Origin of the sequence: Streptomyces sp. NPDC092296, from assembly GCF_044755465.1 — a bacterium.
GTDB lineage: Bacteria > Actinomycetota > Actinomycetes > Streptomycetales > Streptomycetaceae > Peterkaempfera.
In genome coordinates this window covers 90216-196595 of the sequence record NZ_JBIVRB010000006.1, presented here as the reverse complement: position 1 = coordinate 196595, position 106380 = coordinate 90216, and the positions used below count along the sequence as shown (strand labels likewise).

146 protein-coding genes, 1 tRNA gene and 1 pseudogene (1 of these 148 cut by a window edge) are annotated in these 106380 nt (G+C 72.6%); 95 read left to right on the top strand and 53 right to left on the bottom strand.

Going from position 1 to position 106380, the window contains the following annotated elements; translation table 11 throughout:
* The 21 genes from ACIQGZ_RS17540 to ACIQGZ_RS17440 form a co-directional block, all read left to right on the top strand.
* Window positions 1-141, top strand: the 3' portion of a protein-coding gene (locus tag ACIQGZ_RS17540) for a hypothetical protein (RefSeq protein WP_402602729.1). The gene continues 213 nt to the left of window position 1, outside the view; the window shows 141 of its 354 coding nt (coding positions 214-354); the start codon falls outside the window, past its left edge; it ends in the stop codon at window positions 139-141.
* Window positions 141-359, top strand: coding sequence for a hypothetical protein (locus ACIQGZ_RS17535; protein ID WP_402602728.1), 219 nt, complete (start codon window positions 141-143; stop codon window positions 357-359). The genes ACIQGZ_RS17540 and ACIQGZ_RS17535 overlap by 1 nt, the downstream gene beginning before the upstream one ends.
* An 8-nt stretch (window positions 360-367) precedes the next feature.
* Complete coding sequence (locus ACIQGZ_RS17530; protein ID WP_402602727.1) at window positions 368-1288, top strand: hypothetical protein; 921 nt, start codon at window positions 368-370, stop codon at window positions 1286-1288.
* On the top strand, window positions 1285-2181 hold the full coding sequence (locus ACIQGZ_RS17525) for a PD-(D/E)XK nuclease-like domain-containing protein (RefSeq protein WP_402602726.1): 897 nt from the start codon (window positions 1285-1287) through the stop codon (window positions 2179-2181). Before ACIQGZ_RS17530 ends, ACIQGZ_RS17525 begins: the two co-directional genes overlap by 4 nt.
* Window positions 2178-3080: a hypothetical protein gene (locus ACIQGZ_RS17520; RefSeq protein ID WP_402602725.1), complete on the top strand. Its 903-nt coding sequence runs from the start codon at window positions 2178-2180 to the stop codon at window positions 3078-3080. Before ACIQGZ_RS17525 ends, ACIQGZ_RS17520 begins: the two co-directional genes overlap by 4 nt.
* A complete protein-coding gene (locus tag ACIQGZ_RS17515) occupies window positions 3077-3682 on the top strand; it encodes a phiSA1p31-related protein (RefSeq protein WP_402602724.1) in 606 nt (201 codons plus the stop codon). Before ACIQGZ_RS17520 ends, ACIQGZ_RS17515 begins: the two co-directional genes overlap by 4 nt.
* Before the next feature lie 67 nt (window positions 3683-3749).
* Entirely contained in the window at window positions 3750-4067 is a 318-nt protein-coding gene (locus ACIQGZ_RS17510) for a hypothetical protein (protein WP_402602723.1), read from the top strand.
* Complete coding sequence (locus ACIQGZ_RS17505) at window positions 4064-4336, top strand: response regulator transcription factor (RefSeq protein WP_402602722.1); 273 nt, start codon at window positions 4064-4066, stop codon at window positions 4334-4336. Before ACIQGZ_RS17510 ends, ACIQGZ_RS17505 begins: the two co-directional genes overlap by 4 nt.
* Window positions 4326-4808 (top strand): hypothetical protein, encoded by a 483-nt coding sequence (locus tag ACIQGZ_RS17500; protein WP_402602721.1) that lies wholly within the window; start codon window positions 4326-4328, stop codon window positions 4806-4808. Before ACIQGZ_RS17505 ends, ACIQGZ_RS17500 begins: the two co-directional genes overlap by 11 nt.
* 167 nt (window positions 4809-4975) lie before the next feature.
* Window positions 4976-5356 carry a hypothetical protein gene (locus ACIQGZ_RS17495; protein WP_402602720.1) on the top strand — a complete coding sequence of 127 codons (381 nt, stop codon included), beginning with the start codon at window positions 4976-4978 and terminating at the stop codon, window positions 5354-5356.
* Window positions 5353-5706, top strand: a complete 354-nt coding sequence (locus tag ACIQGZ_RS17490) for a hypothetical protein (RefSeq protein ID WP_402602718.1) — start codon at window positions 5353-5355, stop codon at window positions 5704-5706. The genes ACIQGZ_RS17495 and ACIQGZ_RS17490 overlap by 4 nt, the downstream gene beginning before the upstream one ends.
* A 6-nt stretch (window positions 5707-5712) precedes the next feature.
* Complete coding sequence (locus ACIQGZ_RS17485) at window positions 5713-5886, top strand: hypothetical protein (protein ID WP_402602717.1); 174 nt, start codon at window positions 5713-5715, stop codon at window positions 5884-5886.
* The gene (locus tag ACIQGZ_RS17480; RefSeq protein WP_402602715.1) at window positions 5883-6485 is read left to right on the top strand and encodes a hypothetical protein; all 603 of its coding nucleotides are present in this window, start codon (window positions 5883-5885) and stop codon (window positions 6483-6485) included. Before ACIQGZ_RS17485 ends, ACIQGZ_RS17480 begins: the two co-directional genes overlap by 4 nt.
* Complete coding sequence (locus ACIQGZ_RS17475) at window positions 6482-6655, top strand: hypothetical protein (protein WP_402602713.1); 174 nt, start codon at window positions 6482-6484, stop codon at window positions 6653-6655. Before ACIQGZ_RS17480 ends, ACIQGZ_RS17475 begins: the two co-directional genes overlap by 4 nt.
* Entirely contained in the window at window positions 6652-7107 is a 456-nt protein-coding gene (locus ACIQGZ_RS17470; protein WP_402602711.1) for a hypothetical protein, read from the top strand. Before ACIQGZ_RS17475 ends, ACIQGZ_RS17470 begins: the two co-directional genes overlap by 4 nt.
* On the top strand, window positions 7104-7403 hold the full coding sequence (locus ACIQGZ_RS17465; protein WP_402602710.1) for a hypothetical protein: 300 nt from the start codon (window positions 7104-7106) through the stop codon (window positions 7401-7403). The genes ACIQGZ_RS17470 and ACIQGZ_RS17465 overlap by 4 nt, the downstream gene beginning before the upstream one ends.
* A gap of 75 nt (window positions 7404-7478) precedes the next feature.
* Entirely contained in the window at window positions 7479-8117 is a 639-nt protein-coding gene (locus tag ACIQGZ_RS17460) for an HNH endonuclease (protein WP_402602708.1), read from the top strand.
* On the top strand, window positions 8117-9046 hold the full coding sequence (locus ACIQGZ_RS17455; RefSeq protein ID WP_402602707.1) for a hypothetical protein: 930 nt from the start codon (window positions 8117-8119) through the stop codon (window positions 9044-9046). The genes ACIQGZ_RS17460 and ACIQGZ_RS17455 overlap by 1 nt, the downstream gene beginning before the upstream one ends.
* Window positions 9043-9816: a hypothetical protein gene (locus ACIQGZ_RS17450; RefSeq protein WP_402602706.1), complete on the top strand. Its 774-nt coding sequence runs from the start codon at window positions 9043-9045 to the stop codon at window positions 9814-9816. Before ACIQGZ_RS17455 ends, ACIQGZ_RS17450 begins: the two co-directional genes overlap by 4 nt.
* A 377-nt stretch (window positions 9817-10193) precedes the next feature.
* Window positions 10194-10364, top strand: a complete 171-nt coding sequence (locus ACIQGZ_RS17445) for a hypothetical protein (RefSeq protein ID WP_402602705.1) — start codon at window positions 10194-10196, stop codon at window positions 10362-10364.
* Between the two features lie 224 nt (window positions 10365-10588).
* Window positions 10589-11086, top strand: a complete 498-nt coding sequence (locus ACIQGZ_RS17440) for a hypothetical protein (protein ID WP_402602704.1) — start codon at window positions 10589-10591, stop codon at window positions 11084-11086.
* Between the two features lie 62 nt (window positions 11087-11148).
* Here the strand turns inward: ACIQGZ_RS17440 and ACIQGZ_RS17435 are convergent, their stop codons facing one another.
* On the bottom strand, window positions 11149-11388 hold the full coding sequence (locus ACIQGZ_RS17435; protein WP_402602702.1) for a hypothetical protein: 240 nt from the start codon (window positions 11386-11388) through the stop codon (window positions 11149-11151).
* A gap of 139 nt (window positions 11389-11527) precedes the next feature.
* On the opposite strand from ACIQGZ_RS17435, the gene ACIQGZ_RS17430 reads away from it, so the two are divergent.
* From ACIQGZ_RS17430 to ACIQGZ_RS17365, 14 genes are all read left to right on the top strand, one after another.
* Window positions 11528-11866 (top strand): hypothetical protein, encoded by a 339-nt coding sequence (locus ACIQGZ_RS17430; RefSeq protein ID WP_402602701.1) that lies wholly within the window; start codon window positions 11528-11530, stop codon window positions 11864-11866.
* A 47-nt stretch (window positions 11867-11913) separates the two neighbouring features.
* Window positions 11914-12711: a phosphoadenosine phosphosulfate reductase family protein gene (locus ACIQGZ_RS17425; RefSeq protein WP_402602699.1), complete on the top strand. Its 798-nt coding sequence runs from the start codon at window positions 11914-11916 to the stop codon at window positions 12709-12711.
* Between the two features lie 56 nt (window positions 12712-12767).
* On the top strand, window positions 12768-13004 hold the full coding sequence (locus tag ACIQGZ_RS17420) for a hypothetical protein (RefSeq protein WP_402602697.1): 237 nt from the start codon (window positions 12768-12770) through the stop codon (window positions 13002-13004).
* 70 nt (window positions 13005-13074) lie between these two features.
* Entirely contained in the window at window positions 13075-13701 is a 627-nt protein-coding gene (locus ACIQGZ_RS17415) for a hypothetical protein (protein ID WP_402602696.1), read from the top strand.
* Window positions 13702-13764: 63 nt separating this feature from the next.
* A complete protein-coding gene (locus tag ACIQGZ_RS17410) occupies window positions 13765-14295 on the top strand; it encodes a hypothetical protein (protein WP_402602695.1) in 531 nt (176 codons plus the stop codon).
* Between the two features lie 27 nt (window positions 14296-14322).
* On the top strand, window positions 14323-14601 hold the full coding sequence (locus ACIQGZ_RS17405; RefSeq protein ID WP_402602693.1) for a hypothetical protein: 279 nt from the start codon (window positions 14323-14325) through the stop codon (window positions 14599-14601).
* Complete coding sequence (locus ACIQGZ_RS17400; RefSeq protein WP_402602692.1) at window positions 14601-15113, top strand: hypothetical protein; 513 nt, start codon at window positions 14601-14603, stop codon at window positions 15111-15113. Before ACIQGZ_RS17405 ends, ACIQGZ_RS17400 begins: the two co-directional genes overlap by 1 nt.
* 127 nt (window positions 15114-15240) lie before the next feature.
* Window positions 15241-15888, top strand: coding sequence for a hypothetical protein (locus tag ACIQGZ_RS17395; RefSeq protein WP_402602691.1), 648 nt, complete (start codon window positions 15241-15243; stop codon window positions 15886-15888).
* Between the two features lie 70 nt (window positions 15889-15958).
* Complete coding sequence (locus ACIQGZ_RS17390; RefSeq protein ID WP_402602689.1) at window positions 15959-16120, top strand: hypothetical protein; 162 nt, start codon at window positions 15959-15961, stop codon at window positions 16118-16120.
* The gene (locus ACIQGZ_RS17385; RefSeq protein WP_402602687.1) at window positions 16117-16566 is read left to right on the top strand and encodes a hypothetical protein; all 450 of its coding nucleotides are present in this window, start codon (window positions 16117-16119) and stop codon (window positions 16564-16566) included. Before ACIQGZ_RS17390 ends, ACIQGZ_RS17385 begins: the two co-directional genes overlap by 4 nt.
* Before the next feature lie 52 nt (window positions 16567-16618).
* Window positions 16619-16996 carry a hypothetical protein gene (locus ACIQGZ_RS17380; protein WP_402602685.1) on the top strand — a complete coding sequence of 126 codons (378 nt, stop codon included), beginning with the start codon at window positions 16619-16621 and terminating at the stop codon, window positions 16994-16996.
* Complete coding sequence (locus tag ACIQGZ_RS17375; RefSeq protein WP_402602683.1) at window positions 16993-17172, top strand: hypothetical protein; 180 nt, start codon at window positions 16993-16995, stop codon at window positions 17170-17172. Before ACIQGZ_RS17380 ends, ACIQGZ_RS17375 begins: the two co-directional genes overlap by 4 nt.
* A 141-nt stretch (window positions 17173-17313) precedes the next feature.
* A complete protein-coding gene (locus tag ACIQGZ_RS17370; protein ID WP_402602681.1) occupies window positions 17314-17658 on the top strand; it encodes a hypothetical protein in 345 nt (114 codons plus the stop codon).
* 264 nt (window positions 17659-17922) lie between these two features.
* On the top strand, window positions 17923-18855 hold the full coding sequence (locus ACIQGZ_RS17365; RefSeq protein WP_402602680.1) for a helix-turn-helix domain-containing protein: 933 nt from the start codon (window positions 17923-17925) through the stop codon (window positions 18853-18855).
* Window positions 18856-18878: 23 nt separating this feature from the next.
* Here ACIQGZ_RS17365 and ACIQGZ_RS17360 read toward each other — a convergent pair whose 3' ends face one another.
* The 3 genes from ACIQGZ_RS17360 to ACIQGZ_RS17350 form a co-directional block, all read right to left on the bottom strand.
* Window positions 18879-19082, bottom strand: coding sequence for a hypothetical protein (locus ACIQGZ_RS17360; RefSeq protein ID WP_402602678.1), 204 nt, complete (start codon window positions 19080-19082; stop codon window positions 18879-18881).
* Window positions 19083-19092: 10 nt separating this feature from the next.
* Window positions 19093-19572, bottom strand: a complete 480-nt coding sequence (locus tag ACIQGZ_RS17355) for a hypothetical protein (protein WP_402602676.1) — start codon at window positions 19570-19572, stop codon at window positions 19093-19095.
* A 151-nt stretch (window positions 19573-19723) separates the two neighbouring features.
* Window positions 19724-20140, bottom strand: a complete 417-nt coding sequence (locus ACIQGZ_RS17350) for a hypothetical protein (protein WP_402602674.1) — start codon at window positions 20138-20140, stop codon at window positions 19724-19726.
* A 152-nt stretch (window positions 20141-20292) separates the two neighbouring features.
* Between ACIQGZ_RS17350 and ACIQGZ_RS17345 the strand changes: the two genes are divergently transcribed.
* From ACIQGZ_RS17345 to ACIQGZ_RS17305, 9 genes are all read left to right on the top strand, one after another.
* Window positions 20293-20634: a hypothetical protein gene (locus tag ACIQGZ_RS17345; protein WP_402602673.1), complete on the top strand. Its 342-nt coding sequence runs from the start codon at window positions 20293-20295 to the stop codon at window positions 20632-20634.
* Window positions 20635-20704: 70 nt separating this feature from the next.
* Window positions 20705-21286, top strand: coding sequence for a glyoxalase/bleomycin resistance/dioxygenase family protein (locus tag ACIQGZ_RS17340; RefSeq protein WP_402602672.1), 582 nt, complete (start codon window positions 20705-20707; stop codon window positions 21284-21286).
* Window positions 21287-21403: 117 nt separating this feature from the next.
* Window positions 21404-21838, top strand: coding sequence for a hypothetical protein (locus tag ACIQGZ_RS17335; protein WP_402602670.1), 435 nt, complete (start codon window positions 21404-21406; stop codon window positions 21836-21838).
* Window positions 21835-22005 (top strand): hypothetical protein, encoded by a 171-nt coding sequence (locus ACIQGZ_RS17330; RefSeq protein ID WP_402602669.1) that lies wholly within the window; start codon window positions 21835-21837, stop codon window positions 22003-22005. Before ACIQGZ_RS17335 ends, ACIQGZ_RS17330 begins: the two co-directional genes overlap by 4 nt.
* 145 nt (window positions 22006-22150) lie before the next feature.
* On the top strand, window positions 22151-22684 hold the full coding sequence (locus tag ACIQGZ_RS17325) for a hypothetical protein (RefSeq protein WP_402602667.1): 534 nt from the start codon (window positions 22151-22153) through the stop codon (window positions 22682-22684).
* Entirely contained in the window at window positions 22684-23943 is a 1260-nt protein-coding gene (locus ACIQGZ_RS17320) for a MucR family transcriptional regulator (protein ID WP_402602665.1), read from the top strand. Before ACIQGZ_RS17325 ends, ACIQGZ_RS17320 begins: the two co-directional genes overlap by 1 nt.
* Before the next feature lie 526 nt (window positions 23944-24469).
* Window positions 24470-24991, top strand: coding sequence for a hypothetical protein (locus tag ACIQGZ_RS17315; protein WP_402602663.1), 522 nt, complete (start codon window positions 24470-24472; stop codon window positions 24989-24991).
* 220 nt (window positions 24992-25211) lie between these two features.
* Complete coding sequence (locus ACIQGZ_RS17310; RefSeq protein ID WP_402602662.1) at window positions 25212-25757, top strand: hypothetical protein; 546 nt, start codon at window positions 25212-25214, stop codon at window positions 25755-25757.
* The gene (locus tag ACIQGZ_RS17305; protein WP_402602661.1) at window positions 25757-26605 is read left to right on the top strand and encodes a hypothetical protein; all 849 of its coding nucleotides are present in this window, start codon (window positions 25757-25759) and stop codon (window positions 26603-26605) included. The genes ACIQGZ_RS17310 and ACIQGZ_RS17305 overlap by 1 nt, the downstream gene beginning before the upstream one ends.
* A 113-nt stretch (window positions 26606-26718) precedes the next feature.
* Here the strand turns inward: ACIQGZ_RS17305 and ACIQGZ_RS17300 are convergent, their stop codons facing one another.
* The 18 genes and pseudogenes from ACIQGZ_RS17300 to ACIQGZ_RS17215 all read right to left on the bottom strand — a co-directional run bounded on the left by ACIQGZ_RS17300 (window position 26719) and on the right by ACIQGZ_RS17215 (window position 34296).
* Entirely contained in the window at window positions 26719-26970 is a 252-nt protein-coding gene (locus ACIQGZ_RS17300) for a hypothetical protein (RefSeq protein WP_402602659.1), read from the bottom strand.
* Window positions 26971-26979: 9 nt separating this feature from the next.
* Window positions 26980-27285 (bottom strand): hypothetical protein, encoded by a 306-nt coding sequence (locus ACIQGZ_RS17295; protein ID WP_402602657.1) that lies wholly within the window; start codon window positions 27283-27285, stop codon window positions 26980-26982.
* Between the two features lie 45 nt (window positions 27286-27330).
* On the bottom strand, window positions 27331-27663 hold the full coding sequence (locus ACIQGZ_RS17290; protein WP_402602655.1) for a helix-turn-helix domain-containing protein: 333 nt from the start codon (window positions 27661-27663) through the stop codon (window positions 27331-27333).
* A gap of 170 nt (window positions 27664-27833) precedes the next feature.
* Window positions 27834-28205 (bottom strand): hypothetical protein, encoded by a 372-nt coding sequence (locus ACIQGZ_RS17285; RefSeq protein ID WP_402602654.1) that lies wholly within the window; start codon window positions 28203-28205, stop codon window positions 27834-27836.
* Window positions 28202-28576, bottom strand: coding sequence for a DUF4326 domain-containing protein (locus ACIQGZ_RS17280; protein WP_402602652.1), 375 nt, complete (start codon window positions 28574-28576; stop codon window positions 28202-28204). The genes ACIQGZ_RS17285 and ACIQGZ_RS17280 overlap by 4 nt, the downstream gene beginning before the upstream one ends.
* Window positions 28573-28974: a hypothetical protein gene (locus ACIQGZ_RS17275; RefSeq protein ID WP_402602650.1), complete on the bottom strand. Its 402-nt coding sequence runs from the start codon at window positions 28972-28974 to the stop codon at window positions 28573-28575. The genes ACIQGZ_RS17280 and ACIQGZ_RS17275 overlap by 4 nt, the downstream gene beginning before the upstream one ends.
* Entirely contained in the window at window positions 28971-29297 is a 327-nt protein-coding gene (locus ACIQGZ_RS17270; RefSeq protein ID WP_402602649.1) for a hypothetical protein, read from the bottom strand. The genes ACIQGZ_RS17275 and ACIQGZ_RS17270 overlap by 4 nt, the downstream gene beginning before the upstream one ends.
* Window positions 29298-29345: 48 nt before the next feature.
* On the bottom strand, window positions 29346-29804 hold the full coding sequence (locus tag ACIQGZ_RS17265; RefSeq protein ID WP_402602648.1) for a hypothetical protein: 459 nt from the start codon (window positions 29802-29804) through the stop codon (window positions 29346-29348).
* A gap of 48 nt (window positions 29805-29852) precedes the next feature.
* Window positions 29853-30248, bottom strand: coding sequence for a DUF6205 family protein (locus ACIQGZ_RS17260; RefSeq protein WP_402602647.1), 396 nt, complete (start codon window positions 30246-30248; stop codon window positions 29853-29855).
* Window positions 30249-30668: 420 nt separating this feature from the next.
* A complete protein-coding gene (locus tag ACIQGZ_RS17255) occupies window positions 30669-30851 on the bottom strand; it encodes a hypothetical protein (RefSeq protein WP_402602645.1) in 183 nt (60 codons plus the stop codon).
* A 35-nt stretch (window positions 30852-30886) separates the two neighbouring features.
* Entirely contained in the window at window positions 30887-31030 is a 144-nt protein-coding gene (locus ACIQGZ_RS17250; protein ID WP_402602644.1) for a hypothetical protein, read from the bottom strand.
* A gap of 84 nt (window positions 31031-31114) precedes the next feature.
* The gene (locus ACIQGZ_RS17245) at window positions 31115-32131 is read right to left on the bottom strand and encodes a DNA cytosine methyltransferase (RefSeq protein WP_402602642.1); all 1017 of its coding nucleotides are present in this window, start codon (window positions 32129-32131) and stop codon (window positions 31115-31117) included.
* Window positions 32128-32370: pseudogene (locus ACIQGZ_RS17240) on the bottom strand (WhiB family transcriptional regulator); the annotation flags it as partial. The gene ACIQGZ_RS17245 and the pseudogene ACIQGZ_RS17240, both read right to left, overlap by 4 nt.
* A gap of 62 nt (window positions 32371-32432) precedes the next feature.
* A complete protein-coding gene (locus tag ACIQGZ_RS17235; RefSeq protein ID WP_402602641.1) occupies window positions 32433-32750 on the bottom strand; it encodes a hypothetical protein in 318 nt (105 codons plus the stop codon).
* Between the two features lie 76 nt (window positions 32751-32826).
* Entirely contained in the window at window positions 32827-33279 is a 453-nt protein-coding gene (locus tag ACIQGZ_RS17230; RefSeq protein ID WP_402602640.1) for a hypothetical protein, read from the bottom strand.
* Between the two features lie 73 nt (window positions 33280-33352).
* Window positions 33353-33625, bottom strand: coding sequence for a hypothetical protein (locus ACIQGZ_RS17225; protein WP_402602639.1), 273 nt, complete (start codon window positions 33623-33625; stop codon window positions 33353-33355).
* Between the two features lie 27 nt (window positions 33626-33652).
* Window positions 33653-34078: a hypothetical protein gene (locus ACIQGZ_RS17220; RefSeq protein ID WP_402602638.1), complete on the bottom strand. Its 426-nt coding sequence runs from the start codon at window positions 34076-34078 to the stop codon at window positions 33653-33655.
* Window positions 34075-34296 carry a hypothetical protein gene (locus tag ACIQGZ_RS17215; RefSeq protein ID WP_402602636.1) on the bottom strand — a complete coding sequence of 74 codons (222 nt, stop codon included), beginning with the start codon at window positions 34294-34296 and terminating at the stop codon, window positions 34075-34077. Before ACIQGZ_RS17215 ends, ACIQGZ_RS17220 begins: the two co-directional genes overlap by 4 nt.
* Window positions 34297-34451: 155 nt before the next feature.
* Between ACIQGZ_RS17215 and ACIQGZ_RS17210 the strand changes: the two genes are divergently transcribed.
* From ACIQGZ_RS17210 to ACIQGZ_RS17200, 3 genes are all read left to right on the top strand, one after another.
* Entirely contained in the window at window positions 34452-34652 is a 201-nt protein-coding gene (locus tag ACIQGZ_RS17210) for a hypothetical protein (RefSeq protein WP_402602635.1), read from the top strand.
* Between the two features lie 34 nt (window positions 34653-34686).
* Window positions 34687-34971 carry a hypothetical protein gene (locus ACIQGZ_RS17205; RefSeq protein ID WP_402602634.1) on the top strand — a complete coding sequence of 95 codons (285 nt, stop codon included), beginning with the start codon at window positions 34687-34689 and terminating at the stop codon, window positions 34969-34971.
* Window positions 34972-35057: 86 nt separating this feature from the next.
* On the top strand, window positions 35058-35297 hold the full coding sequence (locus ACIQGZ_RS17200; protein ID WP_402602632.1) for a hypothetical protein: 240 nt from the start codon (window positions 35058-35060) through the stop codon (window positions 35295-35297).
* Between the two features lie 4 nt (window positions 35298-35301).
* Here the strand turns inward: ACIQGZ_RS17200 and ACIQGZ_RS17195 are convergent, their stop codons facing one another.
* The 13 genes from ACIQGZ_RS17195 to ACIQGZ_RS17135 all read right to left on the bottom strand — a co-directional run bounded on the left by ACIQGZ_RS17195 (window position 35302) and on the right by ACIQGZ_RS17135 (window position 42243).
* On the bottom strand, window positions 35302-35463 hold the full coding sequence (locus ACIQGZ_RS17195; RefSeq protein ID WP_402602822.1) for a DUF6011 domain-containing protein: 162 nt from the start codon (window positions 35461-35463) through the stop codon (window positions 35302-35304).
* Window positions 35464-35498: 35 nt separating this feature from the next.
* Window positions 35499-35858: a hypothetical protein gene (locus ACIQGZ_RS17190; RefSeq protein ID WP_402602630.1), complete on the bottom strand. Its 360-nt coding sequence runs from the start codon at window positions 35856-35858 to the stop codon at window positions 35499-35501.
* A gap of 63 nt (window positions 35859-35921) precedes the next feature.
* Window positions 35922-36203, bottom strand: coding sequence for a hypothetical protein (locus ACIQGZ_RS17185; RefSeq protein ID WP_402602628.1), 282 nt, complete (start codon window positions 36201-36203; stop codon window positions 35922-35924).
* Window positions 36203-36604 carry a hypothetical protein gene (locus ACIQGZ_RS17180; protein WP_402602626.1) on the bottom strand — a complete coding sequence of 134 codons (402 nt, stop codon included), beginning with the start codon at window positions 36602-36604 and terminating at the stop codon, window positions 36203-36205. The genes ACIQGZ_RS17185 and ACIQGZ_RS17180 overlap by 1 nt, the downstream gene beginning before the upstream one ends.
* Entirely contained in the window at window positions 36601-37137 is a 537-nt protein-coding gene (locus ACIQGZ_RS17175) for a hypothetical protein (protein WP_402602624.1), read from the bottom strand. Before ACIQGZ_RS17175 ends, ACIQGZ_RS17180 begins: the two co-directional genes overlap by 4 nt.
* Window positions 37134-37475 (bottom strand): hypothetical protein, encoded by a 342-nt coding sequence (locus ACIQGZ_RS17170; RefSeq protein WP_402602623.1) that lies wholly within the window; start codon window positions 37473-37475, stop codon window positions 37134-37136. The genes ACIQGZ_RS17175 and ACIQGZ_RS17170 overlap by 4 nt, the downstream gene beginning before the upstream one ends.
* The gene (locus tag ACIQGZ_RS17165) at window positions 37472-37942 is read right to left on the bottom strand and encodes a hypothetical protein (protein WP_402602621.1); all 471 of its coding nucleotides are present in this window, start codon (window positions 37940-37942) and stop codon (window positions 37472-37474) included. Before ACIQGZ_RS17165 ends, ACIQGZ_RS17170 begins: the two co-directional genes overlap by 4 nt.
* A complete protein-coding gene (locus ACIQGZ_RS17160) occupies window positions 37939-38235 on the bottom strand; it encodes a hypothetical protein (RefSeq protein WP_402602619.1) in 297 nt (98 codons plus the stop codon). Before ACIQGZ_RS17160 ends, ACIQGZ_RS17165 begins: the two co-directional genes overlap by 4 nt.
* Window positions 38236-38371: 136 nt before the next feature.
* Window positions 38372-38824, bottom strand: coding sequence for an XF1762 family protein (locus ACIQGZ_RS17155; protein WP_402602618.1), 453 nt, complete (start codon window positions 38822-38824; stop codon window positions 38372-38374).
* A 140-nt stretch (window positions 38825-38964) separates the two neighbouring features.
* Window positions 38965-40320, bottom strand: coding sequence for a replicative DNA helicase (gene dnaB / locus ACIQGZ_RS17150; protein ID WP_402602617.1), 1356 nt, complete (start codon window positions 40318-40320; stop codon window positions 38965-38967).
* A gap of 14 nt (window positions 40321-40334) precedes the next feature.
* Complete coding sequence (locus ACIQGZ_RS17145) at window positions 40335-41435, bottom strand: hypothetical protein (RefSeq protein WP_402602616.1); 1101 nt, start codon at window positions 41433-41435, stop codon at window positions 40335-40337.
* Window positions 41436-41527: 92 nt separating this feature from the next.
* The gene (locus tag ACIQGZ_RS17140) at window positions 41528-41872 is read right to left on the bottom strand and encodes a hypothetical protein (RefSeq protein ID WP_402602615.1); all 345 of its coding nucleotides are present in this window, start codon (window positions 41870-41872) and stop codon (window positions 41528-41530) included.
* A 119-nt stretch (window positions 41873-41991) separates the two neighbouring features.
* Window positions 41992-42243, bottom strand: coding sequence for a hypothetical protein (locus tag ACIQGZ_RS17135; RefSeq protein ID WP_402602614.1), 252 nt, complete (start codon window positions 42241-42243; stop codon window positions 41992-41994).
* A 276-nt stretch (window positions 42244-42519) separates the two neighbouring features.
* Between ACIQGZ_RS17135 and ACIQGZ_RS17130 the strand changes: the two genes are divergently transcribed.
* Entirely contained in the window at window positions 42520-42939 is a 420-nt protein-coding gene (locus ACIQGZ_RS17130) for a hypothetical protein (protein ID WP_402602612.1), read from the top strand.
* A gap of 170 nt (window positions 42940-43109) precedes the next feature.
* On the opposite strand, the gene ACIQGZ_RS17125 is transcribed toward ACIQGZ_RS17130, so the two are convergent.
* Both ACIQGZ_RS17125 and ACIQGZ_RS17120 read right to left on the bottom strand, forming a co-directional pair.
* The gene (locus ACIQGZ_RS17125) at window positions 43110-43898 is read right to left on the bottom strand and encodes a phosphotransferase (RefSeq protein WP_402602610.1); all 789 of its coding nucleotides are present in this window, start codon (window positions 43896-43898) and stop codon (window positions 43110-43112) included.
* 186 nt (window positions 43899-44084) lie between these two features.
* Window positions 44085-45305, bottom strand: coding sequence for an RNA-guided endonuclease InsQ/TnpB family protein (locus tag ACIQGZ_RS17120; RefSeq protein ID WP_402602609.1), 1221 nt, complete (start codon window positions 45303-45305; stop codon window positions 44085-44087).
* Window positions 45306-45369: 64 nt separating this feature from the next.
* Between ACIQGZ_RS17120 and ACIQGZ_RS17115 the strand changes: the two genes are divergently transcribed.
* The 3 genes from ACIQGZ_RS17115 to ACIQGZ_RS17105 all read left to right on the top strand — a co-directional run bounded on the left by ACIQGZ_RS17115 (window position 45370) and on the right by ACIQGZ_RS17105 (window position 48559).
* Complete coding sequence (locus tag ACIQGZ_RS17115; RefSeq protein WP_402602608.1) at window positions 45370-45528, top strand: type II toxin-antitoxin system Phd/YefM family antitoxin; 159 nt, start codon at window positions 45370-45372, stop codon at window positions 45526-45528.
* Between the two features lie 228 nt (window positions 45529-45756).
* Complete coding sequence (locus ACIQGZ_RS17110; protein ID WP_402602606.1) at window positions 45757-46401, top strand: hypothetical protein; 645 nt, start codon at window positions 45757-45759, stop codon at window positions 46399-46401.
* Between the two features lie 460 nt (window positions 46402-46861).
* Window positions 46862-48559: a TROVE domain-containing protein gene (locus tag ACIQGZ_RS17105; RefSeq protein ID WP_402602604.1), complete on the top strand. Its 1698-nt coding sequence runs from the start codon at window positions 46862-46864 to the stop codon at window positions 48557-48559.
* Between the two features lie 51 nt (window positions 48560-48610).
* Here the strand turns inward: ACIQGZ_RS17105 and ACIQGZ_RS17100 are convergent, their stop codons facing one another.
* Together ACIQGZ_RS17100 and ACIQGZ_RS17095 are read right to left on the bottom strand one after the other, a co-directional pair.
* Complete coding sequence (locus ACIQGZ_RS17100) at window positions 48611-48886, bottom strand: hypothetical protein (protein WP_402602602.1); 276 nt, start codon at window positions 48884-48886, stop codon at window positions 48611-48613.
* A gap of 244 nt (window positions 48887-49130) precedes the next feature.
* Complete coding sequence (locus ACIQGZ_RS17095) at window positions 49131-49451, bottom strand: hypothetical protein (protein WP_402602600.1); 321 nt, start codon at window positions 49449-49451, stop codon at window positions 49131-49133.
* Between the two features lie 206 nt (window positions 49452-49657).
* Here ACIQGZ_RS17095 and ACIQGZ_RS17090 point away from each other — a divergent pair, with 206 nt between their 5' ends.
* The 40 genes from ACIQGZ_RS17090 (at window position 49658) to ACIQGZ_RS16895 (ending at window position 83419) form a co-directional block, all read left to right on the top strand.
* On the top strand, window positions 49658-49915 hold the full coding sequence (locus tag ACIQGZ_RS17090; protein ID WP_402602599.1) for a hypothetical protein: 258 nt from the start codon (window positions 49658-49660) through the stop codon (window positions 49913-49915).
* A complete protein-coding gene (locus ACIQGZ_RS17085; protein ID WP_402602597.1) occupies window positions 49912-50109 on the top strand; it encodes a hypothetical protein in 198 nt (65 codons plus the stop codon). The genes ACIQGZ_RS17090 and ACIQGZ_RS17085 overlap by 4 nt, the downstream gene beginning before the upstream one ends.
* A gap of 10 nt (window positions 50110-50119) precedes the next feature.
* On the top strand, window positions 50120-50350 hold the full coding sequence (locus tag ACIQGZ_RS17080) for a hypothetical protein (RefSeq protein WP_402602596.1): 231 nt from the start codon (window positions 50120-50122) through the stop codon (window positions 50348-50350).
* 9 nt (window positions 50351-50359) lie between these two features.
* On the top strand, window positions 50360-50575 hold the full coding sequence (locus ACIQGZ_RS17075; protein ID WP_402602595.1) for a hypothetical protein: 216 nt from the start codon (window positions 50360-50362) through the stop codon (window positions 50573-50575).
* A 116-nt stretch (window positions 50576-50691) separates the two neighbouring features.
* Window positions 50692-51774 (top strand): hypothetical protein, encoded by a 1083-nt coding sequence (locus tag ACIQGZ_RS17070; protein WP_402602594.1) that lies wholly within the window; start codon window positions 50692-50694, stop codon window positions 51772-51774.
* A 119-nt stretch (window positions 51775-51893) separates the two neighbouring features.
* Window positions 51894-52577 (top strand): hypothetical protein, encoded by a 684-nt coding sequence (locus tag ACIQGZ_RS17065; RefSeq protein WP_402602592.1) that lies wholly within the window; start codon window positions 51894-51896, stop codon window positions 52575-52577.
* Between the two features lie 12 nt (window positions 52578-52589).
* Entirely contained in the window at window positions 52590-53036 is a 447-nt protein-coding gene (locus ACIQGZ_RS17060) for a hypothetical protein (RefSeq protein WP_402602591.1), read from the top strand.
* Window position 53037: 1 nt separating this feature from the next.
* Window positions 53038-53709 carry a hypothetical protein gene (locus tag ACIQGZ_RS17055; RefSeq protein ID WP_402602589.1) on the top strand — a complete coding sequence of 224 codons (672 nt, stop codon included), beginning with the start codon at window positions 53038-53040 and terminating at the stop codon, window positions 53707-53709.
* 65 nt (window positions 53710-53774) lie between these two features.
* The gene (locus ACIQGZ_RS17050) at window positions 53775-54449 is read left to right on the top strand and encodes a nuclease-related domain-containing protein (RefSeq protein ID WP_402602587.1); all 675 of its coding nucleotides are present in this window, start codon (window positions 53775-53777) and stop codon (window positions 54447-54449) included.
* A gap of 234 nt (window positions 54450-54683) precedes the next feature.
* The gene (locus tag ACIQGZ_RS17045; protein ID WP_402602585.1) at window positions 54684-55349 is read left to right on the top strand and encodes a hypothetical protein; all 666 of its coding nucleotides are present in this window, start codon (window positions 54684-54686) and stop codon (window positions 55347-55349) included.
* Window positions 55350-55472: 123 nt separating this feature from the next.
* Entirely contained in the window at window positions 55473-55715 is a 243-nt protein-coding gene (locus ACIQGZ_RS17040) for a hypothetical protein (RefSeq protein ID WP_402602584.1), read from the top strand.
* Between the two features lie 129 nt (window positions 55716-55844).
* Window positions 55845-55934, top strand: a tRNA-Ser gene (locus tag ACIQGZ_RS17035).
* Between the two features lie 22 nt (window positions 55935-55956).
* Window positions 55957-56598, top strand: coding sequence for a hypothetical protein (locus ACIQGZ_RS17030; RefSeq protein ID WP_402602582.1), 642 nt, complete (start codon window positions 55957-55959; stop codon window positions 56596-56598).
* Window positions 56599-56643: 45 nt separating this feature from the next.
* A complete protein-coding gene (locus tag ACIQGZ_RS17025) occupies window positions 56644-57090 on the top strand; it encodes a hypothetical protein (RefSeq protein WP_402602580.1) in 447 nt (148 codons plus the stop codon).
* A gap of 31 nt (window positions 57091-57121) precedes the next feature.
* Window positions 57122-59527: a hypothetical protein gene (locus tag ACIQGZ_RS17020; RefSeq protein WP_402602578.1), complete on the top strand. Its 2406-nt coding sequence runs from the start codon at window positions 57122-57124 to the stop codon at window positions 59525-59527.
* A 15-nt stretch (window positions 59528-59542) separates the two neighbouring features.
* On the top strand, window positions 59543-59860 hold the full coding sequence (locus ACIQGZ_RS17015) for a hypothetical protein (protein WP_402602577.1): 318 nt from the start codon (window positions 59543-59545) through the stop codon (window positions 59858-59860).
* A gap of 150 nt (window positions 59861-60010) precedes the next feature.
* A complete protein-coding gene (locus ACIQGZ_RS17010) occupies window positions 60011-60592 on the top strand; it encodes a hypothetical protein (protein WP_402602575.1) in 582 nt (193 codons plus the stop codon).
* A 21-nt stretch (window positions 60593-60613) separates the two neighbouring features.
* Window positions 60614-62143, top strand: coding sequence for a terminase large subunit domain-containing protein (locus tag ACIQGZ_RS17005; protein WP_402602574.1), 1530 nt, complete (start codon window positions 60614-60616; stop codon window positions 62141-62143).
* Window positions 62134-63654 (top strand): phage portal protein, encoded by a 1521-nt coding sequence (locus ACIQGZ_RS17000; protein WP_402602573.1) that lies wholly within the window; start codon window positions 62134-62136, stop codon window positions 63652-63654. Before ACIQGZ_RS17005 ends, ACIQGZ_RS17000 begins: the two co-directional genes overlap by 10 nt.
* Window positions 63632-64615, top strand: a complete 984-nt coding sequence (locus ACIQGZ_RS16995) for a hypothetical protein (RefSeq protein ID WP_402602571.1) — start codon at window positions 63632-63634, stop codon at window positions 64613-64615. Before ACIQGZ_RS17000 ends, ACIQGZ_RS16995 begins: the two co-directional genes overlap by 23 nt.
* A gap of 14 nt (window positions 64616-64629) precedes the next feature.
* Window positions 64630-65022 carry a hypothetical protein gene (locus ACIQGZ_RS16990; RefSeq protein WP_402602570.1) on the top strand — a complete coding sequence of 131 codons (393 nt, stop codon included), beginning with the start codon at window positions 64630-64632 and terminating at the stop codon, window positions 65020-65022.
* A gap of 27 nt (window positions 65023-65049) precedes the next feature.
* The gene (locus tag ACIQGZ_RS16985; RefSeq protein ID WP_402602568.1) at window positions 65050-66696 is read left to right on the top strand and encodes a hypothetical protein; all 1647 of its coding nucleotides are present in this window, start codon (window positions 65050-65052) and stop codon (window positions 66694-66696) included.
* 141 nt (window positions 66697-66837) lie between these two features.
* Window positions 66838-68214, top strand: coding sequence for a hypothetical protein (locus tag ACIQGZ_RS16980; protein ID WP_402602567.1), 1377 nt, complete (start codon window positions 66838-66840; stop codon window positions 68212-68214).
* A 78-nt stretch (window positions 68215-68292) separates the two neighbouring features.
* Window positions 68293-68616: a hypothetical protein gene (locus ACIQGZ_RS16975; RefSeq protein ID WP_402602565.1), complete on the top strand. Its 324-nt coding sequence runs from the start codon at window positions 68293-68295 to the stop codon at window positions 68614-68616.
* Window positions 68617-68620: 4 nt separating this feature from the next.
* A complete protein-coding gene (locus ACIQGZ_RS16970) occupies window positions 68621-69289 on the top strand; it encodes a hypothetical protein (protein ID WP_402602563.1) in 669 nt (222 codons plus the stop codon).
* A gap of 13 nt (window positions 69290-69302) precedes the next feature.
* A complete protein-coding gene (locus ACIQGZ_RS16965; protein ID WP_402602562.1) occupies window positions 69303-69818 on the top strand; it encodes a hypothetical protein in 516 nt (171 codons plus the stop codon).
* Between the two features lie 68 nt (window positions 69819-69886).
* Window positions 69887-70117, top strand: a complete 231-nt coding sequence (locus ACIQGZ_RS16960; RefSeq protein ID WP_402602560.1) for a hypothetical protein — start codon at window positions 69887-69889, stop codon at window positions 70115-70117.
* Entirely contained in the window at window positions 70114-71274 is a 1161-nt protein-coding gene (locus ACIQGZ_RS16955; protein WP_402602559.1) for a phage tail tube protein, read from the top strand. Before ACIQGZ_RS16960 ends, ACIQGZ_RS16955 begins: the two co-directional genes overlap by 4 nt.
* A gap of 100 nt (window positions 71275-71374) precedes the next feature.
* The gene (locus tag ACIQGZ_RS16950; RefSeq protein WP_402602558.1) at window positions 71375-71731 is read left to right on the top strand and encodes a hypothetical protein; all 357 of its coding nucleotides are present in this window, start codon (window positions 71375-71377) and stop codon (window positions 71729-71731) included.
* A 107-nt stretch (window positions 71732-71838) separates the two neighbouring features.
* Window positions 71839-71976 carry a hypothetical protein gene (locus ACIQGZ_RS16945; RefSeq protein WP_402602556.1) on the top strand — a complete coding sequence of 46 codons (138 nt, stop codon included), beginning with the start codon at window positions 71839-71841 and terminating at the stop codon, window positions 71974-71976.
* Window positions 71969-72427 carry a hypothetical protein gene (locus ACIQGZ_RS16940; RefSeq protein WP_402602554.1) on the top strand — a complete coding sequence of 153 codons (459 nt, stop codon included), beginning with the start codon at window positions 71969-71971 and terminating at the stop codon, window positions 72425-72427. Before ACIQGZ_RS16945 ends, ACIQGZ_RS16940 begins: the two co-directional genes overlap by 8 nt.
* A gap of 27 nt (window positions 72428-72454) precedes the next feature.
* Window positions 72455-76984 (top strand): phage tail tape measure protein, encoded by a 4530-nt coding sequence (locus ACIQGZ_RS16935; protein WP_402602553.1) that lies wholly within the window; start codon window positions 72455-72457, stop codon window positions 76982-76984.
* Between the two features lie 9 nt (window positions 76985-76993).
* Window positions 76994-80392, top strand: coding sequence for a hypothetical protein (locus ACIQGZ_RS16930; protein ID WP_402602551.1), 3399 nt, complete (start codon window positions 76994-76996; stop codon window positions 80390-80392).
* 9 nt (window positions 80393-80401) lie between these two features.
* Window positions 80402-80941, top strand: coding sequence for a hypothetical protein (locus ACIQGZ_RS16925; RefSeq protein ID WP_402602549.1), 540 nt, complete (start codon window positions 80402-80404; stop codon window positions 80939-80941).
* Between the two features lie 8 nt (window positions 80942-80949).
* Window positions 80950-81285 (top strand): hypothetical protein, encoded by a 336-nt coding sequence (locus ACIQGZ_RS16920; protein ID WP_402602548.1) that lies wholly within the window; start codon window positions 80950-80952, stop codon window positions 81283-81285.
* A gap of 65 nt (window positions 81286-81350) precedes the next feature.
* The gene (locus tag ACIQGZ_RS16915) at window positions 81351-82295 is read left to right on the top strand and encodes an N-acetylmuramoyl-L-alanine amidase (RefSeq protein WP_402602546.1); all 945 of its coding nucleotides are present in this window, start codon (window positions 81351-81353) and stop codon (window positions 82293-82295) included.
* 15 nt (window positions 82296-82310) lie between these two features.
* A complete protein-coding gene (locus tag ACIQGZ_RS16910) occupies window positions 82311-82532 on the top strand; it encodes a hypothetical protein (protein WP_402602544.1) in 222 nt (73 codons plus the stop codon).
* A gap of 2 nt (window positions 82533-82534) precedes the next feature.
* Window positions 82535-82795, top strand: a complete 261-nt coding sequence (locus ACIQGZ_RS16905) for a hypothetical protein (RefSeq protein ID WP_402602542.1) — start codon at window positions 82535-82537, stop codon at window positions 82793-82795.
* Window positions 82792-83115: a hypothetical protein gene (locus ACIQGZ_RS16900; RefSeq protein WP_402602540.1), complete on the top strand. Its 324-nt coding sequence runs from the start codon at window positions 82792-82794 to the stop codon at window positions 83113-83115. The genes ACIQGZ_RS16905 and ACIQGZ_RS16900 overlap by 4 nt, the downstream gene beginning before the upstream one ends.
* A gap of 112 nt (window positions 83116-83227) precedes the next feature.
* Entirely contained in the window at window positions 83228-83419 is a 192-nt protein-coding gene (locus ACIQGZ_RS16895; RefSeq protein ID WP_402602538.1) for a hypothetical protein, read from the top strand.
* 101 nt (window positions 83420-83520) lie between these two features.
* Here ACIQGZ_RS16895 and ACIQGZ_RS16890 read toward each other — a convergent pair whose 3' ends face one another.
* Genes ACIQGZ_RS16890 through ACIQGZ_RS16880 form a run of 3 tightly spaced genes read right to left on the bottom strand, consistent with a single transcriptional unit; the run spans window position 83521 to window position 84953 of the window.
* Complete coding sequence (locus ACIQGZ_RS16890) at window positions 83521-84024, bottom strand: hypothetical protein (RefSeq protein WP_402602536.1); 504 nt, start codon at window positions 84022-84024, stop codon at window positions 83521-83523.
* A gap of 51 nt (window positions 84025-84075) precedes the next feature.
* The gene (locus ACIQGZ_RS16885) at window positions 84076-84705 is read right to left on the bottom strand and encodes a PP2C family protein-serine/threonine phosphatase (RefSeq protein WP_402602535.1); all 630 of its coding nucleotides are present in this window, start codon (window positions 84703-84705) and stop codon (window positions 84076-84078) included.
* A gap of 50 nt (window positions 84706-84755) precedes the next feature.
* A complete protein-coding gene (locus tag ACIQGZ_RS16880) occupies window positions 84756-84953 on the bottom strand; it encodes a hypothetical protein (protein WP_402602534.1) in 198 nt (65 codons plus the stop codon).
* A gap of 125 nt (window positions 84954-85078) precedes the next feature.
* On the opposite strand from ACIQGZ_RS16880, the gene ACIQGZ_RS16875 reads away from it, so the two are divergent.
* Window positions 85079-85666, top strand: a complete 588-nt coding sequence (locus tag ACIQGZ_RS16875) for a WhiB family transcriptional regulator (RefSeq protein WP_402602532.1) — start codon at window positions 85079-85081, stop codon at window positions 85664-85666.
* An 11-nt stretch (window positions 85667-85677) separates the two neighbouring features.
* Here ACIQGZ_RS16875 and ACIQGZ_RS16870 read toward each other — a convergent pair whose 3' ends face one another.
* Window positions 85678-86127 (bottom strand): GNAT family N-acetyltransferase, encoded by a 450-nt coding sequence (locus ACIQGZ_RS16870; RefSeq protein ID WP_402602531.1) that lies wholly within the window; start codon window positions 86125-86127, stop codon window positions 85678-85680.
* A 13-nt stretch (window positions 86128-86140) separates the two neighbouring features.
* A complete protein-coding gene (locus tag ACIQGZ_RS16865) occupies window positions 86141-87316 on the bottom strand; it encodes a helix-turn-helix domain-containing protein (RefSeq protein WP_402602530.1) in 1176 nt (391 codons plus the stop codon).
* A gap of 138 nt (window positions 87317-87454) precedes the next feature.
* Here ACIQGZ_RS16865 and ACIQGZ_RS16860 point away from each other — a divergent pair, with 138 nt between their 5' ends.
* Together ACIQGZ_RS16860 and ACIQGZ_RS16855 are read left to right on the top strand one after the other, a co-directional pair.
* Window positions 87455-87739 (top strand): hypothetical protein, encoded by a 285-nt coding sequence (locus ACIQGZ_RS16860; protein WP_402602528.1) that lies wholly within the window; start codon window positions 87455-87457, stop codon window positions 87737-87739.
* Window positions 87740-87899: 160 nt separating this feature from the next.
* Window positions 87900-88091, top strand: a complete 192-nt coding sequence (locus ACIQGZ_RS16855; RefSeq protein WP_402602527.1) for a hypothetical protein — start codon at window positions 87900-87902, stop codon at window positions 88089-88091.
* A 34-nt stretch (window positions 88092-88125) separates the two neighbouring features.
* Here the strand turns inward: ACIQGZ_RS16855 and ACIQGZ_RS16850 are convergent, their stop codons facing one another.
* From ACIQGZ_RS16850 to ACIQGZ_RS16810, 9 genes are all read right to left on the bottom strand, one after another.
* The gene (locus ACIQGZ_RS16850; RefSeq protein ID WP_402602525.1) at window positions 88126-88416 is read right to left on the bottom strand and encodes a helix-turn-helix domain-containing protein; all 291 of its coding nucleotides are present in this window, start codon (window positions 88414-88416) and stop codon (window positions 88126-88128) included.
* A gap of 220 nt (window positions 88417-88636) precedes the next feature.
* Window positions 88637-93922: an amino acid adenylation domain-containing protein gene (locus tag ACIQGZ_RS16845; protein WP_402602523.1), complete on the bottom strand. Its 5286-nt coding sequence runs from the start codon at window positions 93920-93922 to the stop codon at window positions 88637-88639.
* Window positions 93919-97164 (bottom strand): amino acid adenylation domain-containing protein, encoded by a 3246-nt coding sequence (locus ACIQGZ_RS16840; protein ID WP_402602521.1) that lies wholly within the window; start codon window positions 97162-97164, stop codon window positions 93919-93921. Before ACIQGZ_RS16840 ends, ACIQGZ_RS16845 begins: the two co-directional genes overlap by 4 nt.
* Window positions 97157-98950: a condensation domain-containing protein gene (locus ACIQGZ_RS16835; RefSeq protein WP_402602519.1), complete on the bottom strand. Its 1794-nt coding sequence runs from the start codon at window positions 98948-98950 to the stop codon at window positions 97157-97159. Before ACIQGZ_RS16835 ends, ACIQGZ_RS16840 begins: the two co-directional genes overlap by 8 nt.
* Window positions 98947-100155: a 2-oxo acid dehydrogenase subunit E2 gene (locus ACIQGZ_RS16830; protein WP_402602518.1), complete on the bottom strand. Its 1209-nt coding sequence runs from the start codon at window positions 100153-100155 to the stop codon at window positions 98947-98949. The genes ACIQGZ_RS16835 and ACIQGZ_RS16830 overlap by 4 nt, the downstream gene beginning before the upstream one ends.
* Entirely contained in the window at window positions 100152-102206 is a 2055-nt protein-coding gene (locus ACIQGZ_RS16825; protein WP_402602517.1) for a thiamine pyrophosphate-dependent enzyme, read from the bottom strand. Before ACIQGZ_RS16825 ends, ACIQGZ_RS16830 begins: the two co-directional genes overlap by 4 nt.
* The gene (locus tag ACIQGZ_RS16820) at window positions 102200-103567 is read right to left on the bottom strand and encodes a glycosyltransferase family 4 protein (protein ID WP_402602515.1); all 1368 of its coding nucleotides are present in this window, start codon (window positions 103565-103567) and stop codon (window positions 102200-102202) included. Before ACIQGZ_RS16820 ends, ACIQGZ_RS16825 begins: the two co-directional genes overlap by 7 nt.
* Window positions 103564-104931: a glycosyltransferase gene (locus ACIQGZ_RS16815; RefSeq protein WP_402602514.1), complete on the bottom strand. Its 1368-nt coding sequence runs from the start codon at window positions 104929-104931 to the stop codon at window positions 103564-103566. Before ACIQGZ_RS16815 ends, ACIQGZ_RS16820 begins: the two co-directional genes overlap by 4 nt.
* A gap of 7 nt (window positions 104932-104938) precedes the next feature.
* Window positions 104939-105262, bottom strand: coding sequence for an acyl carrier protein (locus tag ACIQGZ_RS16810; RefSeq protein ID WP_402602513.1), 324 nt, complete (start codon window positions 105260-105262; stop codon window positions 104939-104941).
* Window positions 105263-105874: 612 nt separating this feature from the next.
* Here ACIQGZ_RS16810 and ACIQGZ_RS16805 point away from each other — a divergent pair.
* Window positions 105875-106228, top strand: a complete 354-nt coding sequence (locus tag ACIQGZ_RS16805) for a hypothetical protein (RefSeq protein ID WP_402602512.1) — start codon at window positions 105875-105877, stop codon at window positions 106226-106228.
* The last annotated feature ends 152 nt before the right edge of the window (window positions 106229-106380 follow it).

Genomic DNA, 106380 nt, shown 5'->3' with positions numbered 1-106380 from the left:
GACCTTCAGCTCGGCGACGCCACGGTGGAACTGCGACTGTGTGACGCGGAGGCGCTGCTGCGGCAGCTGTCTGAGGCGGTGGCGCGGGTTCGTCGGGATGCGGCGCCGGTCGCGGACCTGTCGGGCCGGAGGGCGTCGTGATGGGCGCCGAGGCGTATCCGATCTCGCACGCCGGCTGCCCGGCCAAGCTGCGGGGCCGGGCGGCCGCGATGGGAGCCGAGATCACCGTCTCCGAGCAGCCGCCGATCGTCGCTGGGCCGTACACCACCGACCCGTTCGTCTGCCCGCACGGCGTGACGTACTGGGTCGAGCCGACGGGCGAGCAGATCGCCCAGTGGGTCCGGGACGGTGTCCGATGAGCGCCGATATGACTGCGGAGCAGCGGAGCGCGGAGCGGTTCGCCCGCGAGACGGCCGACCACGAGATGACGGTCCTCCACGACGACGGCCTGTACCGGCACCTGGTGTTCGCGGACCCCGACGGCGGCTTCTTCCGCTTCGACCTGATCACCTGGCCGCACAACCTGTTCATCCGTGGCGATGGCTTCAGCTTCGGCTTCTCCGTCTACCCGACTGACGACATGTTCGGCCTCTTCCGGGGGTCGAGCCATGGCGGCATCAACCCGGGCTACTGGCAGGAGAAGGTCACCGCCGGAAAGGTCTGGGACTGGTCGGAGGAGAAGTTTCGCACCTGGCTGGTGGTCGAGGTGGCTTCCGCCGAATCCCGCCACCCGGGACTCGTCGAGGCAGTTGGCGAGCAGATCCTCCACAGCGACGAGCACAGCACCGAGTACGCGGAGACCGCCCGGCACGCCGTCGCCTCGTTCAGCCACCGCGACTACCGGCTGCGCCTCCCCGACGAGTGGGAGCTGTCCTTCGACGACTACTCGTGGGAGTTCCTGTTCGCCTGCCACGCGATCGTCTGGGGCATCGCGCGGTACGACGCCCAGTGCACCGCTGGGGCGGTCGAGGTCGTGGAGTGCCGCCCGGAGGGATCGTTCTTCGAGCCCGACATGGCGGAGGACGGCCCTGACGGTGACGCGATCGTCGCGTGCACGGCGGACGACGGGCGGCCCGTCGCCGTCCGGCTCAACCCCGCCGACCGGGCCCGCCTCGGCAGCCAGTGCGCCCCGAACGGCCTCCTCGCCGCCGCGCTGATCGACGCCTCCCGGCCCTCCGGCGAGTGCGGACACCGCAACGCCGAATGGTCGTGCGTCCTCAGCCCTGGCCACGGCGGCGGGCGGCACTCCGACATCCACGGCAACTGGTGGACCGGAGGAGCCGCATGACCACCACGGCGCCCCCACTGCCCGCCACCCTGAGCGAAACCGGGAAGGCCACCAGCCCCGGCGTGTACGACGGCATGCCGGCCGAGATCTACCACGCCGACCCCGTGCCGGGCGGGTCACTGTCCTCGACCGGCGCCCGCAGGCTCCTGCCGCCGTCGTGCCCCGCGCTGCTCAAGTGGGACCTGGACCACCCGCAGGCGCCGAGAAAAGAGTTCGACCTCGGGACCGCCGCGCACCGGCTGGTCCTCGGAGACGGCCCGGAGTTGGTCCGCATCGACGCCGACGAGTGGCGGAGCAACGCCGTGAAGGCCGAGGTCGCCGCCGCCCGCGCAGCCGGTGCAGTCCCCCTGAAACCCGCCGAGTACGAGCAGGTCCACGCGATGGCCGCAGCCATCCGGCGGCACCCGCTCGCAGCAGCCCTGTTCGCCGAGGGCTCCGGCAAGCCGGAGCAGTCCCTGTTCTGGCGGGACGAGCGCACCGGGGTGAACTGCCGGGCCCGCCTGGACTGGCTCGGCGAGCCGACCGGCGGCCGGCTGATCCTGCCGGACTTCAAATCGGCCCGCAGCGCCAGCAGGAAGGCGTTCGAGCGGTCGGTCCTCGACTACCGCTACGACCAGCAGGCCGACTGGTACTCCAAGGGCGTCCGCGCCCTTGGCCTGGCCGAGGACGTCGCGTTCGTCTTCGTCGTCCAGGAGAAGACCCCGCCGTATCTGATCAACGTCATCGAACTCTCCTCCATGTGGCTGCTGATGGCCGAGGACCGCAACCGGCGCGCCTTGGAGACGTACCAGCGCTGCACCGAGACCGGCGTGTGGCCCGGCTACAGCGACGACGTGGAGATGGTCACCCCGCCGTCGTGGCTGGAGACCGAGCACGAACGGGAGTACCGGTGACCGCCCCCGCCACCCCTCAGATGAAGGACCGCACCATGACTGAACTTGCCGTACCCGAGCAGCACCTCCCGGCCACCGCGCCCGCGCCGTCGCCGTTCGCCGTGCAGTCGTCGATCGCCCAGTGGGCGAACGAGGCTGACCTCGCGTTCCAGCTCGCTAACCGCCTCGCCCCGACGTCGTTCATCCCGTCCACGATGCGCGGCAAGGTCGGCGACATCACCGCCTGCCTCCTCGCCGGCAACGAGCTCGGCCTGCCCCCCATGGCCGCCCTGAAGTCTATGGACGTCATCCACGGCACCCCTGGGCTGCGGGCGCACGCCATGCGCGGACTCGTGCAGTCGAAGGGCCACGAGGTCGAACTGGTGGAGTCGACCGACACGGTGTGCCGGATGCGCGGGCGGCGCAAGGGCGCGGAGAGCTGGCAGACCGTCGTGTGGACGATCGGGCGAGCGCAGCTGGCCGGGTTCCCGGCTAAGAACCCGAACTACAAGACGCAGCCGGCGAACATGCTGGTCGCCCGCGCCACGGGTGAGATCTGCCGTCTGATCGCGTCGGACGCACTGCACGGTGTGCCGTACACGACGGAGGAGCTGCGGGACTCGGAGTCGAGGGTGACGGCCGTTCAGGCGGGTGCGCCGGTGACGGCGGCGGAGATCCTGGGCCGGAAGGCTGCGCCTGCGCCGATGCCGCAGGACGCCCCGGCGGTTCAGGTCGCGCCGGGCGCGGAGCCGGCGGACATCTGGGATCGGCTGTCGGAGGCCCGGCGGGTTCGCGGGTGGGGTGAGGAGCAGGCCGAGGCCGAGTTCGAGGCGTGGTCGGGTGGCGACCATCTCGGTGCCGCTGAGGAGCAGCAGGTCGCCGCGTTCATCGACTACATGGTCGAGGGGGAGGCGGCGTGAGCCGGGATCGACTGCACGTCAACCACTTCGCCGAGGCCGAGCGGTGCCTGTCGCAGGCGTCGCGCCGGCGTAGCGACCTGCCGGACGCGCCCTTCGTGAACCCGGAGTCGGCGGCGGTGCTCGCCTCGATGGCGCTGGCTCACGCGGCGCTGGCGCACCTGCCGGAGCAGGCGGTCGCAGCACAGGAGCAGGTCAAGGAGCTTCGGGCCGAGCGTGACGCCCTGCACTCGGTGATCGTCGGGCATGTCTTCGAGGCTCTGACCAGTGCATCGCGTGAGACCCGCAAGTTCGCCAAGGGCATCGCCACCGAGCTGGACCGGGCCGGGGTGAACATCGACGACGCGATCTTCGACCGGAGCGAGCGGACCGGATACGGCCCGCACCACTACACGGTCGACGGCGTGCTCTACGAGCTGCGGACCTACGTGGACGACGAGGGCGCGATCTGGGAGCCGACCGGCCACTGGACGCCGAAGGACGAGCCGCTGATGGGCGTCCGCGACGGTGACCCCTGGCAGCGCCTGGTGCCGTTCACGGAGCTGGTGCGGACGCGCGGCCCGCTGAAGAAGCCGGTCGCGTACAGCGAAGAGCCGCCGTTCTGACGCGGCTGGGGGCGGCCCGCCGGAATCGGGCCGCCCCTCCCCTTCAGCACACCACACGTCCAAGGAGATGACCAACGTGCACAACGAATCCCACGCACGCCTCGCGGCCATGACGCCACGCGATCACGACCCAGAGCAGCTCGTCGACGAGGGCCTGTCGCTGGCTGATGCCTCCTTGGAGACGATGCGCCGCGTGGTCGTGGACCACATCCACACGGGTCTGCACCACCCGGATGCAGCGGTGCAGAGGCAGGCGCGGGCGTTGGCGACGGAGATGGACGCCTCCGGGCTGAACGTCGACCGGCTGGTCGACGCGATGGACGAGCCCCGGGCAACGGACGCCGACGCAGTGAAGGCTGACATCCGGGCGGAGGGCGTCCGATGACGGGCCGTCCGGGGGCCCACGAGATCGCTCTGGCGCCGCGTGAGGCGCAGGTCATCGCCCGGTACGCGAGGGGCGAGTCGCAGACCCAGGCCGCCGCCGGGATGGGCGTCTCCGTCCACACGGTGCGGGAGTACACGCGGTCCGCGTATGAGCGGCTCGGCGCCGACAGCGCGGCGCACGCCGTCGCCCTGGCGATCGGCCTGGGGCTGCTCCCGGCTGACGTCGCCACCAACCACACCATCAGTGAAGGGGATTCCCGTGTTCGGTAGCAGGAGAAAGGTCACGGCGCTGAAGTTGGCGCTCGACCGGATGCGGGAGGAGCGCGACGACGCTCTCGGGGAGCGGGACGCGGCGCTCCGGGTGTCGCGCTCGGCGGACGCCTGGTCGCAGGAGGCCGTCGCCATGGCCGAGCGTCACGCCCGCTCGCTGCGGTTCGTCGCGAAGCTCCTGGCGGAGGTCGGCCGGCTGCGGAGGCAGCAGGTGTCGCTCCAGGAGATGCAGCGGCGGGACGTGGCGCTGATCGCGGAGCTGCGCGAGGACCTGGTGGAGGCGCGGCGGCCGGTCGCGGGGGTGGTGTCGCCGGAGGTGCTGCGGCTGCGCCGGGACCTGCGGGAGTCGCGTGAGCGCGGCGTGGCGTTGCAGGACCGGCTGAGTGAGACGCAGCGGCAGAACGACCTGCTGTGCCGTGCTGCGGTGGACCGGTCGGGCATCCTCGCCCCGGCGCCGGAGGTGGCCCGGTGAGCGCAACGACGATGCTGCCTTCGGTGATGGGCGCTGACTTGCCTCGCCTGGTGCACGCCCACGGCCCCGAGCACAACCCGGTACTGACGGAGCCGCAGCACTTCCGGCCGATCACTGCCGGGCCCAGCTTCGTGAAGCCCGTCGGAGTCGGCCTGTGGACCTCGCCGGTGACAGAGAGTAGCCCCGGCGGCGAGCCGGTTCGGACCGCCTGGACGGACTGGTGTCGGGACGAGGCATGCTTCGACGCCGACACGTACGTGCGGTTCGTGGAGATCGTCCCGGCCCCGGACGCCCGAGTGCTGCGGATCGACACCCTGGCGGATCTTCGTACTGTCGTCGCGGCTTTCCCCGCCGATCCGTTCTACCCGGGTCAGCGGCAGGAGTACCCGGACTGGCATGCCATGGCCGCAGCCGGGTGGGACGCGGTGTGGCTCACCGACGACGGGCAGCGGGCTACGCCGTACGGCGAGCCGAATCTCTACGGCTGGGACTGCGAGTCGGTCCTGTGGCTGCACCCGGCGTACTCCTGCAAGGAGGTGGCCCGGTGAGTCTCATCGACATGTGGCGGGGCAGCGGGCGGCGGCGCTTCGACCAGACGGCGGCCCGCGCGGACCTCGCCCGGCGTGACGCCCGCATCGCGGACCTGGAGCACCGCCTCCGCCAGGCCGACCGGCTGCTCCAGCACGTCGGCGCCGAGAAGCAGGCGGCGCTCTACGCGAACGCCGTGCTGCGGCAGCAGCTGGAACGCGCCGAGAAGGCCGCCCGCCAGGCCGATGCGGACGGGGAGGCGACGGCAGGAGATCCCCCGCCCGCCCATCCGCCTCGTACGGCCCCTCTGGGATCGGCCCGGCCACGGCCCCGCGACCGTCCCCATGCCCACCGGGCCGTTCGGCGGTGAGGCCGCGTGACCACCGAGCACGAGCTGATGCTCCGCGAGGCATGGACGCTCATCCCCTGGGCCGCCGACCTCGCCGCAGCCGCCCAAGCCGCCGCCCTCCTCGCCGGCACGGGGGCCGTATCCCTCGCCGCCGTCGCTGTTGCCTGCCTCACCGCCCGCACCCTCCGGAGCACACGATGACCACCCTCCTCAACCCCGTCCCGGCTACGGCCGGGGCGGGCCCCACCCTCGCCGGCCCGACCGTGATCGGCATCGACACGTCGATCACCGGCACCGGCATCGCCTCCTCCGCAGGCTGGACCGAGGCCGTCGGGTACACCAGCAAGAAGAACCCGCTCACCAAGCTTCCCCATCTGCGCCGATTCGACGTCATGCGCAGCCTTCTCGGCGACATCATCCTCGCGGTCGGCCAACCTGATCTCGCCGTGGTCGAGATGCCTGCGCCCTCTCGCTCAGGTGGCGGCGCGCACGAGCGGGCATGGCTCTGGTGGGAGGTGTACCGGAACCTCGTCAACGCAGAAATCCCCGTGGGCCTCATGACGCCGAACCAGCGGATGCTGTACGCCACCGGGTACGGCCACGCCGACAAGAAGCAGGTCGTGGACGCAGTCGCGCGCCGCTGGACTTCCTGGGAGACCGGCGGGGACGACAACCGCGCGGACGCCGTGGTGCTCATGGCAGCGGGCCGTGACTGGCTGGGCTGCCCGGTCGCTGCGGTACCCAAGGCCCACCGGGTCGCAGTGGAGCGCGCAACGTGGCCCGAGGTGGTGGCCAGGTGATCACCCCCCCGAACACCCCAGTCGGCCGGGAAGTCGGCGCGCTCACCGGCAACACCCCGGACGAACTCGCCGCAGCCGCACGGTACGTCCACGGCCGCGCCACCAGCCCCGCCGACGAGCAGCAGCTCCTCGACACCCTCGGCCTCCACCCGGCGGAGGCGGCCCAGTGACCCCCGCCCAGCGAGGCGACCTCGCCGAGAAGCTCCTGCCCATCGCCGCGCACCTCGCCTGCCTCACCCACGGCAACGGCGACCAACGCGACATCCACCAGACCATCGCCCGCCTCACCCGCGACGAGCGAGACGCCCTCATCGTCATCCTCGCCGCCCTCGTAGACCCCGACCAGAGCATCGCCGACGCCCTCGGCTACGTCACCTGGGACGAGCACGGCCGGACCGCCCCCGCCATCGGCTGGCGGGGCACCCTCCGGCACCTCGCCTCCAGGCGCTGGTGGCCGACCGCTGGCGGAGTAGAGGAGATCCTCGTCGCCGAGCAGAAGCACCGCGCCCGCGTCCTGCACGAGCGCCGCGGCATGACGCTCGTCGAAACCGCCCGGCGTGTCGGAGTGAACGAACGGACCGTCCTGCGGTGGAAGCAGGCGGGCTGGGGTGAGGCCGCGTGACCCGCGCCGCCGCCGCAGCCGCCAGGGTGCTGTTGCTCGCCGCCGTCGCCGGGTGCTCGCCCGTGCCGGCCACCGCCCCGGCGATGCCGGACTGCCCCACCTACCGCGAGTCCAGCGGCGTGTACGTGATCGACGGGGAGGGCGAGCGGCCCTGCATCGTCCGGCCGTCCCGCCCGCTGCCGCCGCTCACCGCCCAGGACTACGGCGTGGCGTGGCGCCACCCGACGCACGCGATGACCCGCCACCTCCACCGCAGTCGCCCCGGGCCCCACCCCGCCGACCTCACCGGCCACTGACCCACGTGCGGGGCGGCCACCGCACAGCCGCCCCGCACCCAGTCCCATCCGCACAGCCCGCGAAAGAAGACCCCCATGGCACGTGGTCACGGCCGCATCCTCACCTCGATCTGGAGCGATGACCAGTTCACCGCTCTCGACCGAAGCCAACAGTGGCTCTACCTCCTGCTGATGTCCCAGCCGAACCTCAGCCATGGCGGACTCATGCCCATCACCACCAAGCGATGGGCTGGCAAGGCGCGCGGCGTCGACCCCGGCGACATCCACTGGACCCTCGACGCCCTGGAGCGGCACGGCTTCGTCACCCTCGACCGCGGCGAAGAAGAGCTGTACATCAACGGCTACTTCCGGCACGCCGGCATCGGCGGACAGCCCCGGGTCGTGGCCGCCGCCCACGATGCCATCACCCGCTCCGCGTCCTTCGTCCTGCGCGCGGTCGCATCCATCGAGCTCAGCGAAGCCGTCGCCAAGGCCCCCGCCCCCGCCGCTCCCCGCGGCCTGCGCGCCGCCGTCCTGCAGCGCGACGGATGGCAGTGCAAGCAGTGCGGCTGGTCCCCCGGCGACCCCGTCCCGCCCGCCCCCACCGGCCGGCCGATCTACCGCGGCCTGGAGCTCGACCACATCCACCCCAAGTCCCTCGGCGGCCCGGACACCTTCGAGAACTTCCAGGTGCTCTGCACTACCTGCAACACCCGGAAGGGAGCGCGAGTCTGATGGCCCGCATCCGCACGATCAAGCCGGAGTTCTTCACCTCGCTGACGATCGCCGACCTCACCCCCGAGCAGCGGCTGACGTTCATCGGGCTGTGGACCCACGTCGACGACGAAGGCCGGTGTATCGACGACCCGCGCCTCATCAAGGCCGCGCTCTGGCCTCTCGACGACCGCGGCGCCAGGGACGTCGAGGCGGACCTCAAGGCGCTCACTGCGTCCTCACTGATCACTCGCTACACCCTCAATCGGAAGCGGTACCTGGCCGTCACCAACTGGCACGAGCACCAGCGGATCAACAGGCCGACCCCATCGACGCTGCCTGACCCGGACGACTGCGAGATTTTGCCCCCTCCGCCCCTTTCCACCAGCAGTGATGAGGACTCCGGGAGTACTCACGCACATCTCAGTGAGCCCTCACCGCTGGAAAGGAAAGGAAAGGAACAGGGAAGGGAAGGGAAGGGAAACGAGTCGGCGAACGACGACGTCCCAGCCAACTCCCTGGAACGGCCCGCCGCCCCCGCAGCGGCACGGCCGCGCGGGACGATGCCCAACCCCGTCCGCATCGACGTCGAACAGGCATGCAACCTCCTGGCCGACCTCATCGCGGCCAACGGCAGCCGCCGCCCCAGCATCAATCAGAGGTGGCGCGACGCTGCCCGGCTGATGCTCGACAAGGACGGCATCCCCCTCGAAGACGTCCTCGGAGCCATCCGATGGAGCCAGGCCGACGAGTTCTGGCGCTCCAACGTCATGTCGATACCGAAACTCCGCGACAAGTACGACACCTTGCGCCTCCAAGCCCAACGCGGACGCGCCAACGGCCACCTCGCCGCCACCGGCACCGACGGCACCCCCATGTCCACCGCCGACCGCCGCGTCGCCGACGCCGCCGCACTCGCAGCCCGCCTCGCCGCCGAGGAGACCCCGTGAACCCCTCCGAAGCCGCCACACTCCTCGGCCACATCGCCGCATTCGACCGCCGCACCGTCGGCGAAGTCGACGCCCGCGCCTGGGCCGCCGCCCTCCACGACCTCCCCCTCGACCGGGACGCCCTCGACGCCGTCGCCAGATTCTTCGGCACCCCCCCGAAAGACCCCGGCGGCCGCCGCTGGATCGAACCCCACCACGTCCGCACCATGCGGACCGCCATACGCGCCGAACGCATCGACGCCGCCAACCTCGTCCACGAACCTCACCCCGACGAGACCACCAGCGAATTCCTCACCCGCCGCCGCGCCCAGCTCGCCGCAGCCGGCGACGGACGCATCCCGCCTCGGCCCATCCGGCACGCCCTGGAAGGCGACCCCCACCCGAGGGTGCTCAAGGCGATCGAGGGCGTCATCCGCATCGTGCCACCGCTCCCGTCCGAGCAGCCGCCGCCGTACGTGCCGGAGATGGCCAGGCGCACCCTCGCCGAGTCGGTGCCCCGCTACGCCGACCGCTACCTGCGCTGGCCGGAGCTCGCCGTGGCGTGCCCCAGGCCGGAATGCCGGGCGAAGGAGCGCAACGCCTGCCGGAGGCCGTCCGGCAAGCCGCTTCGGGAGGGCACGCATCCGGCGCGGCGTGCCGCTTGGGTCACGCAAGCGGCCGGGTGCCCTGACTGCTCTGCGGACCCCGGCCGGGACTGCGCCGCTGAACTCCTTGCGAGCGGGCGCCTGTTCCACGCTGCCCGTGAGAGCGCGGCTGTCAGCGGCATGTGACCTGCCGTCTGCGCCGAGCGGCCTTGAGCGCCGTGTTTGACACTCCACTGCCAACTGACAGTGACTGCCAAAAGACATAGAACCTGCACATTTGGCCAGAAGGGCCCGCTATGACCCCGAACAACCCCCCGCAGCCCGCCATCAGCCGTCCGGGTGATCCCCCCGAGAACCGCACGTGCCCCGAGACGGCCCAGAACGGCCCCTCTCGCGCCCCCAACGCCCTCTCAGGTCTCCCAGTCCACCCCGAGGCCACGACGGGCCTTCCTGGGGCCGATTCTGCCGCTCCGCCCCCGAGCCGCCCCTCCCCGGCCACCCGAGGGCGCCGCCAGACCCTCCAGCGGGTCGTCACCGCGTGGACCGCCCGCACCGACCCGCAGGTGACGCCCCGGCAGGTCGAAGATCTCGTGGACGCGCTCGCGGCGGTCCTTCCGGGGGTGCGGCTGCGCCAGCCGGCTGGCGGGCTGACGACCAAGCCGGGCGCTGGTGCGGCGGATGCGCGGCGGCTGGCTGCCCGCCTGGACCGGGACTGGCCGGGCGGCGAGCGGTGACGGGCGACGGCCACGCTTCGCAGACACCGTGCCCGACACCTGCGAAGTCCCGGTTCGCGACAGCCGAAGGGGCCGAGTCCTCGGCCCGCCGCCGCCGTCTGGCCGTCGGGAAGCAACTGCGGCCGTACGAGTGCGCATGCGGGTGGCACCACCTCACGAGCAAGCCCTTCAGGGCTCCGGAATCCGACGAGCCGACGCCAGGTGACATCGCGGCGCTGCATGCCATGACGGACGTGCAGTTCGCGGACTTGGTCGTCCGTGACGCGTCGCACCGGGCGCCTCGTGTGCTGGCCAGGGCGCTGCGTGACGTGTCGCTGTCGCACCGGTGGATTGCCGCGATCAAGTGGGCGCAGCGGGACTTGGAGGGGGAGCTGCGGGACTGCGCGGGGAGGCGGGATTCGGATGCCGCAGAGAGGCGGGCCCGGGTGGAGGCGCTTCGGGAGGTTCTGGCGGGCCGGCGCAGGGAGGCGGCGGCGTTGATCGCGGGGCGGGGTTCGTGTGTGCCGGTGCCTGCGGCTGGGTCGGAGAGGGAGTTGCGGCGGGCGGCCGGGGAGTTGGCGGTGGATCGGCTGATCGAGGCGCATCGGGCGGAGTTCACGGTGCTGTTGGTGGAGGAGTTCGAGCGGTTGGGGGTGGCGGTTCCGGGGCGGGTGGCGCGGCATCTGGAGCGGCACGTTGCTGAGGGGGCGGCGGCGGGCATACCGGTGCGGGTGGTCACGTGAGTGGGCGCGGGCATGGCGGAGGGCCGCGCGGCTCGGCCTGGCGGCTGTCGGGGCGGGGCGGGCTACTCGGCGGGGTGCTTCGGGGTGGCGGCGCGCTCCTTGTCGATACGGTCAGCGATCTTGCGGGCCCACTCGCGGCTGTATGGCGTGTGCTTCTCGATCGTCATGAGCGGCACGCCTGCGGATCTGGCGTCGGCAACGAGTTCGTCCAGCTCGATGCGCGTCTTGGCGTGGGCAGCGCTGGCCTTGTCGAGTTTCCGCAGCCAGGCTGCGAGTTCCTTTGCGGGTGGCTTCGGCGTCATGGGCTGCATCTTCTCACGATCAACCGCCAACTGACTAGGCGGTATCCGCATGCGCAGTCTCGCCAACTTTGTTGCGATCAAGGAGGCGCCCATGCCATAGTGAAACCGCCAACAAAGTTGCACTTGCAGGGGGACCACCATGAACGCCCGCACCCGCACCGCCCGCGCCACCATCAAGGCCCGCGCCACCCAGGCCCGCGCCGCCGCCCGCATCCAGCGCCGCGGCACCGCCTCCCTCACCACCCACGCCATCGCCGCCGGCCTCACCCCCGCCGAGGCCCGCACCGTCGCGTCCTCGCTGCGCCGCAACACCGCCAAGCTCGGCCTGACCGGCACCGCCCACCGCGTGCACGCCGGCCGCCGGATGAGGACCACCCACCGCTTCACCCCCGCGCAGGTAGCCCTCGCCGCCGCCGCGTACCGGCCGCGCAAGCCGGAGTTCAAGGCGGCCAGCGCCCGCTTGGCGCTCGCCGCGTGACCGTCCCCGCCGCCCCCCGGCGAACCCACGACCACCCAGGAGTCCCTGTGCCCACCAGCCACCAGCACGTCGTGATGTGGTCCGGCGGAATCACCAGCTGGGCCACCGCGCGTCACGTCGTCGCCGAGCACGGCCCGGATGCCACCACCCTGCTGTTCGCCGACACCAACGCCGAGGACGAAGACCTCTACACGTTCAACGAGCAGGCCGCCCGGCTGCTCGGTGTGCCGCTGACCCGCGTCGCCGACCCGCAGGAGCGCGACCCCTGGCAGGTGTTCGAAGACAAGCGCTGGCTCGGCAACACCCGCATTGCCCAGTGCTCACACGTCCTCAAGCAGGAGCCCTGCCGGGCCTGGTTGCAGGTCCACACGCACCCGGCCAGCACCACCGTGTACGTCGGCATCGACTGGACCGAGACGCACCGCCTACCCGCGATCGTGAAGGGCTGGGCGCCCTGGTCGGTGCAGGCCCCGCTCACCGAGCCGCCCTACCGCGACAAGGTTCAGCTCCTCGCCGAGGCCCGCTCTGCCGGCCTGCCGACACCCCGCCTGTACCGGCTCGGCTTCGCCCATAACAACTGCGGCGGTACCTGCGTGAAGGGCGGCATGGCGCAGTGGGTCCGTGTGCTGGAGGTCTTCCCCGAGCGGTACGCCCGCGCTGAGGCCGCCGAGGAGAAGATGCGCCAGCTGCTCGGCAAGGACGTGTCGATTCTCCGCGACCGCACTGGTGGGACCACCACGCCGCTGACGCTAGCCGCACTCCGCGAGCGCATCGCGCAGCACCCTGACCGGCTCGACCTGTTCGACGAAGGCGGCTGCGGCTGCTTCACCGACGCCGCCGCCTGACCCGCCCGGCCCCACCCACTTCCCGCTCGCGCACCATGACCCTTCCGGAGCCCGCCATGACCACGCCCGCTGCCTCCCTGAACGCCGCCGCCGACGTCCTGCACGCCGCCGTATTCGACCGTGACCCCAGCGCGCTCGCCCGGCTGATGACCACGGATGTCGCCCTCGCCCTGGTCGAGGTGCTCAACGAGCGCGCCTACCTGGCCCGGGTCGGCGACCCCGCATTCAAGCCCGAGGCCGCTACCGACTACGAGGTGGCGCGGCTGGCGACTGCCGTCCTGGCCGCCCGCTGACCCGCCCGCCGGCCGCTGCCCGTCGGCGGCCGACACCCCCGCCCCGCACCATCGAGCACAGGAGACCGACATGACCGACTTCTTCGCCCCCGGCACCACCTATCTGATCGCCGACCCGTACAAGGCCCCCGAGATCCGGCCCGAGTTCCGGTGCGTCGCCGTCGCCGTCCACCCGTCGAAGGGCGACGACCGGGCGTTCGGGTTCTACCGGCGCGGCAGCACCTCCCCGTGGCGCAGCTGCGCCCTGACCGCCGACGACTGGGCGAGCGGCTGGACCGCCCTGCCGCCGGCCGACGCGCCGGCCCTGGACTACGACGACGGCCTTGGCCCCTGCTGGCCGACCTCCGAGGAACTGCGCCTCGTCGTCCGGGCCGCCGCCCGCGCCGCGCTCACCGTCTTCGCCCGGACCGTGCCCCTCGACCCCGCTGGCCGGGGCGAGTACTTCCGGGGTCTGCACGCCGCCAGCACCGGCTTCCGCGCGGCGTACACCTCCGCGCCCTGGTGGGACAAGCGCGAGCCCGCCATCCGCCAGTGGCTGACCCAGGCCGCCGCCCCGACCAGCGAGACGGAGGAGTACCGGGAGAGCTTCGCGACCTTCACGGCACAGATCGCCCGGGTCCTCGACGGCGACCCGATGGCGATCCGCCGGGTGCTGGACGACGACTTGCCGGACATGCCGCTGGAGTCCCTGCGCTGACCCCTGCTGTTGGCCGGGCGTGCCGCGCCCGGCCCCACCCACCATCCGAGGAGAGCACCTGCCGTGGCCGACGACGACCGGACGACGATTCAGAAGCTCCGCGCGCTCATCGACCACCCGCGCACTGGCGAGGCCGAACGCGCCGTCGCCCGCCGGATGCTCGACCGGGCACGCCAGAAGACCAGCCCACCCGCTCCCCGGGTGGCCGGGGTTCCCCACCTGGACCCCCGCGACCCGTGGGCGCAGATGCACGCACTTTTCGACCATCTCACTGCCGCCGCCGAGGCCCAGCGTGTCCAGCAGGAGCGCATCCGCAAGGAGCGCCGCGCAACCCCGGAGGCCCGCCGTGTCCGCTCTGAGGCGTCCCGCAGGGGCTGGGCGGCACGCAAGGCCCGCGAGGAAGCCGAGGCGGAGGCCCGCGCCGCCGAGGACGCGCGGGAGGACGAGTACTACCGGCTCGTCGGTGGCGGCCCGTGGTGCGACGGGCTCGACGTCCATCCCGTGATGGGCGAGGTCGAGTGCCGCCGTCCGCCGCACGCCGGCGGCGACTGCGACGACATGCGCGGCCACACCTGGCCCCACTACGACGACTGACCACTCACCACCCGAGGAGCACCCCCCATGAGCACCACACCTATCGAACTCGCCTACGCGGTCGAGTACCCCCGCCCCGGGTTCCCCGGCGAGACCTGGCGCGCGTCCTACGGAACCCTCGCCGAGCCCGTGGACGACATGCCCACTCTCGCCGCCGACCTGGCCCACCGGACCCGCATCTTCCACTCCTATAGGGGCTCGCTCACGGTCTCCGTGTGGGAGGTGCGCCCGGACGAGCACTACCGGATGCCCGTGCCGGACACCGCCGACATCTTCCACTTCCCTGCCACCGCCGAGGAGTCCTGATGCCCGACGCCCATGCCGAGCGCGACACCCAGATCATCGCGTGGCTGCTCAAGAAGGCCTGCGAGTACGACCACAGGTCCGGCGGCGACTACAGGATCGCCGCCGGGGTCGCCCGTACTTTCGCGTCGAAGATCCGCCGGGGCGCGGTCCGCCCGGACAACCTGCGCACCCTGCCCGCCACGGACAACCCCGCCCCGGAGTGGCAGGACGATGCCGATGACCAGCACGCCGCCATCCGCGATGGCATCGCCAGGCACCTGTTCCTCACTTACGGACAGAGGGACCGCGACCGATCTCTCTCCATCGCGGAGAAGATGATGGCAACCCCGGAGATGGCCGAGCTGCTCACCGACTACGACCGCCTGCGGGAGCGCGTCGCCGAACTGGAGGCCGCCGCCGCCAGCGCGCGCGGGGCCCTCTCCGCACTGCGCTCCGTGGCCCGGCACGGCGACATGTCCGACACCGCCCGCCGCGAGATCACGGACCTCCTCAACGGCACCCTGGACGCCTGACCCGGTGCTTCGGCATCGTCCGCCCGCGCTGTGCGGGCGGATGGTGCCCTCGCACGGCGTCACCAGCCGCCTCCCGGCCGGGCCTCGCCACCTCTCCCCATCCCGCCTTCACCCTCGGAGGACACCGATGATCGACCTGTCCACTCTCACTCTGACCGCTGGCAGCCACGCCACCCGCGCTGACGGCCTGTGCCTGCTGGAGGCCGCCGCCTGGTGGGCCGGGGAGGACCACAGCGACCACCCGGCGTGCGTCAGCCCCGTGCTGGCCAGCTACGGGCGGCGCCTCAACGACGCGCTGCCGGGGACGGCCCGGCAGCAGCTGGTCCCGCTGGTCCCGCTGATGCCCGGGACGGCCGGGGACGGCCGGGACGTGGTCCGGGGGTACCTGGCGCTGGACTGGCTGGTGCGGACGTACACCCCGGCGTGGCTGGAGCTCGCGGGGCTCACCGAGCACGCCGCCGGACTGCGGGCTCTGGCCCCGGTCGCAGACCTGGACTCCGCCCGGACCACCGGACCGGCGGTCCGGGAGGCAAGTAGGGCGGCGTCCGCCACCTGGGCCGCTGCTCGGGCCGCCACCTGGGCCGCCACCTGGGCCGCCGCCGGGGACGCCGCCTGGGCCGCCGCCTGGGCCGCCGCCGGGGATGCTGCTCGGGAAGCCGCCCGGGATGCTGCTCGGGAAGCCGCCCGGGACGTTCTCACCCCCACCGTCTCCGCCCTCCAGACCAGCGCCGTCCGACTCCTCCACACCATGGCCACCCCGCCCGCCGCAGAATAACCCCCCCGCCAAACCCGGGGCCCGGCCGCCCACCACGGGCGGCCGGGCCCCGCACCCCCGAGGAGCCACCGTGCCCGACACCACACCCCCACCCACGCCCGCCGAGACCCTGCTCGCCGCCGCCGAGGCGCCCCCGGGCTGGCCGGAAGACTGCCTCGCCGGACAGGACATCACCGCCGGGCCGCGCACCGGCTGCCCGTCATGGACCTCATTCAAGGAGAGTGCCCAGTGAGCGCCACTCCACCGCACTTCGAAGACGACACCAACCGGATGATGAACGCCCTCGCGCACGGCGTCACCGGCAACCGCCCGGCCGCGCTCGCTGAGCTGAGGCCGATCATCGCCCGGGGCCCCGTGTCCACATACGCCATGCTCGCGGCTCTCGCGGAGACCGCCACTGGTGGCCACAAGGCCGCCCCCGGCACGTTCCTCGGACCGGCCATCGTGCAGAACGGCCGGCTCGGCAGTGTCGGCCCGCTGCCCGAGCACCTTCGTTTCGCCGCCCGGTTCCTCGCCGCCCACGCCAACGGCGACACCGGGACCCGCGATGCCCTCTACTGGGCGCTCCTGGCCGACGACACCGACCGGGGGTGCACCCGGCTGGCGGAGGCGATCGGCACGGTGTTCGACATGGCCGTCGCCACGGTGGCGCAGCGCCGCCGCAGTCCTTCTATCTGACCCGCCCGGCCGTCCACGCCCGCCGTGGACGGCCCCACCCAAGGGGAAATTTGTGACCCGTCTCTGGGAGATCGACCACCCGTACTACGCCAGCGAAGGCGACTACCAGGTCCGCGACCGGCATGCCGTCTACAGCAGCTGGCAGGACTTCACCGTCAGCATCTTCCACAGCGGCGACCCCAACCTGAACTTCCTCTACCGCTGGGACTGGGACAAGCCCGGTTACCACGGCTGGGAAGGGCCGGAGGTGCTGCGGCTGTATTTCGTCCTCCAGCGGAAGGGGATCTGCTCCTCGGTGCAGATGCCGGTTGCCGAGGCGGACGAGCCTGCCGTCAGGGCGTGGCTGGTGGAGCGTGCCCGGACGGTGGTCGACGTCTGGGCGCCGATCGCCCTGCACGGGGCCGCCGACGCCGAGAGCGGCCCGAGGTGACGGGCCTGTCGCCGTCCCGCCGTGGCGAGCACGCGCCGGCGCCCGGGGCCACCTGGGGCCGCGAACTGACCCGCGTCGAGCGGGTCGTACCCGACGACTTCGACGACATCCGGGCCAACCGGGCCGACCGCCGGGCCGCCAAGCGCGCGGCCCGCAGGAAGGGGCGCTCCCGATGACCGCTGAGCCCCCGCCGACCGAGGAGGACGACCGTGACCACTGTTGAACCCGAGCCTGTCCGGCGCAGCGACCTGCCCCCGGTCCCGCCGCCGGGGTGGGAGGTCAGCACCTGGTTTTCCGCGTCAGGAGGTGTCGGCGTCATGATCCCGGGCCAGTACGAGCGGGGTGTGCAGGTCCGCCGCCGGGTGACGTACGGCGACTGGGAGCCCGTCCGGCCCGACCACTGGGCCGACGAGCGCATCGAGACGGAGCTCCGTACCACCGACCCGCACCCCCGCCGCGGCGATGCGTTCGAGGCGTGGCTGAGGGCGCGGCGCGACGAGTACGGCGCCCCGACGGTGGAATGGCAGGCCCTGGACTACGCGCTGGACGCGTACCGGCTGCACGCCGACACTGGCACTCCGCTCGACCGGCACTGCTGCGAGGGCGGCACCCCCGACGACTGCGAGGGCTGCGCCGGGGAGAGGCAGGCGTCCGGTAGCTGACTCCCTTCTGCGCCCCGTTCGCCCGGCACTGGGCGGCGGGGCGCAGCCGTGCCCGTCAGGAAACCTCGGACTCCCGGGTCGGGGGCTCGCCAGGACTCGACCGCCGCCCAGCCGGTCTGGCATGATGCGCGCATTGCCCCTCCGAGGGGTAGCAACTACGGCCAGGCCGTATTCACCTGGTCAGCTGGTTGCCTCATCGCCCCTCCGAGGGGAACCCGCTCCCGTGCCGACGCCGGGAATCGGACGCATCCCGGAGGCAACGCCATGGACTACGGCGACCCTGACGGCCACGGCCGACACGGCATCCTGGACGACGACGGCACCAGCGTCCTGTGCCACGAGTGCGGTCGCCGGTTCGCCCGGCTGTCCGGGCCGCACCTGACCGGCCACGGCACGGACGCTGACCGGTACCGCTCCGACCATGGGCTGAGCACCACCACCCCGCTCCAGTCCGCCTGGCTGAGCGGCCGCCTCAGAGAGTCCGCCGGCGCCCAGTACGCGTCCCGGCCGGACACCCGAGCGGCCCTCGCCGGGGGACGCGCTCTGGCGCTGCGGTCCGGTGCCGGGACTCGGGTGGCCCGGGAGCGCGCGCCCGAGCGGCGCGGCCGGGCGCAGGAGCGCCGCCGGACGTCCGAGCGCATCTCCCGGGTGAACCGGGTGCGGGCGGCGGGCGAGCGGGAGCGTCAGGAGGCGGTCGCCCGGGAGGACGGGTATCCGGACCTGGCGTCCTGGCTGGAGGCCAACGCCGGCTTGACGGGCGTGCAGATCGCGAGGCGGCTGGGGGTCTCCCGCAGCCGGGCGACAGCGCTGCGGCAGGAGGCGGTGGGGCTCCGGCGGGCGGACGCGGCGGTGCGGGCGGACGCGGTCGCCCGGGTGCTGGCGGGGGAGAGGACTCCCGTGGTGGCGTCGCAGGTCGGGGTGGGCGAGGCGGCGGTGCGGGCCTGGGTCGTCGCGGACCCGGGTGTCCAGGCGGTGGCCGCTGCGGCCGGGTGGCCGTCGGTCGGGGTGTGGCTGCGGGAGCGGAGCCGGGTGCCGATGGCGCAACGCCTCAAGGCGGTGCGCGAGGTGCTGGATCGGGGGGAGTCGTACGCGGCGGTGGGCCGCCGGTACGGGGTCAGCGACGTGACAGTGGCGGGATGGGTGCGCAAGGAACGCGCTCGGCCGGCCGGTGCGGCCACGCCCCGCTCGGAGGGGTGAGCGGGGCGCGAGGGATTCCGGGGTCAGCGCAGGTCGGTGCGGTGGCCCCGACCCGGCATGGCGGATCGCGCGTCGTCAGCCGCCCGGCGGATGTAAAGCAGGGCTCCGGTGGTGATGTCCCTGCCGGTGGGCGTGACGGGGGCGAGGATGCGCCGGGCCTGCGCCGCGCCGACGCCCCAGCGGTCGGCGCACTCGCGGGCGGTGACGAAGTCGGTGGTGTTGGGCATCGCGGGTCTCCTAGGCGGCGTGGCGGGCGGTGAATTCGGACCAGGTGAGGGTCTCGATGACTCGCGTGGGGATGGCGGTGGGCTCGCCGTCGCAGCCGGTGTCGACCTGCTGGCCCTCGAAGACGACGACCGGCTCGCCGGTCAGCATGCTGGTCATGTGCCGCTCGGCGAAGTAGGCGAGCAGGTCCTCGGGGTTTTCCGTGCAGGAGTAGCCGTGGACGCAGGGCTCCCAGCCGGTGCCGTCGCAGGTGGCGCACTCGTCGATGGCGCCCTGGCCGTCGCAGTGCTCGCAGGTGGGTGTGTGGTCGGGGTCTTCGTCGCAGCGCGGGCAGGGGCGCCAGTCCTTGCCGGTGCCGTCGCAGGACAGGCACCAGGCCCCGGACCCGTCGGGGCTGCGGCGGGTGTCCCCTGCTCTCCAGGGGGCCGACCAGGCGTTGTCGGGGGTGAGCGGCGGGCAGTCGGACCAGTGGAGGCGGTAGAAGACGGCCATCGGATGGTTCCCCCTGGTGTCGGTGTTGTGCTGACACCAACAACATACGCACAGGGTGTGCGTATGTCAACGGCGCTACCCCGCCCCTCTCGCCCCTTCGAGGGGGCGGAGCACGGCCCCGCCGTAGGCGGGGCCGCTTCCATGTCGCCCGCTACCCCATGCCACCCCGGCGTCTGCCTGGCCCGCCGGTTCCGGGCCGCCACCGCACGCCCCGGAGTGCGTCTTCGACGAGTCCCGCCTGCGTGGCCAGGTCGCGCAGCCGATGCCCTTCGACGGTGTACACGCCGAGCAGCGCGTCGATGTCCCCGGCGGGCAGGGTGTCCGCGAAGTCGGGGTGGGCGGTGCGGTAGCCGGCGCGCATGGCGGCGAGTTGGCCGTCGGCTGTCTGGCGGGTGATGCGGGCGAGGAGCAGCGGCCGGTCGGTCAGGATGCGGTGCTGGCGGAGGTGGGTGGGGGTGTGGGTCCAGAGCCAGGTGGTGGCGGTCTGCTCCCAGTGTTGGGTGCCGGGTGGCTGGACGGCGTCGGGCCAGGACGGTGGGATGGCTGGCGGGATGGGTGGTTCGGTCACGCTGCCAGCGTCGCCTGGGGTGGGTTGGGGCGCATGTGGAGTCACCCCCCAGGATACTTGCAAAGTATGGGTTGAGTCGTGTAAAGTAAGTGATGTCGGAAGGGGGGAGCACCCCGACCGGCAAGCAGATTCCCAACTCAACAGAGGTAGCCGTGAACGACGGACGACTCACCCACCAGGAACGACTCGCCATCGTCTACCAGCGCCTGACCGCGCTGCCCCCGGCAACGGGCCCGGACGAAGCCCTCCGCCAGCTCGCCGACACGCTCGACAGCGTCGAAGACGAGCACAGCGGAGTCCCCCGGAACCCCAACCCCGGGCTCAAGCCCGACGGCCGGATGTACCCGCCCCGCGCGGACTTCATCCACCGCGAGGAAGACGGCACGCTGGTCGCCCTCACCCGAGGCAACACGATCTACGCGGAACCCGACGGGAGCCTGAGGATCACCGACCGGCACACCGGCGAAACGGTCTACCAGCGCCCCGGCGCCTAGACCGCAGCCCGCCCCGGCGCCCAGCCGGGGCGGGCACCCCCGTCCCCCACGGCCACCCGACAGGAGACCCATGATCCGCACCGACCTGATCGTCCTCTACACCGACCATCTCGACGCCTGCCGCGCCTTCTACACCAGCCTCGGCATGGACTTCGCCAAGGAGAGGCACGGCGCCGGGCCGGAGCACTACGCCGCCACCCTGCACAGCGGCACCGTCTTCGAGATCTACCCCGCCACAAGCCGCCGCCCCGCCACCGGCAGCCTCCGCCTCGGCTACACCACCACGCAGGACGCCACCCTGCCCCCGCTCGCCCCCGGCCGCCACATCCTCACCGACCCCGACGGCCGCACCATCGCCCTGCACGTACAGGAGACCCCCGTGACCCCCGAGCAGAACGCCCAGGAGACCATCCGCAACGTCTTCGGCGACACCCTCCAGAGCACCGACATCCGCGCGTTCGACAGCGGCGCCCTCGCGATCACCCTCGCCGCCGCCGGGCACACCGCCAGCATCGACGGCAGCGACGCGGCCGGCTGGGGCCTGACCGTCGACGGCCAGCCCCACCAGGGCTTCACCGCCCACGACCGCACCGCCGCGACCCTCCAGGAGGCCCTGGAGACTGTGCGCGCCGCGTTCGCCACCGGGCGCTGACCGCCGCACCAAGCCAGTAGCGGCCGACGGGGCGGGGCCCGAAGACCCGCCGCCCCCGGGAGGGCGGGGAGCACGCCCCGTCGGCCAGCAGATCCCCTGTGAGGAGAACCACCCCCGATGGTAGCCACCGACCCGCCGAGCGCGCCTCAGGGCCGTCCGGGAGTCACGTTCGCGGAGATCGCCGCCCACTACGGCAAGTCGTCCCGGTACGTCGCGGAGAACGCCCGCTGGGGGCGGCACCCCGACTGGCCCGCGCCGGCGGCCAAGCGGGGACGCTCCCAGGAGTTCGACCCCCGCCTGGTCGCCGAGTTCGTCGGAGCCCACCATGCGCGCGCTGCTGTGCCGCTCGACCCGGACCGGCTGTACAGCGTCCCGGAGATCGCCGCGGCGGCCGGCGTGGCCGCCGACACGGTCCACGCCGACATCAGCCGGGGCCGCTGGCCCGACCCGGACGGCGCCCGCGACGGCGTGAAGTTGTGGCTCGGCGGCACGGTCGCCCGCCACCTGGCTTCGCGCCGCAGTTACCGCCGCAGCCAGCAGGAGGAGACATGACCGCCGCCACCAAAGCCCTGATCACCTGCACCACGGCCAGTCTGGCCGCGCTCGCGGTCACCACCGCGACCTACGGCGCCCACGGCGCCACCGCGTGGCTCTGGGCCGCCTGGGCCGTCCTGGGCGTCGTCACCGCCGCCGTGGCCGTCGCTGACCGCCGCGCCTGACCCCGCGCCGGCCGCAGCCTCCACGCTGCGGCACTGGCCTTCCGGTTCTCGCTATGACACCCCCGGCATTGACTTTCATATGATGGGGGTGTCATAGTTGTTGCACCGGGGCGGAGGAACCGCCCCACCGAACGGGAGAACCGACATGCGACCCCTCACCGGCACCGACATCCTCGACTTCTACGCCACCCGCGCCGACCTCCTCGTCCTCACCGCCGACGGCGAGTACACCCACCTCGACACCGCCGACATCACCAGCAGCAGCTACGAGAGCGCCGAGCCCGTCGCGTACGACTACGCGACCACCGAGGACGGCGACGAGGTCCAGATCCTCCTTGCCCGCACCACTATCACCGACGGCGACTGGTTCCCCGACGCCCTCGACGAGGACGGCAACCTCGACTCCGACGCGGCCCAGGAGATGGCCGACATCATCACCGCCGACGGCATCCTCCCCAGCCGCGTCCTCAAGGCCCAGGACGCCACCAAGAAGTGGGAGGCCGCCGCCGCAGCCGCCAACGAACTCGCCCTGGACCGTGCGCGTGCCGTCGCCGCCGTCGCCGCCTACGCCGGCAACCAGTCGGAGGCCGGCCGCCTGCTGAACCTGGACCAGGCCGCCGTCAACAGGCTCGTCCGCAAGGTCCGGACCGCCCGCGCGAAGACTGAGGCCGCCGCCTGATGCCGCAGACCCCCGCCCCCGGCGTCCAGCCCGAGGAAGACGGCCGCCTCCAGTGCCTGGAGTGCGACGGCGACGGCTGGTACAAGCTCCTCGCCCCCCACCTGGCACGCGTCCACGGCATGACGTCCGACCAGTACCGCCAGAAGCACCGCCTGCCCCGGAGGCTCAGCCTCCGCGCCGCCCACCTCAACGACCGCGCCCGCGCCCAGGGTGTCGCCCGCTACGCCTCCCGCCCCGACATCCGCTCCCACATGGCAGCCGGACGCCAGGCCATCGACCCGGCCCGCTCCGTCGAGGGGACCAGGGAGACCGCCGAGTACGCTATGGTGCGCGAGACACACCGGCGCGGCGGCCAGGGCAGGCGGGACGCGGCCCGCCGCCGCGCAGACCAGCACGCCCAGGCCGCCGGGTTTCCCGCCATCGAGGACTACCTGCGAGCCCGCAGCGGCACACCGCTCGCCCGGATGGCCCGCGAACTGGACCTCCCCCGCAGCACGGTGAACACCTGGATCACGCGCATGGAGGAGGCGGACTTCCTCGCCCGCGTCGTGGGGCACCTGTGCGCGCTGGCGGACGGCGGCGAGGGAAGCGCCGAGGCGGCCGCCTGGCGGGCTCAGGTCCCCAAGCTGGCCCGCCTGGAGGAGCGTCTCCGCGCCCCGTTCGGCGCCGCCGACGCCGTGCTGGACCAGGTGCTGCCGTCCCGCTCGGCCCGCCAGGGCGCCTACCTCGCCGCGTTGATGACCCACGGCGGCGACCCGGAGGAAGCACTCCTCGCCGCCGACCTGACAGCGAGGGCCGTGTCGGAATGGCGCTACGTGGCTGAGGGATGGCGTGCCATCGAGGACGCCGTGCGGGACTACGCCCGCCGTACGCCCGCCGTCCCGCATGAGGTGCCCGGCGTCCCGCTGACGGACGAGGAGCGGAGCGCCTTCCTCGACGCGCTGCGCCGGGGTGTGCCGACAAGGAAGGCCGCCCGCCAGGCCGGCCGAGCCCACTTCGCGTTCCTGTCCCTGCGCCAGAGCGACCCGGAATTCCGGGAGGAGTGGGACCAGGCGCGGGTACTGCGCGGCCGCCCCCGGACGGTTCCCCTGGATGAAGGCCGGCTGGCCGAGCTCATCCGCGAGGGGTGGCCGTTCACGGAGATCGACAGGCGTCTGGGCGTCTGCACCGGCGCCTCCTACAGACGGGCCGTCGCGCTGGGACTGCACGAACCCACGCCACGCCCCCGCAAGGGCGACCGGCAGCCCGACTCCGAGTAGACGGAGCCCTGCCCGGGTTTCCGGAGCGGGGGCGTCCTGCTCTTGCGGCGGGCGGGTCACCCCCGCGAGCGCGGGGAGCATCTGGCTGCGGTTCCCGGTGGGGGCTCGGTCGCGCCTGGGATCTCGCCACCAAGCGTTGGATCATCCCCGCAGGCGTGGGGAGCACGTCAGTTGCTGGCAAAAATCGCCCAATGGATCATCCCCGCACGGGCGGGGAGCAGGTGCACCGGGATGCGATCGGGCTAGTCCACCATGGGCCACCCCCGCAGAGGCGGGGAACGGGGCTGCTGACAGCAGCAGCGGAACCACTGTAGAGGCAACCGGCGTCCAGCACCTGCCGCACATACCCCTCCAGAGTGACGGCCGAGCTGTCGCATGCGTCGCGCCAATCGAGGTAGCAGCAGGTCTCGCGCGTCTGCGCCTACCGGTGGCGGGCGGCCAGCACTGGCCATGCCGGGCGCAGTCGCTACGCTCCTCGCTCAGAACCAACCCCGCACAAGCGGGGAGACGAGAGGAGGCCTTTCGGATGCCTGTAGACGACCACGAGTGCGGCACCCCCATCGGATATCGCGCCGGCTGCCGACTGCCGCCATGCCGCGAAGCTCACCGCATCGACACCGCCAGGTACCGCACCACCCAGGCGGACAAGGTCACCACTGCCCAGCGCCGCACCCTCCTCACCACCCTCCGCAAGGGTGCCCCCGTCATGGAAGCCGCCGCCCAGTCGGGCATCACCTGGCAGCTCGCCTACCGCCTCGCCGCCACCGACGAGGCGATCCACCGGGCCGTCTACCACGTCCCGGACGACCAGCCTGTCACCCTCCCCGAGCAGCGCGCCGGCCGCCCGGCGCCGACGAATCGGCCCTTTACGGAGGCCAAGCGGCAGGCGGTGGCCGACGCGGTGCGCCGGGGGGCGACGTTCGCCGCAGCAGCAGAGGCCGCAGGGGTGCCGTACAACACGGTGAAGAGCCGACGACAGATCGACCGCGACTTCGCCCGGCGGCTGCGGGAGGCGAGGGCCGAGTACGAGCAGCGCGGCTCCTCGTGAGTGCGCCGGTGTCCCAGGCCGCCCGGGGCGGGGCGTCCTGCTGCCACGGCACCTCGCAGGCCCACGTCAGGGCGCCAGGGCGGGGACCGAGGACCACCCGTCGGGGTTCACCCTTTCGAGTGAAGAGTCGGCACGCAGCTATTAATTCGCCGCACCGTGTGGCATATTTATGGGTGTCAGGGAAAACCTCCGACACCGCCATGCCCCAGGAGACGCCGCCATGACCCAAACCCCGCTGCCCTGGGACGACGACCACCCGGAGATCGCCCTCCTCACTGCAGCCGTCGCCGCCGGCGTCCGCCCGAGCGCCATCGCGAAGGCCGTCGGCGCCCGCAGCCTCGCCTCCGGACGCCGCTTCAGCAACGGGGACACCAACCGCGTCACGATCCTGCTGGAGGACCGCCTCACCCGCAACGAGGTCCTGGACGAACTCGCCCACCTCGCAGCCTGCCTCGGGCACGACCCCGAGGCCAAGCGGGCGGCTGCCGAGCGGCTGACCGACGAGCAGATCGTCAGGATGATCCGAGACAGCCGCACCTGGGCCCGACGCCACGGCATCGACGTGCGCACCGAGGACGAGAAGAACCCCGGCCGCCGCCCCGCCACCCCCCGCCAGGTCGCCCACATCCTGCAGCTGCTGGCCCACCGTGCCCGCAACGGAGACGGGGCCGGGTTCATGACCGGCCCCACCGGCCGGGCGGGCATCGAGGCCATGACCGTAGACGAGGCGTCCACCTACATCGACTCCCTGGAGGAGAACTACTGATGGCCACCTTCGTCACCCTGCACGTCCGCCACGACGCCTACAAAACTTCACCGCGCGGCGACAGCGGAGCAATGCGCCGCGACCTGGTCCTGGCCGGCCCCGACGAGGTCGACCTGGACACCCTCACCCCCCGCGCCCGCGCGCTGGCTGAGGCCCTGGCCGACGCGCGCACCACCCCCTACCTCGCGTCCCCCATGTCGATCGTGCTGGAGTCGACCCGGACCGTCCGCGAGATCCAACCCCGCTGGGAGGCGTATTTCACCGAGGAGGAGGCATCCCAGCCCGCCCGGGAAACCCGCACCGTCAATTCCCTGTCGGCTGCGTCGGAGATCGGCGTGACCCAGTGGCTGGAGCAGGTAGCCCACGGCCTGCCGCTGGACCGGTACCCCATCAGCGCCGTCGGCGCCGGGCGGGTCCCGTCCTGGCGGGCAGGGGCAGCTGACCGGTACCTGACGCCCGAAACGGTCCTCAGGTACCTCCGAGCCCGAGGGTGCCCGGTGGACCCCACCCTGTGGGACAGACTGAGGGGCACCGGCCACTTCCCGGCCCCGGACCGGTATGTGTGCGGCCTGCCGCAGTGGCTCCCGGCGTCACTGGACGCCTACGCGACCCGGCCCAGGGACCTGTGGACGGTCAGCCGGATCGCGGAGTACCTGGGATACGGAGGGGAGCCGAAGAGCGCGGCGAGCAGCGCCCGACGGTGGATGCACCGCTGCGGCCTGATCGCGGAGGGCCGGTCCCCGGGGCGCGGCGGGGAGTCCCTGTTCCCGGCCGACCAGGTGGTGGCAGCGCACATCCACCGCCCCAAGCGCGGGCGCCCTCCGAGGGGTGGCACCGACGCCTATTAGGACTGGCGGCAGGGATGCGACGCAATGAGAACGCCGGTGCCCCCACCCGCTCAGGGTGGGGGCACCGTGGCGCCTCCGGGGGCGCAGCCACCCGAACGGCGGAGGGGACGGGCCTACTGCGGCGCTATGACCTGCCGCAGCGCGATCCGCTTGTCGTCCTCCACTATCTCCACCAGGCACACACCCCGCCCGTCGGCGAAGTCCAGCACACGCGACGACGGCCACATATCCAGCAGCACATCCAGCCGATGCGGGTCCTGCGCGGCATCCGTCAGCGCCTCCAGCAGCGAGTCCAGAGCCCACTCCTGGAGCCGCACGAGGTCATCGGCGACACCGTCGTCCGTCAGATCGATCACGTAGGGCACGCGCTCAGCCTAGGGCCGCAACGCGGGCCAGACGGCCCGGATTTCGCCATCTGTCAGAGTCCGGGGCCGCGCGGTACGACCTGCCCGCTCGTCCTCGATGCGCCGGGCGGCGGCGGTGATCCGGGGGTCGGCCAGGGCTCGGGCCCTCAGGTCCCAGGCGGCTAGGGCCCGGGGGATCTCGTGGAGGGCCGCCTGCTCGATCGCGGCCTGGAAGACGGCGCGGATGTCGGGCGGGAGTGCTGCGCGGACGGAGCGGATGGTGGGCTCCGGGCGGCGGGGGTCGGCGGGGGCCGGCTCGTGCGGCTGGGCGCTCATCGGTGTCTCCGCATCTCGCGGGTGTCGGGTAACGTCTCATGTTTCCTACACCCCACCGTAGCGGCCGAGCCCGACGTTTGGCTGAAGCACTGGGCATCTGCTAGGCGCGGGCGGCCCGGCGACGGCCTTGACGGTGGCCGGCCCGGTTGGGCTGGCTGGAGCGACGCTGACCATCAGGCGCCACCCGCACAGGTCGAGGAGTCGCTCCGCCCACGGCAGCGTCAGCACGGCTCGGCCGGTCAGCATCTGGCTCAGGTGCTTCTGGCTGAGCCCGAGCCGGCTGGCGGCCGACGCCTGGCTGATGCCGGATGCGGCGAGGGTGGCCCGGACGAGGTCGCGCAGGTCGCCCATGATGCCCTCCCCAGGGGTGGCGGTCACGGCCGAGGCTCCTCGGGAGGCGCGACCTGGGCTCGGTCTCGGCAGCGGTCGCAGGTGGCGGCCTGCCGGACCGCCCCGGCTGCCGCGTCTGCGGCGAGGCGGGCGATCTCCTCGACGGGCGCCACGCAGCGCGGCGGCGATGCGCTCCGCCAGGGCGGCGGTCTGATCAGTCACTGGTCGGCCTCCTGCCCTGAGGGCGGCGTGGGCCGTGGCGGCCCGAGCGTGAACATCCCGTCGGCTGCGAAAAGGGCTCGCATGCCGGCGGTCGACAGGTCGCTCATCGGCTGCCAGCAGCGGGCGCACGGCCCGTCTGCGGGCACCGGGTCGCCGCAGTACCGGCACGGCCCTCCCGGGCTCTCGGTGCCGTAGCTGCACGGATGGTCGGACAGGTGCCCCGGGTGGTCGTCGTACTGGCAGCGGCCTGCGCGCCCGGCCGCGCAGGCGCGGCACAGCTTGGTCCCGCCGGGGTCGCGCCAGAGGGGCTGGTAGGTCTCGGAGCAGGCGGGGCAGGTGAAGGCAGGCTCGGGCGCAGTGGTGGTCACGGGTTCTCTCCTCGGGCGACGGCGAGCAGGACATCGGCATGGCACGGCAGCCCGTCGGGGCACCAGCACATCAGGTCCCGCCCGGCCAGCTCGGCGCGCACTCGGGCGACCATGTCCGGCCGGGCGTGCAGCCACTGGCGGTAGTACGCGACGGCTTTCTCGTGCGCGGTCCGCCGGTCGGTGAATCCGTAGAACGCCGGTCGGGCCTGCTGGCGTTCTCCTCGTGGCCCTGTCCAGTTCACGGCCCATGCGTCTCGGGTCTGGGTGACGACCCAGGGGTTGCCGAACCGCGTGCCCCGGCCGACGTACCGCGCCCCTTCGGGGGCTCGCCACCCGACGGTTCGGCGCCGCTGGACGCGCTGCGGGATCACCCTGCCACCTCCATCTCCGGGTACTGCGCTCCGACGGCGTCGAGCACGTCCTTCGGGGGCGTCCACAGCCCGAGCTGGCCCTTGGCCGGCACGGGCCGGGGCAGGGCGTGGACGCCGCTGAGCCGCCAGTGCCACATGCCGGGCATGGCCCACCGTCCGCAGCACCTGCGCCGCCGCTCCTCGTGGCAGTCGAGGAGGTTGGCGACGGCGATGACGGCACCCCGGGTGTCGGGCCAGTCGGCGGTGTCGGCGGGGTGGATGGCGTCGGGGACGTACGCGAGTCCGGCGTGGATGAGCAGCGGGCCACGGTAGCCGGTGCGGCGGGTGCGGTTCTCGACGCGCTTCGGGCCGTGGGCGATGGCGTCCGCCCAGGGCTGCCTGATGGTCAGGGCCCTCACTGGGTCACCTCCAGGGCGGGCTGTCCGTCCGCACCGACGACCGTGTGCTCCTCCCGCAGGTGCCACCCGTACATCTCTCCTTCCAGCCGCAGTTGAGCGACCCACTCCCGGCCCGTCGGCTCGACCCAGTACGCCAAGCCCCGGGCGGTGAGCTGCTGCACGACCGCTTTCGTCACCCCGGCGCCGCCCCGCAGGACGTGCATCTCCCGCCCGTCCACGGTGGACTGCTCCGTTCTGGCCATGGCGAGCCAGAGTGCCTGCTGCTGCTCCATCGTCAGGTCGTGCACTAGGTGCTCGCATGCCACGGTGGTCGTCTCGTTCATCGTTCCTCCGTTGTTACTCACCGGTTCGAGTGCCGGGCTTCCGGGTGGTCATCCTCGGTCACCAGACAGGCGGTGCTCGCTGCACCAGTACCGGGCGTCGTCGCCGCCGTCGGACAGCGAGCAGTCATTCGACCGGGAGCAGCAGCCGCAGACAACCGCGCAGCACGGGTCGGATGCGTCGCACTCGTCGCAGTCCTCGGCGCCGCAGTACACGTCCAGATCGTCCAGCTGCCAACCCGCAGGGAGGTGGGCGATGATGGCTGCGCTGACCCGGTCGGGCCATTCGGTGCGGCGCTCCCAGTCGAGGCTGACGTAGTTCCCCCGGTCGCGGCCGTCGGTCGATCGGCCTCTCAGGAAGGCGTTGACGCGGGCGCTGTCCTGGCCGTGGCGGGTGTAGGTGAGGGAGACGGTGTCGAGCCAGAAGCGGTCGTACCCGAACCGCATCTCAGGATGGTCGGGCGTCTCGAATACGTGGTTGACGATGTGGGTGGCGGTGGGGGCCGTCACTGCTGCTCCTTCGGTGAGGCCCGGCCGCAGCACGGCCGGGCAGCGGGGTCAGGACTGGGCGTCGTCGTCGGGCCAGACGATGCGCGGCTCGACCTTCACGGCGACGCCGACGCGGATCACGACCCGCCACAGGTCCCCGGCGTTCTCGCCCTCACACTCGAACCGGCCCGCGAACTCGTGGCCCGGGAACGCGTCGATGGCCTGCTGCACGTGCTCCACCAGGTGGTACGCCTTGAACGCATCGCCGCTGATCGGCAGCAGGGCGTCAGCGGTTCGCCTGGTCAGCTGGCCCTCGTCGGTGTCGACGGTCTCCTCGATGATCCGCAGCCGGACCTCGTGCTTGCTGTCGGTCCGGGTCTTCGCGAACGGACTGTCCTTGAACTCGCTCCAGGCGAGCGGCGGCGTGATGCTGATCTCGCCGTCGACGCTGGTGTTGTAGCCCATGATGGCTCCTCGGGTCGGGTCCGGTCGTCCAGTGGCGCTCACGGCAGGGCCGTGAACGCCACAAGCAGACCGGGCTCAGGCGGTCGGGGTGGCGGGCAGCCACTTCGTGATGGTCACCTCGCGCTGCTCCATCGCGGTCGCGGTGACCGTGTCGCCGAACCATCCGTGGTCGTCCGGCTCACCACCGCCCACCTCGTAGTCGCCGGTGTCGAGGCGCGCCTCGTACTCGACGGACCACGCCTGCCCGTCGCCGTCGCACGTCGGGCAGAGGGTCGCGGCGAGGATCTTCCGGGCCGCATCAGCGAGCTGCTGGAGGTGCGCGCTCGGGCAGGTGGAGCATCACCTCGTCGGGGCGGCCGGGCATCGGCTCGATACGGACCGGGTCGTCGTCGGGCGTCAGGTCGGCGGTCACTGCTGCTCCTACGGTTCGGGGTGAATGGTGGCGCGGATGGCGGCGACCACGGCGGCGGTCTGCATCGCCCTGGGGTAGTGCCGCTCCCACGCGCCGGCCATCTGCTCGATGCGGGCGAGCTTCCGCTCGGCGGTCTCGGCGCGGGCCAGTAGCGCAGCTTCGGCGGGGCTGTAGGCGGGGCCAGAGTGCACAACCCCAGCCCGCACCTGACGCCAGAACCCGCCGCTCACTGCTGATCTCCTTCGGGCTCTTCCCAGCCTTCGGCGCCGCATCGGCGGCAGGACCACTGGCGCCCGTCGGGCCCCTCGTAGTCGATGACCTCGTCGTGGTCGTAGGACTCGCCGCAGATCTCGTCGTCGGCGTCACTCACGGGGTTCTCCATTCGCTTCGGGCCATGGTCGGGCCTCCGAGAGGCCGCACGTCCCGGGGGACACGCAGCGACTCGGCGGCCCGATCACGCCGCCGCCCTCCCATGGCCGACCGCCGGCATCGGCAGGCCGACCGCCGCAGCGACGACATGCGCGGCGAGCAGCGGCGGGACGGCATTGCCAACCTGCTGGCCGACATCCCGCCCGGACCACGGGTGATCAGCGGGGAACGACTGGAGCCGGCCAGCCTCCGACGGGGTGAGGCGTGGCAGATCCCGGCCGTCGGCGTCCACGATCCGGTTGCGGGAGATCTTCCCCGTGACGGTGAAGGCCGGCTCCGCGCAGGTGCGCTGGCCCCGGGCCTTCGGGTCGCCGCCGGTGCCGTAGTTGGAGACCACAGTGAACGGCTCAGCCCGGGTATCGGCCAGAGCCTCCCCCATGGACACCCACGGCAGCAGCCCAGAAGCAACGGCGCCCTGGGGAATGCCCCGCAGGTACGGGCGGTGCGTCGGGGCAGGAAGCGCCGCGACGGCGCCCCGGCGAGCGATCAGCACGGCCCGGCGGCGGGTCTGCGGCACGCCGTACTCCTCGGCCCGCAGGACGCCAGCGGCCACCGAGTAGCCCTCAGCCGACAGCACCTCGTCGTATGCCTGCCACACCGGGAGCACCTGCGGGACCTGCTCCAGCACGACCGTCTCGAACGGCCGGCCAGCGTCGGCCGCGGCGAGGGCCCAGCGCAGCGGTTCCAGCACCAGACCGGTCCGCTCGTCGTTCAGGGCGGCGATGCGGCCGGTGACGTCCTCTCGTCCCGCCATCGCCGTTGCCAGGTCGAGGACGGTATCGAGCGCCCGCCGGCCGGCACCGGCACCGGCGACGGTGAACGTCTGGCAGGGCGGCCCACCAAGCAGGGTGTGTGCATCCGGGAAGTCGGCGGGACCGTAGGCCCGGACATCTCCTTGGATGGTGGCCAGCCCTGCGGCCCGGCGCGTCTCGCACGCCCCGGCGTCCCATTCGATCCCGATCGTATCGAGGCCGAGGATTCGCGCAGCGAGGTCGAGGCCACCCGGGCCTGCGAACAGGTCGACGGCGGTCGGGCCGTTCATGCTGCGGCCTTTCGTGTGGTCCGGCGGCGGAGGGATCGGAGTTCGTCGGGGTCGAGGCCGCCCCAGATGCCGTGTGCGGGCCGGGTGTCGATGGCCAGCTGGAGGCAGCGTTCGGCGACGGGGCAGGCGCGGCAGACGGCTTTGGCGCTGGCGATCTGGAGGAGCGCGGGGCCGGTGGTGCCGTCGGGGAAGTGCAGGTCGGGGTCTTCGCGGGTGCACGCGCCTTGGGTGCGCCAGTCGCCGTCTTCGCTGGTGCGGCGTTGGGCGGGGAAGTGGGCGCCACGGGCCTTGGCGTAGCCGCTCACAGGTTCCACCCCTCGGGGATGTGCGCGGCGACTAGGTCGTTCACCCAGCCGGGGCGGCCTGCGGACTGCCACAGGTCGCGGGTGATCTCCTGCTGGCCGAGACTGCCGGACTTGAGGCGGCGCAGGCCCGTGACCTTCACGTGCGTTCGGCCGAGCTTGTACCAGGAGCCCTCCCGGTGGGCCGGATGCCGCAGGCTGTAGGTGATTTCCACGCTGATCGGAGCGATGGACGGGTTGAGGTCGGCCGGCAGGTCGGGCACGTCGGTGACGGCGAGGGTGATGGTGCGGGTCTCGGCGGTGCGGACGGCGGGCATCGGGTGCTCCTTCGGTCGGTCTGGTGTTCCAGCGACGCCCACGGTCGGGCCGCAGGCGCCGCAAGCGCACCGGACGTCAGGCTGGGCGGGCGGTCACGACGTTGTCGACCACCAGCAGCTCCCACTGGTCGTCCGCGCCCTCGCCCTGCGCCTCGATGGTGCCGTTCAGGACGTGGTCGAACGTGAACCGCTCGAAGGCGTCGTGGCCGACCGCGCGAGCACCGGGCTTGAGGAAGTGATCGATCAGGTACCGCATCCACTCCGGGGAGTGGTAGAACTTCTCGCCGCCGTTCCACTCCAGGGCGGCACCGTCGCCGGTCGGCTCCCAGTTGCACCAGTAGCCGGGCGCGCCGTCGTGGTCCCAGTCGTCGATGACGTCCGGGCCGAACTGCTCGTTGCTGAGGGCGTACGGGCCGCCGACGCGCTTGTTGTGGCGGGTGTCGGCGAACTTCCGCAGGTAGGTGATCTCGCTGGGGTTGAGCGGCGGGGCGATGTCGATGCGGCCGGTGAAGTCGGTGGTGTAGCCCACGATGGATTCCTCTCGGTGGGTCGGGGTCAGAAGGGTCGGAGGGCGCCGTACAGGCATGTGCGCCTGGCGGACGTCAGGCTGGGCGGCGGGCGATCCGGGCGGCGTGGTCGCGGTCCCGACTGTCCATCCACTCGTTGTCCGGGCCACACCAGCCGGGCGCAGTCTCGATCTCAGTGGCGACCTGCTCGCGGATGTGCGCCTCGATTGCGGGCCAGTAGTGGGCGAGCTGCGCCGCAGCATCGTTCTGCGAGAGTTTCATGGCGCGCGTTGCGGGGTTGCCGACCCACGGCGAGGTGTAGACGAGTTTGGTGATCTCGGTGGGGATGTCGTCGCCGGTCATAGACATGGGAGTGCTCCTTCGGTGAGAGGCTGGTCAGAACGGCTGGAGTGCGCTGCACGACAGGGCGTAGGCGTGCCCGTACTCGGGGTCCAGCGCGGGCCCGGCGCTGCCGTGGTGGTAGGTGGCAGTGGCGCGCAGCAGGCTGGTGGTCGCCTCGAACAGGTCCAGAGCCTGCGTCTTGAGGTACAGGATCTGGTCGTCCGGTAGGCCACCGGCGACCGTGTCACCGCGCAGCTCGCTGTCGAGGGCGTCGAGGGCGTCGTGCCACGTGTCGAGCATGCCGAGGTGTGCGCGGACGAACCGGTCGGCCTCCAGGGCGACCGTCGTGCCTGGCGTGCGGCCGGACTCCACAGCGATGACGGCAGCCCCACGGATCGAGTCGGTGGTGAGGTGATCGAAGCAGTCGGGGATGCCCGCGATGGCCTTCTCGTAGGCGGTGACGGCGGGGTGGTCGGTCATCGGGTGCCGATCTCTGCGAGGCGGTCGTTGAGCGCGGCGATCAGCGTGGGGATCTCGGTGGCGGGGACGGAGCACCCCGCCTTCGACGTGCGGATGTTGACGCCCTTACCCACGCCGGGGATCTCGGCGGTGAAGACAGCGATCCCGTCGCCGTCGATGTCCTTGAAGTCGTAGAGCGGGGCGTTGGGGTCGAGGTACATCACGATCTCGGTCGGCATGCTGGGTCCCTCTACTGGCTAAGTCTTGTCTGCGGTGTAGCTACACCGTACAGTTAGGTGTAGCTACACCGCAAGTGATTCACCAAGGAATCTTGTAGCTACACCCGAGAGGAGCCGCTTTGCCGCCTGTAGCTACGCCCGGATACGGTTCGGGCATGCCAAACGCGCCGAAAACGCCACCGCGCCAGATCCGCATCGGCGACGAGTGGTACGACTTCGACACGGCAGCCAAGACCATGGGCACCGAACGCGCCACGCTCATCCGCGAGTTCATCGCCTGGTACCTGCGCAGGCCGGGCGCCAAGCTCCCCCAGCGGCCCGACGCCCGGCCCAAGCCCCCGGCCGGCTCCCCGTAGCCCCGCTGTCCGACCCGCCCGCTACCGTGCCGCCATGACAGATCTCATCTGGCGCACCGTCCGCGAACTGCGCCTCACCAGCCCCCTCGTGCCCGACCTCAGCAACAGCGGCAAGAACCTCGACCTGCTGTACAACGTCCGCGTCGCCATCGACGGCGCCTTCCTGCATGTCGACCCGCGCCAGGAGGGCGGCCCGGACCTGCGGCCGGGCGACACCGAGTTCGACGTGTACGTCGTGCCGGCCAGCTCGGTGGAGCGCATCCACCTCCGGGAGCAGAAGCCCGCCAAGAAGTCCACGCGGGTCACCATCCTGAGTTGACCCCGGACACGCCGAAGGCCCCGGCCGCTGTGGAGGCAGCCGGGGCCGTCGCCGTGAACCCGCAGCCCGAACGTAGGATCGGGCCCATGCCCGAGTACGTCTTCCCCGCCCACCTGCTCGACCTCCAGCGTCAGCTCCACGCCGTCCGCGCCGAGCTGCGCGCCGCCGCAGCCGACCCGGAGACGTGGGCGGAGCGGTACGAGGAGCTGATGGCCCGCGAACGGGACCTGGGCGCCCGCATCAGGGCCGACGAGTACTGGGAGACGGCTGGCAGTTCGACCGCCGCCCGGTTCGCGCTCGCCGAGCAGGCCAGGGGCGACGGCTGACCGCTCACAGTCCGGGAAGCTGCTCCTGCTCGACATCGCCGCGTGGCGCCGGCGCACGACCAGGGTCGCACTCCGGTCCGAGGCGCAGGGCGCGGGATTCGGGGTCGGTGAGGGGCCGGTGGCAGTGGCGGCAGCGGACCGTGCAGACACCGCCGCGCCCCTCCATGTCGATGCCGGGGAGGGGCGCAGGGCGCGGGTCGGTCATCGGGACGACGTCGCCTTGCCGAGCTGAACGCCCCGCACGCGGCCCTTCACCGCGAACCGGCACGCCACCACCGCAGCGCCCACGACCGTGACCACGAGGCCGAACGTACGGTTCGACCTGTCCGCGTCGAGTGCGGCCTTGTCCTGCAAGATCTCCGTATCAGCCTCGGGGTCGAAGTTTTCCTGCGACGGGTCGGTCTGCCAGACCAGGTACGAGTGGTTGATCATGTTCTGTTCGTCGCCGCTGATCTCGGTGCTGGCGCGACCCCACGCGATGAGGCCGGTGATGGCGATGGCAGCCCCGAGTAGCGTGATGATGAACCGGGCGCGGCGGGGATTGGCGACGGTGAGGGCCATGGTGGCGCTCCTTCTGGTGTGATGCGTTGATGATGCCGGGTCGGTGCGGCGCGCCGCCGGGGTTCAGCCGGGGACACAGCGCGGCGTCTCGCGGACGTGCCACAGGGAGGCGGTGAGGACCGCCCGGGTGCCGTCGCAGCAGGTGAGGAACAGCCCGGCGCGGTTCTCGTCCACGACCCCGCAGCGGGTTTCGTAGTCGGAAACGCGCAGGCACGTGACGTGCGCCCCGACCGGCGCGGGCAGCCCGGCCCACGTCGGGTCGCCGCCGGGGCTGATCGCGTCGAGGGCCGCCTCACGGGCTGCGTCTGCGACCAGGGCGGCGAACTCGCGCTCGAACCGGCCCATCACCGCCTCCTGTCCTGCATCCGAGGCACGCCCGCGCTCAGGTGTTCCGCCCGGTCGGCTGCGGCCAGCAGCGCCACGGCCAAGCGGCGGGCATCCAGGGGGTTCATGGCGGTGAAGTCGAGCTGGGGCTCCCAGTCGTACGTCACGTACGGGTCCGGCTGGGCGACGTACACGCTGTCGCGGGCCTCCGGGTCGTCCACGGTGCGCACGACCCACAGAGGCGGCCTCACGCCCGGGAGGGACACTCCCTGGACGACCCGCCACTCGTGGCCGGCCATGCCGTGCCCCGGAGGGTTGATCACGTCGGGCTTGGGGCGTTCGGCGGTGTCGGCCATGGCGACGAGCTGGGCGAGTTCCCGGCGCACGATGTCGAGGGTCAGGCCCTGGAAGGCGTCGCTCATCGCCCTGCCCTCCGGTGGGCGTCGGCGAGGATCTCGGCTGCGCACGGGGAGGCGCCGACCGCCTCGCGGAGCGCGAACCACCACACCTCGGCATACCGCTGCTGCTCCTCCATCTCCCGCAGTTGTTCCTGGGTCTTGGCAAGTCGGGCTGCGAGGCTGTCGCAGGTGCACTCGGCGTCGGGATCTTGGACGCGGGCCATGCAGCCGGGCAGGAGGCACAGGCCGCCATCGGGGTCGGTCCACCAGTAGCAGCTGGCGGGGATGGTGTCGGGCGCGGCAGGGATGGGCGCCTCGGCGTCCCCGAAGGGGACCTGCACGTGCCGGGCGCGGTAGTCCTCGCATCCCTGGCAGGTGACCGGGGTGTCGTCGGGGAGGGCGCCCTGCTCGGCGGACTGCCCGCACAGCGCCATGCCGGTGATGTACTCCCCGAGCCGGGGCACCCATTCCAGGGCGGACAGGTGGATGCCGTCGGGCTCGCCCTTCGCCATGGCGCTGGCGACGGGCACGAGGCGGCGGGGCCTGGTCTCGGTCATCGCGCGTTCCTCTCCGTCTGCGGCTGCTCCTCCGCGAGATCGGCGGCCACCGCGAGGGCCATGGCGGCGTACTCGCCGCCGGACAGCGCGTTCGGGCCGAGGCGGATGTGCACGGTGCGCAGCACCCTCTCGATCCGCCCCGCCATCTCGGAGATCGGAACGCTGGCGATGGCGAGAGCCTGGTGCCCATCGAGGGCGGTGAAGCGGCGGCCGATCGACACGCGCGGCTCGGGCCTGGCCGACTCGGGCGCGATGCCGCACTCGCCCCAGGTCAGGGTGTGGACGCCGGTGGTACGGCAGGCGCGAGCGCAGCCGTCGAAGTCCTCGGGGAGGGTCATCGTGCGGCCCTCTCCGCGCGCAGCTGCTCCAGCTCGGCCTCCAGCTCCGCGACGCGGGCCTCGGCCTCCTGGCGGGCCTCATGCGGCGTGAGCCTCCCGAAGTCCTTCCGCTGCAACGTGAACGTGAACTGCTCCGGCGACTCCGCAACCTTCACATCCATCTCGACCGGCGTCTCCACGTAATTCGGCGCGTCGCCGAGGAACCCTCGTGCGGCACCGCACCAGATGGCGACCATGTCCTGCGCCGGCTTGAGCTCCATGCTCATACCGTTGCGGAAGTCGATCGCCATGAGGTGCGTCTCGTCGGCGACTTGCTGGGCGTAGCGTTCGCGGGCTTGGTCGTCGAGGACTGCGAGGGCGGTTCCGATGAGGGTGTCGAGATCCTGGGCGCCGTTGGCGCGCATGTGCTGGAAGGCTGCGCGGAGTTGGGCCTCGAAGTCGGCGAGGGCCTGGTTGGTGCTCGTCACTGTCCATTCCTCTCTGCGTGGAGCTGCGCCAGCTCGGCTTCCAGTTCCCGGATGCGGGCCTGCATCTGGCTGGGTGTCGGCAGGGACTCGGCGTGGGCGCAGCCGGTGTAGTCGAGCCACGCCCGGACCATGGCGGTCGTCAACGGGCCGCCGACGCGGTCGTGGGCGTCGCACTGCTCCCGGACGAACGCGATCCGGTCGCCGTACCGGTACGCGTCGTATGACGCATCGTCGAGGAGATCCTGCAGCTCGGCGCGGGTCAGGGCAGGGGTGGTGGGCTCGGGCGTGGTCATGGTGCTCCTTCGGGTGGGGCCTGCCGTGCCGCAGCACGCACGGCACAGCAGGCGCGGGGTCAGGCAGCGCCGCGGGCGCGGTAGGCGCCGACGCGGCCCGCTGCGAGCACGTTGTCTCGGGCAGGGGTCGGGGCGGTCACGATGCCTCCCAGAGGGTGCGGGGGATCTCCTCGGTGCCGCGGAGTTGCCGGGGACGGCTCGGACGGTCCCATCCGGGCTTGGCGGGCCGTTGGGCGATGACACGCCATCCGGCCGCGCGCAAGCTGGCTCCGGACTCGCCGGCCTGCGTGTAGGTGATCAGCCGCGTGTAGCCGAGGACCTTTACTGCCCGCCAAGCTGCTCCGTAGAGCATGGAGTTGGCGTTGGCGGCGCCGTCAGTCGCTGTGCGGTTGACCTCAAGGGTCTGGCCGTCGTCAAAGAAGCGCGCGATGGGTCGGCCGACGATGGCGACGCCGCGGAGGATGCCTTCGCCGTCTGCGACGCCGACGGCGAAGATCTGGCCGACGGGCGGTGCGTGGTGGCGGTGCCACATGGAGACGAAGGCGCGGGCGTCACGTGAGCGGACCGGCACGAGGTGCAGACGCTCCACGGGGGCTCCGTTCGTTATGGTATGTGCTGATTATCGCGCATTCGGCACCTTGATCGCCATGCTCTGGCGGTACAAAACCGCAGGCCAGCAAGGGAATTGGGCCCCGCCGCCGGGGATGAACCGGCGGCGCGGCAGAGCGGTCAGTCGCCCGACGCCATGTCCTTCGCCCGGGAGAAGTGCCCCTGGAACGCCACCGTCACCGTCCCCGTCCGGCCCTGACGGTTCTTCGCCACGATCAGATCCAGCTCGCCGGCCCGCGGCGACTCCCGCTCGTAGTAGTCCGGCCGGTGCAGCAGCACGACCGAGTTCGCCTCCGCCTCGATCGAGCCGGACTCGCGAAGGTCGGCGAGCGTCGGCGTCTTGTCCTGCCGCATCTCCACCTGACGGTTCAGCTGCGCCGCAGCGACCACGACCATGCGGAACTCCTGCGCCAACTCCTTCAGCCCGCGCGCGAGCGAGTCAACCTCGCCGGTGCGGTTCGTGCCCGCCTTCGTCTCTGCGCGCATGATCTGCAAGTAGTCGGCGACGAGCAGTCGCGGCGTCTCCCCGCGCGCGGCAGCCCGGCGGAGCTTCGCCCTCAGCTGCGACAGCGGCACGGCCGGCGAGTCGTCCACGAGCAGCGGCGACCCGGCGATGCGGGCGACAGCCCGGTCGACGCGCCTGCGGTCGCCATCGGACAGGTCGCGGTTGCGCAGGCCGTGGAGGTGCACGCGGGCCTCGGCTGCGATGATCCGCTCGGTGAGCTGCGGGTGCGACATCTCCATCGAGGACACCCATGCGCCCATCCGGTGCCTGATGGCGACGCTCCGGGCGATGTCCATGAGCACCACCGACTTGCCCATCGCGGGCCGGGCGGCGACGATCACCAGGTCGCCGGGCTCGGCCTGCACCATCGCCTCCAGGTCAAGGTACGGCAGCGGCAGAGCCGCGATCTCGCCCGCGTCGTACGCGGCGAGGTACTCGTCGAGCATCTGGTCCAAGGGCTTCTCCCGGTCGTCCCGGGTGCGGCGCATGCCGTCGGTGAGGCGCTGGAGTTCCGCCGCGGCGGCGTCCAGCAGTTCCTCCGGGTCGCCTTCTGCGGCGTAGCCCATGCCGGCGATGCGGGTGCCGGCCTCGACGAGGCGGCGCAGTACGGCGCGTTCGCGGACGATGGCGGCGTAGTAGCCGGCGTTCGCGGCGGTGGGGACGGTGGAGGCGAGGGCGTGGAGGTAGCCGGGGCCACCGGCGCGGACCAGGTCGCCGCGCCTGGTGAGTTCAGCGCCGACGGTGATGGGGTCGGCGGGTTCGCCGCGGTGGTAGAGGGCGACGGCGGCGTTGTGGATGAGCTCGTGGGCGGGGCGGTAGTAGTCGGCGGGCTGGAGGGTGTCGACGACGTCGGTGATGGCGTCGGCGCTCAGGAGCATCCCGCCGAGGGTGCACTGTTCGGCATGGATGTCTTGCGGGGGGACGCGCTCGAAGTCGGCGCTGGCGGGGGCTTCGTTGTAGGTGTCGGTCATGGTGTGGCTCCTGGTCAGGCGGCGGCGGCTATGGCGTCGGGGTGGCAGGCGGGGCAGGGGGCGCCGTTGCGGATGCGGAAACGGGGGTTGTGTTCGGCGGCGGGGTTGCTGTCGTCGCACCGGCCGCACCACGGGGGGAGGGTGGCGGTGGGCTGCCGGCTGGTGGTGGGGGCCTGCTGGGCGCGCCAGGCGTCGGCGTGTTCGGGGAGGTCCGGGGCGGCTGTGCGCCACCAGCCGGGGGTGCGTGGCTGGCAGGTGGCGGTGACCCAGGCGATGAAGTCGGATTCTTCGTCGGGGGCGACTGCGCGGCTGGCGCGGACGGCTCGCTGGGCGGCGGTCGGCTTGTCGTGCGGAGCGGGCGTCTCTCTCTCGCTGCTGGGTGCGGCGGGAGGCTCCGGGGCGGCCGGCTGGGGCATGCGGAGAGAGAGAGCTTCGTGTTGTTCAACTACGTCTTGTTCTAGTGCGGAATCCCGCACCTCCGCCGTGCGGAATCCCGCACCTCCCCGTGCGGAATCCCGCACCTCCTGCCGACCTGCGGTTTTGCGAGTCTTCGCAGGTGAGGCGGAGGTGCGGGATCCCGCACCTCCCAACGCCCTGCGCTTCACCTCATCCTTGGCCCGGCGGTCGGCCTCCTGGCGCTCCCGCTTCAGCCGCTCGATGCCGTCAGCGATCTCCTTGCGCCGAGCGGCGAACCAGGAGTCGTACCGGCGGCCATCGTCCACCCGCAGCAGCTTGTAGAACTCGGCGAGGGATCGGGGGCCGACGTACCCGTCCTCGGGTGCGCGGTGGATGATGTACCGGTTCCTGACCCGGCGGCCGGACGCGTCGTAGTCCGCGCGGATCTCCACGGCACCGATGACGACAAGTTCGTCAATGGCCGGCGCGACGTCGGCGGCGCGCTTGATGCCGAGCACCTTGGCGAGGACGTTCTGTGCGGGCCAGACTTCGCGGTCGGACCGCTTGATGTTGAGGTGTTCGCACAGCGTCCAGTAGATGCGGGCGGCCCGGTCGGTGATGCCGGCGTGGTTCACCCAGTCGCCGAGCTGGGTGTAGGGCAGTCCGCGGCCTTCTTCGAAGACGGCTTCCGCCTCGTACGCGGACGGATCGATGGTCACCCGTGGTTCTCCAGCGTTCGTCGCCGCTTCGTCGCGGCGGTAGGAGGGTCTGCTGGGGGCCGCCCGGCGCGCTGCCGGGCGGCCGGGTCGGCTCAGGCGTACGTGCGGGTGCGCCACTCGCGGGCGTCGTCGAGGCCGGCGTGCGTGTCGAGGCAGTCGCGGCAGGTGGGGTCGCCGTTGGCGTCGGCGCCGAGGTCGTCCTCGGGGGTGGTCCGGTCGCAGGAGGTGCAGGGGGTGGCGTCGTCCAGGTCGCCGAAGACGGCGCGGAGGAGGTGCCAGGCGGCGGCGCGGGTGAGCTGCGCGGGGCTGTATGCGGCGAGGATGCCGTCGGTGGTGCGGTGCGTCCGCAGGGGGAGGGTCGCGTCGTCGGGGAGGAGCGGGGCGAGCGCGGCGCTGATCTTGGCGGGGGTGTGCACGTCAAGCGTGGGGAATGTCATGATGGTGGGGCTCCGTTCTGCGCCTCGTGGTTGGTAGCCGAGGTGGGCGCGTTCGGTTGGTGGAGGGCCTGGTGTTGACGCACCGGGCCCTTCGACGTCAGGAGGAGTTGGTCCCTGCCTCACGCCGCAAGGGTGGCCTCCTGGGCCTGGGCATCTGCGGGCTGGATCTCACGGATGTAGCCCTCGACAGTGCCGCCATAGCAGGCGATGAAGCGCATGAGCGTGCGGAGCGAGGGCTCGTTGTAGCCGCCGAGGTTGCGGCGGATCACGGTGCTCTCCAGGCCGGTGGTCTTGATGATGCCGCGCACGCTGTGGTCGCCGCGAAGCGCCGCTGCTTCGCGGAGGGCATCGGCGCGGAGGCGGTACGGCATGTTGCTCCCCTTCAGTTTTGTAGTCGTCGGCAAGCTCTTTAATCGGCGCGAGATTAGTTCGAGCGCTCTCTCGTCAGCCGCGAAGTGCTCACCCGAAACTTAACTTATTGAGTGCGGGCTCGCAAGCCCGATCGGGCACGCATGCACCACTTGTTGCATGCACCACTAGTTGTGCACTCTGGCGCGCGCACCTCTTATCGAAGCCGCACGCGCGCTACGCTCCTACCTGCGGAAACTGATCCTCTCGACACATGTCCCGACCCCCCGGAGAGCCCCGTGCAGCCCAACCCAGCCTTCACCCAGTGGCTTCGCCAGCGCGCTAAGGCTGCTGGCTACGACGTCGGGGCCTCCAGGGGGGCCCGGCTCGCACTCGCCAAAGCGGCCGCCATCTCCCCAACTCAGGTAGGCCGGACGCTCACTGGCGACACGATGCCCAGCGTCGAGAGTCAGCGTGGCCTAGCCAAGGCCCTCGGCATTCCTGTCGCCGAGATGCTGGTCCGGTCTGGCACTCTGGCCCCGGAGGACATTCTGAGCAGAGCTGGCACACCCGCCGCGAGCGAGGTTGACCCGTACCGCCTCGCGCGCGAGTGGGGCATTCCTGAAGACCGCGTCGAACTGTTCGTCAGCTGCGTCGAAGCCCTTGCTGACGGCTTCCGGCGCAACTCGGGGGAGAGTAGCCAGGAAATTCCTAGGTGACCGTGATCGCTTTCTGTGATCACATGCACGCTCTCTGTATCGACGCGTTGTGATGCGTTCCCCCATCGCCGCTGCGCCGCGCGCCAGCGCCGCGTGTCACATCCGCATCACGACCTGCCCGCAGCAGTGCGCCGCGACACGCCGCACTGCCACGCCGACGCGGCGGCCGCCTATGCCCGCGCAGGCATCCCGAGGAGCGCCAAGTACCGGCTGTTGCTCGACCCCGCCGCCACCGAGCCGACGACCGCCTCCCACTCCCGGCACACAACCCGCACGAACGCGGCCAGCCCGGCCGGATCGGCGCTACGCCACGACGGGAACCGGGCCGCCCACTCCAGCGCCTCGGCCGGTGTGCAGTCGGCCTCCATCAGCCGCACCGCCGTGTGCGCCACGTCCACCCACGCCGGGCCGCGTGAGGCCATCGCCCAGTCCACGACCCACGCCCGACCGTCGCCGACGAGCAGGTTGTGCGGGTTCGTGTCCGTGTGCAGCAGCGCGTCGCCGTCGAGGAGCGCGAGGTCGCCCGCGCCGAGGTGGCCGGCGAACCGGTCCGCGAACCGCGGCAGTCCGCCGGGCGCCCGCACGTCCTGCACAGCGAGCAGCGCCTCCGCCACCAGCGCCCGGTCACTGGGGGACGCCAGGTTCGCGTGGCGACCGGGTACAGCGTCGAAGGCGAGGAGGTCCCAGCCTCCCGCGTCGGCACGCCACAACAGGCGTGGGCTCGCGGGCCGGGCGGCCGGGTTGGCTTCCCGCTCCCGCTGCTGCGCCGCCACGCCCTGGGCATCCGCGACGGGGACGCCCTTCACGAACATGTCGCCGTGCTCCGTGTCGAGGATTGCGGCCATGGCGCACGTCAGGCCGTCGGCAACTGGTGTGACGTGCCTAATCCGCCCTGTCCGGGCTGCCACCGCGTCCCGGGTGGCGGCTGGGAGGTCGTGCCACGGCGTGTGCTCACCCATGAGGTCCCCTTCGAGGTGAAGCGCCGGGGACCGATCGGTCCCCGGCGCCGTTGCGCTATCCGCGGGTGGCGCCGCACTTGCGGCAGCGAACCTTGCCGCTCCAGCCGACCCAGTCGTGGTCGCAGTCCGACATCGCGTACTCCCCTCTCGTCATCCGCCATGTCCGACGTTGACATCCTCCCCGCCCTAAAGGGCGGGGATTCCTACTGCGGTCGGGTGACCGTCTCGGTGGGTTCCTGCTTCGCCGCGCTGCGCCGGAACGAGTCCCGGTCTTACCCGCGCTCCACAGGCTGCAACCGCCAGTCCGGCGGCCGTCTTGATGTTGATCGCGGCGTTCACGTCCCGGTCATGGGTCGTGCCGCACTCCCTGCACGTCCACTCGCGGACGTGCAGGGGCTTGGGGCCGTCCTTCACTCCGCATGCCGAGCACACCTGGGAGGTCGGCTCGAACCGGCCGATCTTGACGAGCGTCCGACCCGCCTTGATGGCCTTGTACTCCAGCATGTCCACGAAACTGGACCATCCGGCGTCGTGCACGGACTTGGCCATACGGGTGCGAGCGAGTCCCTTTACCGACAGCGTCTCGACGGCGATCGCTTGGTTCTCGCGGATCAGCCTGGTGGAGAGCTGGTGGTGGAACTCGCGGCGCGTGTCGGCGACCTTCGCGTGGGCGCGGGCGACCTTGATGCGGGCCTTGCCCCGGTTGTTGCTGCCCTTGGCCTTGCGGGACAGGTTCCGCTGCGCCTTCTTCAGCTTCTTCTCGGCGCGGCGCAGGAATCGCGGGCTGTCGATCTTCGTGCCGTCGGAGAGGACCGCGAAGTGCGTCAGCCCCAGGTCGATCCCGACCGCCCCGTTCGCCTCGGGAAGCAGGTCGGTCGCCGGGTTGGTCTCGACGACGAAGCTGGCGAAGTACCGTTCGGCGGCGTCCTTGACGACGGTGACCGTAGAGGGCGTGGACGGCAGTGCGCGCGACCAGCGGACCTTGAGCTCGCCGATCTTCGGCAGGGCCAGTTTCCCGCCGGACGTGATGCTCCAGCGGGCGTTCGCAGTGAATCGCACCGACTGACGGTTGTCCTTGCGGGATTTGAACCGGGGTGCACCCATCTTCGGGCGCTTGCCGTTCAGGCCGTCAAAGAAGTTCCGGTAGGCCGTGTCGAGGTCCCGCAGCGACTGCTGGAGGACGACGGATGACACCTCGGCGAGCCAGGCGCGCTCCTCGGTCCGCTTCGCGGCCGTCAGCGCCTTCGACAGCACCGCCGACGGGACGAACGGCAGACCGGCCGCACGGGCATCCTCCCGGGCACGCAGGGCGTCGTTGTAGACGACCCTGGCGCACCCGAACGCGCGGGCAAGGGATTGGCGCTGGCCAGCGGTCGGGTACAGGCGGAACTGGTACCTGAGCTGCACCCCGACCCCTTTCCTTGCGTTTCTAGCGTTCCTCTAGATTCTAGCAGAGCGGTAGAGTTCGGGCATGGACGAGATGACAGCCGAGGAAGCCCGTCGGAACTTCGCCGACCTCCTCAATCAGGTCCGCTACCAGAACAAGACGGTCTTGATCACCCGGCACGGCAAGCCCGTCGCCGTGATCGGGCCGCCCCCAGGGCAGCCCCGGGAAGGCCGGGGGCAGTGAGGGTCGGCGCTGCGCGCCTCCGGGTTTCAGATCCGCTTCACCCCCGGCCTGAAGGCCGGAGCACTGCGGATAGATCAGGTAGCGGCGGCCGGGGCCGGGCGGAGGGGAATCCCCGCATCCGCCCCCGCGTCACGACCCGGTCACGCCTGCGGCGCATCACCCGCGCGCGACACGCCGCACTGGCACGCTGTCCCCCACCATCATGCCGCCGAGGGAGACACGCCGCCCATGACCCAGCCACCCGACCAGCCCTGGCGTCAGCCTCCCGCCGGATGGGCACCCCCACCGCCGAAGGACCCCCGCAAGCGGCAGGAGGCCAAGCGCAACGCGCTGATCTTCGCGGGGATCATCGCCGGTGCGGCCGTCATCGGCGGCATCGCCATCGCCACCGACAAGCCGCCTGCCCCGGACACCGCGAGCACGAGCGCGCTCGACGACGACCCCACAATTGACGCGCCGGCACCCAAGAGCCACAAGCCGAAGAAGCCGCCCACTGCGGAGGCCCGGAAGCAGGCAGCGGCGATCCTCAAAGCCGAGGACCAGCGGTTCCGCGACCAACTCGCCGCAGGCGAGCGGGTGGTCGGCACGGTCGACTTCACCGCCTGGTACAAGAAGGCCATCCGCGGGTTTGGGACGAAGCAGGAGGCGTTCGCGAAGGCCGACGCCCTGTTCACCGCCGAGAACGAGCCGTCGGACCTGATCGAGGCGTGGCGGGAGCACAACGGCGACGCCGACGCGGCGATCACCACGTTCGCGGAGGAAGGCACTGCCATGGACGCGCCGAACGCCAAGACTCGGGCCGCCGCGAAGGAGGCACTCGCGGACCTGGCGAAGGCCGACCGCGACGCGGACCGGATCGCCGCCGGGGAGTAGCCCGGAAACAGAGGTGAACTCACCGTCAGGACCGGCTATGGTGGAGGAGTCCAGGTGCGCAGGTGGGGGTTACTTCCACTGCTAATGGGGTGGTCGCGGGTTCGAATCCCGCCGGGGCCTAGCGGCCTCCGTAGCTCAGCGGCCAGAGCACCTTGTCACCTTTGCCGACCTTGAACTCTGGACACACAACTTCAGATGCACCTCCCGGTGCGAAGACCAGCGGCTACTTCTTCGAAACAGGTTCCGCCGCAGGTCGTCATTGATCTCGGGAGGCCACAGCATCGGGGTGCCCGGTGCGCAGGTGACGGTTACTTCAATGGGTTGCGGGTTCGAGTCCCGCCCGACCAGCGCAAGTTGGCCGGTAGCTCAATCGGTAGAGCATTTGACTCCAAGCCCGTCCCCGACTTCCGATCTCGGGAACCCACATGCTGAGCCTCCCCTCCACGTGAGGGGCTTTTTCATGACCAGGTTCAACACCCCGCCCCCGCCCGCCCGCGCGAACGCCACCTCGCCCTTGACCACCACCGGGCAGACCACCCACACCGCAGAAGGCGGCGCCGGATACCTCCGCGACGCGAAGAGCGAACTGTTCCTGCTGGCTGTCACCAACATGGTCGGCCAGGACACCTTCTACGAGACCGGCGGCCAGCGCGACGACCGCTACACCGATCTCGTCCGCCAGCTCGCCGTCGAGGACCCCGAGTGGACCGCCGGACTCCTCTCCTGGCTCCGCGGCGAGGGCAACATGCGCACCGCCGCGATCGTCGGTGCCGCCGAGTACGTCCACGCCCGCCTCGCCGCCGCAGGCACCCGGGGGCGCCGCATCCACGAGCAGGGCCAGGACCCGGCCGCCGTCTGGAGCGGCGACAGCCTCGCCTACTCCGTCGCCTCCAATCGCCGCGTCATCGCCTCCGTCCTCCAGCGTGCCGACGAGCCCGGCGAACTGCTTGCCTACTGGACGTCCCGTTACGGCCGGAACATCCCCAAGCCCGTCAAGCGCGGCATCGAAGACGCCGTCGGGCAGCTCTACGACGAGCGGTCCCTCCTCAAGTACGACACCGACAGCAAGGGCTACCGGTTCGGTGACGTCATCGAGCTCGTCCACCCGAAGCCGAGGGCCGTCTGGCAGGGTGACCTCTTCGAGCACGCCATCGACCGCCGCCACGGCCGGGACAAGGCCATCCCCGACAGCCTCCAGACCCTCCACGCCCGAGCGCGCCTCGCGAGCTGGGAGCTGGCCGAGCGCCGCGCCCTCCTCGGCCGCGCCGCTGCGCAGAGCGCGCTCTCTGACGCCGCGATGACCTGGGAGGCCCTGGCCAGCTGGCTCCAGGGCCCGATGGACGCCCAGGCTTGGGAGGCGGTCATCCCGTCCATGGGGTACATGGCGCTACTGCGGAACCTGCGGAACTTCGACCAGGCCGGGGTGTCCGACGCCGTCGCCGAGCAGGTGTGCGCGCGCCTGGCCGACCCGGACCAGGTCGCCCGCTCCCGGCAGCTCCCGATGCGGTTCTACTCCGCGTTCCGCGCCGCGCCGTCACTGCGCTGGGGTCACGCGCTGGAGAAGGCCCTTGCCGCTTCCCTGGCCAACGTCCCGGCGCTGGGGGGCCGCACGCTGATCCTGGTGGACACCAGCTCCAGCATGCATGGCGCCTTCTCCAAGGACGGCACCATCATGCGGTGGGACGCCGCCGCGCTGTTCGGTATCGCTCTCGGGCGGCGGTGCGCGGAGGCCGACGTCGTGTCCTTCTCCTCGGCGCAGCGGTACTGGAGCGACGCCCCCGGTGCGAGCGTGAAGCCGTTCCCGCTGATCCGTGGGGGCGCCCTGCTGGCCGAGGTGCGCCGGTGGGACGACGGAGGATGGTTCCTCGGCGGCGGCACAGACACGGCTGCCGCCCTGCGCGCCACCTTCCGTGGCCACGACCGGGTTGCCATCGTCACCGACGAGCAGGCGGGGTCGGACCCGCTGGAGGTGTCCCGGTCCGTTCCGGAGACAGTGCCGATGTACACCTGGAACCTCGCCGGGTACCAGGCTGGCCATGCCCCGTCGGGGGGTCGGAACCGCCACGCTTTCGGTGGCCTGTCCGACGCCGCGTTCCGGATGGTGCCGCTGCTGGAGGCGGCGCGGGACTCGGCGTGGCCGTGGATGCAGCCCGCGTAGCCATCCCGGGAACGGCGAAGGCCCCGCCGTCGAGCGGGGCCTTTCGCGGGTTCAGGCCGGCGGTGTCCCGTCGCCTGCCCGACGCCCCGCCCGGAGGTCGGCGGGCCAGCCGGCGAGGCGTGGCCGGGAGCTGCGGGGCCAGCGGACGACGGGCTGGGGACGGGCGCCGACACGGCGCTGCTCCAGCGGCGTGGTGCCGACGGGTGCGGGCGGCTTGCAGGCGGAGCACTGGGTGAGGGACGCCTCGACCCCCGCCCCCGGGTACTCCAGGCTCTCGGGCGGCAGGAACGCCGCGCCGCAGCCGCCGCAGTAGCCGACGCTCCTCATCCCGTCACCGTCCCCGTGCCGCCGCAGCGCCCGCAGGGTGCGGTGATGTCCCGCTGCACGGCCTTCTGCGTGCCGTCGGGCTGCGTCTCGACTTCGTGGCGGGTCTGGGTCGTGACTCCGGCGCCCCCGCATGCGGTGCATCGCTCCATACCCCTGACGGTAGCCCGGCATGGCGGCGCCCCGCGACGGTGTCACCCGATCGGGGGGCGCCGCAGGGCGCGGCGGGGGCGGTCAGTACGGGGCGTTACTGGTCGGCGGTCGGCGGCTTCTCGGGGCGTGCGCCTTTCGGCTTGCGCGGCTGCTTGTCGGGTCCGCGCTTCTTGACCTGCCGTGCCCGGAAGAACTCCAGGAACGGCTCGGTGGCCATGGACTGAGCGTTTGCGACCTTGCCGTACTTGTGCGGCCGGTCGGGTCCGAAGGGCCAGTTGGGGTCGGTCTTGGCGACTCTGCGGACGCCCTCCCTGGTCATGCTCTCCACGATGCCGAGCTTGACGAGTAGCTCGGCGCCGCTGGTGAACGTGACCATCGGCGGGATCTCAATCACCTCCTCTGCGTTCTCGGGCATGCTCCATCGTCCCTCACTTGTTGGCATTCTGCAAACCCCTGTGTATGGTGGTTCTGCACGACAAAGCCCCGGGCGGTGACACGCTCCGGGGCTCGCAGAACGGCCGCGCCCAGTGGTGACACACCGGGCGCGGCCAGAACCCCGGCAGGTGGTGACACACCAGCCGGGACGCCCGATCCGCCTGCTACAGACAGGACCGATCAAGCATGTCGAATGCTAGTGGCAGTCTGCCCACTTCCGGCAGCACCCCGCCCACCCCGGCCCCGCTGCCCACCCGCGAGCCCGGCGCCACCTACCCCGGGTCGTCCACCTACCGGCAGCCCGCCGCGACCGTCGGCAAGCCCAAGCCCGCGCCGTCCCGGCCCGTCGCCCCCTACGGCGCCCCCAGCCTCGGACTCCCCGACGCCATCGCCTGGCAGTGGGGCGACTTCGCCGCCGACCGCGCCTTCGGCGACGCCACATGACCGCCACCGCCCAAGCCGACGAGCACCTCCGCCGCGGCCTCGCCGCCCGCGTCCACTGCACCAACTGCGGCGACGACTACCCCACCCGCGAAACCACTCGCCGCTCCGGACGCCCCTACTGCGGAGACTGCGCCGCCCGCTGGGACCAAGCCGCCGACCGGCACACCACCCGCCACCTCGCCTACACCTGCTGAGGGGAACCCCATGGACTCGATCGACGCCGCCCAGGCGTACACCCGCCACTACATCCTCACCCTTCACAAGCCCGGCCCTGGCGGTCCGAGGTGGGCCACCGCATCGGGGACCGTCACGCCGGCTGCCGGGGCCACCCGGGACGGGGTCTTCAAGTGGATCTTGAACGGGATCATCGAAGACAACCCGGACATGCGGGGCGGCACGGTCCTCTTCTTCTCCCTTGAGCCCAACCGCCTCTGAGGAGAACCCGTGGCTCTTTTCGGCCGCCGCCAGCCCGCCGCATCCCTCGACACCATCCGCCACCTCCAGCGCGAAGCCGGGGCGTACCGCAGCCTCGCCGACACCCGCGCCCGAGATGCCCGCGAAGCGCCCACCGCCACCGGACGCGCCCGCCTCAAGGAGGGCGCCAAGGACGCCCGCCGGCGCGCCCGCGAGTTCGAGCGCGAAGCCCGCCGCCTCGGCTGACCAGGAGACCCCCGTGGAACGCCTCATCGCCATCTGCCGGCTCGCCACCGGCCACTGACCACCCCTCCCGGCCGGGCGGACCGCCTCCGCCCGGCCCCACCCGCAGGAGCACCCCCTTGAACCGCATCGCCTGGTGGCTCGCCCTCGCCATCATCGCGCCCGCTGCCGCAGGAATCACCGCCTGGTCCCTCTTCGTCGTCGCCCACGACCACTACGGAGTCCCCGCCCCCCTCGCCGCCCTCGTCGCCGCCGTCTTCGACGGCACCGCACTCGCCTGCCTCTACCTCGCCTCCCAAGCCGCCAAGGAAGGCCGGTCCGCCGCCGCCCCCCGCCTAGCCACCCTCGCGCTCGCCACCGTCTCCGTCTACCTCAACCTCGTCCACGCCCGCCTCATCCACGGCGGCGTCGCCGCAGGACTCCTCTTCGCCGCGCCCACCGCCGCGCTGCTCCTCCTCGCCGACCTGTCCTGGTCCACCACCCGCTCCCAGAAGCGCGCCGAACGCGGCGAATCCCCCATGCGGCTCCCCGCATTCGGCGCCTGGGGATGGCTCCTCGCCCGCGAAGAAGCCGCCGCGTCCGTCAGGCGGCAGGCCGTCGCCCACGTCACCGGCCAGCAGCCCGCCCCGGCGCCGGCGAGGGACCGCACCGCCCGCGCCGTCCTCACTCAGCGGTTCGCCGCCATGGACCCCGCCGAGGCCATCCGCATCACCGCCGACGCCCACCCCCACCTCGACCCCGCCGGGATCGCCAACCTCCTCGCCGACTACGGCATCACCGTCGACGCGCTCGCCGTCGCACTCATCCTCGGCACGACGCCTCCCCAGGTCAGCGTGCAGCGCGACGACACGCCCAAGCCCCCCGGCGGCCGACCGGCGATCAGCCCCGAGCAGACGCCCGCACTCGCACCGCCACGCCACACCGGACACCGTGACACGGACCCCGCCACAGCAGGTCAGGCCCCCATTCCCGACCCGCTGACACGTGCCGCCGCGCCCACCCTCGCCAAGGCCGACGCGGTGCGCGCCGCAATCACCGCCCTCGGAGCCGACGCCACCGCCCGCCAGATCGCCGAGCACGTCACCGCCCGCTACAGCCTCCCCACCGACGCCGGATACGTCCGCACCATCCGCGCCCGCGACAAGCGCAAGACCACCCTCCCGGCCGAGCCACACCTCCCCGGCACCGGCCAGTACCTCTGAGAGGAGCACCCCCGTGCACACCGCCCTCGGCATCGCCCTCTACGCGCTCAACCCCGCCGCGGCGATCCTCTCCGGCACCGCCCTCGTCCGGATGCTCCGCCAGAGCGGCCGGTGACACCGTGACCATCCCGCCACCGCCCGACTACGCACCCACCGCAGGCGCACCCGTGGAATGGTGGCGCCTCCCCGAACCAGCCACCACGAGCAGCACCCCGCCCCAGACCGGCAACGGCTACTGGCAGGACCGCTACCCCATCGGCTTCGACATCCTCGCCAAGCCCAACCCGCCGCAGAGCCAGGACAGCCCCGAGGGTGAGCCCGAGGAGCAGCCGGCGCCTGCGGCCACGCCGACCCTGGAGGCGACCGAAGAAGACCCCGCCGCCACCCCGGAGCGCGAAGGTGACCCCCTGGAGCCGGCCGCACCAGCCGAACCCTGGGTCGACCCGGCGCCAGGCGTCGCCCAGCCGGGCTTCGCGACCTTCACCAGCGCCGCCCCGCGCCACGACCTCGCAGCCCGCCGCCGCCAGATCCTCTACAGCGGCAGCGCAGCCGCCACCGGCTGGTGGCTCGGCATCGGCCCCTGGTGCCACCAGCTCATGACCTACTACGGCCAAGGCGACGTCCCGCAGGGCCTCACCGCCGGGGCCATCACCCTCGCCGCCGCCCTGCCCACCGACATGTACGCCCGCCGCTGGCGCCACCAGGACTACCCGCTGCTGCGCGCCCTCGGCTGGGCCGCACGCGTCCCCCTGGCCGCCGCCGTCCTCGCTGTCTGCCTGTACACCCCCGACGCCCTCATCTGAAAGGCCACCGCCGTGACCACCATCGCAGCCGCGCAGTCCGCCATCGCCAGCGGGCACGTCCTCGGCACCCTCGGCGCCAGCGGAGCCGCCCTCGCCGCCACCGCTGTCCTCGTCATCGGGGTGCGCGGCAAGGGCCGCTTCAAGCTCACGCAGCACCAGGCGGCGATCTGCGGGCTCGTCGCCGGGACGCTGTACGCTGCCGCCCAGGCCGTATGGTCGGCCCCTGGTTCCATCGCTGACGGGCTGTCGCAGGCCGTCAGCGGCAGCGTCGGGGGGAACGTCGGCGCGGGGGCCATCGCGGTGGTCCTCACCGTCGTCCTGTACGGCGGCAAGCTCCGCCCCGGCTGGGCTGCCGTCGGGGGGATCGCCACCGCGAGCGTCTACGCCGCCGCCGGGGGCATCTGGGCGATCGGCAGCACCGCCCTCGCGTCCGGCCTCAACCAGGCGCTGGGCGTCTGACATGGCCGACCTGACCAAGTCAGGGGAGCCGCCGCAGCTCCCGTCCTTCTGGGCGTCCACGGCATCCCTGCGGCCCTATCTCCCCGACCGGCACACCCTGGCGCTCCTCGGTTCCGGATCGGTCCTCCTCGTGCACCGCATCTGGTCGTGGATCACCGCCTCCGGATGGCGGAGCACCCTCGACCGGATCGCCGTCATCGGCGGTTGCTCCTGCGTGGCCGCGGCATGGGGCCGGCACGCCGTTCCCATCCTCGCGCCTGCCGCAGGCACGGCCTGGTTCATCGCCGCGCTGATCGTCGCCCCAGCCCGACAGGCGGCAAGCAGGCGCGCCGCCAGGGGAGAGCCGAGATCCGGCAGGGCCACTGCTGGGGACGCCCCCGACTCACCGCAGCAGCCTTCGCTGGCCGCCCTCGTCCGCGAGCTGATCGGGTCGCAGAAGGGGGTGCACCTCTCGGTCCTCTACCCGGCCATCCGGGGGCGCGTTCCCGCGCTCGCCGAGGCCACCGACAGGGCCCTCCGCGATGCCCTCGCGGAGGCCGGTATCCCAGTCCGCCAGAGCATCCGTGTCGGGGCCCTGACCGGCCGCACCGGAGTGCACGTAGACGACCTCCCCTCCCCTGGGCCCCAAGGGGGAGCCCGAGACGGCGTAGAGCGCCACGTAGAGCGCGCGTGACCTGCGGAAACCCACAACCTGTAGAGCGCCTGTAGAGCAGGCGTAGAGCCCCTGAGAGGACCCCCGTGGACCACAATCCGGCCGGCCGATCCGCCCACCGCGAGGCCGCCCGGCTCCGCCGCCCCCGACCCGGCCCGATCCTCGGATGGGCGGTCGGCGGGCTCGCCACCGGAGCCCTGGCGCACCCGTCCCTGGCCGTCCCCGGGGCGGTCGGCGGGGCGCTGCTCGGCGGCTGGCTGCACGTCCGGGCGGCGGGCGCGGCGGCCGGCCGGTGGTCTGCCGGTGCCGCCGGGGAGGAGGCGACCGAGCGGCTGCTGGCCCCGCTCGCCGAGCAGGGATGGGTGCTGCTGCACGACCGCGCCATCCCCGGAAGCGACGCGAACCTCGACCACCTGGTCGTCAGTCGGGCGGGTTCCGTGGCGGTAGTGGACTCGAAGCGCTGGGGGCGCGGGGCTGCGGTCCGGGCGGTTCGGGGGCGGTTGTACTGCGGCCCGCAGGATCGGGACCGTCAGGTCCGGGTGCTGGAGTGGGAGGCGCAGCACGTCGCCCGGACGCTCGGCGTCCCGGTGACACCGCTGATGGTCGTGCACGGCGCCCGGGTGGCCGGCCGGCGGTTCCGTGTCGGCGGGGTCGTGGTCGTCGCGCCGGAGCAGCTGCTGCCCGTGCTCCGCTCGCTGCCTGCCGTCGGCCATCCCGGCGCCGCGTCGGCGGCGGCCATCGCGTACCCGCCGTACAGGTAGGTCCACCGGGATCAGGTCGGAAGATCTACCGTGTCACACTGGTGCCAGCATCCCCGCGCTCCCTGAAGGGATGATGGAGACGGCCATGGCGGCCCAGCAATGACGGGGGTGGAGGGCCTGACGCCGGGCCGGTAGGCAGACAGGGGCGCCCCCTCCGGCCACAGAGGAGACGCCCCGCATGTCGCAGCGGCACGCATCGACACCACGAACGGTACCGCCCCCGGGAGCCCCGCCATGCCCGACCAGCCGCACGACACCCCCCTCTGCACCTGCTGCCACCGCGAACTCCACACCGCCACGCCCCGCGTCGCCTGCCAGCCCTGCCAGGACCGCATGCACGACCGTCTCAACACCGTCGAGCACAACTGGCTGCAACTTCCCAGCAGCCTCCAGCGCGGCGCAGCACCCGCCGGACAGGGCATATCCACTGGCCGCGGCTCCGCCTCCGGACGGCTGCCGCTGCGCCTCGACGTCCTCTCCCTCGCCGGGCCCGGCTCCGACACCATCCTCGGGCAACTCCTCGCCGTCGAAGACGACTGGCGCCGGGCTCGGGGCTTCACCGTGCAGACGTGGCGCGGCTCAGCCGACCAGGCCCTCCCCAAGGTCTGCCGGTTCCTCCGAAACCACCTGCCGTGGGCCTGCGAGGAGTACGGGGACGTCGACCAGCTCGACCAGACACTTGCCCGGCTCGCCGGTGCCACCACCCGCATCCTCACTGGCGACCGCAGCCGGCGTGTCCCCGTGACGTGCCTCGCCGAGTACGACGACGGCACGGCGTGCGGCACGCAGATGCTCGTCGACGCGTCGACGCTGTCCGTGGTCTGCGGCGGGTGCGGGGCGCGGTGGAGTCGGGCTGATTTCCAGCGCCTGGCCCGCGCAGGGCAGGGAATGGCTGCGTGAGTGCCCGCTTGCGTTGATCGTCGCTCTCTGTCACAGTGCTTCCAGACGGCACAGCTGTCTCTTGATCGCATGAAAGCCCTCGCCCTCCCAGCGGGGGCTTTCTTCGTTCCCCGGGGGTGGATGATGCGCCTTGCCGTCCTGACAGCTCTGCCGGAGCATCTCGTCTTCGCCCATGAGGCCGTGGCCGCGACGGGTGTCCCCGAGACCGTTCTGCGGCAGTGGGCGCGGCGCGGCCGCATCACCCGTTTCCCCGGGGACGGCCGGCCTTCGGGCGACGGCCATCTGTACCGGACGATGTACTCGCTCCCGGAGGTCCAGGAGCAGGCGAAGTCGTACCGGCCACGCGGCTCCGCTGCGGCCGCCTGATCCCCTTCCAGCTCCCTGCTTGTGCGGCGCGTCCCCCCTGGCGCCCCGGGCGGGGTTGCCCGTCCGTGGCGTGAGGGCTCCACGGCGGGCGTTCGCGGGCCCGGCTACACGATGCCGGGCCCGCGACACGGAAAGCCTCCCATCGGCGTGGGGACCGGCCTCGAAAGCCGGAAGGCGGCCTCGGCTGCCCTGGGGGTTCGAATCCCTCGCTTTCCGCCAAAACGGACAGACGGAGGACGGCATGGCCGAGATCACGCAGACGATCCTCCTCGGCGACCCGCGCGGCCGAACCGGGAACTGCCTGCAAGCAGCCATAGCGCCCCTACTCGATCTTCCACTCGATGACGTGCCGCACTTCGCCGAGCGCGAGGACTGGCTGGATCACCTCTACTCGTGGTCTGCCCAGCAGGGATACGCGGTGGACCACCGCCTGTCCGGAGATGGCGTCGCCCTCGGTATCGCCTACGGGCCGTCGCCGCGCGGCGTCAAGCACGCCGTGGTCATCCGCGGCGGGGCAGTCGCGTGGGACCCACATCCGTCCCGAGCAGGACTGACCGAGATCCACGGCGTCTTCGCGTTCATCCCGTTGCACGGCACTGTCGGGCTGGTGGTCTCCATGGAGATGGAGTCGACCATCCTCGACCACCTGGCGCTGCTGGGCGCCGAGTTGGCGGGCAGAACGAGCCACCGGTTTGGTTGGCCTGGGCAGGTCACGCTGCATCTGCGGATGACCGACGCGCCGCCCGGAGCCGTAGAGGTCCGGCCGGTCGCCTACAGACACGCAGACGGCCGCGTCACCGTAGACCGCATCGACTGGATCGACGGTGGCGGCAAGCTCATCGAGGCCGAGCGCCATCCCGGCCGCCAGTCGCACGACCGCTGACACTGAGCCCGCGCTGCCGGGCCCCACCGGAAGGACCCGCCCGCCGTGGCCAACCTGACCTTCAACATCGCCCTCGGCCGCGTCGCCGCCCTCGCCGACCTGCCCGCCGCCCACGACGCCCTCATCGCCGTACCCATCACCGCCAGCGGCATCGCGAACGACGCGACCATGCGGGACTACGCCACCCTCGCCGACCTCCTCGCCGGAGGAAGCACCGAGCAGACCACCATGGGCCGCGCCACCCTCACCGGCGTCACCGTCGCCGTCGACAACGCCAACGACCGCGTCGACGTGGACTGCGACGACATCACCTGGGCCGGAGCCACCGGCGCCCCCATCGCGGCGATCGTCATCTGCTACGTGCCGGACACCACCGGCGGCACCGACGCCGACGTCATCCCGCTGACCAAGCACGACTTCACGATCACCCCCGACGGCAGCGACGTCACCGCGACGATCACAGACTTCTTCCGCGCCACCTCAGCCGCCTAGCCCACCCCACCCGGCCGGATGGAGGTGACCCGTGGCCACCCCCATCGCCTCCCTCGCCGACACCTTCGACAGCCCGACCATCGACACCGCCCGCTGGCCCGGCTCCTACGGCACCGTCGACCAGACCGGCGGCAAGGCCCGCGTCGCCTGCACCACCGGCTACAACGGCATCAAGTCCGCCACCGCCTACACCCTGGCCGGGGCGAGCGTCCTCCTCCAGATGTGGCCGCCCACGCTCGGCGGCGGCACCTCCGCGACCTCCTCGGCGTACGTCGTCGCGCCCGCCGCAGGCAGCTACGCCGGGTTCCTCGTGGACGCCTCGTACACGGTCATGGGCTGCTACCTGTACACGGCGGGCCTGGACCCGGCGCCAGCCTTCATCACGTTCAGCTCGACAGCGCACGCCTGGCTGCGGCTGCGCGAGGCGGGCGGGACGCTGTACTGGGAGACGTCCCCCGACGCGGCAACGTGGACAGTGCAGCGCACCGCCGCCACCCCAGCCTGGGCGGCAGGTACGGACTTGGCGCTCCTCCTGGAAGCGCACCGGGACGCGGGCACTGAGGACTGGGCACAGTTCGACAACGTCAACTCTCCACCCGGCCGGCGCCTCGCGGTCGGCACGGCCGGGGCGTCGGATGTCGCCCGAGTCGCCAGCCGCCGCAAGGCGCGGCCCCTCGGGGCCGCCGCGGAGTCCGCTCCGGGACGGCGACTCGCGGCCGCCAAGAGCGCCGACCTTGCGCCGTCTGCGGAAGCTGCGGTGCCTGGCGGTGTGCCAGCGAGTAAGTCCAGAGCAGCCCGGGATGCCAGCGAGGTCGACGCCGAGCAGCCACTGACGGCGAGGCGCACTGTCCACGCCGGGGCCTCGCCGGAGACCGCAGCGGCGGGCACCGCAGCCAGCAGGAAGGCGGTCCGGGTCCAGGCTGCTACAGGATCGGATGCTGCTCAGGAACTGACATCCCGTCGCAGCCGGGCCTTGGCCAGCGCGGTGGAAGCGTCGGCTCTCGGGCGTGCGGTGGCCGCGAAGGCTCGACTCCTCGGGGAGGCGGCCGAGCAAGTCTCCGCCGGCCAGCCGATAGTCCGAGCCAAGCGCCTGTCGCTGGAGCCCGCCGTCGAACCGGACCGGCCTCTGTCTGTCCCCGCAGCACGCGCCAGCGCCGTCGGACTTGCGGCCGAGGCCGGGACGTCCGGTTGCGCGGTGCGATCGAAGGCCCTCGGATCGGCTGCGGCTTCCAGTGCGGACACGGCCCGCGAGGCAGGCGCGCAGAAGGCGCGCGGCCTCAGGGCGGACGTCGAGGACGCATCAGCAGGTGCGGCCCGAGCCGGGAAGGCTCGCGCGCTGACTCCGGCGGTCGAGACCGGGGCGGCGGTTCCGGTCGGTTCTGCTGTCGGCAGCAGGCTGGCTCCGGCAGTGGAGGCTGGCGCGTCGCAGGCCGTGGCGCGTATCAAGGTGCGGCGTGTCAGTGATGCGGCGTCTGCCGGTGAGGCGCTGGCTCTGGGTCGAGTGAAGCAGGGCGCCGTTGCAGTGGCGCCAGCGGCCGACGGGTGCGGCGGCGCGGTCGGGCGGAAGGCCCTGGCGGTAGCTGACCCCCTGGAGTCGGGCGCTGCGCTGGCCGTACCGGTGCGCGGCCGGATCGCCCTGGCGATGGGCCCAGCAGGTGACCAGGCGGCGGCCGGCATCGCCCGCGCGGTGAAGAACGCGGCAGCTGAGACGGCCATCGAAGCCGATGTAGCGGAAAGCCCCGTGCCGGCCAAGGAGTTGGCACTGCGCGCGGGAGATGCCGCGGAAGGTGGCTGCCCGGCGGGCGCTGGGAAGACGACGGTGGCCGCGACTGCCGCGGCCCTGGATACTGTCGGGCGGGTGGGTCGCGCGCTGTCGCTCGGCGTTGCCACCGAGGCCGATCAGGGCCGGATGCTGGGCACGCACACGGGCTCGGTCCTGGGCTTCTTCCCGGAGGCGGACGGCGCCAGGCCAGTCGGCGCGACGAAGACCGCCCACGCCTGGGCGACTTCGGATGCCGAGGCTGGCCTGACTGTGCGCCCGGGGCGCCACTACCGGTCCGGAGCGTCCGAAGAGGCCGGTGCGGCACGGGTCGTGCGCCCAGCGAAGGCTGTCGCGATCGGCGCGGCACTCGCTACGGATGCCGCGGCACGGGTCGGGGCAACCAAGGCCCGCTCGGCAGCGAGATGCGCTACGGAAGAGGCGTGTCGGCCTGTACGGCTGGTACGCGGGCGAAGTGCCGGGGGCGCCGCGGAGTCCAGTTCGGTGCGGCCGGCCACCCAGGCGAAGTGCCTGCGGCTGCATCCGGCACCCGAGGGGGCGGCCGGTCAGGTGCTGGTGGCCCCGGTGGTCCGCGATATCGGCATCACAGTGGGGCAGGCGAGGGTTCGGTGGTCGGCACGGCTCGCGTCGGGCCGGTGGCTGGCGCGGGTCCGCTGACAGGAAGGTGTGGCCGTGCAGTCGATACCCGTGTCGTCGCGGGAGTATGTACTCGTCACCGTGACCGCGATGGTGGACGGCGCGCCGTACGACCCCACCGCCGATCTGGTCGAGTTCGCCTTTGCTCCAGTAGGGGCAGTGGACCCCGACGTGTGGCGCCCGGCGTCGTGGGATGCGGGCCCGGTCCCCGGAACGTCCACGTTCACAGCCCGGTGCCTGGTCGGCCCCGGGGCGCCCACGGAACTGCCGCGAGGCAGGTACACGGTGTGGCTGCGGGTCACGGACAGCCCCGAGGTGCCGGTGCGGAACGCCGGACTGCTCGCGATCACGTAGAAGGGGGTGAGCGACGTGGGCGAACGAGGGTTCCCCGGGCCTCCGCCCGAGGAGCGGCGGTGCAAGGCGACCGTCCGGGACGACCATCCGGACCCCGAGAGGGCCGGCCAGCGGTGCGTCCACTGGACGACCAAGGGCAGCGACTCGTGCGTGCACCACAACATTCCCGACGAGCGGCGCTGCACCGCCCACTACAGCCCAAACCACCCCACGCACCCCGGCGAGCGGTGCCGCCAGAACGCTATGGTCGGCCTCCGGGTCTGCTACAGCCACGGCGGGGCCAACCCCAAGGCGAAGGCCGCCGGTCGTCGGCGCGTCGCTGAAGCGAAGATGGAGGCTGCCGTGGCCAGGGCCCTCGCCCGTCTCAACGTGGCGCCCGTCGACAATCCCCTCGAAGCGCTCGCGGAACTCGCCGGGCAGGTTGTCGCCTTCAAGGACGCGTTGGCCGACCGGGTCAACGCCCTGACCGAGATCCGGTACGAGGACGCCAAGGGCGCGGAGCAGCTGCGCTCCGAGGTTGCCTTGTTCGAGCGGGCGCTGGATCGGTGCAACACGGTCCTCGGGACGATCGCCAGGCTGGACATCGACGGCCGGCTCGCGCGGATCGAGGAGGAGAAGGTCCGGGTTCTGATGGAGGCCGTGCAGGTGGGTCTCGCGTCGATCGGTGTGGTCGGCGAGCAGGCCGAGCAGGTCAAGCAGGTCATGGCGCGGAAGCTGCGCAGGGCCACCTGAGCCGACCCGAGGCGGTGGACAGTGGCTGTCGATGCGCTGACGCTTCTCGCGGAGCGGCTGTCCGAGCCGCCCGTCGACGTTTTCGCCGAGCTGGGCTACGTCCCTACCCCCAAGCAGCAGGAGTTCCACGCCGCAACCGAGTTCGACGTGCTGTACGGCGGGGCGGCGGGTGGCGGTAAGACCAAGGCCCTGCTCATGGATGCGATCCGGGACTGCAAGCGCTATCCGGGCCTGCGGGTCGGAGCGTTCCGGCGCACGTACGGGGAGTTGAAGGAGTCGCTGCTCGCCGAGCTGGAGCAGGTCGGCTATGCCAAGTCTGTCGGCGCGAGGTGGAACGGCACCGAGTATGAGCTCCGATTCAGCAATGGGTCGATCGTGATGTTCCGGTACGCCGAGACGGTGCAGGACGCGACCCGGCGGCAGGGCGGCCAGTATCAGAAGCTGATCTTTGATGAGCGAACCCTGACGCCACCTGACGTGTGCTCCTTTCTGGAGTCCCGCCTGCGGTCCGGCCGCCGCGACATCCCTGTCCTCGGCATCCGGTCCGGCACCAACCCGGGCGGACCCGGGCACGGCGCCGTGAAGACCCGCTACATCAAGCCGACCAACTACGGCGAGCGAGTCGTCACCGACATGCGGAACCGAACAGTTCGGTTCATCCCGTCAAAGCTCAGCGACAACCCGCACGTCAACGCGGAGTACGCCCAGGACTTGCAGGCCCTCGACGGCAAGCTCCGCTCCGCCTTCCTGGATGGCGACTGGGACGTGTTCGCCGGGCAAATGTTCGCCGAGCTCAAGCATGACCGGCACGTCGTCAGCCCCATCGAACTTCCTGCCACCTGGCGCCGCTACAACGGCATCGACTGGGGGTACACGAAGCCGTGGGCAGTCCTGTGGGCGGCGGTGGACGAGGACGGCCGGGTCTGGATCTACCGGGAGATCTACAAGACGCAGGTCGGCGAGTCCGATCAGGCGAAGGAGATCCTCTCGGCGGAGCAGCCTGGCGAGCACGTCGCCGTCCGGTATGCGGACGACGCGATGTGGGCAACTCGCGGTGAGGCGAAGCCCATCGCCGACATCTACGCCGACGAGGGCGTGCACCTGGAGAAAGCGGGCAAAGGTGCCGGCTCCCGGGTGATCGGGTGGCAACGCGTGCGGTCCTATCTGAAGGAAGGGCCGGCGTGCCCGCACCACCGGGCACTCGGCTGGGGAAGCTGCCCGCTCATCCACCTCTTCAGCACGGTGACGGAGCTGTACCGGGAGCTGTCGGACCTGCCGCACGCCACGAAGGGCGACCCGGAGGATGCCGACACCGCAGCGGATGACCACGCAGCCGACGCGCTGCGCTACGTGCTGACCAACCTCGGGACGGGACCGGAGTTCCCCATTCTCGACCAGCCGCCGACCGAAGCGGCCCAGGGCCAGCTTCAGCTGCTGGGCCCGACGATGGCAGTGCGGCCCGACTCCGGCACTGACACCCCGTGGTGGCTGTCTGATGTTGACGACGATGGGCCTCGGCCCGGGGGGACGGTGGAATCCCCATGGGTCTGAGTACGTGGTGGCAGCGCGTCACAGGCGGCGGCGAGGTGCTGGAGAAGGCGCCCGCGACGGCCGCCAGACTGCCGGACCGCACAGGGTACGAATTCGGCATCGGCAACTCGGGCCTGAGCGAGTGGAACCAGGGCACCGGGGCATCCACTGGCGCCGACCGCCGTACTGCCCTCGGGCAGCTGCACGACGCCTACCTGGCGTGCCCCTGGTCGTGGGCGTGCGTGAATGCGATCGCGCGGACGATCACCGCTGGCGGCCTGGTCGCCGAGTGGGTCCCGGTGGAGGGGGACGGCCAGGAGCAGCCGGCGAAGCCTGCCGGGCTGGTGGCACTGGAGCGGATGCTCGCGTACTGCAACCCGTCCGAGTCGATCATCAAGATCTTGCGGGGCGTCATCGCGGACCTGCTGGTTTTCGGTGACGCCTACCTTGAAGTGGTGTGGTTGGGGCGGCAGCCGGTGGCGCTGTACTCGCTGGACTGCCCTTCGATGAATCCGATCACGGACGCTCACGGTCAGGTGACGCGGTACGTGCAGGTGACAGAGCTGAGCCAGAGGGCTGAGTTCGAACCGCGCGAGGTCATCCACATCTCCCTGGACTCTCCCCGGTCGAGTATTTTCGGCGTCTCCCCGACGCAGGCGGCCCTTCTGCCGATCACGGCGTGGCTGTACGCCGCCGCGACCAGCAAGGAGATCTTCAAGAAGGGCAACCCCCCCAACTTGCACGTCGACATGCCCGCCGGGGTCTCCCCTTCGGACATGAACCGGTGGCAAGCCCAGTACATGGTCCGCAACGTCGGCTCCCGGAACATTGGCGCTCCGGTCATGACGAAGGGCGGCGGCAGGGTCCAGGAACTCGCCTCCTCTCGCACCGTCGACTACCTGAAGTTCGCCGACCAGAAGCGCGACGAGATCATCGCCTGCTACGGCGTCCCCCCTGCGAAGCTGGGCATCATCGAGTCCGGGAACCTCGGCGGCGGCACCGGCGAGTCGCAGGACCGCACGTTCCTCCTGAACACCTGCCAGCCGATCGCCGAACTCGTCCTAGAGGCCATCAACTTCCACCTCGGCCGCGAGGGATTCGGCGTCGACGGGTGGCGGCTGAAGTTCCGCGAGGTCGACATGCGGGACAGCAAGGTCGTAGAGGAGATCCGCGACCTGCGGGTCCGCAACGGCTCCTGGACGCTGAACCGGTACCGGGCCGACATCGGCGAGCCGGCCGTGGACGGCGGCGACGAGCCGGTGTTCATGGACCGCATGGACGTGGTGCGTTGGGCCGACATGGACGCCATGTCGAAGGCGTCAGTGGCAAGCCGCCTGAAGGGCACCGCGCTGGCGCCCGGCGAGCCGGAGTACGGGGCGCCACTGCCAGTGGAGAAGGCAGAACAGGGGGCGCCTGCGGAGGCGCCAGTCAAGCCCCCGGTCGAGTCGAGCCGGGATGTGTACCGGCGTCGCCTGCGGGAGGCCCTCGCTCAGCTGCCGGGAGGCGTCGATGAGTACGACCGGGCAGCGTGACCCGCGTGGCGAGCAGCACCCCATTGCCAGGTTCGCCCGTGAAGCGTTCGCTGCTGGGTGGGCCGCGTCCGGCGGCCCGCTGACCGAGCGGGTCCGTGACGCCTGCGCCGCCGCCGTCGCCCTGGCCGCCGAGAACGCCGACGACCCCGACGTGCTCAAGGCCACCGTCGACCTCGGCCGGCTGGAGGGCATGTGGGCACTCCTCGTCGCCCGCCGCGAGGATCAGCAGGCTCACCATGCCGAAGCGGTCACAGCGGCATGGCGCCGCCTTCTCGACCGCGCCGACCTGGCCGCCGGAGTTCAGCGGTTCCGATGGCAGCACGGGCTCACCGAAGCCGACCGCGATGACGAACTGAGGGCTGCGGCGCTCGCCGCCGCACTGGCCATGCTCCGGGGGCTCGCCGCCGAGCCGGGCTGGGGCGACCTCCGGGACACGCTGCGGGACGCCATCCGCGTCGGCCGGGCCGAGGGCATGGTCGACGCTGTGGCGCTCGCCGCCGACCGCGCCCATGCGGCCGGCCTGGACTGGGGCGCCGCATTTCAGCAGGCGTACGACTCGCTGGAGCATCTGGACTCCCTGGCGGCAGACGCGGACCGATGGCTGGCCGCGCTCGTCGATCGCGCCGCGGCAGCCCTCGCCCGGCTGCTGGCCGGTTCCCCGGCCGGCGAGGCGGAAGGCGCCGAGGCGGAAGCCGCATCGGCTGCGGCGGGTTTCATTGTGGACTGGGCGATGACCACGGCGGCCGCTGGCGGGGCGCTCCACCTGTACCAGCAGCACGGTGCCACCGGCGTGGACGTCGTGACGGTAGGCGACGGCCGGGTGTGCGCGGCATGCGCCGACGCGGAAGCGGGCGGCCCCTGGCCGATCGTCTCCGCCCCGCTGCTGCCGCTGCATCCGCTGTGCCGCTGCACGTACGCCGCCGACATTGACCTCTCGCCGTTCGCCAGTTGGTTCACCTAACCGAGGAGGACGCCGTGGGCGGCTCTTACAACCCGGTCGCCGGGATTCTGTGGACCCTGTCGGGGTCCGGGCTCGGCACGACCCTCGCCGCATCCGGGAGCAGCGGCCCGATCGGCGTCGGCGACATGGCTGACCTGTGGCTGGCCGTCACCGTCGACGGTGACCCGGAAGGTGACGGCCCGACGCTGGATGTCGGCGTCGACGTCCAGGACGCGGACGGCAACTGGTACCCCGTGGCTGGCGTCGAGCAGCTCGTCTCGGACCCCGGGGGTGCCTTCGTGTCGGTGGGCCTGCACATGCCGGGGGCGGCGGCGGTGGTCCTGCCGCAGTGGTGCCGCGTTTCGTGGACGCTCGGCGGGGCTGACCCCGCGTACCCGGGCGTGTCGATCAGTCTCTACGGCCGCTGACCGGCCACCGTCTCTCAGGAGGTATGCGTGGCTGCGATCGCCACCGTCACCGGGACCGCGATCCGGCCCGGCGTCAGCAAGAACAACCGCTACTACTCGCCCGAGGCGATCGGCCGAATGGTCGAGCGGGCCCAGGCGCGGCTCGCCGAAGGCGGCATGCCGCTCACCACCCTGACCCACCACGAGGCCGGTGACGACTCCACGCGGATCGTCGGCCGCATCACCTCCATCGCCCAGGAAGCCGATGGGTCTGCCAGCTACCGGGCGGAGATCACCGACACCAGCCACGGCCGGGACATCCTGTCGCTGGTCTCCGGGCCCAGCCCGACCCTGAGGGGCGTATCCATCCGGGGCGCCTGGCTCGGACGGGTCCGGCGGGAGCAGCGGGACGGCATGGCCGTCGAGGCAGCCGACGACCTGGAGCTCGACGGCCTCGACTACACCCGCAAGCCGGGCGTGCCCGGAGCCCAGATCGAGACGGTGGCCCTGGTCGGCGCCGAGCCCCGCGAGTCCGACGGAACCGCGAGGGTGCCCATCACCGAGTCCGCGCCGGAGGCGACCGTGACCATCACCGAGGCCGACGACACCCCCGGAGAGGCAGGCCCGTGGGCCGACCTCGGGTACCAGCCCGACGCCGCCCGGCGCCTGCCGATCGGAACCCGCGCCCAGGCCAAGGCGGCGTGGCTGCACGTCGCTGAGGGTGACGGCGCGCGGGCCTACACCGCCGCGCAGCTCAAGCGCGTCCGAGGCCGCATCAAGAAGGCCCTCGGCGGTCACGGCGTCGCCGTGACCGCCGAGGGCTGGCTCGTCGACCCCGCCGCCCAGGTGACCGAGGCCCTCGCCGAGTGCTACGGCGACGCGGCCCAGGGGTCGATGTACGTGTCGCTGACGAACGGCCCCACCACCGTCACCGTGTCCTCGTACTGCCTGGACCCGCACGACCTGGACGCGGTCGGACGCGCCGCGATGTCCGGAGCGTGCCAGGCACTCGCCGTCATCGCCCCGGACATGGACAGCGACATGGACATCCCGGGCGCCCCCGCCGAGGACACCGACGACGACATGGAATCCGCACCCGCAGCGGCCACGACCGAGACCACCGTCACCTCGCCCGCTCGCGCCGCCGACGGCGCTGTACCCATGCCCCCCCAGACTCCGGCGCCGGACCCCGCCGCCGCGACCACAGATGAGGAGGAGCCCGCCATGGCGGACACCACCACCGAGGCAGCTGTCACGGCCGCCGCCCCCGCCGCCGGTGGGGTCACCCTGACCGACGACCAGTTCGCGCAGTTGCTGTCCCGCCTCGCGCCGGCCGCCGCGGTCGCTGTCGAGGCCGCCCCGGCGGCTCCGGCTGTAACCGAGGCCGCCGCGCCTGCGGAGGTCCCCGTGACCGAGTCGGAGGACCAGCGGATCGCCCGGCTCGTCGCCGAGGGCATCGCCAAGGCGCTGCCGCAGGCCGTGCAGGAGCACGTCGAGCAGAACGGGCCGCCGACCCGCAAGGGCCTCGTCGCGCAGGTCTCGGAGTCGGCCGCCGGTGCCGCCGCCTCCGGGCTTCCCGCCGACTGGCCGCAGAAGCCGTTGCACGAGTACAGCGACGAGGAGTGGCGGCAGTACGCCGCGCCGGCGACTGTCGGCGCCGTGCTCGGTACCCGGGCCACCCAGGTCGCCCAGTAGCACCCCGGCCGCACTGCGGCCCCGAGTCCCATCTGACCGCCAGCACGCCAGCTGGTGCCACCCGGCAGCAATGGTCCCCGGCCCCGCCCGGCCCCCCGGATCGGGGCTTCGTCATTCCCATCTGCCGAAAGGACTGCTGCCATGACTGGCAACGCCGACCTGCGCGAGGCACTGACCGCCGCAGGGGCCGCCCCGCTCGTCCCGACCATCGTCGACCCGCAGCTGCTGGAGTACCAGCGCCGCTATGCCCCGCTGGTGCGGGCGATCCCATCCCGCAAGTGGGACAGTACGGTGTACTACTTCAACCAGCGGAACTCCCGCGCTGCGGGCGGTTTCGTGAGCGACGGGGGTGCCCGGCCGGTCACGAGCAGCTCGTACCAGCAGAACGCTTTCAAGATCCGCAACCTTCAGTCCGTCGGCTCCGTCACCGGGTACGCGCAGGCCGTGACCCGGGGCCTGGTCGGGGACCTGCGGGCGCAGGAGATCGAGGGGTCCATCCAGGGCCTGTACTGGGACATCGAGACCGCGATCCTGTGGGGCAACTCCGGCTCCACGGAGTTCGGCGGGTACGCGCAGTTCGACGGCCTGGACACCCAGGTGTCCACGTTCTCCGGCGGGAACCAGAACGCCCAGGACGCGGGCAACGCCAGCCTCAGCCTCGGCTGGCTGGACCGGATGATCGACATGGTGGAGCAGCAGGCCGCCATGAAGGTCGGCAGTGCCGCATGGATGTTCGTCCTGTCGACGACCGCCGAGTCCCGGATCGCTCAGCTGGCGCAGACCAGCCAGCGGTACCTCGACAAGGTCGAGGTCGCGGCGGGCCTGAACGTCCTGTCGTACCGGAATATCCCGCTGGTGACCAGCTCGTTCCTGTCGGGCCGGTCGTACGGGATGGGGGCGGTGACGAGCGCGACGGCGTCGACTGGCGGCTCCCTGGCAGAGGGCACGTACTACTACCAGATCGCGCCGGTCATCGCCCGGCAGGGCGAGATCCTGCCGAGCGTCGAGGTGTCCAAGGCCACCACCGGCAGCAACTCCACCGTCACCCTGTCGTTCGCGACGCCGTCCGGCCACGACGGCGCCCAGCCGAACCTGTTCAAGGTGTACCGGGGTACGTCCGCCGGTGCGGCCACGTTCCTCGGCTACGTCGATGCGACGGTCGGCATCGCGGCGGACGGTGTCACGCCGATCCTCACCACGAGCATCGTGGACGACGGCGTGAAGCTGGTCCCGAAGAACGGCTCCACCGTCCCGGCGCAGACCCCCGCGTCGTACGTCGGCACCAACACGTCGATGAAGCCGCAGGCGGAGGGCAGCGAGAACATCTACCTGATGGCCCGCGACCCGCAGTTCGTCCTGCGGCCGTACGTCCGCGAACTCCAGCCGCTCGACGTGTACCCGACGGCCGCGTCGCCGGACCAGCTGCCGTACGCCATCGCCAGCGACTGCACCCTCGCGGTGCGGGCGCCCCGCTTCCTGGGGCGGATCGCCCGGGTGTCATCGACGCTCGCGAGCTGACCTGGCCCGAGGGCGCGCCGACCGGCAGAGACATCTGGTCGGCGCGCCCCTCTTCTCCGACGCCCCTTGGGAGGGGACATGCCGTACATCCGCAAACATCAGGCCGGCTCCGACAACTTCGGTCACGAGTGGCCGCACGACGGCGCCGTGGTGGAGATGCCGCACGACGAGGCTGAGGCGCTGCTGGTCATCCCCGACGGCGGATTCGAACTCGCCCCCGGGCTGGAGGCCGACCTGGCGCCGGAGGTCGAGCAGGAAGCGTCCGACGCCCCGCAGCCGATCACCGAGGTCATCCCCGAGCCGGAAGCGATCGTCACCGCCGACGCCCCGGCCGACGAGCCGGAGGCCAAGGCCACCCCGCGCCGTGGCCGGCCCCGCAAGACCGCCTCCGACGGCGAGTAACCTCGTGGCCGTCGACTCGCCCGTGCCGCTCGCGACCGCCGACGACCTGCAAGTCGGCCAGTTCGCCGACCTGGTGCGGGGGTTCAGCCCGGAGGCGCTGGATGTCCTGATGGTAGAGGCGACGCGGCTGTGCGAGGACGCCTGCGGGCGCCGCCTCGCACCGTTCACCGGCCTGCCCGAGTCGCACCGGGCGCAGGGCATCGACCCGGACGAACTGCCGGGCGACGCAGGTATTCCGGTGAGCATGCAGGCGACGCTGAACATGTCGTACGCCAACGCGCTCGGTGGCGCGGGTTCGATGGTCAGACATGTCTGGCTGAACGAGTTCGCGCCCCGCTATCCCGATCTGTGGCAGTACGGCAACCTCAGCGTGTCGCTGATCCTCTCGCAGGGCGGCTTGCAGCGGGTCGGCCCGGCGCAGATCGTCGGCGCCGAGCCGGACTCCGGGCACGTCTGGTTCCAGCTGGGGACATTCCTGCCGCCCGGGTCGCTGATCCGGGTTCAGTACGACGGCGGATACCAGACGATGCCTGCCTCCCTGGCGCGGGCGGGCAAGCTGATGGCCGCGTCACTGGCGGCAACGGAACTGGACCCGATGGTGCAGACCGGGCACGACGCCGGAGCCCTCCGCGAGCAGGCGGAGAAGATCCTCGCCTCCTACGCGCGGACATGACGGGAGGTGCGCAATGCCTGACCCGGGACTCGCCGCGGCAGTAGCCCGCGAGGCAGCATGGCTATCCTCCTGCGGCGACGGCCTGCCCGCGCTCCCGACCTCGGCCGGTGGCCCGTTCGACGTGGTGCAGCCGTACATGCCGCGGACCCCGGCGCAGCGCCAGACGCAGCTGTACGTCCTGCGCCGCTCGACCGTCACCCGCCGATTCTCTGCCCAGCGCCGTATCGCGACGCACACGCTCCTGCTGTCGATCTGGTGGCCGATCGGGGCCACCGCGCAGTCAGGCGGCACGAGCCTGGCGGAGAGCGAGCAGGCCGCGCTCGACGCGGCCGTCGCGCTGGTCGTCGCGCGGATCGAGGGAACCGTCACCGACAAGACGCACGGCGGCCGGTTCCTCTCCGTGGCCGAGGCGCCTGACGAGTCCGCCGGCGTCCGCGTCGACATGGGCGACCCGGCGCAGGGCATCCAAGCCGGCGCCCTCACCGCGCAGATCACCTACATGGCCGACGACAAGAACTACGTCGCCTGACCCCCGAGATCATCGCCCCGGCTCGTGGCCTGGGGCCTGTCCGCATGCCCGCAGAGAGGTGCCCGGCCGTGGCCAACCCACCTGAGCCGTATCCCCAGCGCAACGTCACCGGCGACTCGGTGGACGTGCCTGCCATCCCCGCGACCGTCCAGCCGGCAGAGACCGTCTCCTGGCCGGTCCCCCTCGCCGGGTTCGAGCGCGTCACCCCCGAACCCGACCCAGCTCCGGCCCCCGAACCCCCGGCGCCGACCAAGACCCGGCGCGACCGCACCGACACCGAGAAGGGGGCGGCGCAGTGACGCAGCTCAGCAAGCTCTCCACCCTGGGCATCGCCAGGGAGGCAACTCCCGGCACCTACGCCCCGCCGGTCGCCGGGATACCGTTCAGCAAGGCGGACTTCGAGGACAAGGTCGACCCGATCCGCGACGAGTCGTGGCGCGGCAACGACACCGTGCTCCAAGGCGTCTACCAAGGCGTTTCCAGCTCCGAGTGGGACATCGAGGTCAACGGCTACCCGGACCTCATCGGCCACCTCCTCCGGGGAACCATCGGCCCGGACACCGTCACGGCAGGCGTCTCCACAACCCTCTCCTCCGCCACGGCGGCCGGCGCGTCCAGCATCTCCGTCGCCGCGACCATCCCGGCGGGCTCTGTCATCCGGATCGACACGGCGGCCGCAACCGAGTACGCCATGACCGGCACCCCCACGGGGTCGGGCCCGTCGTACACGATCCCGCTGGTCACCCAGGACGGTGCGTCCGCGTCTCTGGCCGGCGCCCACGAGTCGGGCGTGGTGGTGGTCTCGCAGACGCGGCACACCTTCCGGCAGGACCCGACGCAGGCCATCCCGTCGTACAGCCTGACGGTCAACGACACGACGCAGACGCTCGGCTACGCCGGCTTCAAGTTCACCGAGATGGGCATCAAGATCGACCCGAAGGCCGCCGTGACCTTCGACATGAAGGGCCTCGGCCCGGTCGGCGCCGCACAGGCGCCTGTCGCCGAGACATACACGAAGTCCACCCCGAACCTCGGCTGGACGTGGACGACCACACAGGCCGGGGCCGCTTCCACACGCGGCCTGACCCTCGACCTCACCATCAAGCGCGACGGCGAGGCCATCGCCTCGTCCGATGGCACGCAGGGCCCCCGCGAGATCTTCGTCGGCGCCCTGGAAGCGGACGGCACCTACAAGGCCATCTTCGAGAACCAGGACGACATGGGCGCCTTCCTGAACGGCACCCAGCTTCCCCTGTCCGTCCGCATCGCCACCCCCGTCCCCGTCGGCGGCCAGTCCCTCGCCATCACGATGAGCAGGGCGGCATGGACGACCGGCAAGCGCGACCTGGGCCAGAACTACGTCCAGGCGGACTACGCGATCTCCGGGGTCTACAACACCACCGACGGAGGCGCCGTCACGGCGGTCCTCGCCAACTGGACCACCACGGCGTACTGATCCCCCCGCGATCCCCCTGGCCGCGCCCGCCGGGCGTCAGGCGCGGCCAGGGCCCCGCCATGCCCAACGCCCGCAACGCCCCTCCCCGAAGGAGACACCCGTGCCCGGCTACGCCAACCGCCTGATCCGCCTGCCCTTCCCCGACCTGTCCGAGGAGGGCGACGACGTCCACGTCATCATCCGCAATCCCAAGACCGTGCCGCTCCACGAGCTGAACACCCGGGACGTCCCGAAGCTCCCCAGCGGCGAGTCCGACAGCGACGGCATCATCCGGGCCATGTACGAGGTCATCGCCCGCATCGTCGTCGCCTGGCACGTCTACGACGCCACCAGCACCGACGATGACCAGCCGCCGCTGCCGCTGCCCGCCACCGAGGACCTCGTCGCGAAGCTCCCCAAGGAGATCATCGACGAGATCGCGGACCGGATGATGGAGGTCAAGGGCGCGGGGGCCTAGGGCCGGACGACCCGTACCTCAACGATGTCCTCTGGCCAGCGGAGTCCATCTACGAGGGCACGTGGAACTCCGGCCCCCCACCGGACGAGCTCATCGATTTCGAGCTGATGCGGGAGATGGGCTGGTCCTGGGACCAGCTCCAGGGCACCCCGGCGTACGTCCGGCGCTTCACCTGGGACCTCATCAACGCCCGCGCGGCCGCGCAGGAGAAGGCCGCGAAGCGGCAGGAGAAGGCCCATGCCTGAAGTGCGCCCCGGGGTCTTCCGGGCGATCTTCGCCAAAGTGGAGCGGGCCGCCGAGGACGCGGCCCGCTCCGGCCTGATCATCGTCGCCGAATCGCTGGTCAAGCAGGCCAAGGCCAACGCCTCGAACGGCTCCCACTCGTGGGGGACGCCCACGCCCGCCACGCCGGGCAGCGGCCCCGCCCGGATCTCGGGGACGCTCGTCGCGTCCATCGTCCACACCCACGTGACGCCGTTCGCCGGCGGCTTCGAGGCGAAGGTCGGCCTCACCCCCGGCAAGACGGCGCCCTACGGCCGCAGGAAGACCGCGTCGTCCAAGTACGGCTCCTACCTGGAGACCGGCCTGAGGAACGGCGCGACGTACCCGTTCCTCCTCCCCGCGACCCGCATGTTCCACATCCAGGCCGAGGCCGCGTTCCGGAAGACGCTCTCCGCCGCGAAGTGGGCCCTCTGACTCGCAGATAGAGATAGGGGGTGCGCCGTGCCTGAGGTCGCAGACCTGTGGGTGAACCTCCGCGCGATCAACACCCAGTACAAGCGGGCCATGGCCGAGGCTACGGCTGAGGGCGAGCGGTTCGCCGAATCCACCACCATGGCAGAGCGCGCGACCACCCGCGCCCAGGCCAGCACCGCCGCCATGGGCGCCGAGATGCGCCGCACCACCACCGCCACCCGTGGCCTGACCACCGAGGTCCGCGCCGCCGAGTCCTCCGCCGCCCGCTTCGCCAGCCGCTCCCGACTCGCGTCCGAGCAGGCCGCGAACCTCGCCAACAAGGCCAGCCTGGCGTCCGCAGAGGCCCGGCGGCTGGCAGAGCAGGCCGCAGCAGGCGGTGAGGGCGCCTCGAAACTGGAGCGTCAGTCCCGCAGCGCTGCCACGCAGGCTGAGCGGCTGGCCAGCCGCGCACGCCTGGCTGGCGAGAACGCCCGCTGGCTCGGCACCCAGGCAGGCGCTGCCAGCGCCGAGGCGCGGCGCCTCGCCGCGCAGGAGGCCGCAGCCGCTGCCGAGACAGAGCGGCTCGGCATGCGGGCGACCGGCACGGCGACTCGCGTGGCCGCGCTCGGCGCCGAGGCCCGGCACACCGCCGGTTCCGTCGGCGTGCTCTCCGGGTCAACCATGCGCCTCGGTGGGGCGCTCGCCAGCGCGAACGAGAAGAGCGGAAAGTTCGCGTCCGGACTGAAAACTGTCGGGACAGTGACCGCCGCCGTGGCGGTCGGCGCTGGCGTCGTCAGCATGAAAATGGCCGGCGATTTCGAGCAGGGAACCAACCTGCTCGTTACCGCCGCTGGCGAGGCGGAGGGGGATCTCGGGAAGGTCCGTAGCGGGATTCTGGAGATCGCCCGCGATACCGGGACAACCTGGCACGACCTCACCGAGGGAATGTACCAGGCGGAAAAAGCCGGGTTCCGAGCCGCAAATGGCGGACTCACCGTCCTCAAAGTCGCCTCGCAGGGGGCCCGCGAGGAGGGCGCGAAGCTCGACACCGTCGTCCACGCGATGACGACGGTCATGAACAACTACAACCTGCCCGCATCCCAGAGCGTGCAGGTCATGAACGCCATCAAGACGGCTGCTGGTGGCAGTACGACCACGCTTGAGGAGTTCGCGGGCTCGCTGTCCACAGTGCTCCCTCTGGCCGCGCAGGCACACATCAGCTTCGACGACGTCGCGGGTTCTCTCGCGTCGATGACGCGTCAGGGCGAGACGGCCCGGCACGCCTCGCAGTTGCAGGCGTTCGCGATCAGGGGCCTGCTATCGCCGAACAACGTGGCCCGCAAGAGCATGGACCAGGTGGGCGTCAGCGCCACCGATTTGCAGCACAAGCTGAGCAAGCGCGGCCTGACGGGCACGATCGACTACCTCTGGGAAGTCATCGCCAAGAAGATGGGACCCTCCGGCGATGTCGTGATCGGCACGATGAAGCGTTCGGCGTCGGCGACCGAGGCTCTGCATGAAATGCTCGGTCAGATGCCGCCCGATCTGCGCAGGGCAGCTCAGGCTTTCGACAAGGGGTCGTTGTCCGCGAAGGAGTTCACGGACTTCGGCAAGGGCATGGGCGCGCAGGGGTTTGCGATGGCCTCCCAGTACAAGGCCCTGACGACGGCCGCGCATGGATTCTCCGACCAGGTGAAGGCGGGGAATCCCGCTTTTACTACGGCGACCGACCTGATGAAGAAGATGACGGGCGGCTCGAACGGCCTGATGGCTGCCCTGGAGATCGGCGGCGCGCACCAGAAGACAACGGCGGAGCTGGTAAAGAAGACCGGGGATTCCTTCCATCACACCACGAAGGATGTGGAGGGATGGGAGTCCACGCAGAAGCTTTTCAATGTCCAGATGGACATGTTCAAGCAGAAGCTGGAAACCGCTGCTATCTCTTTGGGAACGAAACTCCTCCCGTATGCGATTCGCTTCTTCGGGTGGATGGAGAGCCACAAGTCACTGGTGAAGAAGATCGCCATCGGCATTGGCGCTATTACGATCGCTCTGGGTGCCGCCGGGGTCGCGATGATCGCCTTCGAAGCTGTGTCTTCGCCGGTCGGCCTGATCGCCGCCGCCGTAGCCCTTGTCGCTATCGGCCTCGTCTACCTCTGGAATACCAGCCAGAAGGCCCGCGAGATCATGACCGACGTCTTCGCCGTCATCTCCCTCTCAGTGCTGGAGTTCGGCAAAGTCGCCCTGACGATGTTCAAGTATGTCGTCCAGGGCTTCCTTGACATGGCCTCCGGCCTGCTCGCTGCCGCGTCAGTAGCGTTCAGCTGGGTGCCGGGTATCGGCGGAAAAATCAATACCGCTTCGGTCGCGCTGCTCAAGTTCTCGAACGACACGGGCGACGCCATCGACGGCATGACGGGGAAGATCAACGAGTGGCAGACCTCTGTCATGAAGCTTCCCCATAAAATCAAGGTCGAGGGTGACATCAAGGACCTTGAAAAGAAGCTCGGCGACGTCAAGACCAAGATGTCGAAGAAGAACCTCCCGCCGGAAAAGCTCATCAAGCTGACCGCCGACAAGACTGACCTTGAGAAGAAGCTCCTTGAGAAGAAGCGGGAGATAGCCGAGTCCCCCAAGGAGCAGAGGACGCTCCTCACTGCTCAGATCGCCCAGTGGGGCAAGGACATCGCGGCGGCCAAGAAGCAGCTCGATTCCGTGCCGAAAAGTCAGCAGGCGAAGTTCAAGGGGGATATCGCCCAGCTCGTCAAGGCTCGAAAGGAAGCCCAGCTCGAACTGGCGAAGATCCACGACAAGACCGTCACCATCACCGCCAACACCATCGTCCATCCGATGGGCGGCCCGGCGCGGGCGACCCTGTCGGCGGATGGCAGCCTCTGGGGCTCCGGTGGGATGCGGCGCATGGCTGACGGCACCGCGAACTCACGGCAGGCGATGATCGCCCCCGGGAACTCCTGGATTCTGTGGGCCGAGACCGCGCAGCCCGAGGCGTACATCCCCCTGGACCGGGGCAAGCGGCAGCGCTCCCGGAAGATCGCCACGCAGGTCGTCAAGGAGCTGGGAGGTGCGGTCTCCTGGATGGCCAACGGCAGCATCACGCCCATGGCGTCCGGTGGCATCAACTGGTCCGCCACCATCGCCAAGTCCACCATCCCGAAGTTGACGGCGGCCGGTCGCCAGCTCGCCGGGGGGACGCCGCAGGGCATCACGGGCCTGTCCGCCCAGCAGAAGACCTCGTGGGCCAAGGCCGGGAAGGATCTCAGCAGCTACCTGTCCAAGGGCCTCGTCCAGGGCCTGACGGGGACGACGGCGCAGATGAACACGGCGCTCAAGTCGATCAAGTCACAGGTCACCAAGTACTTGGGCACCGACCTGGTCCAGGTGGTCAACCAGGACAACAAGAAGCTCCAGAGCTTGGACAAGCAGCGCGCCAGCCTGGTCAAGCAGCTCCATGACGCGGAGGCGAAGACCGGTAAGGGAACAAGGTCGCAGCGGGCGGCGGCCGCGAAGCGCGCCTCCGACCTCAAGGCGAAGATCGCCGACATCGACAAGCAGGAGAAGGGTCTGCGGAAAGAGATCTCGACCGCCAAGGCCGGCCAGAAGACCGGTAGTGCCCTGACGAAGATGATCGACGCCGACACCAAGAAGCTGACCGCGCTGGCGAAGCAGCGAGACAGCGTCGCGTCGAAGCTGAAGTCCGCTCAGGACAAGCTCGCTGACCTCAAGAACGACTGGGCTCAGAAGAAGTCGCAGGTCAGCGACAGTGTCATGGGCGGCCTCACGGCAGTGACGGCGGCCAACGAGACCGGCCGGCCGATCAACGCCGCCGACATCCTCAAGCAGTACGAGGAGCAGGCACGGAAGGCGCAGCAGTTCGCGGCGCTGCTCCAGCAGCTCAAGTCCAAGGGGCTGAACAGCGCGACGCTGGACCAGCTCGCGGCCGCCGGCGTAGAGGGCGGCTACGACTCAGCCCTCGGCCTTGCGGGGGGCACGGCCGGGCAGATCCAGCAGATCAACGCTCTCCAGAAGCAGACGCAGGCTGCTGCCGACAAGGCGGGCACCGCCGTCGCGGACTCCATGTATGCGGCGGGCATCCGGTCGGCGCAGGGCCTGGTCGACGGCCTGGCCAAGCAGCAGGCCGCGATCGAGAAGCAGATGGAGAAGATCGCCTCCTCCATGGAGAAGGCGATCAAGAAGGCGCTGGGGATCAAGTCGCCCAGCCGGGTGATGGCGCAGGTCGGCGACTACTCGGCGCTGGGTGTCGCCGTTGGCCTCAGCCGCAGCAGCAAGCATGCCGTCATCGCTGCGCAGGGCATGGCCATGCAGGTCCGTCAGGCCGCCGCCCAGGGCATGGCCGTCGCATCCCCGTCGGCCCCTGTGGCGTCCCTCGCTCTCACCGGTCGCGGGTCGGGCGGCGGGACCACGGTCATCGACCAGTCCACGCACTACCACGTCGCCGGGTCCGTCATCAGCGAGCGGAAACTCGGCCGGCTCAGCGAGACGCAGGCGCAGCGTCGCGGCATGCGCAACTCCGACACCTACGCCCCTTACCGCAGATAGGGAGGACACGTGCTGCTGTCCGGGCTCGCGGACCCGTTCGACTCACCCATCCTGAACGCGTCCCTGTGGGGCGCCACCACAACCGGTGTGGTTGCCATCGACACCGTCAACAACCGAGCGAACCTTGCCTGCCCCACCGCCGCCGGCGCCGTCAGCACCCTCGGCACGGCGGCGGTATGGGACGGGCGCGGGGGCAGCGTCTCCGCACAGGTGATCCCTGTGCCGCGCGGCTCCGGGGGGACGTTGACGCGCCTCGCCGTGGCGAAGGACGCCTCCAACCGGGCTGCGATCCGCCTCACCGGCGGCCACACGATGTTCGAGCTGGCAGTCACGACCGGCGGCTCCACCGTCACGGCGGCACTGGCCGCCTACGATCCGTCCGTCCACCGCTGGTGGCGGCTGCGGGAGCAGTCCGGACGCTGGTGGGCCGACACCTCGCCGGACGGCTGGACGTGGACGGCTCAGACATCCCTCGCCTACACCTGGCCGGCCGCAGCGGTCGCACTTCTGGTCGAGGCGGGCACTACTGCGGCGGAGACGTACACGGGCCTCGTCGCGGCCGTTGCCCATGTCAACACCATGGCGGGGGGCCTGAACCCGGCATGGCCGCTGATGCAGCACGCCCTGGGCGTCTCCTCGCCCGGCGGCGGGGGCGGCATCCCGCCGGGCAGCCTCGTGGACCTCGCGCACCTGACTCGCGGAGAGGTCGAGACCAACCGGGGGCGGCAGTACGAGACCGACGATGTCCGCACGGGCGAGGCGGCCGAGCAGTGGGCCAACCAGGATGGAGCATTCGATCCGGAGAACGCTGCCGGGCCGTGGTTCGGGGCGCTGGACTTGTACCAGCCGTTCGTCATGCGGGCGCAGTGGCCGGCGACGCCCAACCTGCTGGCGCAGGGCCCGGCGACCGGTGGTGACCTCGGCGGTTACGCTGTCGGCACGCGGACCGCCGCGATGGGGGTGTCCTGCAACACGGACGCCGCGCAGGGCGAGGCGGGTGACGGGGTCGTCGTCGCGACGGCTGGCGCTTGGCAGGGCGGCCGCGCCCTCCAGTTCGCCGTCAGCAGCGGTGAGGACGACTACATCTGCTACACCCTGTCCCCGAACTTGCGGCCGGGTGTCCCGTGCACGGTGCAGATGCGGGTCCGCAACATCACCCCGGGGACCTCCCTCAAGGTCCAGGGCCTGTACGCGGACAGCAGCAGCGGTGAGACCCGGGGTGCGGCCGTCATCCTGACCGGCTCGGCGACCGCCCCGTGGACGCCCGTCACCGTCACGGCGACCGTCGACCCGGGCGCGCGGCTGTTCTGGGTCGGCGTCGCAACGGCAGCCCCTGCTGCGGCGGCCTGCACCGTCCAGGTGGACGGCTGGCAGGTCGAGCACGCCGACCGGGCGACGCCGTGGGTGTGCCCCGGGGAGTGGACGCCGCTGTACTCGGGGTTCACCGAGCGCCTCCCGCAGACGTGGACGATGGGCGGCACCTACGGCCTCGTCAGCCCCGAGATGGTCGACGCGTTCGCGCTGCTGTCCCAGCAGGACCTGCGGGACGTGCTGATCGAGGAGGTCGCCGCGCACGAACCGGCATGGCTGTACCCCCTGTCCGATCCGGAGGGGTCGGACAGGTTCGCCGACTGGACCGGCAACTTCCCGCCGGTCCAGCCGGCGAACCCGAAGGCCGGTCCCGGCAGTCTCACCTCCGGGACCGCGATCACCGCGACGGACCCGGTGAAGGGCGTGTACCTGGGCAGCGCCGGGACCGTCGTGACGGTCGCCAACCCCAACCCAGGAACCGCGACGGCGGGCCCGGCGACGGTCCTCGGCCTCTCCCAGGCGGGCATCAAGGGCCCGGCCAGCCGCCTGTTCACCCGCATGATCGCATTCCGGTACACCGCCGGATCGAAGCCGGCGGCGCGCTCCTACGTGTGGTCCGCGATGGACCAGCGGCACATGGAAGAGGGCCCGTCGGGGTCCCAGTGCCACCTGTGGATCGACTCCTCCGGCCACCTCAACTGGTCTGCCGGGACACCGGAGGGCACGGGAACGCTCGCCACCCTGTCCAGCGCGATCAACGTCAGCGACGGGAACTGGCATCTCGCCATGTTCGGCCGGGACGCCTCCGGCCACGGCACGACGTGCCTCGACGGCAACGTCCTCACCTGGAGCGTCTCCGCGCTGGCCGCCACCGGCATCGTCGGCGACCACATCGGCGGCTGGCTCGACATCACCACCGTCGGCGGCAGCTCGAAGTGGAACTTCCAGGGCGACATTGCGTTCGCCTGCGAGTTCCCGGACCTGCTGACGGCGGACGCGATGCGGGCGATCAGCACCGCGTGGCGGTCCGCCTGCGCGGGCGAGTCCTCCGGCGCCCGCTACGCCCGCATCCTGCGCTATGCCGGGTACACCGGCGCCAGCGCCGTCGATGCTGGGGTGACGACCAACATGGCCCCGGCGGCGTTCGGCGGCCAGGACGCCCTGTCGGCGCTCCAGGACGTCGTGGCCACCGAGTCGGGCGTCCACTTCATCTCCCGCGGCGGCGCGGCGACGTTCCTCGCCCGGTCCCGCCGGTACAACTCCACCGTCCCCACCGTCACATTCGGGGAGGACACGGCCAACGGCGAGTACCCGTACGAGACCGTCGCGCTGGATTACGACCCGACGCGCCTGGCCAACACTGTCACGGTCACCCAGGAGGCCACGGGGCAGGCCTTCGCGGCGATCGACGGCGACTCGGTCGACCAGTACGGGACGCGGACGATGGACCGCTCCAGCGGCTCGGCGGACCCCCTGGAGTGCCAGGACCAGGCCAAGTACCTGCTGTCGAGGTACAAGCGGCCGGCGCGGCGGATCTCCTCGATCGTCCTCAACCCGTCGTCGCATCCGGCGCTGTGGCCGGTGTGCCTGGCTCTGGAGATCGGCACGCGCGTCCGGGTCATGCGCCGCCCCAACGGCGCGCCGCCGATCCTCGTGGACTGCTTCGTCGACGGCCTGTCGTGGGAGATGGACGACGCGGCCAGCGCGAGGCTCACCCTTCAGTGCTCCCCGGCGGACCTGACCCCCTATGCGGTGTTCGGTGCGTGGCGGACCACCGTCCGCACGGCCGTGGCATCCGGTGCGACGACCGTGACCGTCAACGCATCCGCCGACAACGCCAACCCGCTGGCGGCACAGCTCGGGCAGGGGCAGCGGCTCGTCCTCGGCCTGGGGACGGCCAACCAGGAGATCGTCACCGTCGACAAGGTTTCCGCGACGACGTCCGGGTGGACGTCCGCCGTGATCACCCTCACCATCGCGACCACCAGGTCCCACGCGGTCGGCGATCTGCTGTGCGAGCCGCTGCCCGCAGGCGTCACCGACCCGTCTGTCTACGACAGCGCGTCGGCGTTCGACGCCGTCGCCTTCGCCTACTGAGGAGGCCCCGTGCCCCGCAGCGCCCCCATATCCGCACAGGAATCCCCGGGCAACTCCATGACGGGCGCCCTGTGGAACGCCCAGGTCAAATCCCTGATCGACTTCATCACGGCGCCGCCCGCCTTCAAGGGCTACGCCACCCTCACCCAGTCCATCCCCAACGGGACCTTCACCAGCCTGACCCTCGACGCGGAGAGCTGGGACAGCGACAACGGCCACTCCACCACCAGCGCCACGAGCCGCTACGTCTGCCAGGTCCCGGGCGTCTACTCCATCAGCGCAGGCGTCGCGTTCGCCGCCAACGCGACCGGCGGCCGAGGACTCCAGGTCACCGTAAACGGGACCCCGGTCACGGGTGCCGAGATCCTGGAGGCCGCCACGGCCAGCGGGTCCTGGAGCGGGTCGGAGACGGTGGACGCCCGGCTGGCGTCGGGCGACTACGTCGAGATCCAGGCGTACCAGTCCATCACCGGCGGCGGGGCGCTCGCGACCAACGTGGGCGCGACGGCGCTCCTGCCGACCATGTCCCTCCACTGGATCTCTGCCTGAGGAGCATCATGCCTATCCTCTGCATGGCCGTGGATTGCGGCAACCGGGCCACCTTCCAGTGGCAGCGCCGCCCCACCGACGCGGAACTCGTCCCGATCATCGCCATGGCCGAGGCATGGCGGGCCGAGATGATCGCCACCAATCCTGAGAACCCTCCGCGCCTCCCGCCGCTCCCCGATGCCACCAACATCACCGTCCCGGTGTATGCCTGCGCCGAGCACGAGATCGACATGGACCTCGCCTGCCACACCCACCAGGCCACGTGCACCGCCCCCAACCCGGCGAACCTGCCCGGCTGCGACTGCGACCCCGAGCCACTGCCGCCGCCCGACCCGCAGGACTGACCCCACCCGTCACCCAGCCCCCGCGCCGACCGGCCGGGGGCTCCGTCATGCCCAGGGAGGGCATCATGGCAACACCTCTGACTGCCGACCGGATACTCGCCGTACTGCGGGCCGAGGGCCTGGAGCCGGTCGAGCACCCCGGCTGGCGCACGCACGACCGGGCCGGGCACGGCGCCTGGGGCCCGGTCCACGGCGTGATGATCCACCACACCGGCGGGACCCCGCCGTCGGATGGCCAGGTCGTGTGGGCGGGCCGGGCGGACCTGCCGGGCCCGTGCGCGCACGCCTACCTGGCGCCGGACGGCACGCTGACGCTGACCAGCGCCGGGCGGGCGAACCACGCGGGCGGCGGAGACCCGGCGGTGCTCGCCGCCGTGATCGCCGAGTCGTACGGAGACCGGCCGCCCGCGACCCACCAGCACGAGGGCAGCGCCAGCGCGACCGACGGCAACGCTTGCTTCTACGGCCTGGAGAGCTCAAACCTCGGCGACGGCAAGCCCTGGCCGGCCGCCCAGTACGACGCGGCGGTCCGGTGGGCTGCTGCCCTGTGCCGGGCGCACGGCTGGACGGCGCGCAGCTGCATCGGCCACAAGGAGTGGAGCGACTGGAAGCCGGACCCGACCTTCGACATGGTCCGCTTCCGGGCCGACGTCGCGAAGCTCCTCGGCGAGAAGCCCGCCCCGGTCGGGAGCGCCTCGGCCCCGGCGGCCCCGGCCAAGACGCCGGTCGTGGACCTCTCCAGAGTGGTCGCGGCGGCCCGCCGGGACCCGGCCGCCCCGCAGGGCTCGGCGGCGCACCGGGCGGACGCGCTGATCGTGGAGAAGGCGCTCCAGGCCGAGGGGCTGCTCGACGCGAAGTGGGTCGACGGCAGCTTCGGCAGCAAGACCATCACGGCGTACGCGGCCCTCCAGCGCCGCTACGGGTACACCGGCAAAGACGCCGACGGCATCCCCGGATCGGCCAGCCTCAAGAAGCTCGGCCTCAGGAACGGCTTCACCGTCACCCAGTAGAAGGGCATCATCACCATGGCACCTGAGGACATCACCAACCGCTTCATCTACCACCCTGCGGACACGCCGGGCCGGGCCGCCGCCCACGAACAGGTCCGGACCTACTTCCGGCAGATCGCGGCCAGTCTCAACGCGGCCCTCCCCGAGGGTCGAGAGAAGGCTTTGGCGATCACCAAGCTCGAAGAGGCCACGTTCTGGGCGAATGCCTCGATCGCCCGCGCACCGAAGGGGAACTGACCATGAAGGACAGCACGCGCCGCACGGTCCGCTCGACCGTGCAGACGGCGCTCTCGCTGGCGGCGGCCGCGCCGCTGATCGTCGCAGCCAGCGGCATCCCGGAGACCACCGCCGGTGTCGGCGCCGGCCTGGCCGTCGCGGCCGGCGTCACCCGCGTGATGGCCCTGCCGCAGGTGGACCGGCTGCTGCCCGCCTGGCTGCGCAAGGGCGCGGTGGACGGCGGCACGGTCTCCCCGCCGCCGACGGCCGGGGGCGGCGAGTGACCGTCCCGTCCACCGACCATGCCACGGCGCTGGAGCTGGAGCGGATGCGGGGTGAGATCGGCACCGGCCTGGCCGAGATCAAGGGCCAGCTGGCGCTGCTCGTGCAGCGGTCCGACCAGGTCGATCGGACGCTCGCGACGCACGGCAGCGGGCTGGTCGACCTCGACAAGCGGACCGACGCGCTGGAGACAGCGTCGGCCGGGCTGGTCGGGGTGCCGGCCCGGGTGGCATCCCTGGAGCAGTGGCGGTGGACGATGACCGGCGCGGCCATGGTGCTCGGTGCTGGCGCGGGCTACGTCGCCTCCTACCTGAGCCGTTGAAGCACCGCCCCCGCCCACCCCCTTCGCGGGGTGGGCGGGGGCGGTGAGTTGCGTCCGGGTCGCGGTTTCTGGCCCGGGGCCCGGCTCGGCTCGGCTCGGTAGCCTGATAGCCATGGCCACCACGCCCTACCGCGCCGATGAGCGCGACCAGCACATCACCGACCTGCGGGCCGCACTCCAGCACGCCGTCCGCCTGCTCCACTTCTCCGCCGGGCGGGAGGCGGTCACCGACCCGGAGGCCTCAGCCCGGCTGATCGCCGCCGCCGATGACCTGGCGGCCGTCCTGGCCCGCACTGCCCCCTGAGGCTGCATCGGGGGCCTGGGCGGCGAGCACCGGGGCGGTCATGCCGTCGGGCGGGCCGCCGTGCAACGTCACCTCGGTCCAACGGTAGCCGTCGGCAGCGCTCACCTCTGGCCGTCCCCGAGAACCTCGATCGCCAGCCACTCCCGGGGCGCGATGGGCGTGCGGCCCCCGTACCCCTCGTCGGTGCGCTCCAGCTCCAGCATCGGCCACAGGGACCGCGGGTAGCCGCGCATGGAGCCGTTGTCCCACGGGCCGACCACCGTGCCGGTGACCCAGCGGAAGCCTCCCGTCCCCCGGGGCCCGCCCGCCGCGCCCTTGAACCGCACCGACTTCCCGTACAGCTCCGGCCAGTCGAACTCATCGGCGGCGATCACCGGCAGCGGAAAGCACCCCCAGGTGAAGCCGTGCCGCAGCATACTGAACCGGCCCTCCGGGAACGGCAGCGAGCAGTCCTTGCAGCGGGTGTACCCAGCCGTCTCCCGGCACTCGACCTCGCAGGAGTAGCAGTCCGCAGCATGGACGTAGTGCTCCTGGTGCTCCTCCTCCCGGCGCCGGTCATCGGCTGTGTAGTCGTCGTCCTCCCCGCAGTAGCAGCCGTCGCACATGTGGTCGTCCCTTCTAGTGGTGGCGGGCAGGGGGGTTCGCCGGGCCCAGGGTCAGGTGGCGGCGAGCACGATCGCGGTCGCGTCGTCCCGCGCTCCGTCCGGCCCGGCCTCGGCAGCGGCGACCAGGGCCTCAGCAAGGGCCTGCGGGTCCGCGTGGGTGCGCACCAGCCGCTCCAGCTCCTCCGGCTCGACTTGGTCGTGGACACCGTCGCTGGTGAGCACCAGCATGCCTCCGGCCGGCACCGAGACGTACGGCACGGTGGCGGGCACTGCGGTGCCCAGGGTCACGCCCACGAAGTTGACCAGGGCGTGCACGGGCACATCCGATCCTGCGGCCCTCGTCAGGTAGGCCGCGAGGCTATGGTCGGTCGTCAGCTGCCGGAGCACGGCGCCGTCCCAGCGGTAGGCCCGGCAGTCACCCGCCCACACCAGCTCCGCGCCGCCGTCCTCCCGTGTCACTACGAGGACGCCGACCGCGTCCGGGTGGCCCGGGTCGGCCAGCAGTAGCCCGGCAGACAGCAGCCCAGCGAGCGCACCGCGCACCGCCCCGACGCGGACGGCCGTCTCCGCGAGCATGGGGGCCAGGCGGACGATTTCGGGGGTATGGCCCATGCCGTCTATCAGGGCGGCGGCGGTCCGGCCGGTGCCGGCGGAGGTGTAGGCGGCCGCCGAGTCCGCCATCGGGCCGCCTGGTCCCTCTCGCGTGGCTATGCCGATCTGACCGACCGCCGTCACAGCGCGTCCCAGGGGAGGTCCCTGACCCACGTCCACCGGCCGGCGGCGTCGGGTACGTAGACGGATCGGCCGCCGGGGTAGGCGCACCCGGCACCGCTGATGATCGCCGTCCACGGGTCCGGGTCGTCAGCGAGCACCGGGGCGGTCATGCCGTCCAGGGGGCCGCCGTGCAAGACGACCTCGATCTCTGCCATGGCGTCATGATGCCGCACGCAGGGCGCCCCCGGCGGCGATTCGTCGCGCCGCCACCCGAAGGTGGGGGGCTGCGGTCGTGCAGGCGTACGCTTGATCAAATCCCTTCGCACCACAGGAGACCGCCGTGGACGACGACGCGCGCGGCACCGCCCACCCCGACTGGGACGACCGGCGCTGCGCCCGCCCCGGAGTCGACCCCGAGCTGTTCCACGCCGCCGATGACGAGACGACCCCGCAGCGGATCGCCCGCGAACGCGCCGCCAGGGCAGTCTGCGCACCCTGCCCCATCCGGGCAGCGTGCGCCGCCTACGGAGCGGGCGACGGACGGACCTGGTGGGAGCCCTACGGCGTGTACGGCGGCACCACCCCCGGCGACCGCGAACGCGCCCGCCGCGACACCCGCCGCACCACCACCATCACCCCGACCCGATGGGAACCGTCCCCCCAGCGGGACACGATCCTCACCTCCCTCGCCGGCCGCCCCGACCTCGGCCCCGGACGCCTCCGCGACGCCACCGCCGACACCGCACTCCTGCACACCCTCGCCACCCACGGGATCGACCGCCGCTCCGCCTCCTGGCAGCTCTCCCGCATCTGCACACTCCTCGGCGCCGACCGCCGGACCGTCACCGTCCGGCGGCTCCTCGCCGCGGCGAAAAGGGCCGACGCGCTGCCGGGCACCGTGACGCCGGGCTTGGCCGAGGCGGCCTGACTCTGGTCGCGCTACCGCTCTACCCGATAGAAGATCTTGCCGTCCCTGGGCTGCACCCCGAGCGCCTCGTAGAGGGCGAGCGCCGGAGGGTTGTCCCGGTCGGCAGTCCACTCGACCCGCGAGCAGCCAGCCCCCACCGCGATCTCCTGGAGGTGTTCCATCAGGGCCCGAGCCACACCGTGACGGCGTGCGGGCGCCCGGACGAACAGCTCCTTGAGGTACAGCGAGTGGTCCGCGCCAGCGGCCGGCCACAGGTACGAGTACGAGGCCATCCCCAGGACCCGCCCACCGTCGCGGGCGAGCAGCACGGTCGCCACCGGGTGCGGACCGAATAGCAGCTGGCGGATCTGGTCGGTGTCGCCCGGTTCGCCGCTGCCGCCGTAGTAGGCCTCAATCTCCCCGATCAGCGCCGAGATGATCCCCGCGTCGTCCGCCGTCGCCCGGCTGATCTCCAGCTCCACCCTGGCCTGCCTCTCACCCGGCGGGCAGCGCGAGGAACTCCCGCAGCACCCGCACCTCCGGCACGGTCTGCCGCGCCGCGGGCACCATAGCCGCCAGCTCCCGCGCCCGGTAGATGATCAACGGGCTGCGGTGCTCCTCCGGCAGGACCTCGATCACCTCAACCGCCGCTGCGGCTGCTGCCGCAGGGTCGCCCCCGACTGCCAGGCAGACCGCCCGGTCGAGCTGGACCAGGGTCCGGTCGGTCCGGTCGGACTCGGGGTACAGCTCCAGCGCCCGCTGATGCTCGTCGGCGGCGCGGGCGGTCTCCCGGAGGTGGGTCCAGGCGTTCCCGGCGTGGAACGCGAGCTGCGACTCGGAGTAGCCGAACGCGGAGGCGATCTGCTCCTCAGCTGCGAGCCGCGCAAGGGCGCTCTCGGCCCGCAGCAGGGCTGCCGCGGTTTCCTCTCGACGGCCCAGGCTGGCCAGGGCTCGGGCCTCCAGCGGTGCCGCCAGTGCCGGCCCGACGCAGGGGAGCCCGCCTGCGAGCTGCTGGGCGCGAGCCGCGAGCTCGACCGCTCCCTCCAGGTCGCCGCAGTAGTACAGCTGGTAGGACTCCTGGGCGTACATCCATGACAGCGCGGCCCGGTCCTCAGCGGCGGCAGCTGCCGACCGGCCGGTGCGCCACCAGTCCCGGGCTGCGGAGTGGCTACCCAGCTTGAGCAGGGTGAGGGCCATCAGCCCGGCCATCTGCGCGGAGGCCAGGAGGAGCCGGCGGCGCACCTGCGGCGGGTGCCGGTGGGCGAGGAGCCTCTGGAGGTCGGTGATGTCGGCGGCCAGCTCGGGGAGCAGCTGTTGCTCGGGGCGCCATCGGGTGGAGCGGCCGTGCCGGGCGACGGTGTACTCCCACTCGTCCAGGGCGGCGCCGGTCATGGGCCCGGCGGCGAGGCTCTCGGCCACGCCGTGCTGGAGGGAGGCGACCTGCTGGAGGAGGGGCGTGCCGGGCGGGTGCTCGGCGAGGCGGGTCAGTTCGCCGCCGGCGTCGAGGGCGTCGTCGAGGGCTGCTGCCACGGTGGGGGTGGGTCGTCGGCGGCCGGTCTCCAGGTCGCCGATGGTCGATTTGCCGACTGCGGCGAGGCGGGCGACGTCGCGTACGGAGAGGGTGCCGCGCAGCCTGCGCAGGGCTTGGCCGAAGGTCTCGTCGTGGTGCATCCGGGCTCCCGGTGTCCGCAGTGTCCGCAGTGGTGCGGACAGGCGCGGACGGGTGTCGTGTGGTCCTGACCGTCCGTCACGGCAACGCTACTGGTACCGGCACCGCGAGGGGCGCCGGTTCTCTCCAGGGAGCACCAGGTGACCATGACCGGGCGCGTCAGCCGGACCATCCTCTGCGGCGAGTCCCGCTATGGGCCGGTGCCGCCGGCGTGCAGCGGAGCCAGACCCACCGGGCCGCCGCAGCCCGTCCTCGGGTTGCCGGTCGACGCGTCCACCCTGGCGCGCCTCCACGGCGCCGCCTGCATCGTCTGCGGCGACCGGTCCGGGCCACTCGCCCCGGCCGGGTACGTCTACACCGGCTCCGGCGACGGCCGCCTCGGCTGGGCCATCGTCGCCTGCCCCCGCCACCGGGACACGCGGTGAGCGCCCCCAGCCCGGCCCCAGAGCCGCCCCGATACGAGCCGTGCGGGGAATGCGCCAGCTGCCAGGGCGGCAGCCGTCCCGGCTCCGCGCCGGCCTGCTACACCGCCTGGCTTAGCCGCACCGTCCCAGCCACACTCGACCGCGCCCGGGGCGGTGGCCGGTGACCGCCGAGGGCCCCGTCATCATGACCGTACGGGCCTACCGGCGCACCCCCGACGGCGGCCAGGAGGAACTGAAAGCGGCCGAGGTCCGCCAGGGCGAACCCGCCTCGGCGGACCGCTACGACATCGCCGCCCGCTACCCGCCCTGCCAATGCCCCCGGCACCGGGCACCGGAGCGCCCCAGGACATGACCCGACGTCACAGTGCAACCCGCCACCGATCAGCCTAGGGGCGAGGAGCGTCGCCTGCTGGCATGCCGTCCGGGTACTGCCAGCCGCCGTCGATGCGTAGGAGTTCCCAGGGTTCGGCGTCGAGTGCGCGAGCGAGCAGTGCCATCTCGTCCAGGTTCACCGCCCGGTATCCGTTCTCAATGCGGGAGATCGTTTTGTGGTCTATGCCGGCTTGGGATGCGAGTCGGATCTGGGTGAGGTTCAGCCAGCGGCGGCGGTCGCGGAGGCGAGCGCCGACCTTCCATCGGTAGCGCTGCACCCAGTCCGGGGGATCTTGATTCGGCACTCGGACCACGCTGGAGTGCAGATGTCGGCAAGTCTGCACCTGATCAGGGAAAACTCTTGATCTTGTGCCCGCTACGCAGGAAGATCAGCCGAGCCGGGGGGACTCCCCCCGCGTAGACTGGGCGTCACTGGCTCGATCCAGTGCGCCCAGCCCGAGGCCGCCGCCCACCGTCTCCGCAAAGACGGGCGGCGGCCTCGGCGTTCACCGGGGCCGCTTTGCTTTATATAGAGACAGTGTTGCCGAGGAACATGGTGAGCACGCCGGCCGCCGTCACGGCCACCGACGGCCGCAGCCCGGTGACCAGGCAGCCGACCGCGAGCAGGACGAAGGACAGCAGCACGCCGTGCATCCGCCGCCGCGTCGGGCCGCCCCACAGGGCCATCACCAGGCCGCCGAGTGCGATCCCGGCGCCGCCCGCCAGCGAGACCCGGGCGACGTCCGCCAGGGTGCCGAAGCCCAGGACCAGCGGCTGGAAGAAGATGAACAGCGGTCCGAGCAGCAGGTTGGTGGCGGCGAAGAACAGCAGCATGGCGCGGAAGCCGGGGGTGCCCATGGCCAGTCGGAAGCCGGCCCGGATCTCCGCTCCGACGGTCTCGCGCCGCTTGTGGCCCAGCCGTTCGGGGAAGCGCAGCGCGCCGGTGACCGCGATGGCGACGACGTAGCTGCACACGTCCGCCAGCAGGATGCCGCGCAGGCCGACGGTGGCCAGGGCGGCGGTGGCGAGCAGGGGTACGGCGAACTGGACGACGCCGCTGCCGGCCTGCACCAGTCCGTTGGCGTGGCCGAGGAAGCGCTTGGGCGCGAGTTGCGGTACGGCCGAGGAGTAGGCGATCCGCTGGAAGGTGAGCGCTACCGAGAGCAGGGTCATCAGCAGGTAGACGGCGGGTCTGCCGAGTGCGCCGGCGAGCAGCAGGAGCAGCATGGCGCCCTGGACGAGCCCGGCGGCGGCGTCGGCCGCCATCATCACCTTGCGGCGGCTGAACCGGTCGGCGACCGCGCCGGCCAGCGGGGCGGTCAGCAGCCCCGGTACCAGGCCGAGGGAGGCGAGCAGGGCGAGTTGCAGCAGGGAGTCGCTGGTGAGGTAGATCCACAGCGGCAGGGCGAACTCGGTCATGGCCGATCCGGTCATGGAGACCAGTTGGCCGGCCGCGACGGCGAGGAAGCGCGGCATGCTGGGCTCGGGGGCGCGCGGCGCGGCGGCGGGCGGCGCCGCCGACGGTGGCGGCTCCGGGGCGGAGTGCGAGACGTCCGCCAGCCGCCAGGCGTGGCCCGGCGGGACCGGCAGTGGCGAGGCGGCCGGGTCTTCGCCTGCGGCCAGGGCCGGGTGGACGCGGGTGACGATGGCGGCCAGTTCGGCGGCGCGGTACTTGAGGAAGTAGTGGCCGGCCTCGTCCAGCACCACCAGGGCGGTGGTGCCGGTGACGAAGTGCCACTCGCGGAACCGCTCCTCGTGGAAGGCGGTGATGTCGTCGCGCTCCCCGACCACCGAGACCACGGGCGCGGCCAGCGGCGGGACCCGGCGGCTCAGCAGATCGGTGAAGTACTCCTCGGCCTCGATGTTGTCGGTGCGCAGGTCGCGGACCATCCGGCGTGCCTGGGCGGGGTCGACCTCGTCCAGTCCGAGGCCCAGGGAGATCAGCCAGTTGCGGTAGCGGCGGTCGCTGCCGAACCGCTCCAGTGCGGCCAGCAGCCGGACCACCGGCCCGCGCGGGCGGGCGAAGGGGAAGATCCCTCCGGTGTAGACCGCCTCGACGGGCCGCCCGGCCGCCTCCAGGGCGCGGGCCAGGGCGACGGCCAGCGCGCCGCCGATGGCGCAGTGGCCGTAGAGGACGAGCGGGCCGGTGACGCGTTCGGTGATCTCCGCGACGGCGGCCTCGACCAGGTCGGGCAGCGCGGCGCGGCGCCCTTCCAGGCCCATCTCCTCGCCCGTGCCGGCCAGCGCGAACAGCGCGTGGCCGGCCGGCAGGGCGTCGGCGAGCGGCTGGTACACGGCGGCGCTGCCGCCGCCGTAGGGGACGCAGACCAGGGTCAGGGTGCGGCCGGCCGCGGGCTGGTCGGGGGTCAGTTCGTGGAGCAGGCGGGCGGGGGCGCGTTCGGCGGCCGGGGTGTCCAGCAGTGCGGCGAGGCCCCGTACCGTCGGGTGCTTGAACAGGTCCATCAGGGAGATCGCGCCGGCGTCGGGCAGTGCCTTGCGCAGCTTGGCGACGGCCCGGATGCCGAGCAGCGAGTGCCCGCCGAGGGCGAAGAAGTCGTCGTCCCGGCCGGGGGTCGGCACATCGAGGATCTCCGCCCAGACGGCCGCGACCGCGCGTTCGGCGTCGGTGGCGGGCTCGGCGCCGCCGGCGGCGGGGGCCCGGGTCGGGGCGGGCAGTGCCCTGCGGTCCAGCTTGCCGTTGGGGCCGAGCGGCAGGGCCGCGAGGGGGACGTAGGCGGACGGGAGCATCGAGTCCGGCAGGGTGCGGCGCAGGCCCTCGCGCAGTTCGGCGGCGTCGGGCATGGTGTCGGGCGCGGTGTCTGCGGCGGTGTCGGCGGGGGTGTCGGCGGCCGGGACGGTGTAGGCGACCAGCCGGCGGTCGCCTGGGCGGTCCTCGCGGACCACCACGGCGGCGTCGCGGACGCCGGGCAGCGCGCGCAGGGCGGCCTCGATCTCGCCGGGTTCGATCCGCAGGCCGTGCAGTTTGACCTGCTGGTCGGTGCGGCCCAGGTACTCCAGGGTGCCGTCCGGGCGGTGGCGGGCGAGGTCGCCGCTGGCGTACATCCGGGCGCCGGGCGGGCCCCAGGGGTCGGCACGGAACCGCTCGGCGGTGAGCTGCGGGCGGCCCAGGTAGCCCCGGGCGACGCCGGGGCCGGCGATGTGCAGTTCGCCGGGGAAGCCGGCCGGGACGGGTTCGCCGTGCTGGTCCAGCAGGTAGACCCGCATGTTCTGGATCGGCCGGCCGATCGGGGTGCGGGGCAGGCCGGCCAGTGCCTGCGGGGTGCAGGTCCAGGCGGTGCAGTCCACGGACGCCTCGGTGGGGCCGTACAGGTTGTGCAGCGCGCAGCCGTCCAGCCGGGCGAGCAGCCGCCGGGCGAGGTCGGCGGGGAGTTCCTCGCCGCTGCACATCATCTGCCGCAGGGTGGTGCACCGCTCGATGCCGTCCTCGGCGAGGAAGACCGCGAGCATGGAGGGGACGAAGTGCGTGGTGGTGACGGAGTGCCGGATGACGGCGTCGCGCAGGTAGCCGCCGTCCCGGTGGCCGCCGGGGCGGGCCAGGACCAGCCTGGCTCCCTCGCGCAGCGGCCAGAACAGCTCCCAGACCGAGACGTCGAAGCCGGTCGGGGTCTTCTGGAGGACGGTGTCCTCGGGGCCGATCGGATAGCTGCGCTGCATCCAGTCGAGCCGGTTGTGGATGCCCCGGTGGGTGCAGACGACGCCCTTGGGGCGGCCGGTGGAGCCGGAGGTGAAGATGACGTACGCGGCGTCGTCCGGCCCGGGGCGCACCGGCGGCTCGGCGGGCTCTGCGAGGTCGGCCGGGTCTGCGGGCTCCCAGAGGGCGGGGTCGTCCAGGCTCCAGACGGCGGTGCCGTCGGGGAGGGCGGCGGGGAGGCGGCGGCGTACGGCGTCCTGGACCAGCAGGACGGCGGGGGTGGCGTCGGCCAGCAGCCCGGCCAGCCGGTCGGCGGGGTGGTCCGGGTCCAGTGGCAGATAGGCGCCGGCGGCCTTGAGCACGGCCAGCAGGGCGGCGACGAGTTCGGCGGAGCGTTCGGCGCAGACGGCCACCAGGGTGTCCGGGCCGACTCCGGCGCGGCGCAGCCGGCGGGCCAGCGCTTCGGCGCGGCGGTTCAGCTGACCGTACGTGACCTCGGTGGCGGGCAGGCCGTCGGCGGGGGCGTCGACCACCAGGCAGACCGCGTCGGGGGTGCGGGCCGCCCGCTCCTCGAAGGGGCCGTGCAGGGTGTCGGGGGCGCCGATGTCCAGGGCGGTGTCGTTCCACTCCGCCAGGACGGTGTGCCGCTCGGCCGCGTCCAGCAGGTCCAGCCGGGAGAGGGGGCGTTCGGGGTGGCGCACGATCTGCCGCAGCAGCCGTTCGAACAGGACGGCCAGCCGGGCGGCCGTCTCGGGGTGGAACAGGTCGGTGCTGTAGGTGAAGAAGCCGTGCAGGCCCTCGGGGGTCTGCCGCAGGTACAGCTCCAGGTCGAAGCGGGTGGAGCGGATCTCGACCGGGAAGTGCTCGGCGCTCGGGCCGTCGGCGGGCCCGGCGCTCTCCTCGGCGCGGTCGTAGTTGAGCAGGGTGAAGGACGTCTGGAAGACGGGGGTGCGGCTGGGGTCGCGGGGCAGCGCCAGTTCGCCGACCAGCTGCTCGAACGGCATCTCCTGGTGGGCCAGGTCCGCCAGGAAGCGGTCCCGGACCCGGCCGAGCAGGGTGGTGAAGCCGGGGTCGCCGGAGACGTCGGCGCGCAGCGCGAGGACGTTGGCGAACAGGCCGACCAGCGGTTCCAGTTCGGGGAGGGTGCGCCCGGCGACGGTGGAGCCGATCGCGAAGTCCTGCTGTCCGCACCAGCGGGCGAGCAGGGCCTGGTAGGCGGCGAGCAGGGTCATGTAGGGGGTGGCGCCGTGGGCGGCGCCGAGGGCCAGCAGGGCGCGGCTCAGTTCGGGGTCGAGCGCCAGGCCCTGGCCGGCGCCGCGCAGGCTCGGTTCGGCGGGGCGCGGCAGGTCGGTGGGCAGGTCCAGCGGCGGCACTCCGGCCAGTCGGCCGCGCCAGTGGTCGAGGTCGGCCTGCCGTACGGCGCCCTGGTAGCGCTCGCGCTGCCAGGCGGCGAAGTCGCCGTAGCGGACGGCGGGTTCGGTGGCCAGGTCGTCGGTCCGGTCCTCGCGGTAGGCGGTGAGCAGGTCGCGCAGGAAGAGTTCGCTGGACCAGCCGTCGGAGGCGATGTGGTGGTGCACCAGGACCAGGACGTGGTCGTCGTCCCGGTCGGCCGGGCCGGCGTGCAGCAGGCAGGCGTGCAGCAGCGGGCCGTGGGCGAGGTCGAAGGTCCGGGCGGTCTCCTCGGCCACCCAGCGGGCGAGCAGTTCGTCGCGTTCGGCGGGGCCGAGGGCGGGGTCGGGGACGCGTTGGCCCAGGGTGACGCCGCCGTCCGGGTCGACCTGGACGTGGGGGGTGCCGTCCGGGTCGGCGGGGAAGCGCATCCGCAGGCTCTCCTGGCGGGCGACGACCCGGTCCAGGGCCCTGGCCAGCCGGGCGCGGTCCAGTGCGCCGCGCAGCCGCACCACCTGGGGGATGGTGTAGGCGGTGCTGTCGGGGACGAACTGGTCCATGAACCAGAGCCGCTCCTGGGCGAAGGAGAGCGGCGGGGCGGTGCCCTCGGGGCGGCGCGGGATGGTAGCGGCAGCGGGGGCGGTCCTGGCCCGGCGCAGTCGGCGGGCCAGCAGTTCGGCGCGGGCGGCGGCCGGGTCGGGCGGCGGGGCCGCCGGGGGGTGTGGGCTGGACGGGGCGTGCTGGCTGGACGGGTCGGCGGTGGTGGTCATCGGGCCGGGTCCCCTTCCTCGATCAGGGCCGCGACCTCGGCGTCACTCAGCGTGTCGATGTCGGCGAGCAGCAGGTCCTCCACGGCGGCGGCGGTGCCGGCCACGGTCGGTGCGGTGAACAGGGTCCGTACCGGCAGTTCCAGACCGAGGGCGGCCCGCAGCCGGGCGACCACCCGGGTGGCGAGCAGCGAGTGGCCGCCCAGGGCGAAGAAGTCGTCCAGCGCCCCGACGGCGGGCAGGCCCAGCACCTCGGCCCACACCTCGGCGACCAGGTGTTCGGCGTCGGTGCGCGGCTCGACGCGGGGTGCGGGCCGGTCGCCGGTGTCCGGCCGGGTGCTGGGGGCGGGCAGTGCGGCCCGGTCGGGCTTGCCGCGTACGGTGAGCGGCATCCGGTCCAGGACGACGCAGGTGTCGGGCACCAGGTGGGCGGGCAGCAGTTCGCGCAGGTGGCGGCGGAGCGCCCCGGGGTCGGGGGTGTCGGCGCCCCGGGGGGCGACCCAGGCGGCGAGCGTCTGCCGGCCCTGGTCGTCGTGCAGGTCGACCACGGCTTGGCCGACCTCGGGGTGGCGCAGCAGGGCGGCCTCCACCTCGGCGGGTTCGACGCGGTGGCCGCGTACCTTGAGCTGGCGGTCGGCCCGGCCGAGGAACTCCAGGGTGCCGTCGGGGCGCAGCCGGGCGAGGTCGCCGGTGCGGTACATCGGGCCGCCGTGCGGGGTGTACGGGTCGGGGGTGAAGCGTTCGGCGGTGAGTTCGGGCCGGCCGAGGTAGCCGTCCGCGAGGCCGGCGCCGGAGAGCCAGAGTTCGCCGGGTACGCCGGGCGGTACCGGGTGTCCTGCCGGGTCGAGGACGTAGGCGCCGGTCTCGGTGAGCGGGCGTCCGATGCCGGGGCGGCCCGCTGCGTCGGCGGGGCCGACCGGGGCGGCGGTGGCGATGACGGTCGCCTCGGTCGGGCCGTAGGTGTTCCACAGCTCGACCCGGTCGCCGAACCGCTGCCGCCAGGCGGCCACGGCGGGGGCGGGCAGCTGGTCGCCGCCGAGCACCACCAGGCGCAGCGCGGGCGGCCAGGGCACCGTCTCGGCGGCGGCGACCAGCTCCGCCCAGTAGGCGGTGGGGAGGTCCAGGACGGTGAGGCGGCGGCCTGCGGGGGTGCCGAGCCAGTCCAGCAGCTGGGCGGCGGGGACGGGTGGCAGCACCACCGTCGCGCCGCTGGTCAGGGCGGGGAAGACCTCCTCGACGTGGGTGTCGAAGCCGAGTGAGGCGAACTGGAGTACCCGGTCGCCGGGGGCGAGCCGGTAGCTGCGGCGCATCCAGCGGACCCGGGCGGCCAGCGCGCGGTGCGGGACGGCGACGGCCTTGGGTTCGCCGGTGGAGCCGGAGGTGTGCAGGACGTAGGCGAGGTCGGCCGGGGCGGGTGCGGGCCGGTCGCCGGTGGTGGTGGTCGCCGGGCCGCCGACGGTGGGCAGGGCGACGGGGGGCAGGGCGACGGTGGGCAGGCCGGTGTCCTGGGGTGCGGCTCCGGATTCGGCGGCGACGGCGGTGGCTCCCGCTTCGCGGAGCATCGCCCGCAGCCGCTGCGGGGGCAGCTCGGGGTCCAGCGGCAGATAGCCGCAGCCGGCCAGCAGGATGCCCCACATGCCGGCCAGCACCTCGGGCGAGCTGCGGCCGTACAGGCCGACCGGTCGGCCCGGGAGCGCTCCCACCTCGGCCAGGCGGGCGGCGGTCTGCTCTGCGGCGGCCAGTAGTTGACGGTACGTCAGGATACGGTCGCCGTGTTCGACGGCCGGGGCGTCGGGCGTCCGCTCCGCCTGCCGCAGCAGCATCACCGGCACCGTGCCGTCCGCCGGGCCGTCCGCCGGGCCGTCCTGCGGGTCGTCCGGGTCGGCGGCCGGGCCGTGCAGCAGGGCGCCGCGCTCGCCGGGGGCCAGCAGCGGCAGCTCGTCCACCGGCAGCTCCGGCCGGGCCACGGCGGCGCGGGCCAGCAGCGGCAGCCGGTCCAGCAGCGCCTGCGCCCCGGCGGTGTCCAGCACCGCCGGGTCGCAGGTGAGCACCAGGTCGAGGCCGTCGGCGCCGGGCCAGGCGTCCAGCGAGGTGTCGAAGGGGGTCGGCGGCGGGTCGCTCGGCACCGGCTCCAGCCGCAGCCCGCCGGCCGGGCGGTCCGCGCCCGGCCGGGGCCCGGCCTCGGTGTGCAGGTTGAACCAGGAGCGGAACAGCTGCCGCTGCCCGGCCTCCCGCGCCGTGCCGAGCACGCCGAGCAGCCGCTCGTACGGGACCTGGGGGTGGGTCAGCGCCCCGGTGACCGCCGTACGGGCCCGGTCGAGCAGGCCGTGGAAGGTGACGCCGTCGCCCAGGTCGGCGCGGAGCGGCAGCACCGCCGTGAAGCAGCCGACCAGCGGCTCGTCCTCCGGCCGCTCCCGGCCGGCGGTGGGCGTCCCGACGACGACGTCCCGCTGCCGGGTGTGCCGGCCGATCAGCAGCTGGTACAGCGCCAGCCAGGCCATGAAGGGGGTGCAGCCCCTCCCCCGGGCCAGCTCCGCCACCGCCTCGGCCAGTTCGCCGGGCACCCGGGCCCGGACCACCGGCGGCGCACCGGGCGCCGCCGGCGCCGGGCCGGGCGGCAGCCCGGGGCCGGGCAGCGCGGCCAGCTCGGCGCTCCAGTACGCCAGCGCCCGGTCCGCCGCCGGGCCGGCCGCCCGCGCCCGCTGCCACATCACATGGTCGCCGTAGCCGCCGGTCAGCGGCGGCAGGTCCGGCTGCCCGCCGTCCAGCGCCGCCGCGTAGCCGGCGGCCAGCTCGTCCAGCAGCAGCTGGATCGACCAGCCGTCGGAGACCAGGTGGTGGGCGCCGACCAGCAGTACCCACTGCTGCTCGCCGGTGCGGTACAGCTCGACCCGCAGCAGCGGCCCGCGCTCCAGCGGGTAGGGCTCGGCGCCGCGCAGCCGGGCCGCCCGCAGTGCGGCGGCCTCGGGGTCGGGGCCGCCCCGCAGGTCGTACACGGCCGGCTCGACGCGGGCCCGTTCCGCGACCCGCTGCACCGGTGCGCCGTCCACCTCGGTGAAGACCGTCCGCAGCGGCTCGTGCCGGGCCACCACCGCGTCGACCGCCCGCCGCAGGGCGGGCAGGTCCAGCGGGCCGGTCAGCGTGCGGATGGTGGCCAGGTTCTCCGAGGTGTCCTCCGGGTCGAGGCGCTGGAGGAACCACATGCGCTCCTGGCCGGGCGTCAGCGGGTACTCGCGGTCAGGCATGCTGCTGCTCCTCGATGAGCCGGGCCAGGGCGGCGCCGAAGCCGGCCGGGGTGGGGGTGTCGAAGAAGAGCCGCGCGGGTACGGCGGCGCCGAAGCGCTCCTCGATCCGGGCGGCGATGCGGACCACGGCCAGCGAGTCGCCGCCCAGCGCGAAGAGGTCGTCGTGGTCGCCGACCGCCGCCCGGCCCAGCACCTCGCTCCACAGCGCGCGCAGCTCCGCGACCGGCCCGGCCCCCGGGGGCGCGGTGCCGGCTTCGCCGCCGGGCGCGGGGCGGGGGGCGGGGCGGGGGGCCGGGTGCGGCCGGGTGGCGGCCCGCCAGGTCTCGGCGGTGCGCAGCGTGTCCACGGGGGCGTCGGGGCGCTGGGCGAGCAGTGCCAGCAGCTCGGCCAGTTCCCCGGCGAACGCGGTGGCGGCGGCGCGGGCGAAGCGGTCCCGGGGGTAGGTCAGCACCAGTTCGGCGCCGTCCGGGCCGGTGGTGGCGGCCAGGGTCAGGTCGTAGGCGGTGCCGTCGACCTCCCGTCCCCACGGCCGGGCGTCCAGTCCGGGCCCCCAGCCGGTGTCCGGTCCGCCCGGCAGGACCGCCGCGCCCTCCTCGCGTTCCACGAAGAGCACCTGGAACAGCGGATGCACCCCGGGCGCCCGCCGGGGCGCCGCCGCCGAGACGATCCGGTCGAACGGCGCGGCGTGCGCGAGGGCCGCCGCCAGGGTGTCGCGGACCCGCAGGGCGAGCGTGCGGTAGTCGGGGCCGTCGGTGAGCGGGACGCGCAGCGGCAGCAGGTCGGTGAAGCAGCCCACCACCTGGTCGAGGTCGGGGTGCGGCCGGGCGCCGGAGGCCGCGCCCACCACCACCTCCCGGGTGCCGGCGCAGCGGGCCAGCAGCACGGCGAACCCGGCGAGCAGTGCCGTGTGGGCGGTCAGCGGGGCGCTGCCGCCGACCGCGCGCAGCCGTTCCAGCGTCGGCGCGTCGATCCGGGCGACGGCCGTGCCGGTGCGGCGGCCGCCCACCCGGTCGGGGCGGCGCGGCGGCGCCAGGTCCGGTTCGGCCAGCGGGGCGGCGCCGGCCATCCGGTGCCGCCAGTAGGCCAGCCGCTCCGGCAGCACCCGCTCCAGGCGGCGGCGCGACCAGGCGGCGTAGTCGGCGTAGTCCGGGACGGACGGCGTGGTCTCCCGCGCGGCGGACGGGTCGCGGTGGGCCGCCGCCAGCTGCTCCAGCAGGACGGCCGCTGAGTGCGCGTCGGCGGCGATGTGATGGCAGATCAGCAGCAGCCGGTGCTCGTCGGGGGCCAGCCGCAGGACGGTCAGCCGCAGCAGCGGTCCGGCCGCCAGGTCGAAGCGGTGGCCGCCGGCCTCCACGGCGAGCCCCTGGGCCAGCGGCTCCCGCTCCGGCTCCGGGAAGGGCGTCAGGTCCGTCCAGTCGAGCAGCGCCTCGGCCTGATCGGCCGTCAGGGGTGCTTCGGGCAGCAGTTGGACGGGTTCGCCGCCGTCGGCCGCGAAGCGGGTGCGCAGCACCGGGTGGCGGTCGACCACGGCGGCCAGCGCCGTGGTCAGCCGGGTGCGGTCCAGCGGCCCGTGCAGTGCCAGCCCGGCGGTGACCGGGGGTGCGGCGGCGGGTCCGGCGACCTGTTCGGCCAGCCAGAGCCGCCGCTGCTCCGCCGAGCACTCCAGCGGCGTACCGTCGCGGGGCACCCTGGGGATGCCCGCCGCGCCGGCCGCCGCCCGCCGGCGGGCGGCCAGCAGCCGCAGTGCCAGCTGCTGCCGGTCGGCCGAGGTCTCCGTGATGCTCACTCGTCCTCCTCGGTGAGCCGTCTCGGCTCCTCCAGCAGTTCCTTGACGCCGCGCAGCAGCGCCACCACCTCGCGGCCGTTGACCAGCCGGTGGTCGAAGGCCGCGCCGAGGTGGACCAGCTGCCGGGCGCGGAATCCGCCGTTCCCGTCCGGCACGGCCACCGCCCGGGGCGCGGCCAGCGACAGGGCGCACGCCTGGCCGGGGAAGACGATCGGCACGGCGAAGGCGATCCCCGGGTCGGTGTGCAGGGTGAGGGTGATGTTGGCGCCCTGGAGGTCGGCGTCGCGGAAGGCGCCGCGCAGGGCCGCCATCCGGTGGCGCAGCAGGGTGCGGGCCAGTTCGCCGAGGCCGGTGCGGTCCGCGTCCCGGACGACGGGGACGTACAGTCCGCCGCCGAGGTCGAAGGTCACTCCGATGTGGGCGCCGGGGACCAGCCGGACGGCGGTGCCGTCGCCGGTGAGCGAGCCGAAGCAGGCCGGGTCGGCGGCGCGGCGGGCGGCGAGGGCGGCGAGCGTCAGCTCGGGCAGGCCGACCAGGGTGCCCAGTTCGGTGCTGAGCGCGCGGGTGACGGCCAGCGCGTCGGTGACGTCGACCTCCACGGCGGTGAAGGCGGGCGGGACTTCGCGGTGCGAGGCGGTGACGGTCGCGGCGACGGCGCGCTGCACCCGGGACAGCGGTGTCACCACGGTGCCGGGCGGCTCCGCTTCGGCGGCCGGCTCGGCGCCTTGCCGGGCGGCGGCCGGGGCCGACGGCGCTGCGGCGCCGCTCCGGGCGGCGGCCAGCTGCTCGACCTCGGCGCGCCGCACCAGCGGTACGCCCAGTGCCCGCACCTCCGCCTCGGGGATGCCCAGTTCGGCCAGCAGGGCCCTGGCGGGGGCGGTCACCACCGGGCCGGCGGCGCTCTGCGGCGATGGACCGGCGGCATCGGGCGTCTCGGTCCCGGCCGCCTGCCTGGCGGCTTCCAGCGCTCCGGCGTCCGGGTGCAGCCGGGCGAGCAGTGCCCCCGGCGGGTACTCCCGGCCCGGCTCCGCGAGCTGTTCGAGCAGCCCGTCCTGCGGGGCGAGCAGTTCCTCGACGGCCTTGGAGGTCTCCACCTCCAGCAGCGGTTCGCCCGCGGCGGCCTTGCCGCCGTCCGGGACGGCCCACTCCAGCAGGACGTAGACCGCGTCGTTGTTGTTGACCTTCGGCATCCGGTACTCGGTCACGCCGGCTGCTCCCCTCGGTAGCCCGACGCCGCCGCCCGTACCCGGTCGACGACGGCCTGTCGGATGTCCTGCGCCTGTACGAACACCTCGTCCTCCAGATGCGGGGCGGCCGGGATCACCCGGTCCGCCGCGCTCAGCACCCCGATGGGTGCGCGCAGCGTCGGCCACAGCTGCGGATAGAGGCGGTGGGCGACCTCGGCGCCCCAGCTGCCGCCGGGGGTGCCGTCCTCCAGTACCAGCACCACGGCGGCGCCGCCGCAGAGCGCGGCCAGTTCGGCGGGGTCCTGCGGGTACAGCCGGGCCGGTACCAGCAGCCGGCAGCAGAGCTCGTCCTCCAGCAGCAGGGTGCGTACCGCCTCGACCGCGCGGTGCGCCATCCCGCCGGGGGCGATCAGCACCGCGTCGAAGGCGTCGACCCCGTCGGGCCCCACCACGGCGACGCCCGGTTCGGCGCCCGCGAGGCGGTAGCGCAGCACCTCGTCGACGACTCCGGCGGTGTACCGGCGCGCGGTGTAGAGGATCTTGTCCTCGAAGAGCACCGCCGGTGCCCGGGTCGCCAGGGCGTGGGCCAGCAGCGGCACCGCGTCATGGAACGGCGTCAGCTCGTACAGCGCCAGGTCGGGCACGCCCAGCAGGTGCTTCTGCGGGCTCTGGCTGTGGGTGGGGCCGTAGCCGCGCCGGCCGCCGACCGGGCAGCGGACCAGCAGCGGCAGCTCCACCCGGCGCCCGTACATGGTCACCGACTTGGCGGCGAAGTTGACCAGTTGGTCGAAGGCCAGGGTGACGAAGTCGCCGAACATCATCTCCACCACGGCCTTCTCCCCCGCCAGGGCGAGCCCCGCCCCGGCGCCCGCGATGGCGCCCTCGCTCAGCGGTGTGGAGCGCACCCGGTCACCGAAGCGGGTGGAGAGGCCGCGGGTGATCCCGAAGGCGCCGCCGTACGGGTCGGTGACGTCCTCGCCCAGCAGGTGCACCGAGGGGTCGTCGGCCAGCAGCCGGTGCAGGGCGCGGTTGAGGTTCTCCGCGACCCGCTCGCGGGGGGCGGCGCCGTCCGCCGGGCCCGGTTCGGCCACCGGCCGGGGGGCGGGCCGCTCGGGGGCGGGCCGCGGGCCGGGCGGCTGCCCGGCCGCCCGGCCGTCGCACGGCGGCCGGGCCGACACCTCGGCCACCAGCCGCTCCACCCGGGCCGCCTGCCGCCGGTCGCACTCCCGGAACCGCTCCGGGAAGGCGGCCGCGTACCTGGCGTACCAGTCGCGGGCCCGCACGGCGGCCAGCTCAGCCGCCGGCCGGGTGTCGTCGCCCTTGCTGTGCGGCCCCAGCCGGTAGGTCTCCAGCTCCACCACCAGCGGTCCGCCGCCCGCGCGCACCCGCTCCAGCAGCGGGGCCAGCTCCGCCCGCAGCAGCGGCACCTCGTCGCGGTCCGAGTGGTGGTAGGCGGCGCCGAACGCCGCCGCGCGGCCCCGGATGGTGCCGGCCAGCTGCGCGCCGGTCGGGGTGGACTGGGCGATGCCGTTGTTCTCCACCACGACCACCAGCGGCAGCCGCCACAGCACCGCCATGTTCAGCGCCTCGTAGACCGCGCCCTCGCCCCAGGTGCCGTCACCGACGAAGGCCAGGGCCAGCGCGCCGCTGCCCTGCCGGGCGCAGCGCAGGGCCGCGCCGACGGCGACCGGCAGGCTCTCGCCCTGCACTCCGGTGGACAGATAGCGGCCGGTGAACAGGTGCTGGCTGCCGCCGACCCCGCCGCAGACCGCCCCGGCCCGGCCCATGACCTCCGCGAGCAGGCCCTCCGCGTCGCCGGTCAGCGCCAGGTAGTGGCCGTGGCCCCGGTGGTTGCTGAACACGAAGTCGTCCGGGTCCAGCAGCGGGGCCAGCGCCACCGGGATGTACTCCTGGCCCAGGCAGGTGTGGGTGGTGCCGCTGATCCGGCCCTCGCCGTACAGCCGCAGCAGGGCCTGCTCGAAGTGGCGGATGCCCAGCAGCAGTTCCAGGTCCCGGTCGGCGGGGCTGTGCTCGGGTGGGGCCGCCGGGGGCGCCACGGGGTTCAGCACGGCTGGGGTTCCTCTCGGTCGGGTGCGGCCGGGGCCGGGCGGCGGGCGGCCCGCCGGGCGGCGAGCAGCCGCAGCGCCGCCGCCCGGTCCAGGGGCCCTTCGGCGGCGGGCCGCGGCGGGGCGTCGACGGCCAGCTCCGCCAGCCAGCGGCCGAAGGCGCCGGGGTCGATGCCCGCGACGAAGGCGCCCGCCGCCGCCCGGGACGCCTCGGCCTGGTCGCGGTAGTGGTCGGGGTCGGTCAGCAGCGCCAGCAGGGCCGCCCGCCAGGGCGCCAGGTCCTGCGGGGGCAGCAGCGGCGTGGGGCGGGCCTGCCCGGCGCGGGCGGCGTAGCCGGTCACCGGGCGGACCGGCAGCGAACCGGGCACGCCGAGTTTGGCCTCCACCAGCCCGCCGAGCGCCGAGGCCAGCACGGGGATGCCGCGCAGCATCGCTTCCACGCAGCTGTACCCGAAGGTTTCGTCCCACAGCGAGGGCATCAGCAGCACGCTGGTGCAGCGCAGCAGTTCGTCGATGTCGTCCACCGGGTCGGTGAGCGTGATGTTGGGGCGCCGCCGCAGTTCGGCCAGCTCCTCGGGTTCGGTGCCCCAGGTCGGTACGGCGAGGAACGGTACGTCGGGCAGGGTGTCGGCCAGGCCGAGCAGGATGGGCAGGCCCTTGTAGCCGCAGGGGTTGACCATGGTCACCGCGCCCCGGCCGAAGGCTCCGCGCGCCGGGAACGGGCCCGGTCCGTAGACCTGCGGGTGGATCAGGTGCGCGGACAGGCCCGCGTGGGCGCGGACGTACTCCTGGGCGGCCCGGCTCACCGCGAGGACCCCGGCGGCGCGCCGGACCATCCGGGTGCCGGCCTCGCTGGGGTAGAAGGCCCCCGGGCCGAAGGGCAGCTGCTGGAGGGTGTGGACCAGGTACACCACCCGGCCGGGGGTGGCGGCCAGCGCGGCGCTCAGCGCCACCAGCCCCGGGTCGTCGCTGGGGACCAGGGTGCGGTCCGGGTCCAGCTCGGCCGCGACGGCCCGGATGCGGCCGGGCAGCAGCCGTGCGGAGCGTACGGCGTGCACGGTGACGCCCCGGTGGCGGTAGACGACGGCGTCCGGGTCGTCCGCCAGCAGCACCGCGCCCCGGGCGCGCAGGGCCGCGACCGCCGGATCGGCGTCGGGCGTGCCGGGCCCGGCGGGCGTGTGGGGGGCGGCGGTGTGGGGGGCGGCGGTGGCGGGGGTGTGGGTGGCCAGGGCGCCGGTCAGCGGGCCGACGACATGGCAGCTGTGGCCGTCGGCGGCCAGTTGCTCCAGCAGCAGCCGGTTGGAGCGGTTGGCGCCGCCGTGTGAGGGGAGGTGGATGAGGTTCTGGGCCAGCAGGATCTTCACCGGTCGCCTCCCTGCGGCCGGGGCGCCTGGCCGGGGTCCGGTCGCGCCGCTGCGGGCGGGCGCCGCCGCAGCCGTTCGCGCAGCCGGGCCACCTCGGCGGCGGTGAGCCCGCGCAGCCGGTCCGCCGGTGGGCGGTCCGCCGTACGGGGGCCGTCGGCCAGCAGTGCGGTGAGCCGGTCGGCCGCCGCGTCCGCCGCCGCCCGGCCGTCCGGGTCGCCGGTGACCGCCCGCGCGCGGGCCGGGTAGCCGGTGTCGGCGGCGGCGGCGCGAATCCGGGCGGCGAGCGCTCCGGTGCGCCACTGTCCGACGGGGACCGTACGGGCCAGCCCGAGCCGGGCCAGCCGGTCGGCGTTGTCGGGCCGGTCGATGCCGTCGGCCATCAGCACCTGCGGGGTTCCGGCGGCCAGCGCCCGAGCGCAGGTGCCGATGCCGCCGTGGTGGACCAGCGCGGCGGCCCGGGGCAGTACGGCGGCGAACGGCAGCCCGGGGCTCCAGCGCACCGTGCCCGGCAGGCGGTCGGGCAGCAGGTCGCGGTGGCGTACGACCAGCAGCGTCGGCAGGCCCGTCTCACCGACCGCCTCGACCAGGGCCGGGTAGTAGGCCGGGTCCAGCATCCGGCCGGTGCCGCCGGTGGCCACCACCGGGCGGACCCCGGCGTCGAACAGCCCGGCCAGCGGGTCGGCGCCGCCGGTGGCGCTCCGGGCGCCGAGCACCTCGGCGTCGCCGTCCGCCAGCGGGAAGCCGGTCAGCGCGACCCGGTCGGCGCAGCGGTGCCCGGCCGCGTCGAACCACTGCGGCCACAGGCCGATCTCGGCGTCGGCGCCGGCGAACCAGCGCCGCCAGTCGCGCAGCGGCGGCAGGCCGAGCCGCAGCCGTACCTCGGCGAAGCCGTCGCCCAGCTCGGTGGCGTAGGTGTGCGCGGCGACCGGCACGGCCATCAGCTGGGTGGGCGCCAGCGCGACCCAGGCCGCCGGGGCGCCCAGGGTCTCGGCGGCGAAGCGGACCGAGACGGCGGAGGTGTGCCGTCCGACCAGCACGGTCTCCCCGGGGCGGTGCAGGGTGCGCAGCAGGGCGCACTCGGCGGCGATCTGGTCGAACATGCCGTTGCGGCGGTAGAAGGCGTCCCAGGACAGGCCGCCGCCCGCGCCGCCGGCCAGCGCGGTGGTGTCCACCAGGGTCCGTTCGAAGGCGGTCTCGTCGTCGATCGCCGCGAAGCCCAGGCCCGCGGCGGCGGCCGCGTCGCGGTAGGGGGCGTGGGTCAGCAGCACCGCCCGGTGCCCGGCCCGCACCAGCGCGCCGCCGAGGCCGACGAAGGGCAGCACATCGCCGTCGCTGCCATGGGTCACCAGCAGGAAGACACCCATCAGCGGACTACGACTCCTCGGCCAGCAGCAGGCGGATCTCCTCGTCGCTGAGCCCGTCCAACTCGGCCGACAGCGCGGCCAGTTCGGCCGGGTCGACGCTGTCGCGCAGCAGCTCCTCCACCGCCGCCGCCGCTCCGGCCGCGCTGAAGCCCTCGGTGAACAGCCGGTCCACCGGCAGCTCCACGTCGTAGCGGTCCTGCACTCCGGCGAGGAAGCGGACCAGCGCGAGGGAGGTGCCCCCGGCGTCGAAGAAGTCGGTGTCCAGGGTGGCGGGCGCCGTGCCGACCACCTCGGTCCAGATTCGTACGACGTCCTTCTCGGTCGGGTTCATCGGCGGTCTCCGCAGTCTGCGGCAAGGCTGCGGACAGACGGGACATGCATGGGCGATTCTCCTTGCGCGGTGCGGTGGAGCGAATTCATGCCGTCGAAACCGGAAAAGGGCGTGCGATGCCGAACGCGGAGCCGAAGCGGAACTGCGGCCGCGCGTCGACACACGGAAGGGGGAGGAAGCAGCAGGTGGGAGCGCTCCCAGTGGACCCCGAAAGGATCATCCCCGAAGGCATCGCCATTTCAGCAGCGGTGGATCTCGCTGTCAATGCATCGGAGGGCAACCGCGAGAACCGGGTGCACCAGAACGGCGCGGCTGCGGTGGGCAATTATTAACATGGACATGACTTATCAGCGGGGCAATCCACCGGCGCCGCCCCGGGAACGGGGCACTGTCCGGGCAATTCGTGCACTGCTCGCCTCACCTGGCGTCAACCTCGCTGCCGGGCACGGGACTTCGGACGGCGGCGGTGCGGGGCCGGGCGACCGGACCCGGCGGATACGGCCGCACCGCAGGCGGTCCGAGGCGTACCGGAGGCAGGTCCGGGCGTACACGATGGCGGCGTCCCGGTCGATCCGGCGGCCTGGCCGGACCGCCGTCACTACGCTGTTCGGCATGAATGCCAAGGACCCGGACGCCGCTGACGAGTGGCCGCTGCCGCCCTCCTGGATGTGGGGCTGCGAGAAGTGCACCGAGCTGTACCGGGCGATGAAGCGGGCCCCCGAGGTGGTGGAGGCCGCCCGAGCGGCCGGTGGGCCAGGGGTCGACTACGACCCGATGGACAGCGTGGTCAGCACGCAGATCCGGCTCGCCCACCACATCGCCAGCACCCACGCGGCCGACGTGCCCGATGTCGACCCGAGCTGCGACAGATGCCTCTCCGACACCCGGCGGGCCACCGATGTCTTCGTCCTGGAGCACCGCGCCCGCCACCTGTTCATCCCACCCGCCATCGCCGGACTGCTCTGAACGACCGGCCCGCCCGCACAACCCGACCGACCCGGCCGCCCCCCCCCCCCCCCCGGGGCCCCCCCCGGGGCGGGGGGGGCCCGCGCCCTGGCCAGCCGCCCCACGCCACGACACCCACCGCGGCGACCGCGCGCACCGCGGGAACCGCCCCC

Excerpts from the sequence above, each read along its gene's own strand:
- ACIQGZ_RS17115 (WP_402602608.1), top strand. The coding sequence starts at position 45,370 with ATGGACGAGATGACAGCCGAGGAAGCCCGTCGGAACTTCGCCGACCTC.
- ACIQGZ_RS17310 (WP_402602662.1), top strand. The coding sequence starts at position 25,212 with ATGACCCAAACCCCGCTGCCCTGGGACGACGACCACCCGGAGATCGCC.
- ACIQGZ_RS17260 (WP_402602647.1), bottom strand. The coding sequence starts at position 30,248 with ATGGGCTACAACACCAGCGTCGACGGCGAGATCAGCATCACGCCGCCG.
- ACIQGZ_RS17535 (WP_402602728.1), top strand. The coding sequence starts at position 141 with ATGGGCGCCGAGGCGTATCCGATCTCGCACGCCGGCTGCCCGGCCAAG.
- ACIQGZ_RS16910 (WP_402602544.1), top strand. The coding sequence starts at position 82,311 with ATGGCACCTGAGGACATCACCAACCGCTTCATCTACCACCCTGCGGAC.
- ACIQGZ_RS17270 (WP_402602649.1), bottom strand. The coding sequence starts at position 29,297 with ATGAACGAGACGACCACCGTGGCATGCGAGCACCTAGTGCACGACCTG.
- ACIQGZ_RS17365 (WP_402602680.1), top strand. The coding sequence starts at position 17,923 with ATGGACTACGGCGACCCTGACGGCCACGGCCGACACGGCATCCTGGAC.
- ACIQGZ_RS17305 (WP_402602661.1), top strand. The coding sequence starts at position 25,757 with ATGGCCACCTTCGTCACCCTGCACGTCCGCCACGACGCCTACAAAACT.
- ACIQGZ_RS17525 (WP_402602726.1), top strand. The coding sequence starts at position 1,285 with ATGACCACCACGGCGCCCCCACTGCCCGCCACCCTGAGCGAAACCGGG.
- ACIQGZ_RS17220 (WP_402602638.1), bottom strand. The coding sequence starts at position 34,078 with ATGACCGACCACCCCGCCGTCACCGCCTACGAGAAGGCCATCGCGGGC.
- ACIQGZ_RS17460 (WP_402602708.1), top strand. The coding sequence starts at position 7,479 with ATGGCACGTGGTCACGGCCGCATCCTCACCTCGATCTGGAGCGATGAC.
- ACIQGZ_RS16915 (WP_402602546.1), top strand. The coding sequence starts at position 81,351 with ATGGCAACACCTCTGACTGCCGACCGGATACTCGCCGTACTGCGGGCC.
- ACIQGZ_RS16810 (WP_402602513.1), bottom strand. The coding sequence starts at position 105,262 with ATGAACCCGACCGAGAAGGACGTCGTACGAATCTGGACCGAGGTGGTC.
- ACIQGZ_RS17430 (WP_402602701.1), top strand. The coding sequence starts at position 11,528 with ATGAACGCCCGCACCCGCACCGCCCGCGCCACCATCAAGGCCCGCGCC.
- ACIQGZ_RS16890 (WP_402602536.1), bottom strand. The coding sequence starts at position 84,024 with ATGTGCGACGGCTGCTACTGCGGGGAGGACGACGACTACACAGCCGAT.
- ACIQGZ_RS17400 (WP_402602692.1), top strand. The coding sequence starts at position 14,601 with ATGCCCGACGCCCATGCCGAGCGCGACACCCAGATCATCGCGTGGCTG.
- ACIQGZ_RS17125 (WP_402602610.1), bottom strand. The coding sequence starts at position 43,898 with ATGGGTGAGCACACGCCGTGGCACGACCTCCCAGCCGCCACCCGGGAC.
- ACIQGZ_RS17510 (WP_402602723.1), top strand. The coding sequence starts at position 3,750 with ATGACCAACGTGCACAACGAATCCCACGCACGCCTCGCGGCCATGACG.
- ACIQGZ_RS17335 (WP_402602670.1), top strand. The coding sequence starts at position 21,404 with ATGGTAGCCACCGACCCGCCGAGCGCGCCTCAGGGCCGTCCGGGAGTC.
- ACIQGZ_RS17505 (WP_402602722.1), top strand. The coding sequence starts at position 4,064 with ATGACGGGCCGTCCGGGGGCCCACGAGATCGCTCTGGCGCCGCGTGAG.
- ACIQGZ_RS17055 (WP_402602589.1), top strand. The coding sequence starts at position 53,038 with ATGGCCGACCTGACCAAGTCAGGGGAGCCGCCGCAGCTCCCGTCCTTC.
- ACIQGZ_RS17100 (WP_402602602.1), bottom strand. The coding sequence starts at position 48,886 with ATGAGGAGCGTCGGCTACTGCGGCGGCTGCGGCGCGGCGTTCCTGCCG.
- ACIQGZ_RS17360 (WP_402602678.1), bottom strand. The coding sequence starts at position 19,082 with ATGCCCAACACCACCGACTTCGTCACCGCCCGCGAGTGCGCCGACCGC.
- ACIQGZ_RS17095 (WP_402602600.1), bottom strand. The coding sequence starts at position 49,451 with ATGCCCGAGAACGCAGAGGAGGTGATTGAGATCCCGCCGATGGTCACG.
- ACIQGZ_RS17395 (WP_402602691.1), top strand. The coding sequence starts at position 15,241 with ATGATCGACCTGTCCACTCTCACTCTGACCGCTGGCAGCCACGCCACC.
- dnaB (WP_402602617.1), bottom strand. The coding sequence starts at position 40,320 with ATGACCGACACCTACAACGAAGCCCCCGCCAGCGCCGACTTCGAGCGC.
- ACIQGZ_RS17315 (WP_402602663.1), top strand. The coding sequence starts at position 24,470 with ATGCCTGTAGACGACCACGAGTGCGGCACCCCCATCGGATATCGCGCC.
- ACIQGZ_RS17225 (WP_402602639.1), bottom strand. The coding sequence starts at position 33,625 with ATGTCTATGACCGGCGACGACATCCCCACCGAGATCACCAAACTCGTC.
- ACIQGZ_RS17235 (WP_402602641.1), bottom strand. The coding sequence starts at position 32,750 with ATGCCCGCCGTCCGCACCGCCGAGACCCGCACCATCACCCTCGCCGTC.
- ACIQGZ_RS16920 (WP_402602548.1), top strand. The coding sequence starts at position 80,950 with ATGCCTATCCTCTGCATGGCCGTGGATTGCGGCAACCGGGCCACCTTC.
- ACIQGZ_RS17210 (WP_402602635.1), top strand. The coding sequence starts at position 34,452 with ATGCCAAACGCGCCGAAAACGCCACCGCGCCAGATCCGCATCGGCGAC.
- ACIQGZ_RS16865 (WP_402602530.1), bottom strand. The coding sequence starts at position 87,316 with ATGCACCACGACGAGACCTTCGGCCAAGCCCTGCGCAGGCTGCGCGGC.
- ACIQGZ_RS16815 (WP_402602514.1), bottom strand. The coding sequence starts at position 104,931 with ATGGGTGTCTTCCTGCTGGTGACCCATGGCAGCGACGGCGATGTGCTG.
- ACIQGZ_RS17215 (WP_402602636.1), bottom strand. The coding sequence starts at position 34,296 with ATGCCGACCGAGATCGTGATGTACCTCGACCCCAACGCCCCGCTCTAC.
- ACIQGZ_RS17185 (WP_402602628.1), bottom strand. The coding sequence starts at position 36,203 with ATGGGCCGGTTCGAGCGCGAGTTCGCCGCCCTGGTCGCAGACGCAGCC.
- ACIQGZ_RS17110 (WP_402602606.1), top strand. The coding sequence starts at position 45,757 with ATGACCCAGCCACCCGACCAGCCCTGGCGTCAGCCTCCCGCCGGATGG.
- ACIQGZ_RS17415 (WP_402602696.1), top strand. The coding sequence starts at position 13,075 with ATGACCGACTTCTTCGCCCCCGGCACCACCTATCTGATCGCCGACCCG.
- ACIQGZ_RS16980 (WP_402602567.1), top strand. The coding sequence starts at position 66,838 with ATGACTGGCAACGCCGACCTGCGCGAGGCACTGACCGCCGCAGGGGCC.
- ACIQGZ_RS16840 (WP_402602521.1), bottom strand. The coding sequence starts at position 97,164 with ATGCCTGACCGCGAGTACCCGCTGACGCCCGGCCAGGAGCGCATGTGG.
- ACIQGZ_RS17420 (WP_402602697.1), top strand. The coding sequence starts at position 12,768 with ATGACCACGCCCGCTGCCTCCCTGAACGCCGCCGCCGACGTCCTGCAC.
- ACIQGZ_RS17160 (WP_402602619.1), bottom strand. The coding sequence starts at position 38,235 with ATGACCACGCCCGAGCCCACCACCCCTGCCCTGACCCGCGCCGAGCTG.
- ACIQGZ_RS17355 (WP_402602676.1), bottom strand. The coding sequence starts at position 19,572 with ATGGCCGTCTTCTACCGCCTCCACTGGTCCGACTGCCCGCCGCTCACC.
- ACIQGZ_RS17370 (WP_402602681.1), top strand. The coding sequence starts at position 17,314 with ATGATCCCGGGCCAGTACGAGCGGGGTGTGCAGGTCCGCCGCCGGGTG.
- ACIQGZ_RS17040 (WP_402602584.1), top strand. The coding sequence starts at position 55,473 with ATGCGCCTTGCCGTCCTGACAGCTCTGCCGGAGCATCTCGTCTTCGCC.
- ACIQGZ_RS16805 (WP_402602512.1), top strand. The coding sequence starts at position 105,875 with ATGAATGCCAAGGACCCGGACGCCGCTGACGAGTGGCCGCTGCCGCCC.
- ACIQGZ_RS17000 (WP_402602573.1), top strand. The coding sequence starts at position 62,134 with ATGGGTCTGAGTACGTGGTGGCAGCGCGTCACAGGCGGCGGCGAGGTG.
- ACIQGZ_RS17200 (WP_402602632.1), top strand. The coding sequence starts at position 35,058 with ATGCCCGAGTACGTCTTCCCCGCCCACCTGCTCGACCTCCAGCGTCAG.
- ACIQGZ_RS17340 (WP_402602672.1), top strand. The coding sequence starts at position 20,705 with ATGATCCGCACCGACCTGATCGTCCTCTACACCGACCATCTCGACGCC.
- ACIQGZ_RS17195 (WP_402602822.1), bottom strand. The coding sequence starts at position 35,463 with ATGGAGGGGCGCGGCGGTGTCTGCACGGTCCGCTGCCGCCACTGCCAC.
- ACIQGZ_RS17190 (WP_402602630.1), bottom strand. The coding sequence starts at position 35,858 with ATGGCCCTCACCGTCGCCAATCCCCGCCGCGCCCGGTTCATCATCACG.
- ACIQGZ_RS17045 (WP_402602585.1), top strand. The coding sequence starts at position 54,684 with ATGCCCGACCAGCCGCACGACACCCCCCTCTGCACCTGCTGCCACCGC.
- ACIQGZ_RS17105 (WP_402602604.1), top strand. The coding sequence starts at position 46,862 with ATGACCAGGTTCAACACCCCGCCCCCGCCCGCCCGCGCGAACGCCACC.
- ACIQGZ_RS17435 (WP_402602702.1), bottom strand. The coding sequence starts at position 11,388 with ATGACGCCGAAGCCACCCGCAAAGGAACTCGCAGCCTGGCTGCGGAAA.
- ACIQGZ_RS17140 (WP_402602615.1), bottom strand. The coding sequence starts at position 41,872 with ATGACATTCCCCACGCTTGACGTGCACACCCCCGCCAAGATCAGCGCC.
- ACIQGZ_RS17180 (WP_402602626.1), bottom strand. The coding sequence starts at position 36,604 with ATGAGCGACGCCTTCCAGGGCCTGACCCTCGACATCGTGCGCCGGGAA.
- ACIQGZ_RS17085 (WP_402602597.1), top strand. The coding sequence starts at position 49,912 with ATGACCGCCACCGCCCAAGCCGACGAGCACCTCCGCCGCGGCCTCGCC.
- ACIQGZ_RS17080 (WP_402602596.1), top strand. The coding sequence starts at position 50,120 with ATGGACTCGATCGACGCCGCCCAGGCGTACACCCGCCACTACATCCTC.
- ACIQGZ_RS16885 (WP_402602535.1), bottom strand. The coding sequence starts at position 84,705 with ATGGCGGACTCGGCGGCCGCCTACACCTCCGCCGGCACCGGCCGGACC.
- ACIQGZ_RS17530 (WP_402602727.1), top strand. The coding sequence starts at position 368 with ATGACTGCGGAGCAGCGGAGCGCGGAGCGGTTCGCCCGCGAGACGGCC.
- ACIQGZ_RS17170 (WP_402602623.1), bottom strand. The coding sequence starts at position 37,475 with ATGACCCTCCCCGAGGACTTCGACGGCTGCGCTCGCGCCTGCCGTACC.
- ACIQGZ_RS17175 (WP_402602624.1), bottom strand. The coding sequence starts at position 37,137 with ATGACCGAGACCAGGCCCCGCCGCCTCGTGCCCGTCGCCAGCGCCATG.
- ACIQGZ_RS16940 (WP_402602554.1), top strand. The coding sequence starts at position 71,969 with ATGCCTGAAGTGCGCCCCGGGGTCTTCCGGGCGATCTTCGCCAAAGTG.
- ACIQGZ_RS17295 (WP_402602657.1), bottom strand. The coding sequence starts at position 27,285 with ATGAGCGCCCAGCCGCACGAGCCGGCCCCCGCCGACCCCCGCCGCCCG.
- ACIQGZ_RS17325 (WP_402602667.1), top strand. The coding sequence starts at position 22,151 with ATGCGACCCCTCACCGGCACCGACATCCTCGACTTCTACGCCACCCGC.
- ACIQGZ_RS16995 (WP_402602571.1), top strand. The coding sequence starts at position 63,632 with ATGAGTACGACCGGGCAGCGTGACCCGCGTGGCGAGCAGCACCCCATT.
- ACIQGZ_RS17405 (WP_402602693.1), top strand. The coding sequence starts at position 14,323 with ATGAGCACCACACCTATCGAACTCGCCTACGCGGTCGAGTACCCCCGC.
- ACIQGZ_RS16965 (WP_402602562.1), top strand. The coding sequence starts at position 69,303 with ATGCCTGACCCGGGACTCGCCGCGGCAGTAGCCCGCGAGGCAGCATGG.
- ACIQGZ_RS17320 (WP_402602665.1), top strand. The coding sequence starts at position 22,684 with ATGCCGCAGACCCCCGCCCCCGGCGTCCAGCCCGAGGAAGACGGCCGC.
- ACIQGZ_RS17455 (WP_402602707.1), top strand. The coding sequence starts at position 8,117 with ATGGCCCGCATCCGCACGATCAAGCCGGAGTTCTTCACCTCGCTGACG.
- ACIQGZ_RS17480 (WP_402602715.1), top strand. The coding sequence starts at position 5,883 with ATGACCACCCTCCTCAACCCCGTCCCGGCTACGGCCGGGGCGGGCCCC.
- ACIQGZ_RS17440 (WP_402602704.1), top strand. The coding sequence starts at position 10,589 with ATGACGGACGTGCAGTTCGCGGACTTGGTCGTCCGTGACGCGTCGCAC.
- ACIQGZ_RS17030 (WP_402602582.1), top strand. The coding sequence starts at position 55,957 with ATGGCCGAGATCACGCAGACGATCCTCCTCGGCGACCCGCGCGGCCGA.
- ACIQGZ_RS16975 (WP_402602565.1), top strand. The coding sequence starts at position 68,293 with ATGCCGTACATCCGCAAACATCAGGCCGGCTCCGACAACTTCGGTCAC.
- ACIQGZ_RS17245 (WP_402602642.1), bottom strand. The coding sequence starts at position 32,131 with ATGAACGGCCCGACCGCCGTCGACCTGTTCGCAGGCCCGGGTGGCCTC.
- ACIQGZ_RS17205 (WP_402602634.1), top strand. The coding sequence starts at position 34,687 with ATGACAGATCTCATCTGGCGCACCGTCCGCGAACTGCGCCTCACCAGC.
- ACIQGZ_RS17090 (WP_402602599.1), top strand. The coding sequence starts at position 49,658 with ATGTCGAATGCTAGTGGCAGTCTGCCCACTTCCGGCAGCACCCCGCCC.
- ACIQGZ_RS16905 (WP_402602542.1), top strand. The coding sequence starts at position 82,535 with ATGAAGGACAGCACGCGCCGCACGGTCCGCTCGACCGTGCAGACGGCG.
- ACIQGZ_RS17330 (WP_402602669.1), top strand. The coding sequence starts at position 21,835 with ATGACCGCCGCCACCAAAGCCCTGATCACCTGCACCACGGCCAGTCTG.
- ACIQGZ_RS16895 (WP_402602538.1), top strand. The coding sequence starts at position 83,228 with ATGGCCACCACGCCCTACCGCGCCGATGAGCGCGACCAGCACATCACC.
- ACIQGZ_RS17135 (WP_402602614.1), bottom strand. The coding sequence starts at position 42,243 with ATGCCGTACCGCCTCCGCGCCGATGCCCTCCGCGAAGCAGCGGCGCTT.
- ACIQGZ_RS16945 (WP_402602556.1), top strand. The coding sequence starts at position 71,839 with ATGCGGGAGATGGGCTGGTCCTGGGACCAGCTCCAGGGCACCCCGGCG.
- ACIQGZ_RS16880 (WP_402602534.1), bottom strand. The coding sequence starts at position 84,953 with ATGGCAGAGATCGAGGTCGTCTTGCACGGCGGCCCCCTGGACGGCATG.
- ACIQGZ_RS16845 (WP_402602523.1), bottom strand. The coding sequence starts at position 93,922 with ATGACCACCACCGCCGACCCGTCCAGCCAGCACGCCCCGTCCAGCCCA.